A 115,343-nucleotide genomic window follows, 5' to 3' on the forward strand; every position below is an offset into this window, starting at 1 on the left:
GAAGCGGCTGCTGTCACACCGCCTGTTCTTTCACCGACTGAAGCTCCCCGGCGTCTGGTCCTCCCTCTACCGCCGCCTCTGGACCACACCCCTCCTTCCTTCCAATACCCGCCACAACCTCGCCCGGGCGTTCTAATCGACGTCACAAAGCCCTGGAAACTGACCCCAGGGTGGTTGACCTGTCAACCGGGTCGCAGACGCTTCCAGACATCAAGAACCACACTCTCGGCACCACGTTGTTGACGCTCCTGTAACCGGAACCTATACTTTGCTCCGGTGCGCGCGCGATCGTGAGCATGGAGACGCAGATCGGCCAGCCCTGGCAGGCCATCCACCGTCATCTGATCGAGCAGCACGGGCTCGACCTGTCGCGCTACAAGGAGAGCTACCTCAAGAGGCGGCTCCTGGTGCGCATCCGGGCCCTGAGGCTTCCGGGGATCGAGGCGTACGCGCGCTACCTGCGCCGCCATCCCGAAGAGCTGGGACGGCTGCAGAAGGCGCTGTCGATCAAGGTCACCGGCTTTTTCAGGAACCGAGCCTGCTTCGCGTTCCTCGAGGAGAGGGTCGTGCCCGATCTCCTGCGGCGGTCGAGTGCCCGGCGTCACCGGATCGCGGCCTGGAGCGCCGGCTGCGCCACGGGCGAGGAGCCGTACTCCCTCGCCGCCCTGTTCGCCTCCGCACTCGATCGGCACGATGCTCCGGCGGCAGGTGCCGAGACCGCTCCCACGCAGGTGCGGATCACCGCCACCGACATCGACGAGGGTGCGCTGGAACTGGCCCGCGCCGCCGTATTTCCGGCGCGCTCGCTCCTGGGCGCCTCGCCGGGCGACGCGGCGCGGCACTTCGAGGTGCGCGCCGACGGCAACGCCACCCCGTCCGCGCGCCTGAAGCGCATGGTGAAGTTCGAGCGGCAGAGCCTTCTCGATCCGATCGAGTGCCGTGACCTCGACCTGCTCCTCTGCAGGAACGTCCTCATCTACTTCTCGCTCGAGCACCAGGCCCTCACCCTGTCGCGCTTCGCGCGGGCTCTGTCGGCCGGAGGCTACCTCGTCCTCGGACGGGTGGAGCGTCTGTTCGGCGAGGCGCGCGGACAGTTCGAAGTCACGAGCGCCCGCGACCGCGTCTACCGGCGCCTGCCCGGTGCCGTGGAGGCCCGCGCATGCGCTTGAAGCTCGCGCTCGCCTTCCTGATCACGACGTTCCTGTTCATCATCACCAACTTCGTGTTCACGCCCCCGAGCGACTATTCCCTGTGGGACCTGGTCGGCTACGTCTCGTCGGAAATCCTGATCGGGCTGGTGGCCGCGGTGGTGCTGTCGAAGTACTTCACGCGGCACCTGCGCGAGCTGGCGTCGGTCAGCGCCGTCATCAGCCACGGCGATTTGACCCGCAAGGTCGCGGTGCGCACGACGGACGAGGTGGGCGAGGTGGCCCGCTCGTTCAACACGATGCTGCAGAGTCTGTTCAACATCGTCACCGAGGTGCGCGCCGTCAGCGAGCAGATCTTCGAATCGGCCCAGAGCCTCTCGGCGACGGCCCAGGAGATGAACGCCACCACCGAGGAGATCTCCTCGACGATGCAGAACATCGCCAAGGGTGCCGAAGGGACGGCCGACATGGTGAACAAGACGTCGTCGATCACACGCGACCTGGCGGTGTCCATCGAGGAGATTTCGGAGAAGGCGCGTTTCGCCGCGCACGCCTCGAAGGAGGCCGGCGAGCGGGCCCGGACCGCGGGCGAGCAGATGACGGGCGCCTCGAGCAAGGTGGCGGAAATCGTCTCCCGCATCGAGCGCGCCACGACGACCGTGGAGGGGTTCAAGGACCGCGCCCTGCGCATCAACGAGTCGGTCGACTTCATCACTCACATCGCGCAGCAGACGCACCTCCTGGCCCTGAACGCAACCATCGAGGCCGCGCGCGCCGGCGAGCACGGCCGGGGTTTCTCGGTGGTCGCCGAGGAGATCCGCAAGCTGGCCGACGCATCGCGCAAGTTCGCCGACCAGATCTCCCGCCTCGCCAAGGAGATCAACTCGCAATCGACCGAGGTCATCGCCTCCATGACCGACAGCACGCAGTCGGCGCGCGAGGGGAAGGGCGTGCTGCTGCAGGCACGAACCTCGATCGAGTCGATGGTCCAGACGGTGCTCACGAGCATGGAGCGGATCGAGGCGATCTCGGCCCTCACCGAGACGCAGGCGAAAGGGGCCGACAGCCTGGTGCGCGCTATCGAGGAGATCGCCAAGATCGCCGAGGACAATGCCGCCGGCACCGAGGAGGCCTCGGCGGCCACCGAGGAGCAGACGGCCTCCATGCAGGAGATGTCGGCCTCGGCGCAGGAGCTGGCCAAGACGTCGGATACGCTGAAAGACCTGATCGCCGTGTTCAAGGTCGGGTAGGATCCTCCGGGAGGGCGATGTGCTGGAACCGATCATCACCTTCGAGTCGCTCAGCGAGTGGTTCGGCGTGATGGCCAGCGACGTGCGCGAGGTGGCGAGACTGCGCGGCGTCCGGCCGGTCCCGCGCGCGCCGGACGTGATCGCCGGGCTGGCCGAGGTGCACGGCCGGGTCGTGACCCTCATCGATCTGGAGCGCCTGCTCGCGGCCGGCGAGACACGGCCGCCCTACGGCGCTCCCGCGCCACCCGAGGGGTCGGGGATGGAGGAGTTCGGCGTGGTGCTGGCCCTTCCCTACGAGCATCTGGGCATCCTGGTCCGGGGCGAGGTGGACGTGGCGTCCGGTGTTGCGGAATCCGGACCCGGTCCGGGCGGAGCCGCCTCGTGGCTGCGGGCCCGCCTCGCCGTCGGCGACCGGCTCCTGAACCTTCTTTCCCTGCCGGATCTGGTGTCGCGGGTCGAGGAAACGATTCGCAAGGGCTTCCGGCCGCGTTCGTCCGGGACCCTGGACGAGGAGAACTGATGGCGATCCGAGTGCTGGTCGTGGATGACGCGATGTTCATGCGCTCCATGATCAAGGACATCCTGGTCAACGCCGGCGGGCGCTACGAGATCGTCGGCGAGGCATCGAACGGCCGAGAGGCGATCGCCCGCTTCCGCGAGCTCAACCCCGAGCTCGTGACCATGGACATCGTCATGCCCCAGCTGGACGGCATCGAGGCGACACGCGAGATCCTGAAGGTCGATCCGGCGGCGGTCATCGTCATGTGCAGCGCCATGGGGCAGGAGGCCCTGGTCGTCGAGTCGATCTCGGCCGGCGCCAAGGATTTCATCGTCAAACCGTTCACGTCCGACCGCGTCCTCCAGGTCCTCGCCAAGGTCCTTCCCGGCGCCGGCGGCGGATCCGCCGCTCCATAGGAGCGGCGTTGGAAACCCCCGACTTTCTCGACCTCTTCATCTCCGAAGCGCGCGAGCACATCGAGGGACAGGCCGCGCTTCTGACTCGCGCCCGGTCCACTCCGCTGCAGCGCGATGAGATCAACGACCTGTTCCGGCACGCGCATTCGATCAAGGGGATGGCGGCCGCCATGGGCTTTTCCGCAATGTCCTCCCTGGCGCACGCCATGGAGGATCTCCTGCACCAGTGGCGGGACGGCGCTTCCGCTCCCACACCCGCCTCCATCGATCTCCTGACGCGCGCGAACGATCACCTGTCCGCGCAGGTGGACACGCTGGTCTCGCGCCAGGAGATGCCGTCGGGCGACGAGATCGGACGTCAGATCCGCCTCCTGCACTCCCCTCCCGAAAATCCACCTCGGCCGCCGGCGTCAGCCGCCGCCGATGCGGCGGGCCACGCCCGCGGCCCGGACGCGGCACCCGCGGACGCCTCCGACACGCGCCCGCGTCTCCTGGTCGACATCGCCATCCGGCAGGGCGCACCCCTGCCGGGCGCCAGGGCCATGGTGATCCTCAAGCGGCTGGAGGAGCACGGCCAGGTGCTGGAGGTCTCGCCGGCGCCGCAGATCCTGGCGACCGGCAAGTTCAACGGACGTCTGCGCATCGTGCTGGCTTCGCGGATCGCCGCCGATCGGGTGGCGTCCGTGGCGGGGGGCCTGGCGGACGTCGCCGCCTGCGAGGTGACCCCGGCGGCTCCACCCGAAGACCCGGCAGAGGACTCCGAGAGACGCCTGGCCCCCAGGAGGACCCTTCCCGATCGCCGGGACGAGGAGGCGGGCGAGGCGCCTGTTCGCGCCGAGACGATCAGCTCGATCCGCGTTCCTACGGAGAGGATGGATCGCCTGCTCGACGGGATCGGCGAGCTCATCCTGGATCGCGAGCGTCTGAAGCGGGCGCTGGAGGCCGACCCGGGATCGGTGGCGGCCGAAATCCTTGCCGGACTCGGCCGGACGGTGGACACGCTCAAGGACGACGTGATGACGATCCGGCTGCTGCCGTTCTCCTCGATCGTCCCGCGTCTCGAGCGTGCGGTGCGCGAGCTGGCCTCGAGGCTCGGCAAGGAGGTGGATCTCGTCGTGCGCGGCACCGAGGTGTCGCTCGATCGCTCGACCCTCGAGGAGATGATGGACCCCCTGCAGCACATCCTGCGCAACTGCATCGACCACGGCGTCGAGGGGTCGGAGGAGCGGCGCGGGGCCGGCAAGCCGGTGCGGGGCCGGATCGAGATCGATCTGTCGCGCCGGGACGAGCGTGTCTGCCTGGCGGTGTCGGACGACGGCCGAGGTATGGATCCCGAGGCGCTGCGGCGGGTCGCGGTGGAGCGCCGCTACCTGTCGCGCGAGGTCGCAATGCGCCTGTCGGACGATGAAGCGCTCATGCTGGTCACCATCCCGGGCTTCTCGACCGCCACACGCACGACCGACATCTCGGGGCGTGGGGTCGGGATGGACGTGGTGCGCATGCGCGTGCAGAAGCTGGGCGGGCACCTGATCATCCGCTCGCAGACCGGCAGCGGGACGCGTCTCGAGATGGACCTGCCGTCGACAGTCACGGTGACGCGCGCCTTCCTGTGCCGCGCAGCGGGAGGCGTCTTCGCCGTCCCGGTCTCCGCCGTGCAGGCGACCTTCGAGGTGCGCCGGGACGTCGTGCAGGCCAGCCAGGGAGAGCGTGTGCTGCGGCGCGGGGACGACCTGGTGACCGTGCTCCCCCTGGGCGGCGTGCTGGCCGGAGACCGCGCGGCCCCCTTCCCCGACGCCTTCCCGGCTCTGCAATACCAGGTCGGCAAACGCACCTACGCGCTCGGCGTGGACGAAATCCTCGGTGAAGAGCCGATCGTGGTGAAGCCATTGCGGCACCCTTTGGAGCTCCTGCCCCAGTATTCCGGGGCCGCCATCCTCAACGACGGCCAGATCGCCCTCATCGTCGACCCGATCAACCTCACGCGCACCTCGTGGCAGCCATGACGACGGCGAGGCGGAGGCGCGGGAACAGGACCGTCCGGCCGGCGCCGCACCGAGCCCCCCGTCGCAACGCTCCCCTGGGCGACATGAGGCGCTTCCATGTCCTGAGCGAGGCCGGGGCCCGCAATGCGGCCACCGCGCTGAGCCAGATTCTCGGGCGTCCGCTGCGCCTGGCTGTCCCCTGGGCCAGGGTGCTCCCTCTGGAGAAGGTCAAGGAGATGGCGGGTGGAGCGTCGCGCGTCGTGTGCGCCCTCTCCCTCAAGGTCTACGGCGAGGCGCGGGGAAATCTCCTGGTCGTGTTCAGGCGCGAGCAGGTGCCGATTCTCCTCGGCCTGGTGGTGCCGCGCGCGCACGCGGCACCGTCGGGCGCCGGCGACGGCCACACCCTGAACGACATGGAGCGCTCGGCGCTGATGGAGATCGGCAACATCCTCGCCTGCGCCTACCTCAACGCCCTGAGCCATCTGCTGGGCGTCAGCCTGCTTCCGTCGATCCCGGGCCTGGCGGTGGACATGGTCGGGGCCGTGACCGATCATCTCCTGATCGAGCTCGCCGCCTTCGCCGACAGCGCCGTCGTTCTGGCGAGCCAGGTGCACGAGCCGGCGAGCGGGCTCAAGGGGTCGATCTTCTTTCTCCCCCACCCCTCCGCTCTTGTTGTCCTCAGCCGCGCCCAGGTCCATCGCGCTCCCGCCGCGCGGGTGGGCCGGCGGTGACCCGGATGAAAGCGTTGCGCGCGGGGGAGCTGCGCGTCGCGGAGGCGCCGGCCCGTCTGGCCATCCACGGTCTCGGGTCCTGCGTGGCCGTGTTCGTGTACGACCCGCGGGTCCGCGTGGGCGGGATGGCGCACATCCTGCTGCCCGCGCCGCCGAAAGGGTCGTCCGACCACGCGGGTCGCTACGCGACCACCGCGGTCGCCGCCGTCGTCGCCGAATCGATCCGTCTCGGCGCGAAGCGGGCGGCGCTCCTCGCCAAGGTGACCGGGGGCTCGCGCATGTTCACCTACGACGCGCACAAGGACCGCCCTACCGTGGGAGACAAGAACATCGAAGCCGCCCTCGGCGCCCTGCGGGAGGCCGGCGTCGAGATCATCGCCACGGACGTCGGGGGCGACCACGGACGCACGGTCGTGGCCGACCTGCAGGACGGCAGTCTGACGATCACGACGGTGCGCGGTGGATCGAAGGTGGTTTGAGGGGGGTAAGAGGCTAGACTCCGTGCTTCTGCAGCATCTTGACGAGGACATCGCGCGTCGTCGCCCCGATGTACTGGTCGACGACCTTGCCGTCCTTGAACAGAAGAAGCGTGGGAATGCTCTGGATGCCGTAGCGGCCGGCGAGACCGCTCTCGTCGTCGACGTTCACCTTGCCGACCCGCACCTTGCCGTCCAGCTCGTCCGCGAGCTTCTCCAGGACGGGGGCGACCATGCGACAGGGACCGCACCATTCGGCCCAGAAATCGACCAGGATGGGCGCTCCTGGCTTTTTGACCTCCGCTTCGAAGTTGCCGTTCGTCAGCGTCAGAATATTTTTGCTCATCAGCTCTCCAGGGTCCCGACGCCAGCACGTTGGGCCGCGCTCTTATACCATAGGCGAGGCGCTCGAACCAATAAACCCGCGCCCGATCGGCATATCTCGCCACCCCATCGACCGCGCGACATCCCGGCTGGCAACGACATAAGATGCGCGACACCCCTCATCGGTTCCGTCCCGTCAGGCGCCTGGGGCAGAATTTCCTGATCAACCAGGGGGCGGCCGATACGATTGTCGCCGCGCTCCGCCCCCGGCCGGACGATCTCGTGCTCGAGATCGGCCCGGGTCGCGGCGTCCTGACACACCGCCTCGCGGGCCGCGTCGCGCGGCTCGTGGCAATCGAGATCGATCCCGACCTGGCCGCGCCTCTCTGCGAGGAGATGCGCGTCTCGCCGTCGGTCGAGATCGTCCAGGCGGACGTCCTGGAGCTCGACCTCGCGGCGCTCCTGAGCCGCATCGGGGTGACGGCGGCGCGGCGGGCGCGGGTCATCGCCAATCTTCCCTACTCCATCGCTACGACGATCATCCTGAGGCTCATCGACGAAAGCACGCTCCTGGACGATCTCCTGGTCCTGGTGCAGCGCGAGGTCGCCGAGCGGATCGCCTCGCCCCCCGGAAGGAAGTCGTACGGAGGGCTCTCGGTCCTCTGCCAGGCGCGCGCCAGGGTCGAGACCCTCCTGCGTCTCCGGCCGGGATCCTTCCGGCCGATCCCGAAAGTGGAGTCGGAGCTGGTCCGTCTGACCCTGCATCACTCCGACGTGGAGAGATTCGTGTCCGGAGTCGCGGTCTCTTTCACTCTCGAAACGCTCCTGCGCGCGGCCTTCGCGCAGAGACGCAAGACGCTCCTCAACAACCTGGCGCGGCTGCAGCGGCCGGGGGGCGAATCGATCGGGCCTGCCGCCGCGGCGGAGCTCATCCGTGGTGCCGGGCTCGATCCGCGCGCCCGCCCGGAGGAGATCCCGGTCGGAGGTTTCCTGACGCTCCTCCGAGCCCTGAGCGCCCTATAATCTCCGCCGTGACCAAGACGACACGGACCGACCACGTCAGGCACCCCCGCGCTCCCCTGCAGATTGTGCCGCTCGGGGGTGTCGGCGAGTTCGGCAGCAACTGCACCGTCCTGCGCCACGGCACCGACCTCGTCGTCATCGACGCCGGCCTGCTGTTCCCGGAGGAGCAATCGCTCGGGGTGAACTTCGTCATCCCGGACCTGTCGTACATCGAGGAGCGCGCCGCCGAAGTGCGCGGCATCCTCCTGACACACGCCCACGAGGACCACGTGGGAGCCCTCCCCTGGCTGTTCGACAAAGTGCGCGTGCCGGTGTACGGCAGCGATTTCACGCTCGGCCTCGCGGCGCGCAAGCTGCGCGAGCACAACCTGCCGCACGAGAAGCATCTCAAGCGGGTGAAGGCCGGCGAGGAGATCCGCCTCGGCCCGTTCACGGTGGAGTTCATCCAGGTGACCCACAGCATCCCGGGTTCGTTCGGGCTCGCCGTCAAGACGCCCCAGGGCACCGTCGTCCACACCGGCGATTTCAAGATGGACCAGACGCCCATCGACGGACACGGATTCGACTTCCAGAGCTTCTCGTTCCACGGCGACCAGGGGGTGCTCGCACTGCTCTCGGACAGCACCAACGCCGAGGTCCCCGGGTTCACCGGCTCGGAGCGCCAGGTGGGAGAGGCGCTGGACGGCGTGTTCCATCGCGCCACCGGGCGGATCGTGGTCAGCACGTTCGCCAGCAACGTGCACCGCATCCAGCAGGTCGTCGATCTCGCGGTGGCCCATCGCCGCAAAGTGGCGCTCGTCGGATCGAGCATGGTCTCGACGGCCGAGGTGGCCGCGAGCCTCGGCTACCTCAAGGCTGCCCCCGGCACTCTGATCGACGCCCGGGAGGCGGGCCGGCTCTCCGCCGGCCGCGTCGTCCTGGTCGCCGCCGGCAGCCAGGGGGAGCCGATGTCGGCCCTGTCCCGCATAGCACTCGACGATCACAAGGAGGTTTCGATCGACGCCGGAGACACCGTCGTGCTGTCGGCGCGCGCCATCCCCGGCAACGAGAAATCGATCAACCGCGTCATCAACCACCTGTATCGCCGCGGGGCCGACGTGATCGTGGGGGGCCGTCCGCCGCTGCACGTCTCGGGGCACGCCAGCCGGGAGGAGCTCAAGATCATGCTCACGCTGACGCGCCCGCGCTACTTCATCCCGATCCACGGCGAGCTGCGCCAGATCCACAACCACGCCCGCCTGGCGGAGCAGGTGGGGGTGCCGCGCGAGCGCATCCTGCTGGGCACGAGCGGGGACGTGTTCGAGCTCGACGAGAAGGAGGCCCGGCTGGCCGGCAGGGTCGCCGCCGGGCGGGTGTTCATCGACGGCACTCTCGACGAGGTGGACGAGATCGTGGTGCGCGACCGCAGGCACATCTCCGAGGGGGGCATCGTCCTGGCGGTCGTCGCCATCGACCGGGGGTCGGGCAGGCTGGTCGGCGAGCCGGAGATCGTCAGCCGCGGTTTCGCCGCCGGCCCGGGGGATCAGGAGGTGCTGCGGGAGGCGGCGCGCCTGGTGCGCCGATCGGTCGAGTCCGCCACCCCCGAGGAGCGCGCCGATCGCGGCGTGATGAAGGCGTTGATCCAACGGGACCTGAAGCGGCATTTCCGCAAGACTCTCGACCGGCGCCCCATGATCATCCCCGCGATCATCGAGACCTAGAGGGTTCCCCCGAGTCCGTCTGTCGCCGCTCGTACAGGTGGAGCGTGTACGATTCCGGCGGCGTCCAGTTGAACCGGTGGTTCCGTTCGAGCACGAGGCTGTAGTCCCTGACGAACTCCGGATGGCGCATGATCGCCTCGTCGACCGGGAAGTCGTTGACGAGGACGAAGAACCGCGGCGCCTCGGCCAGGAGCCGCTCGACCGGGTACCGCTTGTGCAGGAAACCGCCCGGGGCGCGCGCGATCTCCCTGTCGGTGAGGCCGGAGATGTCGATGATCCTGAGACCCGTGTCGAAGCCGATCCGACCGATGTCCATCAGCGCCACCGCGTCACCCGGTCGGGCGCGCCCCTTCAGTTCATCGGCGACGGCATCGTGCGCGAAGCGGTACCCCGCCGCATTGACCGCCAGGCCGTCCGGGCCGTCCCGCGCGGCGTGGCCGGCCCACACGTAGCTCGCGACGAGCACCACCCCCAGAACCGCCGCGTAAGGCCGGAGCCCCCGCACCTCGCCGGCCAAGCCGCGAGCCGCCGCCACCATCAGCAGGACGATCACCGGCAGCCCGGGGACCCAGAAGCGGAACAGGACCATCCAATCTCCACCTTCGAGCAGGACCGCCAGGCCGAGTGCCATCACCAGGAGCGTCGCCGAGCGCAATCGCGGCCGCGGCAGGCCGAACGCCACGATCCCCAGAAGGATCCCCACGCCGATAGCGCCGGTGAACGTGTCGTGGTACCCGAACCCGGGGGCGAGCGACGACACGAAACCCAGGGTGTACACCCGTCCGTCATGCACGGTGTCCATCCAGCCGGCCCCGGTCCTGGCGTAGAAGGTGTTCGGGAGCCAGTCGCCGAAGTAGAGACGACGGAATGCGAGAAGGGGAAAGAAGAAGGCCAGGACGACGCCGGACCATGCGAGGAGGTCACGGACCCGTCCACGAGCGCCCGGCCCCGGCCCATCGAGGACGCGACCGAGAAAGAGCGCCGCCACGAGGAGCAGCGCCTCCGGACGCATGAGCGTGGCGGCGCCGATCCACCCGGCCGAACGCCGTCCGGATCCGCGCTCCTGCTCCGCGACCTGGTCCCGCAGCGCCAGCACCAGGAGGAGAGCGTACGGGACAGTCTCCAGGGCGCCGACGCTCCAGTAGGCGAAGCCCGGGTGGGCCGCCAGGAGCACCGCGGCGGCCCCGTCCCAGGGATCGGGGCGGGCGCGCCCCGCGAGGCGCGCCGAGACGAACGGCAGCAGGAGGACGACCGCGCACCCCGCCACCGCGGTCAGGACCGGAGTCACGACCGGCAGCTTCAGCCCGGCCGCCGCGAAGGGTGCCAGGAGAAGGGTCCAAAGAAAGCAGGTCACTCCCTCGACCCTCTCCCCAGGGTTGAATACAAAACCCGCGCCTCGCGCCAGGTTCGTGGCGTAGCGATAGACGATGAATGCGTCGTCGACCTGGTAAACAGCCATCCAGGCGAACCAGGCGCACAGTGCGGCAAATCCAAGAGTTATGGCCCAGCGAACGGGTCTCATGACGGGCGAATCTTACCCCGCCGTCGCCCGGTCCCGCCGCGGTGGTAGAATTCGCACTTATGCGCGCCCGCAAGAGGACCGTTCCCTCCCGCCGCGAAACCCCGGTGGCCAGAGGCTTCTGGGCGGAGGCGATGGCCATAATCCTGATGGCCGTGGCCATCCTGCTGGTGCTGAGCCTCGCCTCCTATCACGCCGACGATCCTGTCCCCTGGCCCCTCGGGCAGTGGACGAACGAGCCGGTGCACAACCTCGTCGGCATCGCCGGGGCGCTGTGCGCCGAGCTGCTCCAGCAGCTCCTCGGCTACGCGGCCTGGGCGGTGCCTCCCCTCCTTCTCCTCCTCGGCTGGGAGGTCTTCTGGCGCCGCAGCGGGAGGGCCTTCAGCCGCATCGCGGGCTGCCTCCTGCTGGTCCCGGCGGCCGCCGCCTGTCTGAGTCTTGTGTTCGACGAGGGAGTGGGGCCGCTGGCGCGACAGGCCGGCGGCTGGTTCGGATATGCCTTCGCCCACGTCCTGTCGCGTCTCCTGAACCGCTGGGGGGCCCTGGTCGCGGCGCTGGCGATCGTCATCACCAGCCTCCTGATCGTGACGCGCGCCTCGATCGTCGAGGCCCTGCGCGCCATCTCGGCGCGCGCCGCAGCGCTCATGCGGAACGCGTGGCTGGCCTGGGTCAGGCACCGCGAGGTCCGCCGGAAGGAGGCGCTGCGCCTCGAGGTGGCGCGTCGCCAGCGCGAGCGGCGCGCGGCGGTCGCGGCCGCCGCGGTGCCGGACGACGAGCCCCATATCGAGCCGCACGCCGCGGCGCCGATCCCGGTCGCCGCGACCGATCTCCTGGTGTCCGTACCGGCCGACGGCAAGGCCGTCGCGGCGGCCGCCGCCCGCCGCAGCGCCGCCCGCGCCGCGGCCGCGGCGAAAGGGAAGGCCGAGGCGCCGGCCGCGGGACAGCCCCAGTTCGACTTCGGCGAGACCCCGCCGCGTTACACGCCCCCTCCCCTGTCGCTCCTCAACCCGCCGACGCACGACGTGCAGGTGGACGAGAAGGAGCTGGTCGAGACGGCGCGCATCCTGACCGAGAAGTGCCGCGAATTCGACGTCACCGGGCAGGTGATCGCCATCCAGCCCGGCCCGGTCGTGACGGTATTCGAGTTCAAGCCGGACCCCGGCGTGAAGTACAGCAAGATCGTCACGCTGTCGGAAGACCTGTGCCTGGCGATCGAGGCGGAGTCGATCCGCATCGACCGCATCGCCGGCAAGTCGACCGTCGGCATGGAGGTGCCGAACAAGAAGCGCGAGACGATCTCCCTGCGCGAGCTCCTGGCGGGCGAGCGCTTCCAGAAATCCGCCGCGCCCCTCACGCTCGCCCTCGGCAAGGAGATCAACGGCGAGCCGTACTACGCCGACCTGGCGCGCATGCCGCACCTCCTGGTGGCCGGCTCGACGGGGTCGGGCAAGAGCGTCTCGGTGAACACCTTCCTGACGTCGATCCTCTACAAGTCGAGTCCCGAGGAAGTGAAGTTCATCATGATCGATCCGAAGCGCCTCGAGCTCGGCCTTTACGAGAATATCCCGCACCTCCTGACACCGCTCGTGACCGACACCAAGAAGGCGGCGAACGCGCTGCGCTGGGCGGTGCTGGAGATGGAGCGGCGCTACAAGCAGCTCGCCGAGGCCGGCGTCCGCGGCATCGACCAGTACAACCTGGTCGTCAGGCGCGACCTCAAGGAGCGCGCGGCCGCGGCCGGAGTCGCGACCGCTCCGGCCGACGGAACGGCGGCCGCCGCCGCGGCGACGGTGGAGGAGTCGGCCCCCCCGGCGAGCGCCCGCGTGCCGACAGTCGCCGGCGAGACGCCGAAGCCGTTGCCGTACGTGGTCATCGTCATCGACGAGCTGGCCGACCTGATGATGACCACCGGCATCGAGGTGGAAGAGGCGATCACGCGTCTGGCGCAGATGGCCCGGGCGGTCGGAATCCATCTCATCCTGTCGACCCAGAGACCCTCGGTCGACATCATCACCGGCGTCATCAAGGCGAACTTCCCCTGTCGCATCGCCATGCGCGTGTCGTCGAAGGTCGATTCACGCACCATCCTCGACAGCAACGGCGCGGAGCAGCTCCTGGGACAGGGGGACATGCTGTTCATCCCGCCCGGGTCGGCCCGTCTCATCCGCCTGCACGGACCCCTGGTCACCGAGGTCGAGGCGACCCGTATCGTGTCGTTCCTCAAGAAGCAGGCGAAGCCGCAGTACGACGAATCGGTGACCCGCGACGAGCCGCAGGGCGCCGCTGCGGGTGGAGCGGCGAGCGATGAGGACGTGGACCCGGCCTACGACCAGGCGGTGCGGCTGGCCGTCCAGATGGGGCAGATCTCAGTCTCCCACATCCAGCGCCGGCTGAAGCTGGGGTACGCGCGGGCCGCGCGACTCGTGGACATGATGGAGCAGAACGGTATCGTCGGTCCCGCCGACGGCAGTAAGCCGCGCGAAGTTCTGGTCGAGCCGGAGTTCCTCGAACGGATGAACCAGATGCGCGAGGAGCGGACCTGAGGCTCCCCGCGCCTGCCGGAAGCGCTCAGCCGGCCGGGTCGAGGCGCAGGAAATCGGAATAGGTGAACAGGTTGTGCCGGCGGATCGATTTGATCAGGATGCGCGCGTGGGTCCTGACCTCGACCCGGAGCGGCAGCCAGACTCCCTCTCCCACCGGTCCCGCCTCCATCCGCACCTCGAGGTCGTAGATCTTCGACAGCGACAGAGCGATGCTGATCGGCCGCACCGTCTCGGCGCGGGCCGCCGCCAGATGGAACCCCTCCACGGTGATCCAGAGGCTCCCCTGCATCGCCTTGGTGAACTTGGCTGCGAGGCCGCTGGTCCTGGGCTGCACGTCGTCGGGGCTGAAATCGAGCCGGTAGCAGTCGACGCCGTTCCGCACCTCCTCCCCCATGAAACGGTACGAGGACAGGTGCAGGAGCTGCCCGAGCGAGTAGCCGCTCTCCGTCTTCCCCTCGTCTCCGGCGAGAAGCGTCCTGTAGTGCTTGTTGAAGCTGGCCGAGCGCCGATGCAGGTCCCGTTCGGAGGGCTCCGCCGCCACACCGTTGTGGAGCACGAGCTCTTCGCGGAAGCCGTCCCCGTCGGGCGTCACGACGAACTCGAGATCGTCCCGGTCGACGACCCGGCCGGTGTCATCGAAGTCCTCGCGCTCCGATCGCCGGCCGAACCGGTAGTGCGACCAGGCCGTCACATCGGCCTTCTGGACCTTTTGCGCTTCGCCCACGATGAACTGCAGGTCGGTCGGCGGCGCGGCCGTCTGGGACGGCCACTCCGGTGGTGCGCGCAACGCCAGGAGCACGACCGCCTGAGCCAGGATCCGCGACGCCGCGCGCATGGGCGGATCCTAACTCAGTTTCTGAAGGGGGTAGATGCCGGTTGCAAGGGGAGTGCGCTACTCATGCACCGGCCGGGGCAGCGCCGAACCTGAAGCGCCGTCGCTCTCCTTCCCCCTGAGACCCTCCCGCTTGACGCGGACGCTCTTGGCCGGGATCCCGACGTTGATGTGATGGTCCGGCACGGGGCGCGTGACGACCCCCATGGTGCCGACCATGGCGTTCTTCCCCACCGTTGTCCCGGAGAGGACGACCGCGTGGTAGGTGATGCGCGCGCCGTCGCCGATCAGCGTCCGGCTGCAGGTGACGCGCTCAATGTCCTCGATGTCGTGGTTGTGCGAATAGATGTTGGCGTAGTCCGAGATCGACACACGGCTGCCGATGACGATCTCGCCGCGATCATCGAGCAGGACCTTGCGGTGGATCGTCGTGTTGTCCCCCACCGAGAGGTTGTAGCCGAACGACACCTCCACGTCGCGGAAGATCCGGACGTTCTCGCCGCAACGCTTGAAGATGTGCTTCGCCAGGAGCCGCCGCACCATGACGCCGAGGTGCACGTTCTGTCCCAGGGGCGAGTGGTCGAACTGGATCCACAGCCACAGGAGCGGCTTGACCCTGTTGTAGCGCGCCGGGTCACATTCGGCGTAGTACTCGGCCTCGAGCGTGACGTTGCGCGGATCGAGCTGGGCGATGAGCAGCCGCTCGCCCGCGGGCCGCGAACCGTCCTCGATCAGGTCCGCGTAGCGCGGCCCTTCTCCGTAGTGGATCTCCGTCAGGACGTCGCGGCACAGGACGTCGCGGTCGACCTTCGGGTTTTCGAGACGGCTGCCGAGGTGCTCGATGAACCGTTCGTACAGTCGTGCGACGTCCTGGTTGGCGAGCGGGACGGGTCGCGAGGCCACCGTTCCTCCGTGCGCTGCGAGCGGCGCGCGCATCGGCGAGGATTGTCCTGTAAAGAAGGCCGTGAGTCAATTCGCCGAAGCAGAAGAGGACGACGGCGTGGGGCTGCATGGGGCTTGAGTGCGGTGGCAAATGGTGTTATAGGTCATGCATACGCAACGTGCCCGCCCGCGGCACCTCGCAACAAGGAGGTACGCCATGCGGTTCCAGATGATACTGGCCCTGGTGTTTCTCGGAGTTGCAGTCGTCGGCGTCGATGCCCACGGCTCCTGCACCGCGACAGTCCCCCTGTACCATGGCCTGGATTCCTATTTCGCATGCTCCGACAGCACACCTGTGTCGGCGCTTGCCTGGCAGGTGTCGAGCGCCACCGGCGTGAACAGCGGAACGGCGGACATCGTCAGCCCCGCTGCCCAGGGGGACGATCGCACGAGGATTTTCGCCGACTGGGGGAGCTACGGATTCCTTGGCTGTCCCATGACCGGCTATGTCGCGCAGCGGATCGCCCTGGTGGTGAGAGACGAGCAGGGCCGAGGGGTCATCGTGTCCGTCGGCGACAGCGATCTGGGACTGGGCTATCTGATTGAGGCCGCCCACCCCTATGACGTCAGTTCCGGCCAAAGCACGCCACTGGCCTGCAGCGACGTCGCCGGCCAGCCGAAGGTGATCTCCCGGACGACGGAGGCCACGGGTCAGGTCACGCTCGCCCTGCATGTCGATCCTCCCGTCGTCTACAGTGATTGTGACCTGGATTCTCTCGGCAGGGTCCTGGGATCCTGCCGGGATGGATGGCAGGCCAACCCCGCTCCGGGTGCCCTCTACACCAGTGTCCAGCCGTGCAGCGGGCGCGTCGATCTTCGCCGCTCTCTATGGACGCCGACCGGTGTCGTTCCCGACGCCAACGGCGACGCGACCCTCACAGTGACTCCGCCGGGTGGCCCGGGGTGCCTGCTGGTGGGCGCGACCGCCACGATCGGCGGCTTCGAGTCGGGTGCCGTGCTTGGGTTCGTCCAGGTACCCGGCGCCGCCTGCGAGGATCGCGATGCAGACGGGTGGACGGACTGCCAGGGAGATTGCGACGACCTGGACGCGTCGAGGCACCCCGGCAAGCCGGAAATCTGCGACGGCATCGACAACGACTGCGACGGCCGCATCGACGACAATCTCATCGGTGTTGCCGAGGTTTGCGACGGTCTCGACAACAACTGCGATGGTGTCGTGGACAACGAGGGCGCATGTTCATTGCCCTGCCAGTCCTTGCAGAAGATCGGCGGCGACGCGCAGGAAACGAGTGGTGCATTGGGCCCCCGCACCCGCTCGACCATCTGGACGGGCACCGGATACGCGGTGGCCTGGTCGGATTCCCGCGACGGTGACGATGAGGAGATTTACCTGGCCCGCCTTTCAGGGTCGGGAGCCAAGATCGGCAGCGACGTCCGCGTCACCCATGCTCCGTTCCAGTCGATCCTCCCCAGGCTGGCATGGACCGGAACGGAATACGGTCTCGTCTGGCAGGATGCGAGAGACTCGACCACCGCTCTGGATGGACATTGGGAGGTGTACTTCGCACGTCTCAGCGCGGATGGGGTCAAGACCAGCGAGGACGTGCGTATCACCAACAGCGTGGACGACCTGCTGCCGGATTCGAGCGAACCTGCCATCGCCTGGACGGGATCAGAATACGGGATCGCATGGGTCGGCGCGTCGGGCGGCCGGCAGATCTATTTCACGCGGCTGGATCCCTCGGGCGGGAGGCTTCTCAGTCCCGTGCGCGTCACCCTGCCTCCGGCGAATGCGCTGCACCCTGCAATTGTCTGGACGGGCTCGGAGTACGGCCTGGTCTGGGTCGATTATCGAAACGGCTCAACCCTGGACATCCACTTCGTCCGGCTGGACGCGAGCGGCGCGAGGATTGGCGCGGAGACCCTCGTCTCCACGGTCCCTGACGATATCGACGCTGCACCCTCGCTCACCTGGACGGGCAGCGAGTACGGCATCGTCTGGCGCGATCAACGCATGGGAAACCCGGAGATCTTCCTGGCCCGTCTGACGGCAACGGGTGTCAAGATCGGCGACGACACCCGCGTCAGCAACGATCCCGGTCGATCCGATCTTCCCTCCGTCGTCTGGACAGGTTCCCAGTACGGGATCTCCTTCGTGGACGACCGAGAGGGAAACAATGAGGTATACCTCTCTCTTGTTGACGGGACGGGTGTGAAGGCAGGCCCGGACCTGCGGGTCACTTCGACACCCGGATACTCGGGAGATGTGGCGCTGACCTGGACCGGGAATGAGTTCGGAGTGGCTTGGCGGGAGCCTGTACTCGGCAACAATGAGGTCTTCTTCACGCGCCTCGCCTGCAACTGCGTGGACAGGGATGGGGACGGGTTCCCGGTCTGCAGTGAATCCGACGACACGAGAGCGTCCGTCCATCCCGGAGCGGTGGAGATTTGCGACGGCCTCGACAACAACGGCAACGGCCTGGTGGACGAAGACACGATCGGCGTGGATACAGATGGAGATGGCATCCATAACGTTTGCGACAATTGCCCGTCGGTTGCAAACACGACGCAGATCGATTTCGATCACGATCATGTCGGTGACGCCTGCGACACCTGTCCGACCATTCCGAATCCGGATCAAGATCCCGCGGTCTGTGAGCAGCGGATCGATCCGATCAGCATCTCCTTCACGAGCCTCCTGGGCCGGGGGGCGGGAACGGTCACCTGGACGACCACTCACGAAGTCGACGTCTCCTCCTTCAACATCGTGGTGTTCGATTCGCACGGGAACAGGAGCCCGCAGAACCTTGTCCCGATCCCGTGCGAGGAGTGCATTACCGGATCGCCGCATACCTACGTCTTCACGGTGCCCAAGCACAAGAGCGGGGCCAATACGTTCGTCGAGCTGGTGCGGAGGAACGGTACGATCGAGCTCTGGGGCCCGGCCTCGAGACAGTAGAATCGGCAAACGGGTCGCCCGCTTCCCCTCTGCTATAATCCGTCGCCGTTTCGTGGCGGGCGGATCGTGACGGAATCCTCGAACAGACGCGCGGTTCCGGAGTGGGTGTGGGTCGCGGCGCTGGGTGTTCTGGCGCTGACGCTCCGGCTCGTCTACGTCTTCCAGGTCAAGGACACGTCGCTGGTCACGCCCGACGAGCTCGACCCCGGCTTCTACTACAACTGGGCGAAGGAGATCGCCTCCGGCGACTGGCTCGGCAAGGGGGCGTTCGTGCAGAGCCCGCTGTACGCCTATCTGCTCGGCTTCCTGATGACCCTGATCGGCAAGTCGGTCGGCCCGATCCTGGTCTTCCAGTCGCTGGTCGGCACGGCCACGGTGCTGCTCACCTACGTCCTGGGGAGGCGGCTGTTCGGACACTGGCACGGTGTCCTCGCCGGTCTCCTGATCGCCCTGTACGGCCCCTTCCTGTTCTTCGAGGGGATGGTCATGAAGACCTTCCTCTCCCCCTTCCTGACGGTCCTCCTCCTCCTCGTCCTCGACGTGGCACGACAGGCGGCGCGCTCGGACGGTGAAGCGCCCGGCAGGCGTGTGCTGTGGCTGTTCGGGGCGGCCGGTGCGGTGTTCGGGCTGACGACGCTCGACCGCGACAATTTCATCCTGCTGGCGCCGATCCTCGCCGTCCTGGCCCTGTGGCTCGGCGGCGGCTTGAGGCGGCGCGGGCTTCTGGCGGCGGGGGCGTTCACCCTCGGGACGGTCCTGATGATCGTCCCGGTGACGGTGCGCAACTGGGCGGTGTCGCACGAGTTCGTGCTGCTGACGACGGGAGGCGGCGAGGTCTTCTTCATCGGCAACAACGCGGACGCCAACGGCCTGTACGTGCCGCCGCCTTTCGTGCGGCCGGACCCGAAGTACGAGCATGCCGACTTCGTGGCGCGGGCCTCGGAGATCAGCGGCAAGCGCGTGACCGCGATGCAGTCCTCGTGGTTCTGGTTCGATCAGGGGATGCAGTTCATCAAGGAAGAGCCGCTCTCCTGGCTGCGGCTCATCGGCAGGAAGTTCGTCCAGTTCTGGAACTTCTACGAGCTGCCCGACAATCTCGACTACCAGATCCTGCAGCGCTTTTCGTCGCTGCTCGCCGCCGTGAACGTGACGTTCCCGCCTCCGGGCTGGGCCACTCTCAGCGTCCCGTCCGGGTCGTCCTGGGCGGCGGTGCGGATCCACCTCGTCTCGACGTTCGGCACGATAGCACCGCTCGGTCTCCTGGGGATCTTCCTGACCAGGCGCCAGTGGCGTCGTCTCGTGCCGCTCTACGTCCTGCTGTTCGGGTACATGGCGACTGTGCTGCTGTTCTTCAACTTCTCGCGCTTCCGCGTGCCGGTGGTCCCGATCCTGGCCGTGTTCGCAGCCGAGAGCCTGCTGGCCATCGGCCGCGTCACGGGGCGGCTCGGCCGGACCGCCCTGGCGCTGGCGCGGCGCTCGGGCGACATCGCGGCACAGGCGCGCGCCCTCGTGCCCGGGTGGCCGCAGGCCGCGGCCTGCGGCCTGCTGGCCCTCCTGGTGGTCGGCATCAACGTCGAGTGGCCCCGCGGCGTCGTGCCGGCCATCGAGCAGGCGCTGATCACCGGGAACGCCCACTACGCCATGCTGGACATCGAAAAAGCCCAGCAGGCCTACCTGCTCGGACTCCTGCTTCTCGGCGAGGGGCCGCAGGGGTTGCAGGGGGACACCGATCTGCAGGCGCGGTTCGGGCCTCAGGTGACGCGCGAGGCGCTCATGAAAGAGCTGGAGGCCGAGTCGATCGCGCGCGGGCCGCAGTTCAAGGGAATCCACATCGGCATCCATCACGGACTCGGCCTGACGCTCCTGGTGCAGGCGAAGGGCCTTCTCGCGAAGGGGGATCGCACGACGGCGCTGCCGCTGGTCGACCAGGCCGTGGCGCAGTTCAACGAGGCGCTGAGGCTCGCCCCGGCCTACCTCCTGTCGATCCGCAAGATGGCCGTGGCCTTCGACCTGAAGGGGGATCAGCCGGCGGCGATCGAGTGGCTGCGCAAGGGAGCGGACCTCTGGCCGGACGATCTTCAGACGCGCGTCGAGCTGGCGGAGGCGCTCTTCCGGACCGGCGAGTACAAGGAGGCGCTGAGACAGCTCGACGAGGCCCGCGCCGCCAACGTCACCATCGAGCCGGACGAGCTGGCCCGGCTCTACTTCAACCGGGGCCTGATCCTCTTCCAGGGGCTCAACGACCCCGGACGGGCGCTGTACAACCTCAAGAAGTCCCTGGAGATCAACCCGACGTATTCGCAGGCGGCTGTGATCCGCAAGACGATCATGACCCTGCAGACACGCGGCATCCAGCCGATCAGCGACGAGCCCGCGCGCGCGGCGCCCAGCCCGCCGTCCTCCGCGCCCCCGGCCGAGGGACAGGCGAAGCCGGATTCGACGACCTCCGGCCGTTAGGATCGATTCGGATCACGCTGCAGGAGACGCAGGGCCATCCGGGCCGACCGCTGCTCCGCCTCTTTCTTGGTGCGCCCCCGGCCGCGCGCGATCTCCCGGCCTTCCGAAGACAGGCTCACGTGGAAGGTCGGGTCGTGCGGCGGTCCTTCGGTCGTGACCACCCGATAGTGTGGTGTCGGCCTCCCCCGCGCCTGCATCCATTCCTGCAGCCCGGTCTTGTAGTCCTTCTTCTCGATGTCCTCGCGGCTCAGACCGTCGATCTGCGCGCCGAACAGGTGGGTGACCAGGCGACGCGCAGCCGCGTCGCCGCCGTCCACGAGGACCGCCGCGATGACCGCCTCGAGAGCGTCCGCCAGGAGCGACTCCTTGGTCCGCCCCTGCCCCTTCTCGGCGGTCTTCCCGAGCCGCAGGAAGAGGCCGAGATCGATCCCCCGGGCGGCGGCCGCAAGGTTGGTGCGGCTGACCAGGAACGCCTTGAACTTCGACAGGCCCCCTTCATCCATCTCCGGGAAGCGCTCGAGCAGGGTGTGGGCCACGAAGTAGCCGAGCGTCGCGTCCCCCAGGAACTCGAGGGCCTCGTTGTCCGGACCGCCGCTCTCTTCGTGGGCGTGCGACGAGTGCGTGAGGGCGCGCACCAGGTGACTCCGGTCGCGGAAGGTGTAGGCCAGACGCTTCTCGATCCCGGCCAGGTCGGGGGCGCGCGCCGTCCCGTCACGGGCGTGCGTCGTGGAGGGACGGCGCACGTCAGTTATCGCGGGGGGGACGTCCCGCCGCCCGTGGGAACGGCCGGCGGCGACTGAGACGCCTCCCCCTGCAGGCGGCGCAGCAGATCCTCCCCCTTCTGGCGCTGCTTGTGCGCGTCGAACCGCTTGCCGATGACGTCGTAGACCTCGGCCAGTTTCAGGTGGGCGTCGACCTCGACGCGTGTCAGCGGCTGGGTGTAGGCCCACTTGAGATAGGTCTCCAGGGAGGCCGCCGCCTCCTTGTCGTTCTTCAGCCTGTGGGACACGACACCGACGAGGTAGTCCACGAGGGGGTAGCCGTCTCTCTTTTCTTTTTCGAGGTTGATCCGGCGCGCCTCCTTGAGCTCGGCAATCGCCTCTTTGTTGTTCCCGAGGTAGAACAGGTTCCGCCCGTGGTTGTAGCGGACGATCGAGACATCGGCGTAGGTCCTGGCCGCCTTGTCCAGGTACGGCTCGGCCTTCCAGTAGTCGCGGCTGTCCATGAAGTACGTGCCCAGGCTGAACAGCGCGTCGAGGTTGCCCGGTTCGACCTCGAGAACGCCGCGCCATTCTCCCAGGGCACCGTCGACGTCCGCCTGCTGCATCAGCGCCTCTCCCATGACCCAGCGCGCCTGCACGGTCTGCCCCAGAGACTGCAGCTCGCGGGCGATCTCCTTGGCTCGCACCGGATCGCCGGCGATCCCGAGGTACGACTTCGCTAGGTTGTACAGGAAGTCGGCCTTCTCCTCCGGGGTCGCACCGTAATTCTTCAGGTGAGGCAGGACGGAGCCCCCGGCCTCTTCAAGCGCAGCGACCAGGGCGCTGTTGCCGTGCACGGTCATGTCGCGGGCCGAGGCGAACTCGACCGCCGCGTGATCGTCGTCGTTGAGCGGACCTTCGGACAGGGCCTTGCGCAGACCGTCCCCGGCGAGGCGGAAGGTGTAGAGGATCTCGTTCGCGCCGATGACCGTGACGCGGTGCAGGTCGTGCGACACGTCGCTCGTGGACGAGATGACGTTGCGGAACCAGCCGGCGTCGAGACTCAGAGGCTCGGCGGAGCCGAGGAGGAGGAGATCCTCGTCGGAGATCCGGAACACCAGGATCGACGGGAAGACACGCGCGAAGGAGCGCATCACCGCCCGCAGCTCGGCCTCCCCCGTCGAGGCCAGCGGCACCCGCAGCGAGACGAGGCCGCCGCTGTTCAGCCTGTCCTTCAGGAGGGCGAGCCCCTCGGTCGTGACGAGCGACGCGCTCTGAGGCAGCCACGGCTCGAGGCCGGCCACCAGGATCACATCGTAGCGGGCCGGGGCGGCGAGGAGGCGGGCGCGCGCCGCGTCCACGACCCGCAGCAGGCGCGGGTCGTCGACCGGGGAGTTGTTGTAGGAGGCGAAATTCTTCGAGGCCTCGAACAGCGCCGGCTCCCGCTCGATGACGGTGAGCGACTTCACCGGGTGCCTCAGTACGGATCCCGCCGTGATGCCGTCCAGGAAATCGATCTGCAGGACCGTCTCGGTCGGTCCGTGCACCAGGACCGGGATGTGTCCCTGCAGGACCTGCGTCCTGATGTCGTTTCCGGTCGTCGCCTCCACCTTCCCGTCCACCGTGAGAGTGAGCACCTCCTCAGGCGGCATCCCCTCGGCCGGCCGCAGCGTGCGCTCGACCATCACCGAGGACTCCTTCCCCTCGTGATAGAACAGGAGGTCGATCCCCTGACGGGCCGCCAGGTAGTCCGCCACCGACCCGAATCGCTCGATCGATCGGGCGCCGTAGCGGTACAGACCGGCATCGATGATGCGCGGGTCCCAGGAGGCCGGGTACCCGCCCAGGACGATCATCAGGCCAAGCAGGAACAGGGCCAGTGTCGGGCGGAGTGTCGGGTTCCTGAACCGCGCGAAGGCCAGGAACAGGATCGCCGCGAGCAGCCCCACGGCGGAGACGAGGGACAGCGAGCGCCTCAGGCCGAACGCCGGGATCGCCAGGAGCCCTATCACCAGATCCGCGAGCACGATGCCGAGGGCGAAAAAGATCACCACGCCGGGTGCCGGGCGCCGCAGGACACGCGCCCCCTGCCCCAGAAGGGGCAGCGCCGCCCCCAGGAAGAGCGCCGCGGGGAGCATCAGGCTCATCGCCGCCAGCGTCGCCGGCAGCTGCGTCAGGCCGGGGCGTGACAGGAACGGCGTGAGCTTCAGGTAGAACAGGGCGACCTGGGGCACCAGGTACATCGAGGCGTAGGCCCCGAGCGACGCCGCCCCCGCGAGGGCGGAGAGGGTCGCGAAGGGGCCTCTCAGGCGGTCGGCCAGAGCGGACGAGAGGAAGACTCCCAGGGCCAGGGCCAGGAGAAAGACCGCCCCGGTCGTGGCGCGCGCCTCCAGCGTGCGACCGACGATGAACGACAGCGTCCGGTCCCACACCAGCAGAAAGGCCCAGCCGGTGAACGCGAACAGCGCCATGGCCGCGCCCAGGGCGCCTGCCCGGACGGTCGTCGTGGCCGGCGGGTGCTCCGCGAGGTGCGGACCCTCCGCCGCGACATCGACCCCGGCCAGGACGGTGCCGATCGCCCCCGGTCCTTCCAGGCCACGCTGCCGCAGCAGGAGGGATCCAGCCGCGGCGATTCCGGCCAGCGCCAGTCCCATCAGGACGCTTCCCCGGACACCGAGCGAGGGCAGGACCAGGGTTCCCGCCACCGCCAGACCCAGGGCGCTTCCCGCGAGCGACAGACCGAAGGCGAAGCCGAGGCTCAGCCCCGCCCCTTCGGGACGGGCGGTGATGAGGCGCGACAGGATCGGAATCGTCGCGCAGTAGAGGGCCGCCGGCAGGGCGAACATCCCGGCCGCCAGGAGGAGCCGCAGCCCGAACTCCCCCACCGTCGAATGCCCCAGGACCGGCCAGAGGACCAGGTACAGCGCGCGCGTGACGCGGAAGATGCCGACCGAGGCCAGCGCCGCCAGCCCGAATCCCGCCTCGGTCAGCGTCAGGAGGGCCATCGGGGCCGCCGCGTGCCGGCTGCGCACGCCGGCGAACGCGGCCCCAAGGGCGCCCGCGATCGCGAGCACCGTTATGGCCGAGCAGGCGGCCCCCGACGTGAAGCCGGCCGTGAGGGAGAACACCCGGAAGGCGCCGACCGCGAGGATGGCCGCGGACGCTGCGTGCGTCAGGTACAGCGCGAAGAGCACGGTCGGAACGACGAGGGCGCCCCGGACAAGGGCGGCCCCGGTTGGGCTGTCCGCGGCCCGGGCGCTTGCGCTCTCGCTCATAGGAGGACGGATTGTATCATCGCAGACGTCTCCCCTCCCGGCTGAAGATACGCGGCCTGAGGAGGCCCAGACGGCTCAGGCGATACAGAAACGCCGTGCGCAGCACACCCAGGCCATAGCGCAGGCTCGAAACGAAACCGATCGAGGAGGCCTCCTTGAAGTACGCGCAGGGACTGCTCACCTCGCCGATCGAGAAGCCGAAATGGATCGTCTGGCACAGCATCTCGTTGTCGAACACGAAGCCGTCCGAATTCTCCAGGATCGGCAGGGTCTCGAGCACGCGCCTCGTGAAGGCGCGGAAGCCGGTGTGATACTCGGACAGCTTGCGCCCGAGAATGAAGTTCTGGACGAGCGTCAGGAGGCGGTTCCCGGCGTACTTGTAGAGCGGCATGCCCCCCTTCAGGGCGCCGCGCACCAGGATGCGCGAGCCGATCACCACGTCGAACATCCCCGATCGGAGCAGGGCCACCATCGACGGAATGAGCTTCGGAGGGTACTGGTAGTCCGGATGGAGCATGACGACGATGCCGGCGCCGCGGTCGAGCGCCGACTGGTAGCAGGTCTTCTGGTTCGCGCCGTAACCCCGGTTCTCGGGGTGGATGATGGTCGGTATGCCGAGCAGCCGCGCCACCTCGACCGTCCGATCGTGGCTGGCGTCGTCCACCAGGATCACCTCGTCGACGACGTCGCGCGGGATCTCGGCGCAGGTCCTCTGCAGCGTCCGCTCCGCGTTGTAGGCCGGCAGGACGACGACCACCCTGGGCGGCGCGCTCACCTGATCTCCATGGATGTGCGTGATATTCTAGCGCGTCATGGGACGGACCCGCTGGCTCCCGTTCGCCATCGTGAGCCTCCTGGCGGCCGCCCCGTACCTGGCGACCCCCGGCTTCGACTTCGTCTTCGACGACCGGCACCTGATCGTCCACAATCTCTTCCTGCGCGAAGCCACGAGCCCGTTCACCGCCTTCGCGCACCACTTATGGCACGGAACGCCGTACGGGGCCGCGTATTACCGGCCGCTCGTGGTGGTCTCCTTCGCCTTGAACGGTCTTTTGTCCGGCTGGGGTCCGGCCGGCTTCCACATGGTGAACGTCCTGCTGCACGCGGCCAACGCGGTGCTGCTGCTGGCCCTGACGCGACGCCTCGGCTGCCCCGGTCCGGCGGCCTTCTCCGCGGCGGCGCTGTTCGCCGTCCACCCGGTCGCGGCCTGGCCGGTCGCTTCGGTCGTGGCGCGCGTCGATCTCCTGCCGGCGTTCTTCATCCTGCTCGCGTGGCTGGAACTCTCGCGACCGAGCAGGAGGGCCGTCCTGGTCGGCCTGTTCTTCCTCGTGGCGCTCCTGTGCAAGGAGTCTTCGGCCGCCTTCCTGGCCGTCCCGGTCCTCGGACTGCGGCGGATGAAGGAGGAGACGCCCGAGAGACCCGATCGGCGGACCGGGCTGGCGCTGGGGTTGGCCGCGGCGCTCTACGTCCTCCTGAGGCGAAGCGCGGGACTCGGGATCCTGATCGGCCGAGACCTGATCGATCCCCTGATCAACCCCCTGAGCGCACTCCCCATCACATCCCGCATCCCCGCCGCGATGACGCTCAGCGGTCGCTACCTGCTCTACCTCCTTCTCCCGACCCGCTTCCACGATCCTTCGAACTACCTGGCCCCCGCGACCCTCCCCGGATCCGGCGACGTCCGCTTCGGACTGTCGCTGCTCGCCCTTCTGGTCGTGGGGTCGGCGGTCACCGTGCTGTCGCTCACGCGCGACAGGATCGCCATTCCGCTGGCCTTCGCGGCCGCCGCCTTTCTCCCCGCCTCCAACCTCATCGTCCCGATCGCCTCTCTGTATGCCCAGAACTTCCTCTACCTGCCGCTCCTTGGCCTGTCTGTCGCGCTTGGAATCATGCTGGGGAGAGTCTCGCCCGCGTGGATGCGCCCCTCTCCCATCAAGGTCGCGTGCGCCACGCTCGTGCTCACGATCCTCGGCATCGCGTCGTGGCGCGAGGCGGGGATCTGGCGCGACGAGGTGTCGCTGTTCAGCGCGCTGTCGGACAGGTTCCCGTATTACCCGCCGGTTCACAGCGCTCTCGGAGTGGCACTCCTGGATCGGGGACGGGCGCGGGAGGCGGTCGGTCCCCTCAGGGAGGCGCTGGCGCTCGCGGCGTCGAGCGTCGAGGCCCACTACAACCTGGGGGTGGCGCTGATCCTGCTTGACGAGAACAGAGACGGGCTGGAGGAGGCCCTCTCACACCTGAAGCTCGCCATCATGTTGCGGCCCCCGTTCGCGCCGGCCCATGCCCAGGCCGCCCGGGCGCTCCTCCTCATGGGACGGGATCGCGAGGCGGAGGTCGAAGCCCGCGAGGCGGTGCGGCTCGAGCCGGATCTCCTGCCCGACGTCGAGCGCTTCTTCAGGCAAAAAAAAACCACCGGGCCCTGAGGCCCGGTGGCGTTTTTCTCCGTTTTCAGAACCTTCAGCTGGCGACGGGTCCGATGGATCGGCAGGTATCGTCGGACTTGCCGCAACTCACTGCTCTCGCCTCGATCTTCTCCGTGTGGATGATCGCCGGCTTCTCATAGGCTTTTTTCATTAGTATCACGCTCCGTCGAATTTAGAAACTGGCCGGGTCCGAGAGAAGAGTGCCCGAGGTCAGCACCGATTCAATGTAGAGAACCTTGGCGCCCTTGAAGTTGCCCTTGGGGATCTGAACCGAGTAGCTGGCTCCCCCGCCCTCGACACCTTTCTTGTCGATCAGAGCGCTGTTCACCTTGATGCGGTTCTTGCCCCCCTGGGCATCGGCCAGGACGTTGAAGCCGACCAGGCCAAGCTCCCCTTCCGTGCGGAAGGAGATGGACACACTGTTGCCGCCTGCGTTGGCGCTCACCTGGACGGCGCGCGGGGAAGGAGCGTTCGGATCGCCTGCGGATCCCAGATCGAGATCACCGACCATGGCCGGCGTCTCCACGCCATTGACCATGCCGGTGGCGCCGAAGTGGGCGCACTGGCCTGCGGCCGGAGGCGGTGTCGGAACACAGAAGTCACCATTGCTGGCGAAATTCGGGTTGGCGACGGGGTCGATCGGGATGTTCGTCCACGCGCCCGTGCTCAGGACAGGGTCTGCTCCAGTGCAAGCCTTCGATGCATCCGCGGGAGTGTCTTTCCGGTACAGCTTTCCGCGGTTCAGAGGGAACAGGGTCGACGCTTGACAGGTCGGGGGGATGAAGCCATTGCCGCCCGTGACGCCCCAGGTCCCGGGGTCGCAATCGGTGTGGGCGCGCGGCACCGGCATGTTTCCGCACAATGTGCCGCCGGTGAAGCTGCGGAACGTGAGTCCCGCCTCGTTCGTGGTGCAGGAGATCGGACCGGCCGGGAACGTGTCGGGTTGCGCCAGGTCGAGTGCATACGCCCCCAGATCGAACGAATAGGGGACCGTCACGAAGAGTGACTTTCCTTTGGCGTCGACGACCTGGACGTAGTTGCGTCCTATATTCGCTGCCTGGGCTGGGTTAGGGCAGCCGGTGAAGCTGCCGCCTCCCCCCCAGTCGAACAGGATGGTCACGTTCCCGTCGTTGGGAGTCCCTGCATCCGGCTGGCACCCAGCCAGCTGACCGTTCGATGAACCCGCATCCGGACAAGCGATGAGCACCGAACCCGTGTTGCAGCTCGCCGCTCCATTGGGGCAGGTGGTGTCCGGCGCGACATTGCTCGATACGCCGAAGGCGAAGGCGCGAACCGGTTCCGTGCAGTTCGAGAACCAGCCGCCGAGAAGGTGCTGCAACGGCGTGGGGTTGACACAGGCCGCGAACACCGGCGTCACCATCACGGCGATTACCAGAACGCCCGCGAGGGCCGTGCTGCCGATCAGTGCTCTTTTCATAGTAAGGTTTCCCTCCAGAGGATTCCTGTACAAGGCCGATTAGAAGTGCGCCGGGATGGAAGAAAGAGGCGTGCAGACGCCGGCGCTGGTGCGACGGATCCTGACAGCCTCCCCCAGAACCAGATTGAGCGTCGAAGCGGCCGACGTGTTGCAGGTCACCGCCGGAGAGGCCGCTGTGCCGTTGATCGGGTCGACCCTCGCGACGGTCGCGCTCGGGCCGGCCGGCACGCCCGACTGCACGCAGAGATCCTGGGCGGTCACGGCCGTGGTGTGATACGGAACCGAGAACCAAGTCGCGCCGATGTTGGAGCTGGCGCCGGCGGTCACGTCGCCGCAGGTCGCGCTCGGAATCCGCCGCAGGAGCAACTGCAGGGACGGACTGTGCGAGCCGACGATGATCGCCGAAGAAGTGCCGGCGACGAAAGTGTTGTTCCTGATCCGGATGCCGAGATAGGGGGCCGCCACGCCGCCCGGAAGCTCGGCGACCGGCCGATCAGTCAGGTCGAGCTTGAGCGTGCCGCAGGCTGCGGTTCCACACGAGCAGAGCCGCGTGGCTCCGGTCTCGGGGTTGACCTGAAAAATGGAAGTGGAGACGTTCGGCAGGGCGAGCTGGGTGCAGACGTCCGCGAACGTGCTGTACGGCCGGTTGAACGGGATGCTGGTCCAGTTGTCGCCCGCGCCCGGCTTCGCCGCGTTGGGCGGATAGAACGCCTTGTTCATCTTGAAGCCCATGTTCGACGCGACCGCGGCACCCCCCGCCGCGAGGATGAGCACAACCGCGACAACGGCAGCCACCGTCGTCCGCGAAGGTTTGAATCTAATCATTCTCCGCCTCCTTTGATCATGAAATCCGGGCACAGTGCACTTACTTACCGTCATTCCCCTCTTTGTCAACAGAAAACTGCCGGAAACCTGCACTACTCGATACGATAGAACACGATAGGCGCGGCGTCCGAATCCCGGTCGACCCAGTTGTTCCCCTTGATGACGTGCGCTTCCGCGGAGCCGAAGGACCTCGGATTGTGGCTCTTGTAAACCGTGTAGGACGAACGGGATCCATCGCTCCAGGCGAGACGGACCGCTTGTCCATCCGTGGTCACGCGGATGCTCGATACCGGCTCGCTCCGGTTCCGCTGCTCGCGCTGGTGAATGACCGCCGGCAGAACCAGGAGGGCCAGGACGAGGGCCGCTCCAGTCGCGAGCGCGCCGGGTCTGATGGAGAAGGCCCATTCCGGCATGCTGTAGGACCAGCGACGGCCCCGAACCCGCACCGCCGCCTCCGTCGCCATCTTCCTGCGCAGAGAGTCCGGCAGGGCCATGTCCACCGTGGTTGCATCCCTCAGAACAGAAGCCACTTGGAGGAACCCTTCGAGCTCGGCGCGGCAGCTGTCGCAGGACGCCAGGTGAGCCTCGAACCCCGACCGATCCTCGGCAGACAGAGCCCCATCCAGGAACATCGACAACCCTCTATGCATGTCTTCGCAGTGAATCATGACTTCTATACCCTGCATCGCGCCTGTCCGTTCAACAGGGAGCGAAAATTTCTACGGGCAGCCCCCCGACGCCGGTACTCCCGGCTTCCCGGCAGGGACCGAGAGGGTGTAGCTCCCCGCCGCCCCGCCTACGGTCGACCGGACCAGGTAGAAATACGCGTCCCCGAGGGGGGGGCGTGACGAGTCCGGCAGGCTGGCCGTGTCGGTGTCGGTGAGATCGTTGGCCAGACAGGTCACGGGACCGAGGTTGTTGGACGTCGGCCCCTGGACGACGAGCCGGAGCTGACCGCGGATGACGTCGTAGGTCGCCCCCGCGACGACACCCCAGGTGAAGACAGAGGCGGTCTGGCCGATGAAATTCGTCGAGTTCAAGGGGTCGCCGGCGACGGTCATGTTCACCAGGACGGTTACGGTGTCGTTGAAGTTGTCGGCGATCGCGAGGTCCGGCTTCCCGTCCCCGTTGCAATCGCCGGCGCCGATCGCCACCGGGAGATCGCGTGTGCCGTAGTCACCCGCCTTGGTGAAATGCCCCTGGCCATCCCCCAGGAGAAGGGAGACGTTGTTGGCGTTGGAGTTGACCGCCGCGACGTCGAGCTTCCCGTCGAGGTTGAAATCGGCCAGGGCCAGGGCCGTGGGGGCCTGGCCGGCGGGACTGTCGATCGATGGAAAGGAGAACACACCGCCGCCATCTCCGAGGAGGGCGCTCACCGTGTTCGAGTCGCTGTTGGCGACGACCAGGTCGAGGAAGCCGTCCCCGTTCAGGTCGCCCCGCACGATGCCACGCGGTCCCAGGCCCACATAGAAGGTCCCCGGGATATCGACGATGCCGCCGGCTCCGTCGGACCTCGCGATCGCGATGACGTCGGTCGGATCGCGGGACGGACTCGGGCTGGAGGTCAGCGCATAATCGTCGAAAGCATCGAGGTTGAACCCGCCGATCGCCAACCCCTCGGGTATCTGCGTCGCTCCAGGGGTGCAGACGGCGGCGCCGAACGTCGTCCCCGAGACCCCGGTGCCGCGGCGGGAGCACAGGTCGCCGGAGGTCTCGCAGGCGATGGCGAAGTCTCGGTTGCCGTCCCCGTTCACGTCCCCGGTCGCGATCGCGATCGGATCGAGACAGCCGACCTGGTTCCCATTGGTCGTCGTGAAGTTGCCCGCGCAGTTCCCCTGAAGGTACGAGTAGGTTCCGTCGCCGTTGTTGGCCGTCACCAGGTCGAAGCAATTGTCGCGATTGAAGTCGGCCGTCACCATGGCGATGGGGGTGATCCCGGTATTATTGGCCGAGTTCACAGTGGTGAAGCCGCAAGCCCCGTCCCCCGTGACCAGGCTGATATTGTTCAGAAACTCGTTGGCGACGGCGATGTCGCGCTTGCCGTCGATGTTGAAATCGGCCACCCCGATCGCCGCCGGAAACGACCCGACCGGGAGCGGGATCCGCCCGGGAGCCAGGAAGGTGGCCGTGCCGATGCTCTGCGAGATCGACACCGTGTTCCCGGTGTTGCTCGACGTGGCCACGTCGGGATTCCCGTCCCGGTTGAAGTCCCCCACCGCCGCCGCGTTCGCGGCCGGTCCCACGAAGAGGGTGTTCAGGAGCGTGAATCCGCCCGTGCCGTTCCCGGTCATCAGGGCCAGCTGACCCTCCTGCGATACCTTGCCCAGGGTGACGAGCAGGTCGAGCTTGCCATCCTTGTTGATGTCCGCCGCCGCCAGACCGCGCGGCCCGAACCCGGGGGAGAGTGTCGTGGCAGCGTTGAAGCCCCCGGTGGTGTTGCCGAGAAAGAGCGAGACGGTGTCGGCCACCGAGTTGGCGGTGGCCAGATCCAGGCGGGTGTCGGCGTTGAAATCGGCCGCGATGAGCGACAGCGGACCCGAGCCGGTCGTGAGCGTGCTGGAAAGAGAGAACAGGCCGGTCCCGTCGCCGCGGAAGATCTGCACCGTGCTCGGCGTGTTGTTGACCACCGCCAGGTCCAGCTTCCCGTCCTTGTTCCAGTCACCGGCGATGACCTGCTTCGACGCAGCCCCGACGGCGAAGGTCTGCCGGGTGGTCGGGAAGCGCCCGGACAGGTCGCCGAGGAGGATCACCAGGTTCCCCTGCGCCCCGTTCAGGACCGCGACGTCCGGTTTGAGATCGCCGTTCCAGTCGCCGACCGCCACGCCGTTCGGTGTCCCGACGACCAGCGTCGAAAGCCGCGCTCCGAAGCCGCCGGTACCGTTGCCGAGATGCACCGACACGTCCTGGCTGGTAAGGCTGGACACCACGATGTCCGGGATGCCGTCGTTGTTGACGTCGCTGTAGACCATGCTCGTCGGCAGGATCCCCGTGAGGAAAGAGGACACCTTCCGGAACGTTCCGTCTCCGAAGCCCTTGACCAGGGCGATGTCCCCCCTCCCCGCGGTCTGCTGGTTGACCGTGATCAGGTCGAGTAAGCCGTCTCCGTCATAGTCCGTCGTGACAACACCCACGGGATGGTCCCCGACGATGTAGTCCCGGCGCGATTTGAGCGACGACTGCGCCAGAACGGGGGATGCCATGAGCACCATGAGAAGGGCACCGGACAGGACGAGCGGACTCCGGCGGGTCCGGATGCAACGATTGGCTGACATGCGCGGCGCCTCAGAAAAGAAACCCCGGTCCCGCTCCTTGCGGGGCGGGACCGGGGTGCATGGGACAGTTAAGACTTACTGTCTGACAGCCGGCCCGCAGACCTGGACGTTCCCGTTGACCCGCAGCATCTCGACGAAGATGTTGTGGCCGCTCTTGTGCTTCGGGACCGGCTGACTGTAGAGGTTGCCGACACCCGTGACGCACTCGAAGCAACGGATGAGGGAGGGGTTGAGTTGTGTCCTGTTCCCCTTCGAATCGAGCTCGACGATGTTGAAGCCGATCAGATCGATCTCGCGGGTCGTGTCCCAGAAGACCGTGCCGGACCCCTTGCCGAGCGGGCTCGAGAAGGAGATCGCCACGTTCTCGCAGACTTGCGCGCAGACCTGCGGGTTCTGGTCGCAGTTCGGGATCGTCGGGCAGTTGTCGCAGACGTCGCCCTGACAGTCGAGATCCATGTTTTCCTGGCCTGGATTCGGAATGCCCGCGCAGTTGTCGCAGGCGTCTCCGATCCCGTCATGATCGGTGTCGGCCTGGTTGGTGTTCGAGACGTTCCTGCAGTTGTCGCAGACATCGCCCACTCCGTCGGTGTCGACATCCTCCTGGAACGGATTGGAGCTCTGGGGGCAGTTGTCGCAGGCATCCCCCTTGGTGTCGCCGTCCGTGTCCGTCTGCAGATCGTTGCCGACGCCCGGGCAGTTGTCGCAGGCGTCGCCGAACATGTCGCCGTCGGCGTTCGCCTGGTTGGCGTTCTGGACCGTCGCGCAGTTGTCGCAGGCATCGCCCACGCCGTCCAGGTCCCCGTCCTTCTGGTCCTGGTTCGAGACTGTGCGGCAGTTGTCGCAGGCGTCGCCGACATGATCGCCGTCGGTGTCGAGCTGGTTCGGGTTCGAGACGCACCTGCAGTTGTCGAACGTGTCCGGAACGCCGTCACTGTCACAATCGCCGCCCGCCACCTTGGCCGGAGCAGAGACCGTCTGCACCACCTGCCCGCCGATGACGAGACCGATGGCCAGGTAGGAGCAGTTGATTCCGGCCGGGTCGACCGGCAGGACCTTGACGCTGGCGTTGAGCGGGCCGATGGCCGGCACGTTGGCCACCATGGTCCCCCAGCTGGTCGTAGCCATGTCGGGTGCCGTGCCGCAGAGTCCGTCCAGACGGTAGATGTTGTAGCTCTCGAGCCTCGGACGCGTGGACCCCGCGGGGCAGGTCGCGAATACCGCCTGCGAGTTGGGGTTGCAATCGTCGAAAGTCGGGCCGGCCGACGGCGGGAACCAGGCGATCGCCGCCTGGGCCGTGCCGTCGGCGTTCGGCGTGAGTCCCGTGATCGTGGGGCTGGGGATCGGCGTCAGCGCCAGCGGGCTGGGGGTGAACCCGTTCAGGGGGTGGGCCAGGTCGAACGCGAACCCGCCCAGGTCGAAGCTGTTGCCCACGGTCAGAGAGATGTAAGAGCTTACCCCGGCCGGGGACACCGACGTGACGAACAGCACGTTCGGAGCATCGCCATCATGCAGGTCGCCCGAAACCAGACTCAGGGGACAGCCCACGTTCCCCGGGAACTGCCAGTCGCCGCTGATGGTGATGTTTCCGTCCCCAGCGCTCCCGGCCTCGTTGAGACAGAATTTACCCGTCGTGGGGTCGATGCCGGCGGCCTTGCAGATAATGGAGGCCGTGCCGCTGTTGATCTCCGGGTGTCCCATCACGAACGCCCGTGCGTTGACCGTATCCTCGTTGACGCCGATCAGGAAGCCGCCAAGATAATACTGATACGGAATCGAATTGGCGGGACAGTCCGCATAGGCGGCCGGCGCCACCAGCAGAACGGCGAGCACTGCCGCAACAACCAGCAACGAATTAAGGAATGTTTTCATCCCTCTCCCCCTTGGAAGGCTCATGACCGAGTTCGCCAACAGCAACCCGGGCCAGGTTGCCGATCGGCGTCTCCTTGTACCCTGACGTGTGATTTGATGGCAGATACTCCTACCCGCACTATCCCTACATACCGCGAAATAACGCAATGTCAACGGTAAATTTGCCCTCCGCCGGTGCAATCCCCGTCCTGCAGACGTCTCCAGATCCTACCGTTTGGTTCTAATACCCGAAAAACAGCGCACGCGTTCAACACTATTTGGGATTGACCGAGTCCCGGAGCTTGCGGCGCGCCAGCATGCAGTGCCGCCTGACGGTGATCCGGGACAGTCCGAGGATTCGCCCGATGTCTTCGGTGGGGACCTGCTGCAAGTCTCTCAGGACAAAAACGATTCTCTCCCGCCGGCTGAGGCGGTCGAGAGCCGACAGGGCCTTGCGGAGGAGGTCGGCCGACTGGACCCGCTGCTCGATCGGCACGCCAGGCTCGCGCACCCCCTCGGTGCGCTCCCGGCCGGCGTCCTCCATCGAGACCGTCCATTTCGGGCGCATCAGGCGGAGGTGGTCGTACACCGTGTTGACGGCGATACGGTAGAGCCAGCGGTAGAACGATTCGCCGGAACGGAACCGATGGATGTATCGGAACACCTTCACGAAGGTGTCCTGGCAGGCGTCCAGGGCCTCGTCGGCGTGCAAGCCCATCTGAACGCCGATGGAGATGACGCGGCGCTCGTACAGACGCATCAGGTCGTCGAAGGCGGCGGCCTCTCCCCCCTTGGCGCGCTCGACGAGGGCCGCGATCTGGGGCGACTCACCTTCGGCCTGCGTCGTCCCGACGCCTTCCGTGAACGTCCTTGGCTTCGTGCTGTCCACGACCGACACGTAGCTCCTAAAAGGGGCTCAGGTTGCCCCGGTTGTCCACGGCGATGACTGAGTAGTACTGCTTACCGCTCGGCAGGGTCAAATTTACCGTCAAGCCCCGTACGTTGTCCACGAGTAATGTGGACGGACCGATCGATCCGCGCGAGAACGGCAGGGAGGAGGCGTGGATCTGATAGTGATCGATGATGGTCGCGAGCCCCGAAACGTCGGTCGTGACGGCCGGCCAGGCGAGACTTATCATCCCCGCGGACCGGGTTACGGCCAGTGTCTCGATGCCGTTCGGCAGCTCCCGACCCGCGCCCGACACGAGGCCGCTGAGATCGGTGGCGGTCACCACGTAGTAGAAGTTAGTCGGTCCCGGTGCCCCCGCCCCGGCGTCGGTATACGTGATGATCGACCCATCGTTGATGACGGCCAGGGGTGTGGACAGGAACGGCATGAAGCCGGGTGCCGTGCCGCGGTAGACGGTGTACTTGACCACCGTGGTCGAACGGCCGTAGATGTCGACCAGCGGCCGGCTCCAGGTCAGGATGAGATTGCTGCCCGACCGGCTCAGAACGAGGTCGGTGATCTCACGCGGCGGAGCGATCCCCTCGAACAGGAGCGGCACCGCGGAGACCTCTCCCGACGGGGCGCTCTCGTGCCCCGAGGTATTGGTCGCGCTCAGTGCCAGGTAATACCGGACCCCGTTCGTCAAACCTGAAAGGAGAGCGCTTGAGGCTGCCTCCCCGAAGGCAATCTTGCTGGGATATTGCCCTGACTGAATACCATAGTAGAGCGTGTATCCTTTTATATCGCTCTCCGGATTGGCCAGCCACGCCACGTTCAGCCTTCCGCCGGACCCGGGGTCGGTCGCGGTCAGCCCTGTCGGAACCGACGGAGGGTTCGGGTTCAGAGGACGTGCGCTCACACAGTCCGGTCCCGTGTCGCAATCGCTGTTGAAGTTCGAGGCCCTCCCCTCGAACCCCTGCGTGTCAAATGAGACAAGGTAGTAATAGTAGGTCGTGGCGTTGGCGACCGTTCGATCGACGCACGAGGCGCCGGTGATCGGATCGCAGGCGACAGCACCGTACGGCCCCGCGGCCGAGGTGGAGCGGTAGACGCGGTAGCCGGCGGCCGGGGGCGCCGGCGCTGTCCAGCCGAGCTGCACGGTGGCGTTCCCCGCCGACGCGACCAGGCTCGTGGGCGGGGGCGGCGCGGGGGTCGCCAGGAGCGTGGCCGGATCTCCGAGAAGGGTGTAGCTCTGCAGATCCGGAAGATCCCCCTTCGCCCAGAGTCCAGCGCGCAGATCGTCCGCGACGACGCCGACGAGCCTCTCCTCCCTGTTCCCGAACAGGGGATCGAAAAAGGAGTCGAGCAGAGGTGTTGCCACCAGGACGCTCGAGAGACCGGAAGGAGCCAGCGAGGCGATCGTTCCTCCGACCGGATTGTTCGTCATCCCCTCGCCAACCGATCCTTCCGGGAGGTAGAAATGGAAGCCTCCCGTGAGGCAGTTCACGGTGACCATGAAAGGAAGCGGGCCGCCGTTGGTCAGCCGGCTCGCATCCTGGGTGGTGAACAGGGGGAAGCGCGCCCCCCAGGTATTGAAGTCCCCATGACCGACGTAGGTCACGATCGCCGCCCCGCCCGAGAGCGCGGTAGTGAAATCGCGCTTGAATCCGGCTGCATCGGTGCCGTTGTAGGGCGGCTCCGCGAAATAGAGCGGCGGGCTGGGTGTGCTGTACGGAGCGGTCGAGAAGAACCTCGAGGCGATCTGATTGTCGACCCCCTCGAATTCCGCCGTCTCGGGGTCATCGTTTCCGTCGCTGGCGAGTAGGAGCGCGCGTCCCTTCCAGAGACCGGGCGGGGGGGAGGCCTCGTACTGCCGGATCTTGTCGAACACGGCCGCCGAGTCGATCGCGGTGCGGGTCGAGATCCGGCCCAGGTGGATATCGGGCAGCGGGTCGCCGCCCCGGAACGCCGCCAGCCAGTTGTCGCTGCTGTAGTAGCCGAGAATGGCGTTGCTGAGGAACATCATCGGAGTCGGGACCTGGTCCACCCATCCGGGCATCGCCGTGAGCGTGTGCTTGTAGTCCGGCGTCGCGTCCCCCACCAGCAGGACGAAGGAGGGGGGCGGCTCGACTCCGCTCGTTCCCTTCCAGTTGTCGAAGGCGTATGCGAGGAAGGACCGGATGGCGTTCGCGTCCCTCAGGCCGTAGCTGAACTCGTCGTAGATCTGACTCATGTACACGACCCTGGAGGTCAGCTCCTGGTGCTGCAGCCGGTAGTCGAGGAGCGCCTGCAGCGAACCTGTCGGCGAGGCGTCGATCGTCTCCGGCGTGCCGATGACCAGGATGTCGGCGGAGTTCGTGGGATCCTTGAGAACGGGGGCGGGGGCGGTTTGTATCGACAGGGGATGCAGGAACCCCTGCGGTCCAACCACGATGAACGCCCGCGTGGCCGGTGCGCCCGGGCTCGCATCGCGCGGCAACTCGAAGGTGCACGTGACCGGGGGCGCGCCGCTCACCGAGGCGTTGGTGATGCGGACGGGGCTGGCCTCGGCCGAGCCGGACAGCGACCGGGTCACTTCATAGACGGCCGGGGGAGGGCCGCTGAATCCGCGTACGTTGAACCGGACGTCCTGGTTCGGGTAATTGAACGGCAGCGCATCCGCGACGGAGTCGAAGGAGCGGCGGTACTTGATGGTGATGCTGTCGAGATACTGCTGATCGACGCTCACGCCCGCCTGCACCTGCGCCGCCACGTGGATCGTCGTCGGATTGGTCAGGATCGACGGCGAGACCGGGAAGTTCGTGCTGAAGATGGTCTCTCCGTCCCAGAGAAAATCGCGCGCGCCGCCGAGGTCACCGTTGAGCCAGAAGCGGGTGTCGTGGTCGAAGGGCACGCCCGCCACGCTCGTTCCGCCGCGGACCCTCAGGGTCACCAAAGGTGCCAGGGTCGTCGTCGCCAGCCCCGGCAGGGGCAGCGTCAGGTCGCGCTGGGCCTGGGCTCCGCCGGCGATGAGCGAAGGCATCGAGAAGAACGGGTCGGCCGCATCGAGCGGGATGTAGATGTTGTTCTCGTCCCACACCCCCGCCTGCTCGAAATCGGTCGCCGCCGTGTAACCGGCGAGCGGCGCCCCGCTCGTCTCGGTAATCCTCAGATGCGATCCGGCCGTTCCTCCCGCGGTGAGCCAGTAGACCTGCGTGTCGGTGAAATCGTTCGCCTCGTAGACCGTGGGGAAGCCGGCCTGCAGAAAGTTCACGGACGTCGGCGGCCCCCCCTTGGGCCGTCCGTAGAAATCGAGGGTGTCTCCCGGATCGAAGTGCCCGTCGGCCTCCCCCGGCCCGCCCGAGGAGGAACGGATCGAGATCGGAACCTCGACCCCTTCGGCGCTGAGGACCCAGGTCCCCGGATCGGGGTAGAGGGCGAGGAGATCGGGCGCGCTCGATTGCAGATCGCTGTAGGAGAGGCGGTAGATCCCCTCGCTGGACGCGCTGATCTTGTAGCGCGGCGCTCCCGGAGCGGCGGCGGCCGCGAGGAGGTCCTGCGCCGGGGTCGCCAGGGATTGGACGGCGACGTCCCCGCTCCGCGTTGTCGCGCGGAACAGCTTCCCCTGCTCGTAGTTCACCAGGGCCCGCTTGTAGGTTTCCTCGAAATAGGGGTCCGGCCTGAAGCGGCGGAGCGGTTCGGCGGACAGCGTCCCGGGCCCCTCCTTGAAGACGATTTCGGCGCGCACCTCGGGGTAGTAGCGGACCTGGCGGGTGACCGGGTTGTACTGCAGCGGCGCCTGGATGACCTCGACGAAGCGCTGCTCGCGCAGGTAGCCTATCGAGCCGAGCCGCACCGCCTCGCCGGGAAAGTCGGCGTCCCGGCCGAAGACGCGCGCGTCTTCCGAGTACACCGCGTCGCGCCTCTCGTCCTCGGCCCGGCCCGTGCGCTTCTGGACATGCGCGCGCGGCGCCGGGGCCAGCCGCAGCCGTCCGACTTCGTGGCGGAGGACCGAGGTGACGCGCAGCTCGGGGACGCTCCCCTCGGGGATCGCCACCCGGACGATTTTCAGCGGCAGCATCGGCTCGCCCGGCCGCGCGGACGCCCCGAACCCCTCGATCGAGGGGACGAGCATCTCCTGTCCCTCGAGCGGGGTGAATCGCGGTTCCGCGGCCTCGAGCACGAGGGAGGTCGAGCCGACAACACCCGGAGGGGCGCCTTTGCCCGGGGAGGCCAGGGCGGCGAGCGACAGCAGGAAAGGGGTCAGCCTTCGGAGGATCCGGAACTTCATAGGCGGCCGGTACGGGACCCGGCCATCACCTCTCGTCACATGCTGCACTTGCTCAGGATGCCCCCCTCATCCTCGAGCGTTTCCCCCGTTTTCGCCTTGTGGGCCTCGTAAGCCTTCATCCTGAACTCGGCGTTCTTCGCCGCCTGCGGGTAGTACGTCAACGGGTCGCCGGTCTGCAGATCGGCCACACCGAGACAGAAGTTGCAGAACCCGCCGGACTGCCCCGACTGCTGCATCGTCCGGAGCTTGTCCGCCATCTCGACGGCGGCGCGCCGCACGTCGATCAGGACCGGCGAGCTGTGCCAGATCTCCTTCAGCGAGGCGACCTCCTTGATGTTGGCGACCTTGCGCCGCCACTGCACGCAGGGATAGATGTTGCCGTACGGATCGATGGCGAACGAGGAGCGACCGGTGCCGCACACCGCCTCGCCCGGCTGCTCCTTGCGCGGGATCGGCACAGGATCGATCCGCGCCGCGGCGTAGGCCGGGTCGGACCAGAAGCGCCTCAGGAAATCGTCCGTCGCCATCAGGCTGAGAGGGTCCTTGTCGCCGTCGTCGCGCGGCGTGATGACCGGGTCGAAGATGATCATCACTCCCAGCTCCGTCGCCAGGCGGCGCATGTCGAGCACCTCCTCCTGGTTGTCGCGGGTGATGGGACATTTCAGGTTGACCTTGATCCCCTGGGCGCGCAGGTGCTTGACCGCGTTGATCACGCGCTGCAGGGAGCCGGGCACGCAGGTCAGCTTCTCGTGCGTCTCCGGACGCGCGCCGTGGATGCTGATCTCGATCTCGATCGGATTGGCGATCTCGCGGATCCTCTTCGCCATCGGCTCGTCGATGAGGAAGGCGTTCGTGTAGATCCGCAGGGCGAACCCGAGATCGCGCGCCTTCCTGGCGATCTCGAAGAAGTCGCGGCGCACCAGCGGCTCGCCGCCGGTCAGCGTCAGATAGAGGATGTTGAAGTCGGCCAGCTTCTGCAGCGCCTCGAACACTTCCTGTGTCGTCATCTCCTTCTGGCCGGTCGGGCTGTTGTAGCAGAAGGAACAGGCGTGGTTGCAGACGAAGGTCAGCTCGAGCAGGGCCGACATCGGCACGGCCCGGCTCCAGTTACGGACGGTCAGATCCTCCAGGGCGTTGGCCATTCAGATCACCATCCCGTGAGCGCGCAGCGATTGAAGGAACTCGAGGACGTCGCGGCGCGCCACTTCGGGCGTGGTGTCGCACTGTTCCACCACCTCGTCGATGAGCTGCGCCACGGTGCGGGTGCCGTCGATGTGGTCCCACACCAGACTGCCGATCTCGTTGAGGACGTTCACCTCGGCCTGCTCCGGCAGGACGATCGTCGCCTGTCCGTCGTAGATCCGGTAGGCCGAGTTCGGGTTCTTCCGTGGAACCATCGCGAGGTCGGTCATCGCGCCGTCCCCTCGATGACCGTCCAAAACGACGGGTCCTTGCGGAACCACAGGCGGTACGCCGGAACGGTCGCGAGCAGCCGATCGATCACCTCCAGCGCCCGGCCGGACTGCCGCGTCTCCTGCATCACGAACGGAAGGCTCGCCGACACCTCGGCCAGTGCGCGCGCACCGGTGAGAGGCTCGCGCTTCACCTCGAGGCTCTGGACCAGACTGTTGAGCGAGGCGATCGGGAACGAGTCGCGGCTGTCGGGCACCCGGTGGTGGGCCATCCCGAACGGAATCCCGGCCGCTTCGAAGCCGCCGCCGTTCCTGACGATAAGCGACAGGTCGTCGCTCAGGACGACGTCCTCGGGGGACAGATGGGTCACGGTCGTCTTGCCACGCCCCGAAGGGCCGAAGAAAAGATGGGCCGCGCCATCCCGCACGACACCCGAAGCATGCAGCAGCAGTCCGCCGCGCTCGAGGATGTAGAAGGCGGTCACGACGCGCAGGAAATTCTCCAGGCCTCGATCGAACTGCGCGCCGCGCTCTTCGACGAGCGCCAGAATCGCGCGCCCCTCCGAGGGATCGAGCCGTCCGGCGAACTCGTACGCCCACAGCGCGAGGCTCTCGCCGGTCCGCCGGGTCTCCAGACGGTAGGTCTCGTCCGACCCGTCGCGCCGCGTATTCAGAAAACGATCCACGCCGGCCGGATACAGGACGATGTGGACGTCCGGCCGCGCGGCGGTTTCGACGACGAAGGGCCTGAAGCGCCGGGCGAGATCGTCCGCCTGGCGCTCGGACAGCCCGTCGAGAGACATCTCCAACGGACCGAACCCGAGCGCGACCGAGGAGGAGCCGAACGACCGCCTCAGCCGGCTGAAGTACCGGTCATCGGGAGCGAAATCGGTCTGGACGCCAGTCTGCTCCCCCGCTGTCTCTGTAGATAGCACGATGCCGCCTGCCCCCTGTCTGAGCTCTGTCCGGAGTGTCGCAAAGGCTTTGAGGACGCGCAAAATATACCGTGATCGGGGCAGCCTGTCCAAACCTATCTTCATGTCGCAATGGCGAAAAGCCTGCAGGAATACTGGCCTTTCGGAGGAGTCCTCGGGGGATACGGTTATGAAATCGCGCCCGTATCATTATTATACAGGGATGTGGCGGGCAGGACTCCTCAACGCTCCAGAACCTGAAGCCCCTTCTTGGCCGGCGGCTTTGCTCCGCCATTCTTCGGCAGGTTCGTGGTGAAGAACCGGACGATCGCCTGGTCGTAGGTCTTCTTGTCCTCGGCGTACAGCCCTGTCACCACGGAGGCCTTCAGCTCGAGGAGGCTCTTCCCACCTTGCGGACCCTCCGGCAGGGCCGCATACAGGGCCTTCTCCTCGTTGTAGCGTTCGGGCGAATCGATCGCGACGATGAGCAGGACGTTCCTTCCGCTCAGGGCGCCGAGCGATGTCGAAAGCGATGTGTTGCCGGGGGGGCGCAGAGCCAGATACGGCCTGTAGATCTGGTGCAGCACCGGCATGACGAAGGAGAGGGGCGGAGGGATCCGGGCCCGCACCAGCCGCTCCAGCTGGGACGTCACGTCGGGATACAGGGAGTCGAGGGCCAGCGCCACGATCTCCGGACTGTCGATCGCCGCGAGCGTCCCGGCGTAAGCCCCCATGCCGATCCCCCACAGACCCACCCTGGACCCATCGACGTCGGAGCGTGACTTGAGAAACGCGATCGCCCCCAGGATGTCGCTCTTCTCGTCCACACCGAGGTACCCGCCCGAACCCATGCTCAAACCGTGGCCGCGAAAATCGAACACCAGGAGCGCGTAGCCGGCGCGATTCAACGATACGGCCGAGTTGAGCAGCGCCGAGCGCGACCCCCCGAGGTCGTGGCACAGGACGATGACCGGGGCGCGCGGCGTTCCCTTGACCAGCCAGCCCGACAGCAGCACCCCGTCCGCGGCGTGGAAGGTCACGTCCTCGGCGCGCAGGAGGAGGTCCGCCGGATCGAGCTGCGTTTTCTCCCGGGGCGGATGCGTGACACCGTAGAGCAGGGCGTACGCGCCGCCGACAAGAAGAGCGATGACGAGGAGGAGTCCGAGGAGGGTCTTGACGGCACCGTTCTTTGCCATCGTCGGCGACTATATCACAGGCGACAGGCGCGTCTTGATCCTGTCCGCGAGTTCGCGGCCGACTTCCTCGGCGAGCGCCTCGAGCGGCGCCTCCCTGATCCCCTGCACCGAACCGAAACGGCGCAGGAGGAGGCGGGAGCGCCGCGGGCCGACCCCCTCGATCTCCTGGAGCTCGCTGGTCAGGGTGCGCCTGGAGCGCACCTTGCGATGGTAGGTCACGGCGAACCGGTGCGCCTCGTCGCGGATTCTCTGGATCAGGTGCAGGATGGGAGAGTCGTGCGGGATGCGAACCGACTCCCTCCTGCCGTCCAGAAAGACCTCCTCCTCGCGCTTGGCTATCGCGGCGACCTGCACGTGGCCGACCCCCAGCCGGTCGAGGACCGCGACGGCCGACGACAGCTGCCCCTTGCCGCCGTCGATCAGCACCAGATCGGGCAGCGGCTTCCCCTCCTTCAGGAGGCGAGTGTAGCGCCGGCCGACGACCTCGGCCATGGCGGCGAAGTCGTCGCTCCCCTCGAGGGTCTTGATCCTGAAGCGCCGGAAATCGGTCCGTTTCGGACGCCCCGCCTCCCAGACGACCAGCGACGCCACCTGGTCGCTCCCCTGGATGTGCGAGATGTCGAAGCACTCGATGCGGTGCGGTGGCTCGTCCAGTCCCAGCGCCTCCTGGAGCCCTTCGAGGATCTCGACGCCGTGCGTGTGCGGAGCGCGGAACATCGCCTCGAACGAGATACGGGCGTTTTTCGCCGCCGTCTCCAGGAGCCTGCGTCGCGGGCCGCGCTGCGGGACGAGGACGGCGACCTTCGAGCCTTTCCTCTCGGACAGCCACTCCTCGAGGACATCGCGCGACGCGGGTGCCATCGGCACGCAGATGGTCTCGGGGATGAAGTCGACGCTCTCGTAGTAGCGCGTCAGGCAGGAGCCCAGGAACTCGGCGTCCTCCTCGCGAATCCCTTCGAACGAGAACTCCCGCCGCGCCTGCACCTGCCCGTCGCGCATCTGGAACACCTGCACGGAGGCGATTTCCCCTTCGCGGTGAAAGGCGACGTAGTCCTCCTCCTCCAGGCCGACCGAGGAGATGCGCTGCCTGTCGGACGAGGCCTCCAGCCCCTTCACGAGGTCCCGGTAGTGGGCCGCCGCCTCGAAGCGCTCGTCCTCGGCCGCCTTCTGCATCTTCTCCTTGAGGCTCTTCACGAGGTCCTTGTTGCGACCCTCGAGGAAGAGCCGCGCATCGTTCACCGCCTGGCCGTATTCCTGGTCGTCGACCAGCGAGGCGCACGGCCCCAGGCACTGGTTGAGCTGATAAAGGAGACAGGGGCGCGGCCGCGTGCCGTCCATGTCCTCGAGGTAGCAGGTCGCGACCTTGAACTGCCGCGCCACCATCTGGATGGAGCGGCGGGCGGTCGAGGCCGGCACGTACGGCCCGAAGTAGGCGTTGCCGTCGAGCCGCGCCCGGCGGACCAGGACGACGCGCGGGAAGCGCTCGGTCGTCGTCATCTTGAGGTACGGGAAGTTCTTGTCGTCCCGCAGGCGGATGTTGAAGCGCGGCCGGTTCTTCTTGATGAGATTGTTCTCGAGGATCAACGCCTCGACCTCGGTGCGCGTGACGATGTACTCGAGGTCGTGGATCTCGTCCAGGAGGGCGTCGGTCTTGGGGGCCTGGCCGGCGCTCGATCCCTGAAAGTACGATCGGACGCGGCTCTTGAGCGAGCGCGCCTTCCCTACGTAGATGACGCGTCCGGCGCGGTCGCGGTACAGGTACACGCCGGGTACGTCGGGCAGGTCGTCGAGCTTCAGGCGTGCGGGGGCCTCTGGATCCATCGGCTCAGGCGCCGGCCACGACCAGGATCTTCTTCAGGTATTTGATGCGGTCGCGGTACGCCGCCGCCTCCTCGAAGCGCATCTTCTCGGCGGCCGCCCTCATTTCGGACTGCAGGCGGCCGATCTCCGCCTCGATCTCCTCCGGACGGCGGCCGACCTCCTCCCCCTTCTCCTGCTCCAGCGGCACCTTGAGGTAGTCGGCCTCGTAGACGCTCCCGAGGACGTCGTCGATCGCCTTGACGATCGTCTCGGGGGTGATGCCGTTCTCCTGGTTGTAGGCCCCCTGGATGGCGCGCCGGCGGCTGGTCTCGTCGAGAGCGGCGCGCATCGAGTCGGTCGTCCTGTCGGCGTACATCAGGACCCTGCCGTTGACGTTGCGGGCGGCGCGGCCGCAGGTCTGGATGAGCGAGCCGGCCGAGCGCAGGTACCCTTCCTTGTCGGCGTCGAGAATCGCCACGAGCGACACCTCCGGCAGGTCGAGACCCTCGCGCAGGAGGTTGACGCCGACCAGGACGTCGAACTCCCCCTTCCGGAGATTCCTGAGGATGTGGACCCGCTGCAGGGTGTCGATTTCGGAGTGCAGGTACTCGACGCGCACGCCCAGATCGCTGTAGTAGCGGGTCAGCTCCTCGGCCATCCTCTTGGTGAGCGTGGTGACGAGGACGCGCTCCCCCTTCTCGACGCGCTGCCGGATCTCGTGCAGGAGATCGTCCACCTGGTTTCGCACCGGACGGACCTCGATCACCGGATCCATCAGGCCGGTCGGCCGGATGACCTGCTCGACGACCTCCCCCTTCGCCTGCTCCAGCTCGTAGGGGCCCGGGGTGGCCGAGACGTAGAGCCGCTGGCCGACACGCTCCTCGAACTCCTCGAAGCGCAGCGGCCGGTTGTCGAGCGCCGAGGGTAGGCGGAAGCCGTACCCGACCAGCGTCTCCTTGCGCGAACGGTCCCCCCAGTACATGCCGCGCAGCTGCGGGACGCTCACGTGGCTCTCGTCGATGATCATCAGATGATCCTTGGGCAGGTAATCGAGGAGCGTCGGCGGGGGCTCGCCGCGGCGGCGGCCGGTGAGGTGGCGCGAATAGTTCTCGATCCCCGAGCAGTAGCCGACCTCCTTGATCATCTCGAGATCGAACATCGTCCTCTGGTGCAAGCGCTGCGCCTCAAGGAGCTTTCCCTCCTTCTCCAGCTCCGCCAGCCTCTCCTGCAGCTCGGTCTTGATGTTCTCGATGGCGACGAGCAGCCGCTCGCGCGGGGTGACGTAATGGGAGTTCGGGTAGATCGGGATGCGATGCATCTTCTTGATGACGGTGCCGCGCAGAGGATCGATCTGGGAGATCGCCTCGATCTGATCGCCGAACAGCTCGACCCGCACGGCGGTTTCGTCGTAGGACGGGAAGATCTCGACCACGTCGCCGCGCACGCGGAACTTGCCGCGCTCCAGGTCGAAGGTGGTGCGCTCATACTGGATCTCGACCAGCTTGCGCAGCATGGCGTCCCGGTCGATCTCGGTCCCCGGCTCGAGCATGAGCATCATGCCGTGGTACGCCTCGGGAGACCCCAGGCCGTAGATGCACGAGACCGAGGCGACGATCACGACGTCGCGCCGTTCGAACAGGGATCGCGTGGCCGAGTGCCGCATCCGATCGATCTCGTCGTTGATCGTCGATTCTTTCTCGATGTAGGTGTCGCTCTGCGGTACGTAGGCCTCCGGCTGGTAGTAATCGTAGTACGACACGAAGTATTCGACAGCGTTCTCGGGGAAGAAGCGGCGGAACTCCTGGTAGAGCTGGGCCGCCAGCGTCTTGTTGTGCGATAGGATGAGGGTCGGCCTCTCGATTGCCTCGATGACCTTCGCCATGGTGAAGGTCTTGCCGCTGCCGGTCACGCCGAGAAGCACCTGGTGCTTCGTGCCGGAGACGAGCCCCTTGGCGAGCTTCCTGATCGCCTCCGGCTGGTCTCCCTTCGGCTGGAACTCGGTCGTCAGTTTGAACAGACCCGCCACTTGCCTCCTCCCGGGCGGCGAGCCTGCCGCCCGATTCCGATGATAGGATAGCGCCTTCGCGGGGATCGATGTGAGTGGAGCCGCTTCAGTTTCACCGCCACACGTAGAAGAGTTCCGCGCCTGGACACGTCCCGCCGGCGCGCGCGCCGCCCGCATCGATATCTCCGGGATTGCTGTCGAGTTCGAAGGGCTGCCCGGGCCGCTGGCCGATCGCATGTCGGTCGTGTATGCCCCTTTCATCGGCCCGCCGACCGGCGCCGGGAGGCCGCTCCGCCTGCGCATGTACGAGGCCCCCGTGGAGTACTTCGTCCGTCCCGGTTACCGGCAGGGGGCATGGGAGGAGGTCTACCGGATGCACACCGCCCTCGAAGACGGAGTATTCCGCACGGTCTCCTACCGGCTGGCCTCCTGGATCGACGTTGGGCGACGCGAGGGGGCACTGGCCCTCGCGACCGGTGAGCTCGACCCGCCGCCGCGCGCCCTGGAGAATTTTCTCCGGAGCAGCGTCGCCTGGCTCACCTTGGACGCCGAGGGTTTCTTCCTGCACGGCGCGAGCATCGTCCGGCGGGGAAGGGCCTACATCTTCTACGGTCCGTCCGGTGCTGGTAAGTCGACCCTCGCGGCCATGAACACCGAGGGCGAAGTGATCAGCGACGACCTGACGCTCGTGTTGCGGAAGCCCGAGGGACTGGTCGCCGCCGGAGGCCCGTTTCGCGGGACCTACAGGCACGGTGCTCCCGTCGTCGGCACCTATCCGGTGGCCGCCTTCTATCGCCTCCGCAAGGACAAGGCAGGCGAGGTGCGGCCGGACGATGGAGGGTGCTTCGCGGATCTGCTCGGTAACCTCCCTTTCGTAGTCGATCAGATGCCGCGGTATCCCCACCTCATCGACCGGGTCCGGTCGCTGGTTTCAGATGCGCGGTTCGGATACCTGCACTTCAGCAAGGACGAGGACTTCTGGCCGGCTATCGACGCCCGGGCGTAAAGCGCCTGGCGATGAAGTAGCCGCCCACCTTCCTGCACTCGCGAAACCCGGCCTCGCGGGCTTCGGAGACCACGCTCGCTGTCGCGAAAAGGTGCGTGAAGGACTTGCCCAGCGAACCGTCCGCCCGCAGGAACCAGGTGAACCAATCCCCGAACTCCGGACTCCGGCCCAGTCCTTTGTGCCGGGCCCACGCCAGGAAGGTTTGAAGCCATTTGGTCGGATTCGAAAGGAGATAGGCGCTGAAGATGACCGCGCCGTCTTCGACCAGGCACGTTCCGAGACGACGCAGACTCTGCACACGGCGGGCGCGACCGGGAACGAACGAATAGACCAGAGGCGTGATGTAGGCGCAGCCGAACCTTCGATCTCTCAAATCCAGGTCAGACATGTCCGCGCACAGGAGCTCGACATCGACGCCAGCGGCTCTCGCGTTCTTCTCCGCCGCGTTCACCATCTCCTTCAGATAGTCGACGCCGGTCACTCGGTATCCCTCCCTGGCGAAACGAATCACTTCACCTCCCGCCCCCGCGCCGGCGATCAGGATCGGTCCGCCCGCCTGGACCGTCTGTCGCACGATGGTGCGCAGTTCGTCGTCCTGCGGAAAGACGAGCATGTCCGTGTAGTTTTGCACCTGGGAGGCGTACTTCCTCTTCACGGAATCGACAGCATCTTCCTTGAAATCTGGCGCCTCGATGATTTTTCTGAACCAGTAATGCAGCGCCGCCCAGCGCGACCACGCGGGGAAGGTCATCGCGCTGACCGACGAGACCACGCCCGGAGCTCTCCGGCGTTCGGTCACCGTGGCCATCACGCGCCCGGCCGGAAGGAGCTCCCGTCCTGGGGGATAAGGATCGAGCGCGGTCAGGCATGTTCCGTCGGAAGCACGCCGCAGTATCCTTCTGACGTCACCCCAGCCCTCGATATCGCACAGCGCGAGGTCGCCCGATTCCGGGACGCGACGGGCGTCGACGACGAGGGACTGGCCGTCCCGGACGCGGGGCTCGAGCGCAAACCCGGTGTAGACCACCTCGAGCCGGCCGCTCTTTCTGAGCAAAGTACGGAGCGTTCCAGAGGGGACGAGCATTCCTCCCGGCGCCAGCCGCACCGCACGCGGATAGGCCTGTTCCCATGCTGAAGGGATGCGCGCAGACGACTCTCTGGGGATCACTGATATCGTACCCTCCGTCGGGGCGGGAGTATACGATTCGTCCATGCCGCTGAGGCGCCGTAAAGGCCGCGTCGAGGCTTGGTTCCTGGAGCGCGCTCCCTGGACCGCCGCATTTCTGGCCGTGCTGGCGTCCATGCCGGGCCTCTGGCTGCCGTTTCTTTCTGACGACTGGGCGCAGATCGAGGCCGTTGGGCGTTGCCCGGTCGCCCGCACCCCGTTCGGCGATTTTCGTCCGCTCTACATGACGACGCTCTGGCTCGATCGCCGCATCGGCGGCCTTTCACCGTCGCTGTTCCACTTGACCAACCTGCTCTGGATCGCGGCAACCGCGGCGCTGGTCGTGATCCTCGCCCGGAGGTACACGGGCGACGTCCCGCTCGCCCTGGCGACCGGCTCAATCTTCGCGCTGCACCCCTACCATGTCGAGAACGCCGCCTGGATCGCAGCCCGCAGCGACCCGGTCTACGCCGTGGCGTTCCTTCTCGCCGCTCTTTCCTACGATCGCTGGAGAGTGAAGGCTTCGGGTCTGCCACTCCTGGCGCTCCTGTCGTTCGAGGCTTCCCTTCTGGCCAAGGAGAGTGCGGTCACGCTCCCCCTGTTCGTTCTGCTGGTCGGGCTCGTGGACCCGGCACGACGACCGGGCAGGGGCGAGTGGTGGCGGGGGTATGCGACGCTCATGCTCGTTGCCTGCGCGCACTTCCTCCTGTTCCGCCCGTGGGTCCTGGGGGGGGCCGGCAGGACGCTCAAGGAGGGCTTCGGACCGGGATGGGCGAAGAACTGGCTCGGGCTGGGGGTGGCTTCCATACTTCCGGTGCACGTGGAAGTCCTGGCGGCCCGCCCCGTGCTTTACGGAGCTCTGGCGCTGTGCGTTCTTGCCCTGCTGCTGCTCCTCGTGCGGCTGCGGGCGGAGCGCATACCTCCCGCGGCGCTGGCGGCCGCAGCGATCTTCGGGGTCCTCCTCCTGCCCGGCGTCGTGGGGTTCCAGGAGCGGTACCTGTTCCTGCCGGTCGCGGCAGCGTCGCTCTCCCTGGCCACGCTCGTCCGGGCCGCGCGCGGCCGGTGGAGTGTCCTCCTGTTCTCTCTCCTCGTCGCGGGATGGGCTTGGGGGTGCCTCGTGCAGTGGACCGCCTGGCAGGACGCGGCCATCGCCAGTCGCCGCCTCGTCGGCGATCTGCTTCACGCGAGTCTCGACGGCCGGACCCGGGAGATCGTGATCGCCAACGCGCCGTTCCGCGTTCATGGCGGCTCGGTGGCCGGCGATCTCCAAGCCGCGGTGCGTCTCTCGGGAGGCCGTCCTGTACCGGTGAGATGTTTGGCGTACGTTTCCTACCCGACGCCCGACTCCGATTTCCTCGATGGTCCTGCACCGGTCTCCATCCGCCGGCCTCCTCCCTACGCGGAAGTCGTTCTCCGCGTCCGGGAGGGTCCCTTCTCTCACTTCATCGGGCCTCGTCCCCTCGAGGGCGATTGGCTGGCCCAGAGGGAGGGATCCATCGCCTTTGGGGCGAATGGGGCGGTACGGATTCGCATCCTTGCTGATACTGCCGGGGGTCGAGCCGGCTATGCCTGGATCGGCGGGCATCTCGCGCCTCTGTTCGGAGCCGACGAGGAGCCTCCCGGTCGATGAACACCTCGCGCCAACTCTTTCAACGAACATCCGGATACGACGATCGCAGTTTCTTCGCGTCCGCACCCAATCCGAGCCGTATCCTCAGCCAGGCGAACTGCAGGCCGGTGCGCAGGACGCCGCCCGCGAGGAGACGCCGCGCCGAAGTCTCGACGGTGAGCGGCAGTGTGACGATCCGACCCGCCTTCTTGAGCCGGCGCGCAAGAAACAGATCCTCGAACAGCGGGACCTCCGGGAAGCCGCCGATCGCTTCGAATGTGGCGCGGCCGACGAACGCCGCCTGATCGCCGAGATGGACACCGGTCAGACGCGAGCGCGCGGTCGCCCAGATCGAAATCAGGCGCAGCAACGCTCCACGTGAATCGAATGAATGCCGGAATCCTCCCCCGGCGACGGCCGGATCCGCCAGCGTCCGGACGACGGCGCGCGTGGCGCCGCTCGGCAGCCGGGTGTCGGCATGCAGGAACAGGAGCGCCTTGCCGCCGGCGGCCGCCGCCCCCATATTCATCTGGGCGGCCCGGCCCGGTCGCGGGCAGGTGATCCACCGGGCAACAAGGTCAGGCGCCGGCCAGGCCCGGGTGAGCTCCTTGAACCGGGGGATGGTGGCGTCGGTGCTACCCCCGTCCACCAGGAGCACTTCGAAGGGCGGGTCCGCGCCCTGATTTTCGAGGCTTGCGAGGACACCCTCGAGGGCCTGTGCCTCGTTCAACGCGGGGATCACTATCGACAGGGGGAAGGCCGGAACCTTTTCCTGTATAATCACTTAGGCCGCCCCGCCGGCGGCGAGAGGACCCTTGACGACAGAGAATCGAGCCCTCCCGACTCCCCCCCCGAGAGCCGCGGGTCCCGGCGGCCCTTCCGCCCTCCCGCCGGCCAGTCCTCCGCCCGGTCCACCGGCCGGCCCTCCACCCCGGGTCCCCTTCTGGCGGAAGCCCAAGAACATCCTCCTGATTGCCCTCGGCGCGCTGCTGGTCGCCGCCGGTGGCGGCTCGATCCTTGGGTACTTCCTGACCTTCGACATACCCGAGGTCAAGGGGCTGCAGGACTGGAAGCCGCCCGTCGTGACCACCATCTACAGCGCCGACGGGCAGGTTCTGTTCCAGTTCGGGGCCGAGAAACGCATCGTCGTCGGGCTCGACCAGATTCCCAAGGAGTTTCTCGAGGCCCTCGTCTCGACCGAGGACTCTCATTTCTACGAGCACGTCGGCATCGACCCGTGGGGGATCGCGCGCGCCATCATAACGGACATCATCCACCTCCGGAAGGCGCAGGGGGGGAGCACCATCACGCAGCAGCTGGCCCGCTCGCTGTTCCTGAAGCCGGAGAAGACAGTCCGCCGGAAGCTCCAGGAGATGGTACTGGCGGTGCAGATCGAGAAGGCGTTCACCAAGCAGGAAATCCTCGGCTTCTACTGCAACCAGGTCTACATGGGGCACGGCCGCTACGGTATCGAAGCGGCGTCGCAGTACTACTTCGGCAAACCGGCGAAGGGGACGTCGCTGCCTGAAGCCGCGCTTCTCGCCGGGCTGGTGCAGCGCCCCGAAACCTTCTCCCCGTTCCGGGCCCCCGACAAGGCGCGCGTGCGCCGCGACCATGTGCTCAACCGCATGGTCGAGGAGAACAAGCTGGCGCGCGATGTCGCGGACCAGGCGATCGCGACGCCGGTGGCGGTAGTCAAGCTTCCGGAAGAGGAGAACATCGCCCCCTACTTCGTCGAGGAGGTGAGGCGCTATCTCGACTCCAAGTACGGCGAGGTGATGCTGTACCAGGAGGGGCTCGAGGTCCACACGACGCTCGACCCCGTCATGCAGAAGGCGGCCAACAAGGCGGTCTTCGAGGGACTGCGGACGCTCGACAAGCGGCAGGGGTTCCGTCCGATCAAGGAGAACGTCCTGAAGAACGGCGGCGATCTCGCGACCTACATCCATCCGACCTGGGGGAAAGACCCGATCGTCGGCAAGCTGCGTGGGGGTGTCGTGACGGAGGTCACGCGCAAGACAGCGACGGTCCGGCTGGGCGAGTACACGGCCCACTTCGGACCGGAAGGGATCGACTGGACCCAGAAGACGATTCCGAACCAGGTCCTGAAGGTCGGCGACGTCGCGCCGTTCCTGATCCTTTCGATCGACGGGTCGAAGAAGGAGCTCAAGGTCAAGCTCGACCAGGAGCCGCTGGTCGAGGGGGCGCTCCTGGCGATCGACCCGTCGAGCGGAGAGATCAAGGCGCTGGTCGGCGGGTACGACTTCAACCGCAGCGAGTTCGATCGATCGATGCAGTCGTACCGGCAGGCCGGTTCGGCCTTCAAGCCGTTCGTGTACACGACGGCGCTGGACACCGGCCAGACCCTGGCGGACACGATCTTCGACGAGCCGACGGTGTTCCAGGACCCTGCCACGGGCGATGAATACCAGCCCTCCAACTACTACCGCAAATACTACGGCGTGACGACGCTGCGGGAGGCGATGGAGGAATCGCGCAACATCGTGGCGGTGAAGCTCCTGAACCAGGTCGGCTACTCGCGCACCATCGAGACGGCGCGCAAGATGGGGATCACGAGTCCCCTGCGCCCCTACCCGTCCATGGCGCTCGGCACGATGGAGGTGTCGCTGATCGATCTGACCACCGCCTACTCGATCTTCCCGAACCAGGGTGTGCGAGTCGAGCCCCACTTCATCCGTTACGTGGCCGACCGCGAGGGGAAGATGCGCGAGGAGGCTAAGCCGAACGTGATCGAGGTGCTGCGCGCCGACATCGCGTACCTGATGACCTATCTGCTGGAGGGCGTGACCGAGAGCGGCACCGGCGCGCAGGCGGCGCGCGAGCTGAACCGCCCGGTTGCCGGCAAGACCGGCACCACCGACGACCTGGCCGACGCCTGGTTCGTCGGCTTCAGCCCCTCGGTCGTCGCCGGAGTCTGGGTCGGGTTCGATCAGAAGAAGTCGCTCGGCGAGGGGGAGACCGGGGCGCGCGCCGCGCTGCCGATCTGGATCGGATTCATGAAGGAGGCACTGAAGGGAAAGCCCGAGGAATCGTTCCCGCGGCCGGCCAACATCGTCTACGTGCCGATCGACCGCCGCACGGGGCTGCGCGCGACCGTCGAGTCGGCCTGCCCGGTGACCTTCCTCGAGGCGTTCCTGGAGGGGACCGAGCCGGCGAAGGCGTGCTCGGCGGTCGAGCATTTCCGCATCTCACTCCCTTATTATTTGCAGAAGTTCCCGGTCAACGACGATCTCGAGCTGGGGATCGACGGCGACGCGCTCGTGCACGTGGTGAGCGAGGGGCAGGGCGAGGTCGAGCTCCTGGATGGCGGGAAGGAGCTCGTGGTCCATCTCGAAGGACAGGAGCTTCAGGTGAAGCTCGACATGGACCGCGCCACCCGCAAAGAAGTCAGAGGCGAGCTCGAGGCCACGCCGACGCCGGCCACCGTGACCCAGGCGCCGACACACTTCGGGGTGGACGGACGCCCCGCCGTGGTCGTCCCCATCCACTACGATTGACACCGATCCTCAGAGAAGGCGGTCCAGCGGGATGTAGGCCAGGTCCTGCGAGCGCGCCACGGCTTCGTACGTGACCTTGCCATCGTGGGTGTTGACGCCGGCCCGCAGCGTGACGTCCTCGCGCGCGGCGTCACGGAAGCCCCTTTCGGCGATCTTCATCACGTAGGGCAGCGTGGCGTTGGTGAGAGCGAAGGTCGAGGTCCGGGGCACCGCCCCCGGCATGTTGGCGACGCAGTAGTGCGTGACCCCGTCCACGTCGTAGGTCGGCTGCGAGTGCGTGGTCGGCCGCGTGGTTTCCATGCAGCCGCCCTGGTCCACCGCCACGTCCACGATCACCGACCCCTTCTTCATCGTGCCGACCATGTCGCGGCTGACCAGGCGGGGGGCCGAGGCGCCCGGGATCAGGACCGCGCCGATCAGAAGGTCGGCCCGGCGCACCGACTCGGCGATGTAGGCCCCCGTCGAGTAGATGGTGACGACCTGCCCGTGGAAGATCTCGTCCAGGTAGCGCAGGCGCTCGAGCGACCGGTCGACGATCGACACCCGGGCGCCGAGACCCAGCGCCATCATCGCCGCGTTGATGCCGACGGTGCCGCCACCGAGAATCACGACGTCTCCCGGCGGCACGCCCGGCACGCCGCCCAGGATGATGCCGCGTCCCCCGAGCGTTTTCTGGAGATAGAAGGCGCCGACCTGGATCGACATGCGCCCGGCCACCTCGCTCATCGGCGTCAGCAGCGGCAGACCGCCGTGGGCGTCCGTGATCGTCTCGTAGGCGACGGCGGTCACCCCCGCGTCGAGGAGCGCCCGCGTCAGGCGCGGCTGCGGAGCCAGGTGCAGATAGGTGAACAGCACCTGCCCCTTGCGGAGCATCGCGATCTCCCCTTCCTGGGGCTCCTTGACCTTGAGGATGAGGTCGGCGCGACGGAAGACGGCGGGAGCATCGGTGACGATGACGGCGCCGGCCGCCTGGTAGGCGGCGTTGTCGATACCGCTCCCGATGCCCGCGCCGTCCTGGACCAGGACGGTGTGGCCCGCCTGGACGAGGGCCCGGACTCCCGCGGGGACCAGGCTGACCCGGTATTCGTGGTCCTTGATTTCCTTCGGAACTCCGACCTGCATCCCGAAGCCTCGGTCTGCCGCGGCGGCACGGCTGCGCCGCCTCTCAGTTGTTGTCGATCTGGGCCTTCTGCAGCTTGCCGGAGTAGTCCACGTACACGGTCTTCCACTCGGAGAAGATGTCGATCGCCGTGTGCGCCGCCCCCTCGCGGTGGCCGTTGCCGCTGCGGCGCATCCCCCCGAACGGCAGGTGGGTCTCGGCCCCGATCGTCGACGAGTTGACGTAGGTGATTCCGGTCTCGAGCTCACGCACCGCCACGAAGGCCTGGTTCACGTCCTGAGTGTAGATCGAGGACGACAAGCCGTACAGCGAATCGTTGGCGATCTCGAGGGCATCGTCCAGGCCGTCGGCGGCCAGGACGCAGACGACGGGACCGAAGATCTCCTCCTTGGCGATCCGCATGCCGCGGGTCACGCCGGTGAAGATCGTCGGGGGAAAGAAGAACCCCCGGCCGTACTCGTTCTTCGTCAGACGCACCCCGCCCAGCACCGGGTCGGCCCCCTCGTCGCGCCCGATCTGGACGTAGTCCATGACCTTCTTGAGCTGCGCCTCGCTGATGACCGGCCCCACGTCCACCGACTCGTCCAGGCCGTCCCCGACCTTGAGGGCCGAGGCGCGCTCGACCAGTCTGTCGACGAATTCCTTGTGGACCTTCTTGTGCACGATGATCCGGCTCGTGGCCGTGCAGCGCTGACCGGTGGTGGCGAATGCGCCCCAGAGGGCCCCCTCGACCGCGAGGTCGAGCCGCGCGTCGTCCATGACGATCATGGCGTTCTTGCCCCCCATTTCGAGCGACACGCGCTTGAAGGTCTCGGCGCACGCCAGGCTCACCTGCCGCCCCGTCTCGGACGACCCGGTGAAGGAGATCAGCGACACCCCGGGGTGGCGCGTCAGCGGTGTGCCGGCCGACTCTCCGCCGCCGGTCACGTAGTTCACGACGCCGCGCGGGATGCCGACCTCCTGGCAGACCTTGACCAGGTGATAGCAGGACAGGGGGGACTCGCTCGCCGGCTTGATCACGACCGTGTTGCCGCACACGAGCGCCGGGATCAGCTTCCAGGATGGTATGGCGATCGGGAAATTCCACGGCGTGATCAGGCCGCAGGCTCCGATCGGCATGCGCAGGGAGTAGCAGGACTTGTTCGGCAGCTCGGAGGGGGTGGTGTAGCCGAAGAGACGTCGTCCTTCCCCGGCGACGTGGTAGCAGACATCGATCGCCTCCTGCACGTCGCCGCGCGCCTCCCGGAGCGGCTTGCCCATCTCCCGCGTCATCTCGCGCGCGTATTCCTCCTTGCGTTTCAGGAGGATCTCTCCCATGCGGAACAGGTACTCCGCCCGCTTCGGCGCCGGTACCTGCCGCCAGCGGCGGATGGCGCGGCGGGCCGATTCGACGGCGCTGTCGACGTCGGCCGGGGCGGAACTCTGGAAGGTGCCGACCACTTCGCCGCGGTCCGCGGGGTTCCTGTCCTCGAACACGTCCCGGCCGGCGGATTCGACCCATTCGCCGTCGATGAAGTTGCGGTAGCTCTTCGCCTCTGCCATTGCGCTCCCGCTTCTGGGAGATGGGGTGACCGGGAAGGTGTGTCGGGTAGGTGATGCTAGCAGAGGAGTACTGGACTGTCAAGAAACGCGCGGCCGGGCGGCCTCAGGCCGTGGCCTCGCGAACCTCGCGGCAGCGGATCCGTCGGGCGACCTCGAGGCACGCATCGGCCCGTTTCCGATCATGCATCCGATCGAAGACTTCGGACAGACCCATCCAGGCCTCGATGCAGTCGATGTCCGTCTCCAGCGAGCGCTGAAAACACCGAAGCGCGCCGAACAGGTCGCCCCGCTCGGTTTCGATCGTCCCCTGCCGCGCCCACACGACCGCCCCCCCGCCCGCGGCCGCCACCACGCCCGCTGGATCGATCTCGCGGTAAGTCCTCGGTCCCGGCGCGCTCTTCAGCATCGAAAACTCCTGTCGGAGCCGCGTGTGTCCATCGGCTCGGTGATGAAATCCAGAACGTCGGCCTCCGCGCCGTTTTGCCCCCGGCAGCCGGTGTCGCCGAGCTCTCTGCCATCTACGAACGAGGGGGGAAAGGAGAAAAGGATCGAGGGGAACTGAGGTTTAGGGCACCGGCTGCCGGAGCAAATCTCAGCGTTCAGCATTTCGATTCCTGTATGAGTTCGGTCGTTGACACGACTGACGGGACTTGAATAAGCAATCCTCGTGCCGACAGTGGAGGGTGCTCTCGATGGAATCGCACCCGACTGTTCAAATTGTTGAACCTCATTGCTTTAGTGTGATTCCGAAGTTTCGATGACCGGGGTGATCAGGGGTCGGGAATGTCCTCTCCGTACGGCGTTTTGACGGGGGGCCCGCGTCGATAAGACGTTGCTCTTTGTTTCCAGAGGCTTGAGAGTCGTCAGCCCGAGTGACGTCCCGGCAGAGCCCTGACATCCGGTGCGTCAGAAGTGGGCACGGGTTGTCCGCATCCGGACGATCGATCAGCCTTTGCGCGGATTTTTCGGGGACAGGAGGCGGAGAAGCCGGTTCACGCCGACTTCCAGCTTCGGGTCTTCGATCAGGCCGGCGCGGCACATATCGATTATGCGACGGGCCTCGATGGCTATCGTCCCCGCGCCGGCCTCGTTGACCGAACCGTCTCCGGCAGGATCGAGGGCCTTCTCCGGATCGACCTGGAAAGCCCGTAGGTGGACCTTCTCCGTCGACTGGCCGTGCGAGGGGAAGAATCCCGCTCCGAGGTCGCGGCCCCGCCGTGCGATCGGCCGCATCCCGGTCTCCTCGATGAGCTCGGCGCGCGCGCGGGCGGTGATGCCGGTCTCACCTCGGTCCCCCGGCTCGAGGCTGCCGGCCACGGCCTCGATGACGGACGTGTACGTCCGCCGGTCGCGCGCAGGGAGCGGGAGACGCTGGCGGAGGTAGAGACCGGGCCTGAACCCGACCTTGCAGACGACCATGAGGCGCCGCGTGCGACGATCGAAATAGAACGGCACGATCGCCACCGCGTCCACGCCGCGCCGGTGCAGGACTTCGAATCGATAGGGTCTCGAGGCGCCGCCGTCGCGATGGAGGTTCTTCGCCCGGAAACGCTCGAGCCTGAGGAAACCCGGCCCCGCCGGGTCGAGACGCTCGAGAATTCTGATCCCGGCCACCCGTCTCCACGGCCGGATCACGACGATAGTTCCGGGCGCAAGCCCGCGCCCCTTCGCGTTTCGCCGCTTCATCGATTCCTCCTGCGCCCAGCTCGCCGCAGGCGCACCGGCCGGAGGTCCGGGTTGGCGCGCGGCGCGCGGCCGGTCTTGGCCGCGAGGCGGAAACGACCACCGATCCGCACGCGCACGACGTCGGCCGTGAAGTCATTCGACTCGCCCCTCAGAAAATGAGACCCGACACCGTACATGTCGACAGGGGCGCGGCGCGCCTCGAAGAAGCGGATCTTCCGGGGATCGAAGCCCCCCGTGGCCGTGATTTTCACGCCGCGGAAGTAGCGCTCGGCGACCCGCCTCCAGCGGCCCGCAAGCCCGAGCTGCGCGGGGGCCCGATCCAGCGCCCGCCGCATCAGCGTGATCAGGACCGGCGTGACGCCGCGCGCCAGGCGCGGGTCGCGCGACGGCGGCACGCTGCGATCGCGCAAGTCAGGCGACGTGTCGGCGCGCACGCCGTGCAGCACGAAGCGACCCGCCTCCGCCGCACGGCCGGCTCGAAGCAATCGCAGGTGCTCCTCGAACAACCGGCGCGCCGTCCGCACCGACTCACCGACGCAGTCGTTGGTCGTGTCGACCAGCGCGACGCGCTTCACGGACGCCGGTGCGTGGCGACAGAAGTCCAGGAGCGCTTCCGCGGTGTCACCCAGGTAGCAGAGCACGAAAGCGTGCGGCACCGTGCCGCCGCCGCGCTCCTTCCAGAGGGCGCCCTGGGCGTCCGTGGACACATGGACCGGGACCCGCTTCCCGGTCCGTCTCTCGAAGGCCCGGACGCCGACCCGGTAGGCATAGCCGTCTACGGGCTGGCACTGGGGAAGATCGAAACGCGCCGGGAAGAACAGGACCGGCTTGCCGCGCGACGCCACGAGCGCCTCGTACACATGGGTCGCGATGCGGCTGCAGCGTGTCAGGACTCCCAGGATCGGTGTTTCGAGGTGGGCGAAATCGCGATAACGGCCGCGCACCACCAGGACCGGATCGAGGGGGCGTGTCAGCGTCCCCTCGGGGATCGCCAGAACGGCGGGAGGGGGATTCCGGCGTGAGGGGCGGCGGGCAGCGTGCATCCCGTCGCGCAGCAGGCCGAGGGCGAACGGGACGCCGGCGGCGACGAAGCGCGGACGTCGCCGGGCGAAGATCTGCATCTCGACCTCGGCGTCGCCGGGCCGGAACGACGCGGAGAGCGGGATCGTCTCTCGCAGCGCCACCGGATGGCCGCTGAAGACACGCTGCGAGCGTGCGCTGCGCTCGAGGATCCGCGCGGCGTTGAGGAAGTAGGCGTCGCTGTAGAACCCGGCGCGCAGATCGGCCGGTGCGATACCGGGCACACCGACAGGGCCGGCTCCGGGCCAAGCGAATCGCTGCACGATACTGTCCTCGGGTGCCGCCGCCGGCAACGGTCCACCGGCTCCCGCCGGGGGGCCGTCCTATCCAAGGAGCTTCTTCATCTCCCTGATCTTGACGGCGACGTCGCGGTAGGTCGAGTCGAGACCGTAGACCTCGGTATAGAGCTGCATGGCCTTCTTGTAATCCCCCTGCTCCCGGAACACCTCGGCGACGTCGTAGCGCAGCCCGGTCCCTTCGTGCTCTCCGAGGTTCGGCATGTCCAGACCCTTCTGGTACCACTTCAACGCCAGCTGCGGCATCCCCTTCTCGCGGAAGCAGAGACCCAGGATCTCGCAGCACTCGACCGTCCTGCCGGGATCCCGCGCCGCATACTGGAACTCCCCGATCGCCTCGTCCACGAGCCCCATTTCCTTGTAGGCGATTCCCAGGTTGTAGTGCGTCTCGTAGTCCTGCGAGTCGACCTGCTGCTCGACACCCTTCTTGAACGCCTTGAAGATCTCATCGAGGCTGTGTCCCGGCCCTTCGAGCGACTCCTGATCCTGCGTGTCGACGGCGACCTGGGCCTCGGCGAGGCTCCGGTCGAGCTCGCCGGCGAGGTCGAAGAAGTCGCTCTCGGCGGCGACTGACTCGGCCCTCTTCTCGACCTTGAACACCGGCTTGGCCCTGGAGGCCCGGGGGACGTCGTCGGCCACCGTTCGCTTCGCCGGCAGGACGACGGTCTGCGCCCCGAAGGCGCGCTCGACGTCCAGGTCGAGACCGCTCGGCTCGGGGTTCGGCACGGCCGGAGCGCCCGGCGGCTGATCGGCCGTCACCGGCCGGTTCGCCCGCTCGAAGCGCTGCGCGACCTCCTGACTCCCCGGGTGTTGCTTCTGGAGCTGAAACAGGACGGCGCGCGCCTCTTCGAGGAGGCCCTGGTCGATGTAGAAATCGACCTCCCCCAGCTTCTCCGGATCCGGATCGCGCCCGCCCACGGCGACCGCCACAGGCTGGGCGGCATCGTCCCGGCGCGGAATCGTGGCGGAGCTTCCGCCGTCGTCCTCCACCTCGATGGTGATCTCGTCCCCGGCGTCCGCGAACGACAGTCCTCCCGACATGTCCTCGGGTGTTTCTTCCTCGACCTTCTCCGGTGCCGCACGGGCGGCGGCCTGCGGCGCCGCCACGGGGGCGGGCGCGGGCTTCCTCGGCGCCGGCTCCTCCGGCATTTCGATCTCGAGCTCCAGATCGCCGTCGGGGCTCTCCGCTACCCCCTTCGCCAGCTCGGCCCTCAGGCTCGTCGGCTCGATTTCGAGCTCAGTCCCCGGTGCAATCTCCTCGAGCTCCAGCTCCGGCGTGGACTGCGGAGCCGGCGCCTTCCCTGTCCGGGCGGGGGGAACCGGCCTGGGCGGAGTTGCGGGCCTCGCCGCCGCCTTCTCCGCGATGGGAGGCGGAGCCGGAGCGGGCCTGGGCGGGGCGGACTTCGGGGCCACGGCGGCCGGAGCGGCGGCCTCCGCCGTGCCCATGAACTCCTTGATGCGCGGGTTGTTGGGGTCGATTCGTATCGCCTCGTTCACGAAATCCTGCGCCTCCTCGCCGCGATTCTTCCCCTTCAGGAGCGCGGCCAGCGACAGGCACTCGGCGACCGACTTCTCCTTGTCCCCCTCTTCGTAGTAGATCTCCTTCAGCTTGCTGTGCGACGGGACATGCTTCGGATGCTTGTCCAGGATCTTGAGGAGCTGCTCCTTCGCCTTCTCGAGCAGGCCGTACTTGACGAACACTTCCGCTTCGGTGAAGTGCTCGCTGATGAACTCGTCGTCCTCGGCCTCGTCCCCCTCCTCGTCCGTCTCGGCGGCCATCTCCTGGATCATGCTCTGCGGACCCGAGCCGATCTCCTCCTCGACCTCGCCGAGCGCGTCGCCGCCTGACGCCACCTCCCCGCCGTCCGAATCAGCCTCCTGGGCCGGCTCCTCCTCCAGCTCGAGCGCCCCTTCCTGGATGTCGGCTACCCGGGCCGCCACCGGTGCCGGTGGCTTCGCGGGCGCGCGGGCCGGTTCCGGGGCCGCCTTCGACGCGCCCGGTCTGCGCTCGGAAAGTCGCCTCTGCAGCTCGGCGGTCTTCGGGTTCTGGGCATCGATCTCCTGCATCCGCGCGACGATTTCCGCAGCGCCGCCCGACTCACCCGCACCGATCAGGAGCTCCGCCAGCGTCGCGAGCGCCTCCATCTGCGCGCCCCGATCTCCCGCCTGCCCCGCCACCTCCGCCCGCTTCGTGAGGGCGTCCCGGTGGCTCGGGAAGGCGCGCAGGAACTCATCGAGGAGACCCGCCGCGTCCGCGGGGCGCGAAGCACCGACGTAGCCGTCGGCCGCGCGCGCAGCCCACTCGAAGGACTGGTCAACCTGGTCCTTCGAAATGTAGTAACGCGTCACGGCGGCCGACACCTCCGGGGGGGCGTCGTCCATACCCCGCAGCCTCTGGAACACCTTCTCGGCCTGCGCCCCCTTTCCCGCCGCCAGGTACGCCTCTCCCAGCAGCGCCAGGGAGCGGGGGTTGTCGCCGTTCGCCTTCGCCATCTGCTCGACGGTCGCGAGCAGATCTCCGGGACTCTTCTCGGCTTCCTTGGTGAGCGCAAGGACCAGGCTCATCATGTCGGGATCGCCCGGGACGACCTTGATCCCCTTCTGCGCCACCTTGATCGCCTCGTCGAACAACCCCTTCTTCGCGAGCTCCTGGGCCACCTGGCGCATCTCGCGGCCGGCGTCGGGAAGACTGCCGACGCGCACGAGGAGGTCGGCATACGTCATCCGCACCTTCATGTTGTCCGGCTCGGCTTCGAGGACACGCGGGAACACTTCGACCGCCTTCTTGAATTGACCCGCCTTCATGAAGCGGTCGGCCACGGCCAGGTACTGCGCCTTGGCCTCGATCGTCAGTCCCTGCTGCTGGTACAGCCCGGCCAGCTTGGTCTGGCAGTCGACGTTCGCCGGGTCGAGCTTGCTGACCTTCTTGTACATGGCGATCGCCTTGAGGAAGAAGCCGTCGCTGGCGTAGAACTCCGCGATGCGCAGGAAATAGCGGATGGCATCGGTGTTCTTCCCCGCACGGACGCACAGGTCCCCCAGCTTGTTGAGGACACCCATGTCGCGCGAGTTATCGTCCGCGAGCTTCCTGTATTCGGTGATCGCCTCGACGATCTTTCCGGACTTGACGAGCTTCTCTGCGTTGGCGTTGATCTTCGCGCGGTCGAGGCCCATCAGGACACCGGTCCCGCCGGGCGCTCGAACGGCAGATCTCCCTGCGTCTCGGACCGCACGCCCCGGAACGTCGAGCGGTGCCACGGCGTCGGCCCGAAGCGACGCAGCGCCTCGAGGTGATCGCGCGTCCCGTACCCCTTGTGACTTCGAAAGCCGTAGGCGGGATAGAGATCGTGGAAGGACAGCATCATCTCGTCGCGATAGAACTTCGCCACGATCGACGCCGCGGCGATGGATGCCGAGATGCGATCGCCGCCCACCAGGCCCTGCTGGGGAATGTCGATCGCGGGAATCGTCAGCGCGTCGACCATCACGAAGTCGGGCCGCACCTGGAGCCCCATCACCGCGCGTCTCATCGCCTCGAGCGTCGCCCTCAGGATGTCGGTGCGATCGATCTCGTCCGGATCGATCACCCCCAGCGCAAACGCCATCGCGCGCCCCGCGATCTGCCGCGCCAGACGCCGGCGTTCCGCCGGCCCGAGCAGCTTGGAGTCCCTCAGCCCGCGGATCGGACGGCCCCCATCCAGGATGACCGCCCCCGCCACCACCGGGCCGGCCAGACAGCCGCGCCCGACCTCGTCCACGCCCGCCACGGCGGCGAACCCCGCGGCGCGAAGCCGCCGCTCATGCAGGTAACCGGCGGCGCGCGCGCCCATGGCGGTGCTCCTCAGCTCTTCGTCTCCTCCTCGATGCGCGCCGCCTTCCCCTTGCGGTCGCGCAGGTAGTAGAGCTTGGCGCGCCGCACGCGCCCGCGCCGCATCACTTCGACCTTGGTGATGATCGGCGAATGCAACGGAAAGATGCGCTCGACGCCGATGCCGTCCGAAATCTTGCGCACGGTGAACGTTCCGCCGGTGCCGCCGCTCTTCATGGCGATCACCATGCCCTGGAAGACCTGGATGCGGTCTTTCTCCCCTTCCTTGACCTTCACGTGCACCTTCACCGAGTCCCCCACTCTGAAGACGGGCGGGGTCCCCTTGATCTCTCTTTGCTCCACGAGCTTCACGAAATCCATCGTGCCTCTCCTCAGCGCTCCCTAGTCCGGGTCAGTGGTCCCGCATCGCCGCCGCCCCGCCGCGAGCACGGGGCTTCAGGAGATCGGGTCGTTTGCGGGCCGTCTCTTCCAGGGCCCGGGTCTTCCGCCACGCGGCGATCTTCCCGTGGTTCCCGCTCAGCAGGACGTCGGGGACCTTGAGACCGCGGAAGTCCGCGGGCCGCGTGTACTGCGGGTAATCGAATCCCTCTCCGGAGAACGTGTCGCGCCCCGCCGCGTCCTCGTTTCCGAGGGCCCCCGGCACAAGGCGAGTCAGGCTGTCCACCAGAACCATGGCCGGAATCTCGCCGCCGGTGAGGATGTAGTCGCCGATCGAGATCGACTCGTCGGCCAGATTCCGGCGCACCCTCTCGTCCACGCCCTCGTAGTGGCCGCAGATCAGGATCAGGCGGGCGTAGCCTGACAACCGGCGCGCCTGCTCCTGGTCGTAGCGCGTCCCCTGCGGACAGAGGAGGACGGTGCGCGACGGTCCGGCCGGATGGCGCTCCTGGATGCTTTCGACCGCTGCGAACAGGGGGCCCGGCAGCAGGACCATGCCGCCGCCACCGCCGTACGGAATGTCGTCGATCTTGCGGTGTCGATCCCCCGCAAAGTCGCGCAGGTCGTGCAGGCGGACCTCGACGAGACCCCCGTCGCGCGCGCGTCTGACGATGCTCTGCGACAGCGGCCCCTCGAACATCGCGGGGAATGCGGTGATGATGTCAAATTCCATACAGTTCCAGCAGCCCCTCGGGCGGGTCGATCGTAATGCACCCGGAGACCAGGTCGATGGCCGTGCAGATGGAGCGCGCGGCCGGCAGAAGGACCTCCTCCTCGGCAGACGACCCGCCACCCGCAGTGCGCTCGACGGCGAGAAGCGGCGTTCCGCCCGTGTGCACCACTTCGCGCACCTTGCCGATCTCGCGCCCGTCGCGCGTCCTCACGATCAGGCCGACCAATTGGAAAATATAGTAGCTGCCCTCGGGGAGGTCAACCAACCCCTTGCAGGGTATCAAGATATCCTGCCCGACGAGACTGGAGGCGGCGCCCGCATCGTCGATCCCCCGGAACTTCAGGACCACGCGGTCGCCGTAAGTCGTGTAGGTCTCGATCGGCAGGCGGCGCATGGGGCCGGAGGCGCGGCCCACCAGGACCCAGCCCCGACCCTCGAGCTGGTCGATGCCGGAGACCACCAGACGCGCCGTCAGCCGGCCATCGGCACCGCGCAGCCTGAGGCTCGTGGCGACCGCCACCCCCGCATCGCCGGCCGGACCGGGCGAGCCTCCCTCCCTATTCGACGATTTCAAGTTCGTAATACTGTCCATGCCTTGCTCCCGCGGCCTCCATCAGCGTGCGCATGGCCTGGACCGTGCGCCCCTGCCTCCCGATGACCCGGCCGAGCTCCGACGGATCGACGGTCAGCTCGAACACGAGGACTCCGTCCTCCTCGAACGAGCTCACCGCGACCGCGTCGGCGTGGTCGACGAGGTCCCTGGCCATCGTTTCGACCCAGGTCTTGATGTCCGCTTCCGCCACGTCCGTCACCCGTCAGGCGGACGCGCCCGCCGCGCGCGCCCTCTCCAGCAGCCGCTTCACGGTCGGAGAGGCGTGGGCCCCCTTCTTGATCCAGCCGTCCGCCTTGAGGACATCGATCTTCACGACCACGGGTTTGCGTTTCGGATCGTAGTAGCCGATCTGGTCCGTGATCCTCGAGCGCGGCGTGCGCGCCGACTCGGACACCACGACATGGTAGAACGGCTTGTTCTTCGTCCCCGCCCTGCTCAAACGAATCACCAGCACTCCGTCACCTCCCTCCGCGTCACAGCGGTTGAACGGGCGCCTCAGCGCCTGAATCCTCGCGCGGCACCGAACAGCCCCGGGCCTCTGCCCGGGCCGCCGCGCGCCATGGTCTTCATCATCTTGCGCATCTGCTTGAACTGCTTCAGGAGCCGGTTGATGTCCGACACCGACGTGCCCGAGCCGCGCGCGATGCGCAGCCTCCGGCTGCCGTCGATCAGGTCGGGCCGGAGCCTCTCCTCGCGTGTCATCGACGACAGGATGGCGCGCGTGCGCGTCATCTCCTTCTCGTCGAGCGGCATGTCGCGCAACGCACCGGCCCCCGGCAGCATGTCGACGATCTGCCGCAGCGAGCCCAGACGCGAGACTTTCTCGAGCTGGGAGGCGAGGTCGTCGAGGGTCAATTCGCTCTTCCTGAGGCGACGCGCCAGGTCGTCCGCCTCCTCCTTGGAGGCCACGTCCTCGGCCTTTTCGATGAGGGTCAGCACGTCACCCATCCCGAGGATCCGCGAGGCCATGCGGTCCGGGTGGAACGGTTCGAGATTGTCGGTGTGCTCGCCGACACCGACGAACTTGACCGGCACCCCCAGCACCTTGCGGATCGAAAGCACCGCGCCGCCGCGGGAATCTCCGTCCGCTTTCGAGAGGATGATGCCCGTGAGACCGACTCGGGCGTGGAAGGCGGACGCGGCGCGCACCGCGTCCTGGCCCGTCATTGCGTCGGCCACGTACAGGATCTCAACGGGCAGCAGATTGACTTTGAGGACCTGGAGCTCGGTCATAAGCTCCTCGTCGATGTGCAGCCTGCCTGCGGTGTCCACGATCAGCGGATCGCGCCCCACCAGGCGGGCCTCCCTCAGGGCCTCGCGGCAGACGTCCGCCGGGGCGGCGCCCGGCCCCACGTCCGCCACCGGGACGCCGATCTGCTTTCCCAGAACGCGCAGCTGGTCGACGGCCGCGGGGCGGCGCACGTCGGCCGGCACCAGCAGGGGCGAGCGTCCCTGGCCCTTCAGCAGCCGGGCAAGCTTGGCGCTGGTGGTCGTCTTCCCGGAACCCTGAAGCCCGGTCATCAGATAGATCGACGGCGGCTGCGGAGCCCGCTTGAGCGCCGACTCGCTCCCCTCTCCGCCGAGTATGGCGACCATCTCGTCGCGCACAACTTTGACCAGGTGGTGACCCGGCGTCAGGCTCTTCAGGATCTCGTCCGTGGCGGCGCGCTGCCGCACCGCCTCCGTGAAGTCCTTGACGACCGACAGGTCGACGTCCGCCTCGAGCAGGGCCATGCGGATCTCGCGCAGCCCCTCGCGGATCTCGTTCTCCGTGAGATGGCCGTAACCGCGCAGAGTGCGGAAGATCACCTGAAGCCGTTCGCCCAGGGCGTCGAACATGGGGGATGCGGGCCGCCGGTCGCTCAGACGAGCGACAGCAGGTGTCCCATCTTCTCCTTCTTGGTCTTGAGGTATCTGCGGGAATTCTCGTTGGGGGCGACTTCGAGGGGCACCCGCTCGACGATCTCGAGGCCGTACCCCCTGAGGGCCGTGAACTTGCCGGGATTGTTGGTCAGCACGCGGATCCTCCGGCACCCGAGGTCGCGGAGGATCTGCGCCCCGATGCCGTAGTCCCGGTGATCGGCCTTGAATCCGAGCTTGTGATTGGCCTCGACCGTGTCCTTGCCCCGGTCCTGCAGCTCGTAGGCGCGCAGCTTGTTCAGGAGCCCGATGCCGCGCCCCTCCTGACGCAGATAGACGATGACCCCCTGGCCCGCGCGCGCGATGATCTCCATGGCGTTGCGGAGCTGGGCCCCGCAATCGCACCGCAGGGAACCGAACACGTCCCCCGTGATGCACTCCGAGTGCACCCGGACGAGCACCTTGTCCTCCGCATGGATGTCCCCCAGGAGGAGCGCCAGGTGCGTCTTCCGTTCTATGCCGCTCCGGTAGGCGACCAGCCGGAAATCGCCGTGGATGGTCGGCAGGATCGGCTGCGCCACCCTGTGCACCAGCCGCTCGTTGCGCATCCGGTAGGCGATGAGATCGGCCACCGTGATCATCTTGATGCCGTGGAGCTTCGAGAACGCAATGAGGTCCTTGAGACGCGCCATCGTGCCGTCGTCGTTCATGATTTCACAGATCACGCCGGCGGGATACAGTCCGGCGAGACGGGCCAGATCGACCGCCGCCTCCGTCTGCCCGGCGCGTTTCAGGACGCCCCCCTTCTGCGCGCGCAGCGGGAACATGTGGCCGGGCCGCGTCAGGTCGGCCGGGCGGGTGCGCGGGTCGATCGCGACCTTCACGGTGTGGGCGCGGTCCGAAGCCGAGATCCCGGTCGACACGTTCCGTTTCGCCTCGATCGACACGCAGAAGGCGGTGTTGTACGGAGAGGTGTTGTCCTTGACCATGAGCGGGACGTCGAGCTCCTCCAGACGGTCCTCGGCCATCGGCATGCAGATCAGGCCGCGCCCGTAACGCGCCATGAAATTGATCGACTCGGGCGTCACTTTCTCCGCCGCCAGGGTCAGGTCCCCCTCGTTCTCCCGATCCTCGTCGTCCACGACGATCACGAAGCGTCCTCCGGCGATCTCCCGGATGGCCTCGTCGATCGAGGCGAAGTGCGCCCCTTCCCTGCCGTTCCCGCCCCTGCTCATCGCGACCCTTCCTTCCTCTCGAACCCGTGCTGGGCCAGGTGCTCCCGCGTCACCGCGGGCGCGGCCCGGCGGCCCCCCACGTGGCCCCGGAGATACTCGACCACATAACGTGCCATCATGTCCACCTCGAGGTTGACCGCCGTTCCAGGAGCGTAGTCCCCGAGGCGGGTGACCTCGAGCGTCTCCGGGATCAGCGCCGCCTCGAAGCTCCGGTCCCCCCGCGCCGCCACGGTCAGGCTCACCCCGTCCACCGCGATCGACCCCTTCATGACGATGAAGTCGTCCAGGTCCCCGGGGAAACGGATGCCAACCCTCCGGCCGCTCCCCTCCGGTTCCACCGATTCGACCACCCCCACTCCGTCGACGTGCCCCTGGACGATGTGGCCGCCGAGCCGGTCGCCGGGGCGCAGGGCACGCTCCAGGTTGACCCTGTCACCCGGCGCGCGCAGTCCGAGCGTCGTGCGCGACAGGGTTTCGGGCGACACGACGGCCTCGAACCAGGTCGCGCCGCGTTCGACCGCCGTGAGACAGACCCCGTCTACGGACACGCTTTCCCCCCGCTCGATTTCGGCGGCGAACGGCGCCAGCACGCGCAGACGCACCTCGTCCGCCCGCGTCTCCCGGCGCTCGACCCGGCCCGTCGTCTCGATGAGACCCGTGAACATGTCACTTTCCTCCGCTCCGGGGAAACCGAAGCGTCCCTTCGATTCTGAAGTCCGGTCCGATCGGTCGGACCGTGATCCGTTCCATCCGGGCCGCATGGCTGAGACGCCCCGTGCCGCGACCGCCGAACACCGGGACCGCGCTCCGCCCCCCGAGGAGACTCCCCGCCACGAACAGCACGATCCGATCCGCGAGCCGCGCGTCCAGGAGCGACCCCAGGACCTCCGACCCTCCCTCCACGAGGACGCTGGCGATGCCGCGCCGCGACAGTTCCCGCAGAGCGCTTCCCACGGCGATCCGGCCGTTCTGTCCGGGCGCCTCGATCACCAGGGCGCCCTTCTCCTCGAGCCTGCGGCGCCGTGCCGCGGACGCTCCACGGAGCGTCATCACGATCACCGGCGGGCCTCCATTCGAAAGCAGCCGCGCGCGCGGAGGCGTGCGCAGCCGCGCGTCCAGCACGACGCGGACGGGACGCGCAAACGCACTGTCGGCCGCCCGCCTCTTGCGCCCACTACGGGCCGTGAGGCGAGGATCGTCGCGCAGGACCGTATTCACGCCGACCAGCACCGCGTCATGCTCGGACCTCAGGACCCGTCCCGCGGCGCGCGCCCGCGCCGACGTAATCCACTTCGACTCGCCCGAACGCGTCGCGATCCGCCCGTCCAGGCTCATGCCGGCCTTCAGCGTCACGAACGGACGTCCCGCCGCGGTCCGCCGGACGAATTCCCGGTTGAGCCTCCGTGCCGCGCCCACGAGCGGGCCCGTCCGCACGCGAACACCCGCCGCTCGCAGCGCGCGGAAGCCCCTCCCTCTCACCCTCGGGTCGGGATCGCGCATGCTCGCCACCACCTCCCGCACGCCGGCGCCGATGAGGGCGTCCACGCAGGGAGGCGTGCGGCCGAAGTGGCAGCACGGCTCCAGGTTCACGTAGAGCACCGCGCCCCGCGCCCGCCTCGCCGCCTGCGCAAGGGCCACCGCCTCCGCGTGGGGCGCCCCGGCCCGCGTGTGGTACCCCTGACCCACGACGCGTCCATCGCGCACCAGAACCGCCCCGACCATCGGGTTGGGAGTGGTCTGCCCGGCCCCCCGGGCCGCCAGCGCCAGGGCGAGCCCGAGAAATTTCCTGTCGTCCCGGTCCGCCCGTTTCGCACTCACGATGTCTCTACGCCGCCGACGGCAGGAGCCCTTCCAGGAACTCGTCCGGATCGAAATCGACCAGGTCGTCCGGTCCCTCGCCGACGCCCACGTAGCGCAGGGGGATCCCGAGCTCCTGCACGATCCGGACGGCCACGCCGCCCCTTGCGGTCCCGTCCAGCTTGGTCACGACCAGACCGTTCACGCGGGCCGCGCCCAGGAACTGCTTCGCCTGGCTCACCCCGTTCTGCCCGGTCGTCGCGTCCAGCACCAGGAGAACGTCGTCCGGGGCCCCCTCGATGCGGCGCCCGACCACCCGGACGATCTTCTCCAGCTCCCGCATCAAGGGCTCCTGGGTGTGCAGCCTCCCAGCCGTGTCGACGATCAAGGCGTCCGCGCCGCGCGACAGCGCCGCCGCGGCGGCGTCGAACACCACGCCCGAAGGATCGGCGCCGGGACGGTGCCCCACGAAATCCACGCCGACTCTCTCCGCCCACAAACGCAGCTGCTCACCGGCGCCGGCCCGGAACGTGTCGGCCGCGCACAGCACCACCTTCTTCCCTTCCGTGCGAAGCCGTTGCGCCAGCTTCGCGGCGGTCGTCGTCTTGCCCCCGCCGTTGACGCCGACGATCAGGACGACCCGGGGTCGCCGCGTCGACGCGCTCGCCGCAGGACCACTTGTGGCGAGGATGTCGCGCAGCACGCGGCGCGCCGTCTCCCGCACACCCTCCCACGACGGGGGCGTCGATCCCGGCTGTCCCTTCACGGCCTCGACAATCTGCGCGGCGGCGCGCGGGCCTAGGTCCGCCTGGATCAAAGCGGTCTCGAGGGCTCCGCTCCAGTCGTCCGCCTTGGCGGCACCGCGGAACAGGGAAGCCACCCGCACCAGGATCCCTTCCCGGGTGCGGCGCAGTCCCTGGCGCAGCCGCTCGAAACGGCCGGAGCCCGCGGGCGACTCCGCGGCAGTCATGAGCCCGCCTGCTTCACCTTTCGCTCGAGCAGCTGCCGGGCCTCGGTGGCCTCGGGGGAATCGGGATCCAGGGAGACGACCTTGCGCAGCTCCTTGTCCGCCAGCTCCTTCTGCCCGGCCTGCGCGTACGCCGTCCCGAGACCGAGACGACCGCGCAGGTAGGCCGGGCTGAGCGACACCGACTTCTGGAAGCTCGCGATCGCCTCCGGGTACATGCTGCGCGCCAGGTACAGGTAACCGATGTTGAGATGGATCCGCTCAGGCGCCTTGTACGACTTGTCGTTGAGCGCCGCGTGGAACTCGGCGAGCGCCTCGTCGTATTCCTTCATCTCGCGGTAGACCAGACCGAGATGATTGTGGGCATCCGTGTAGTACGGATTCAGCTTGAGGGCCTTCCTGAACTCCTTCTCCGCCGGCTTGTACTCGCTCTGCTGGTGACGGATGAAGCCGAGAAGGTAGTGCGCCTCGGCGTTCTCCGGGTCGAGCTTCAGCGCCTTGTTCACCGACTCGATCGCCTGCAGCGTCTTTCCCTGCTCGACCTGCACCTGGCCGAGCCGGTAGTAGCGCAGCGCCTCGTCTTTCTTGTCAGGGCTTGTCTTCGCCCACGCGGCCACAGCGCAGACCATGCCGATGACCGCGACCGCAGCCTTGGAGCAATTCCCGATCGTTCCACGCATTCGCCGCAAGGATTTTTCCCGTCCGTCCGAAAAGCGCGTAATTCTATCAAACTCAACGACTTTTGTAAACGTCGCGACGAGAGAACAACGACCGCAGCCGGGCGCGGAAGCCATGCGCCGGCGGCACGGTCGCCTCGGTCGTCTCCACGTCCCGGCCGTCGAGGATCGCGCGGGGCGTCTCCTCGACCATGCGGCGTGCGGCCCCTTCACCCACCTCGGCGGCCGCGACCGGGATCACTTCGGAAAGGACAGGAGGGCGATAGCGGACGTCGTGCGCGTCGGAGGCGAGCACGTGAACCAGGTTCCGCCGCAGGAGGGCCCGCGCGAAATCGCGCGGCTTCTCGCCGAACTTCCCGGTCAGGGACGCCGCCGTGACCTGCGTCAGGGCGCCGATCCGCACCGAGGCGGCGACCCGCTCGATGTTTTCGAGGTAGTAGGCGACGCGCTCCGGATGCGCCATGAGCGGCGTGATCCCCAGAAGCCGGAGCTGGAAGATCGTATCGTCCACCTGCATCGGAATCTGCTGGTACGGGAGCTCGAGCAGGAGGTAACGTCCGCCGTCGGCTACCGTCATGAGCTGTTTCGCTTTGGCGCGCGCCACCAGGTCCGCCGTGAAGTAGACCTCCGCGCCCGGCAGGAGCGTCACCCCTTCGGCCTCGTCCCCCCTGGCCGCCTCCCGCACCAGCGCCACCCGCTCGAGGATCGTCTCGCGCCGGTTGTCGTAGACACCGGGTTTCATGTGCGGCGTGGCCACGACCACCTTCACGCCGTCGCGCCGGGCGATGCGCAGGAACTCCAGGGTCTCCTCGACCTTCTTCGCCCCGTCGTCGATGCCGGGCAGGAGATGGTTGTGCAGATCGATCACGCTTCCTCCTTGAGCGGGCGCGCCAGGAGGGAGGCGACCGCGTCCCGGGGGGACGTTCCTCCGAACAGCACCGCGCTCACCTGCCCCGCGATCGGCATCTCGACGCCGTGCGTTTCCGCCAGGGCCACGACGGCGCGGGTCGTCGCCACGCCTTCCGCCACCATCCGCATCCCCGAAAGGACCGCCTGCAGCTTCCGCCCGCGCCCGACCTCCAGACCGACCGAGCGGTTGCGGCTCAAGGCGCCGGTGCACGTCAGGATGAGATCGCCGGCCCCGGCGAGGCCCGCGAAGGTCTCGGGGTGTCCACCCATCCGCGTGCCGAGACGGGCCATCTCGACCATCCCGCGGGTGATGAGGGCCGCGCGCGTGTTGCTGCCGAAGCCAATCCCCTCGGCGATACCGGTGGCGATCGCCACGACGTTCTTGAAGGCTCCCGCGAGCTCGACCCCCACGCGATCGCGATTGCAGTAGACGCGCAGATTGTCGCGCGACAGACGGTCCTGGACGCGCTCCGTGGCGCGCGCGTCCTCACCGGCCACGACCACCGCCGTCGGGTCGCCGCGCGCGACCTCGGCGGCGAAGCTCGGTCCCGAGAGGACCGTGGCGCGACGGCCGGCCTCTTCCCCCGCCTCCCGCGCCAGCACCTCCGACAGTCGCAGCAGGCTCTCTTCCTCGATCCCCTTCGAGGCGATGACCAGGTCGGCGGAAGGCGGCAGGTTTGACGCGGCCGCGCGGAACACCGGGCGAAGATGCTGAGCCGGCACGACGAAGAGCACCAGACGGGCGTCGCGCAGCGCCGCGCTCAACTGGCCGGTCACCTCGAGACTGCGCGGGAAGCGGTGGCCCCCGAGGTACACCGTGTTCTCACCGGTCTCCCGGAGCGCGCGCGCCGCCTCCTGGCTGCGGGCCCACAGGACGACAGGATCGCCGGAGCGCGCCAGGTGCAGGGCGAGCGCGGTCCCCCAGGATCCCGCTCCCAGGACGGCCGCTTTCCCCGCCCCCCGGGCCCGCCGCGTGCCCCTGTCCCCGCCGTCGATGGTCACGTGGGGTCACCCGCGCCCATGCGGTGCTCGGTCCCGCGCAGGAGGCGCGTGATATTGGCGCGGTGCCGCGCGATCACCAGGACACCGACGACGGCGGCGGCGACCGTCACGGCCCGGTCGGCGTTGAAGAGATAGGCCGCCAGTGGAAGCGCCAGGGCGGCGAGGACCGACCCGAGTCCGACGATGCGGGTGAGCGCCACGGTCAACCCGAAGACGCCGACCGCTGCGAGCGTGGCCTGGGGCGCGAGCACCGCGAACGCCCCGGCTCCGGTCGCGACTCCCTTGCCCCCCTTGAAGCGCAGGAATGGAGAAAAGCTGTGTCCGAGCACCGCCAGGGCCGCGGCCAGCGCCTGGACCAGCGGGGTGGCCTGCGGACCCAGAACAACGCTCGGAACGAGGACCGCCACGGCCCCTTTCGCCGCGTCCAGGAGGAGTCCCACGGCTCCCAGGCCGTAGCCAAGAGTGCGCGCCAGGTTCGTCGCCCCGACGTTGCCGCTGCCCACCGTTCTCAGATCGACACCGCGCCGGCGGGCGATCAGGTGGGAGAACGGGATACCGCCGAGCAGGAAGGCGGCCAACAGTGAAGCGAACACCGGGCCGCTCATGCGGCTCCCCCCGTTGCCGCTTCGCCCTCGAGGGGAAACCGCCGGAGGGGGGTATAGACGGCACCCCCGGGATCGAGCCGGCTCTCGAACAGGACGTACTCCGTCACCTCGAAACCCCCGAGCCCCGACCCGCCGGCGCGCTCCAGGATATCCCGCCAGCCTTCCCGCCCCGGTCCCTTCACCCGTCCGAGCGTCAGGTGCGGGTTGAAGTCGCGCGTTTCGGGCGGGACGCCGAACGGCGCGGTCGCGGCCTCGATGGCCGCCGCCAGACTGCGCGCCTGGTCGATGTCTCCTCCCACCTCCACCCAGATGAGCCGCGGCGTTCCCCGCGCGGGAAACGGAACCGCGCGAACCGTTTCGAGCCGGAACGGCCGGAGCCGCACGCCTGCACCTGCGACGGCCGTCGTAACCTCCTCCAGTCTCGACCCGGCCACCTCTCCCAGAAACTTCAGCGTGAGATGGATCCCGTCGGGACGCACCCAGCGCACCGGCAGGGGCGCCTCTCTCAACTCCCGCTGGAGACTCTCGAGGCGCCCACGGAGATCGGTCGGCAATTCCGCGGCCACGAAGAGTCTCACATCTCGACCCCGAGAAGGGCGCCTCGCAGCAGTTCGAGCGCCGTGCGCCCCGTCCGCGCCCGGACCGTCTCGCGCTCCCCCGGCAACCTCAGTGCGCGGCTCGTTTCGATCCCCGGTCCCGCGAGACCCAGCACGACCGTTCCGGCCGGCCGGCCGGGCCCGCCCTCTTCCGGCCCTGCGTAGCCCGTCGCGGAGATCGCCCAGGTCGAGCCGAAGACGCGTCGGGCGCCGCGCGCCATCTCCACGGCCGTCTCGGCGCTCACGGCGCCATGCGTTTCCAGCGTCCCCGTCTCCACACCCAGGAGTGTCTTCTTGGACTCGTCTGTGTAGACGACCGCGGAGCCGCGAAAATATCGGGACGAACCGGATACAGAGGTGATCCGCCTCGCGATGCCGCCTCCCGTGATCGACTCCGCCGTCGCGAGGCTCTCGCCCCGCTCCACCAGGAGACGCCCGATCACCTCCTCCATCGTCTCCTCGTCCCGGGCGAAGACGTGCGAGCCGAGAGCCGACACGATGCCCCTGTCGACCCGTTCGATTCCGGAAGGCTGCTCCCCGGCGCGCACGCGCTCGCGCAGATGGATCTCGATCTGATCCGGAGCGGCGAGGATGGTCCAGGCCACGGGATCGGCCGAGCGGGCCACCTCGTCGAGGCGGCGATCGACCTCCGATTCGGTGAGGCCGGAGATCTTGATGACACGGTAGGCGAAGCGGTCCCCCTGGACGGGGAGGCGCGGCAGGACCGAATCGTCCACCATCTGGCGCATCTCAGCGGGGACTCCGGGCAGAAGCACGAGGGTGGCGCGACCGTGCTGCAGCCACAGGCCCGGGGCGGTCCCCAGACGGTTCGGCAGGACCGCGGCCCCCTGCGGCACCATCGCCTGTCGCACGTTCCGGGGGGGCATCGGCAACGAGTGCCTGCGGAAACGGTCTTCGATCCCGCTCGCCAGCTGCTCATCCAGGACGAGAGGCAGCCCCAGGAGCTCCGCCACCGCCTCGCGCGTCAGGTCGTCGATGGTCGGGCCGAGCCCGCCGGTCGCGACGATCAGCTCGGAGCGGGCGAGGGCGATGCGAAACACGTCCTTCAGGTCGTCCAGGACGTCGCCGACCATGGTCCTGAAGCGGACCGGGATGCCGCGCTCCCCGAGCCGTCGCGACAGATAGGCGCCGTTCGTGTCGGTTCGCCAGGGCTCGAGCAGCTCCGAGCCGACGGCAATGAACTCGGCCGTGGGCGTCGTCATGGTTGAGTCTCGAGGCGACGGATCGCCAGGACCATCTCACGTGCGAAGGCGTTGAGGGACTCGCGGCCCGACCCAGGGCCTCCGCTCTCGAAGCGCAGAGGCGGACCGAAACGCACGTGGATGCGGGCCGGCTTCGGGAACCGGCCGCCGACAGGGAGCGAGTCGCGCGCCCCGTCGATGTGGACCGGCACGACCGGCGCCCCGCTGAGCGCGGCGATCATCGCGGCGCCGAGGCGAGGCTCGCTGAGACGGCCGTCGGCGCTGCGTGAGCCCTCGGGGAACACGCCGAGGATGCGTCCCGAGGCGAGGAGCCGCAGGGCACGCTTGATCCCCTTCGAGTCCTGCCCCTCGGCGCGCACCGGAATCGTCCCCATGCCCCAGTAGAACCACCGGATGAGGAGCAGGTCGTACATCCGCTGAAGGACGATGAAGTGGATCGGTCGCGGCGCTGCCGATCCGAGGATGATGGCGTCGGCGTACGACGTGTGGTTCGAGACCACGATCGCCGGACCCCGGTGCGGCAGGTGCTCGAGCCCGTCCCGGGTCAGCCCCAGGTAGAAGTGGACGAACGGGAAGAAGATCCCCTTGACGATCCAGTAGAACATCGCAGCCTCGTCACGATCGGTCCCAGCCCGGCGGGAGCACGAGTCCGCCGCTGACGATCGTCTTGATACCGTCCTCGACCGACATGTCGAGGGGAATGACGTCGCGATCCGGCACGGCGGCCAGCCACCCCGACGTAGGATTCGGCGACGTGGGCAGGAACACCAGCGTGAACCCGGACATTTTCGGGCGCTCCCCCGCCAGCCGGAGCGTGGCGTTCTCCCTGGCCATGAAGCCGATGGTGTACACGCCCGGACGTGGATATTCCACCATCACGACCCTCTGGAACGTGTCGGTCTTCCGGTTCAGGGCGTCCAGAAGCTGCCGGGCGGCGCCGTAGATCCCCTTGATCAGGGGGATACGCAGCATCATGCGATCGAACGCCGAGAGAATCCGCAGGCCCAGGAAGTTGGTCGTCAGGGCCCCCACCATGAGGATCAGGACCAGGGTCGCGGACACGCCGATCAGGGGTGCGAGATAGGTCGAAAAGGCGGGATCGTCCACCAGGGGCAGCCGCAGCAGACTCAGAATCCTGAGGATGAAGGGTGTGGACACGCCGTGGACGAGGCCGAACAGGACGCGGAGCAGCCAGATCGTGATCAGGAGGGGCAGGATGATCACGAGACCGGTCAGGAAGAGACGGCGGAGGCGGGCGAACAGCCCCTGATCGTCGCCCCCTGCCCTACCCAAGACCGTCCCCCCGGGGGCCCGCTTGCGCCCCGATCACCCCCAGCCGTCTCGAGAACTTGTAGAAGTAATCGGCTGCGGACAGCGTCGCCACCACCACCACGACCCAGATCGCGATGTCCCCGGCGAGGTCCCACTTCCCCAGGTAGGTGTTCCCGAAGATGAGCAGCACGACGGCCACCACCTGCGACACGGTCTTGTATTTGCCCCAGATGCTCGCCGCGATCGTGATGCCCTGGCTGGAGGCGATCATGCGCAGCCCGTCCACCGCGAACTCGCGGCCGATGATGATCCAGACCATCCAGGCCCGCGCCACGCCGATCTGCACGAGCGAGATGAACGCGGCGGAGGTGAGCAGCTTGTCGGCGATCGGGTCGAGGAGGATGCCGAGCGTCGTCACCTGGTTGCGCCTGCGCGCCAGCCAGCCGTCGAGATAATCGGTGCACGAGGCCAGGAGGAACACGATGACGCCGATCATCTGCCACGACAGTCCGAAGGTCTCGAGGTACGTGACGCGGGTCATCAGGACGACGACCAGGACCGGTGTCAGAAAGATGCGGACGATCGTGATCCAGGTTGGGAGGTTGATCATCCTTTAGGGTGCCAGGAAGTCCGAGTGTAGAATGCCGCGAGGCCGCGCCCCGCTCGCGCCCGAACCGGCCGTCGCTCAAGGCGGGGCAATCCGAACCTAGCACACGGCCCGCGCTACGGTCAACGGGACTCGACGACCCATCGGCGCGCCGCGGCAGGCGCGAAGAGGATCGGGCACGACATGGCGATTCGTTTCGGCACCGATGGCTGGCGCGCTGTGGTCGCGGACGGATTCACCTTCGACAACGTGCGCGCCGTGTCCCAGGCCGTCGCGGATCTGCTCCAGGAGGACGGCGGGGCGCGCGCCCCCGTGCCGGTCGGCCACGACGTCCGTTTCCTGGGCCCCCGGTTCGCCGAGACCGTCGCCGCCGTGCTCGAAGGGAACGGCGTTCCCGCGATCCTTCCCGACGGGCCGGTCACGACGCCGATGGTCTCCTGCCAGGTCGTCGCGGGCGGAGCTCCGCTCGGCGTGTGCATCACCGCCAGCCACAACCCGCCGGAGTACAACGGATTCAAGATCAAGGCCGCCTTCGGCGGCAGCGCTCCTCCCGAGCTGACGACGCGAGTCGAGGCGCTCCTGGGTCGAACACCTCCGCGCTCCGGGGCCGTTTCTGGAAGCCGCCGGTCGTTCCTGCCGGCGTACGTTCCACGCCTCCGGTCGGTGGTCGATCTCGCGCTCATCCGCAGGAACCCGGTGCGCGCCGTGGTCGACAGCATGCACGGCAGCGGCGGGCGGATCCTGGAGGACCTGGTGCGCCCCGGACGCGTCCGGGTCACGACGGTCCGCTGGGAGCCCGACCCGATGTTCGGCGGCCGGGCGCCCGAGCCGCTCCCCGACAACCTGGGGCCGTTGCGTCAGGCGGTGGTCCGGCTGCGAGCCCACATCGGCATCGCCACCGACGGCGACGGCGACCGGATCGCCGCGTGCGACGAGACCGGACGCGTCCTGTCCCCGTTCCAGGTGTTCGCGCTCGTGGCCCTGCACCTGATCGAGCACAAGAAGTGGCGCGGCGCCATCGCCCGCACCTTCGCGAACACCCTGGTCGCGGAGCGGATCGCCCGCCGCTTCGGCCTGCCGTTCTACGACCTGCCGGTCGGCTTCAAGCACGTCGCGAAGCTGATGCGGGAGCAGGACGTCCTCATCGGCGGCGAGGAAAGCGGCGGCATCGGCGTCAAGGGGTTTCTGCCGGAGCGCGACGGGATCCTGATCGGACTCCTCCTCCTCGAGATGCTCTCGACGGGGGACCCCAGTCTATCCAGGCGCATCACGGCGATGGAGAAGGAGTACGGACGGTTCTTCTACCGTCGCGTCGACCTGTCGACGCCCGTCGAGGCGGCGCGCCAGGCGGTGGCGCGTCTGCGGCAGGACCCGCCGGCGCGGCTCGCGGGCCTTGCGGTGACGGGGGTCGACACCCTGGACGGCGTCAAGCTCCTGCTGGGCGACGCGGGCTGGATCCTGTTCCGCGGGTCCGGCACCGAGCCCCTCTTGAGGGTGTATTGCGAGGCGCGCTCCGCTGCCGAGGTGGAACGTCTGATCCGGGCGGGGACGGATCGTCTGCGGAGACCGACACGCGACGGCGGCAGGAAGGTCGCCGTGCCTCAGCGGCCGCCGCGCGTGGCGGAATAGATTTCGAGCAGGCCGTCGACGCTCTTCAGGCTGGTGAAGAGGAACACCAGGAGGAGGAACCACGTCGAGGCGCGCGCCAGACGGGCGGTCAGCGGTCGCTCGAACGCCAGGCGCACGAGGAACGGCGCCAGGGCGCACAGCGCGAAGGCGTAGACCGCGAGCCTGCCCGATTCGCTTCCCGAGGCCCACTCGGGGAGGGCATACAGCACGCCTGTCGATACGGCCGTGATCGCGAACGGGAACGCGCGGAAGAGATCGGCCTCGACGAGCATCTCCTCCAGCACGATCCCCGCCGCGACGCACAGGAACGGGTAGAGCGGGATCCTGTACCAGCCGTAGATCACCCGGAGATCGGCGGTCAGGGCGATGACCGTGGCGTAGACCGCCACCGGGACGAGGAGGGCGCGCTCGCGGCGCAGCGCGGCGATGGCGGCGCACAGCAGGAGCCAGAGGTACCAGCCCCGGCCGAAGTATTTGACGACGACCTTGCCTGCGAGGAGGTCCTGCAGCGACTCCGGCCCGACCCACTTGGTCGTCGACTGCGCCTCGATGATTTTCAGGAAGATGCCGAAGTCGAGCGCCCAGGCGTACAGGAGATAGAGAAGGACGCAGCCGCACGCCGCGCCGAGCGCGAGGAGCGCGCCGCGGTAGCGGCGGCGGGACAGGAGCAGCACCAGCACGACGACGAGAACGGCGATGCCGGTCGCCTTGCTCCAGATGGACAGCCCCGAGAGCGCTCCCGCGAGGACGGCGTCGCGCGCCCGCCCGGATCGATCGTGTCTCTGGACCGCGAGGATGGCGCCCAGGAACAGGATCGACAGGAGACTCTCCGCCTTCACCAGCCTGTGCGCCAGGACGATCACCGGCAGGGTGGCGTAGACCAGCGCGCCGAGGAGCGCCGCCCGTTCCGAGGCTCCGTACTCCCTCGCCACGCGGTACAGCAGGAGAATCCCGATCAGGCTGAGGACGATCGGCACGATCCGCATGACGGGAAGGGTGCACGACAGGAAGTCCCAGGGCGGCAGGTAGGTCGCGGGCTGCGCGAGCGACACCACGACCCCCACGAGGATCGAGAACAGGGGCGGATGATCGAAATAGGGCCACACCAGGACGTACCGGTCGCCGAACCAGCGGAAGTCACGGGTCTGCTCCATCGGGTACCGGTCGGGAAAGGTGCTCCAGGCCTTCGGCACACCGTCGTGCAGGAGCGTCCACCCTTCCCAGGCGTGCTGGTATTCGTCGGCCGTCTCGTGATGGAACGGGACCAGGGCGTAATCGTGGAAGCGCAGCATCGCCCCCAGAATGATGATGCCGCCGAGCGCCAGCGTGACGCGCTCGGCCCGGAGGATGGTCACGAGTCGCGCCGCGGCGCTGCCCTCCCTGCGGGCCAGGAACGCGAGGACCGCGACAGCGACCGCCGCGGCCGCGAGCAGGAGGAAGCCGATCGCGCGGCGGACGCGGGCCCGGGCGACGGCGTCCTGGTCCGGAGCGAGGTTTCCGGAGGGGACCGGACGGAGGGTTTCTCCCGGCGGCTTCCAGGAGAGCACCAGGTGCGCGTCCCCCTGCAGCGCGAGACTGTAGTCGAGCGCCAGCGCGTGCCAGCCGGCGGTGAGGGGTCGCTCGGTGACGGTGTCCGGCTGGGTCTCGACCGGAGCTCCGTCGATCGACAGATGGGCGTCCCCGTGAACGTCGAGCGCGAACCCGTAGGTCCCGGCGCGCGGCGCCAGGAGCAGCCCGCTCCAGTGGATGTGATACGGCGGCATGGAGTCCCGCGGGAAGTCCCCCAGCCGGCTCTGGTTCCAATGAAAGACGTAGGCCGCGTCGAGCCTCTGCGGAACGGAGAAATTGATCTGCGGGTCGACCCTCTCGTGGACCGGCGCCTCGACGCCTCCCTGCCCCGCGACCAGGTACCGCCCCTGGAGTCCCCCGGCCGGCTGGAGCAGGGCGAGGAGGAGAAGGATGAACAGAGCCGCCAGCGCCGTGAGCGCGAGGGCCGCGGGCCGCCCGGGTGATCTCACGGGCTCACTCCCGCCTCACGGCCGGCGCGCGCCATCTCGCTGGCGAGCGCTTCCTGCTCGATCTCCGGCAGGAAGGTTGCGCGGGCGGTACGCATGCCGATCGCCAGCACCTCTTCCTTCGTGAAGCCGAGACGTGTGATCAGGACGGCCCACTCATCCACGAGACTCGTCGAGAACAGGGCCGGGTCGTCGCTGTTGACCGAGATCCTGACGCCTGCGCGGTGCAGGTCTCCGATCGGATGCGTCTCCCAGCCGCGCACGGTTCCGGTCCTGATGTTGCTCGTCGGGCAGCACTCCAAAGGGACACCGCGTTCCCTCAGGACGCCGACGAGGACCGGGTCCTCCAGCGCCCGGACGCCGTGGCCGACGCGCTCGGCCCCCAGGACGTCGATCGCCTCCCACACCGAGCGCGGACCATCGAACTCCCCCGCGTGCACGGTCGTGCGCAAGCCCAGACGGCGGGCCTCCCGATAGGGACCCGCGAAGGCGGCGGTCGGCAGAGCCTTCTCGTCCCCGCCCATTCCGATGCCGATCACGTCATACTGCCTGCAGGCCGCGGCGCTCTGCACGACCTCCTCCATGCCTTCGATGCCGAACTGGCGGACGCCGTCGAGCAGGAAGCGCAGTCGCGGCCCCCCGTCCCGCTCGCGGCGCCGGGCCGAACGGCTCGCCGCGTCGAGGATCTCATCGGCCGACAGACCGCCGGCGCGCCGGAAGATGATCGGGGAACAGAACACCTCGGCGTAGCGGATGTTGTCGTCCTGCAGGCGACGGGACAGATCGTCGACGATCGTCGCGAAATCCTCCGGCCGGCGCAGCTCTGCGCACAGCCGCCGGAAGTTCTGCAGGAAGTCCGGGAAGTCGCGGTGCCGGTAGAGACCGGCCAGCCGCCCGCGCGTCGCGTCGTCGGCCTGCCCTCCCGTCACGCCCGCGATCCGCAAGAGAGTCGGGAGCTCGACCGCACCCTCCAGATGAAGGTGGATTTCCGCTTTGGGGATGCGGCGTGCGAATTCCCGTGGATCGCCTGCGTCAATCACGATGCCATCCCGGCCGCGGGATCAGGCGCGGCTCCTTCAAGCGGCCCTAGGGTCCCGCCGCAGGGGACGGCTGCGGGCTCGGCGGCGCCCCGTCGGTGAAGTGCACGACACCGGCGGCGTCGGTGTACGAGTGGATCGGCTGCGGTGTCGGGATCGCCAACGGCACCGTCCTGGGGGGCGCCGCCAGCAGCAGCGGCTTCTTGCCGCCGAACATCTTGAGAATCCGCGCGACATAGCGGCGGGTCTCGGGATACGGCGGGACCGAACCCGTGGCCAGGACGGCGTTCTCGCCCGCGTTGTAGGCCGCCAGCGCCAGGCGCGAGTCCCCCTTGAACAGGTCCAGCAGATAGCGCATGTAGCGCACGCCGCCGAGGACATTGTCGGCCGGGTTGAACGGATCGGAGACGCCGAATCGCGCGGCCGTGTCGGGCATCAGCTGCATCAGCCCCTGGGCGCCCTTCTCGGAGACCGCGCGCGAGTTGAAATTCGACTCGACCGCGGCGACCGCGAACACCAGATCGGGATGGATGCCGTGCTTGACCGCCGTCCTGTAGATGAGCTCGCGGAACTCCTCGCCGGAGCGGGTCACCGGCAGCGGGCCGTGCCCGGTGTAGGCGCGCAGATCCGCACGGTCGGGCACGTTGGTGAGGACCAGGGAGCCGTCGGCGTTGCGGCGATAGTAGATGTCGTCCCCTGCGAGGATCGGGGCGATGAGACCGGCCGCGGCCAGGATGAGGCAGGCGGCCTGTCTCATCGGGCCGCACCCACCCTGCGGATGACCGTTTCGACGATCTCGAGCGTACGATCCCGTACCGCTTTCAGATCCGCGGGACTCCTGCCGCCCGCCTCGGCCATGTCCGGCCTGCCGCCTCCCCGGCCGTCGAACAGACGGGCCAGCTCCTGCACGATGTCTCCGGCGTGCAGCGGCGGGATGAGGTCCCGGCTGACCGACGCGGTCACGGTGACGCGCTCATCGCGCACCGCCCATTGGACGATGACGCCCGAGGGCAGGCGCCGGCGACTCGCGTCCACGAGCGCCCGCACCGCGTCCTTGTCCAGACCCTCCTGAGGCCCGCGCACCAGCACCTTGATCCCGGCCGCCTCCCGGACGTCCTCCTCCGCTCCGCCGGGTCCGCCGGCCGCCATCGTCACCTTGAGGCGTTCGATCTCGCGCTGCAGGGAACGGTTCTGCTCCAGGAGACGGACGAGCGTCTCGTGCACTTTCGGCTTCTCGACGTTCAGAGCCGACTGCACGGTCTCCACGAGCGCCTTGTCGGCGCGCGCCTCGCGCAGGGCCAGCCGGCCTGCCAGCGCCTCGATGCGCCGGACCCCGGCGGCGATGCCGCGCTCCTGCGCGACCTTCAGGAGACCGATCGAGCCCGTCGACGAGGCGTGCGTGCCGCCGCACAGCTCGATGCTGAATCCGGGCACCTCGACCACCCGCACCACGTCCCCGTACTTGTCTCCGAAGAAGGCCAGCGCCCCCTTGCGGAGCGCCTCGTCGATGGGCATGACACTGGTCTTGATCGGAAGGTCCTGGCGGATGACGTCGTTCACCTCGTCCTCGACCTGGGCCAGGATGTCGTCCGACAGGGCGGCGTAGTGGCTGAAGTCGAAGCGGAAACGGTCGGGATTCACCAGGGATCCGGCCTGCTTCACGTGCAGGCCGACGATGTCGCGCAACGCGGCGTGCAGAAGGTGGGTGGCGTCATGGCTGCGCATCACAGCGTCCCGCCGCGACGCGTCCACCTCGGCGCGCACCGCGTCGCCGACGCGCAGCCGGCCCTCGCGCAGCTCGACCGAGTGCAGGTTCAACCCGGGCAGGGGCGCCTGCGTGTCGCGCACGAAGGCCACGCCGGTCGAGGACGTCAGGTACCCCGTGTCGCCGACCTGCCCGCCCCCCTCGGCGTAGAACGGCGTCCGGTCGAGGAGGATCTGGCCCTCCTCTCCCGCGCCCAACTCGTCCAGGAGAGTGTCGTCGCGGACGATCGCCAGGACGCGCGCCTCCTGCACGATCGTCGCAGCGTAGCCGACGAAATCGGTGGTCCGGACCGGCAGGCGCGCGGCGACCGCGGGCACGGCGGAGGCGATCTCCTTCATCCCCCGGCGCGATCGCTCCCGCTGCTCGTCCATCGCCTTCTCGAACCCGGCCTCGTCGACCGTGAGATGCCAGCCGTGGGCGACGTCCCGGATCAGATCGAGAGGGATCCCGAAGGTGTCGTACAGGCGGAAGGCCTCGGGACCGGGCAGGACCGCCTTCTTCCCGGCGCTCAGGCCGCGCGCGAGATCTTCGACCTTGACCAGCCCCACCGCCAGCGTCGAGGCGAAGCGCTCTTCCTCGCGGCGCGCCGTCTGCGCGATGAGGTCGCGATGGGCCACCAGGTCCTCATACGGGTCCTTCATGATGTCGATGACGGTCCCGGAGAGATCGCACAGGAACGGTCTCTCGATCCCGAGGGTCCGGCCGAAGCGCATCGCCCGGCGCATGATTCTCCGCAGCACGTATCCCCGACCGTCGTTGCTCGGGACGGCGCCGTCCGAGATCAGGAACGTCATGGCGCGGACGTGGTCGGCGATGACGTGGAGGGCGACGGTGTCGTCCTTCTTGCCTGAGTCCTTCCACCCCCCCTCCTTCGCCGCCAGCCGCTTCGCGGCGTCCACGATCGGCCTGAAGAGGTCGGTCTCGTAGTTGCCGGCGACCCCCTGCAGGACCGAGGCGATCCGCTCGAGGCCCATGCCGGTGTCGACACCCGTTTTGGCCAGGGGCCGGAGTTCTCCCCCCGGCTGCCGGTCGAACTGCATGAACACGAGGTTCCACAGCTCCATGAAGCGGCCGCAGTCGTGTCCGGGGTTGCAGTCCTTGCGTCCCTCCGCGCACGCGCCGGCGCGGTCGAAGTGGATCTCCGAGCACGGCCCGCACGGTCCGGTGTCCCCCATCGACCAGAAGTTGTCCTTCTCGCCCAGACGGATGATCCGGTCCCCGGGGACGCCGATCGTCCCGCTCCAGACCCCGAACGACTCCTCGTCATCCAGGTAGATCGTCACCCACAGCTTCCCCTTGGGGAGCGCGAAGACACGGGTCATCAGATCCCAGGCATATTCGATCGCGTCCTTCTTGAAGTAGTCGCCGAACGAGAAGTTCCCCAGCATCTCGAAGAAGGTGTGATGCCGCGGCGTCCGTCCGACCTGCTCCAGATCGTTGTGCTTGCCCGAGACGCGCATGCACTTCTGCGAGCTGGCCGCGCGCCGGTAGGGCCGCGTCTCCCGCCCCAGGAACACGTCCTTGAACTGATTCATCCCCGCGTTGGTGAACAGGAGGGTCGGATCCTGCGCCGGTATGAGGGAGGAGGAGGGGACGCGCTGGTGCCCGCGCTCCTCGAAGAAACGCAGGAATTCCTCGCGGATCCAGGCGGCGCTCGGCTTGTGAAGCGGCATGGCTCGTCCTCGAAGGGGCGCCATTATAGCAAGCCGTCGCGTCCGCGCGTCGCCACGCGCCCGCGGGTGCCGGGGCGGGAGGAGTGGGGATTCGGAGCGAAGAGCCGGAGCGGCCCGCATGGGGCAGGTTACTTCTTGCGCGGGCCGCCCGCGCCGTGGGCGCGCGACAGGTCGAACACCGAGCCGCCCGCGGCGCCCGCGGCGCCCGCCGCGTTCTCGAAGCCGGACTTGAGGGTGCTCTCCATCTCGCGCTGCGCCACGTCCGCCGTCGATTCGATCCCCTGCAGCTTGAGCTTGAACTCGTCCGGGTTGGTGGCGCGGCGCAGCGCCTCCTCCATGGTGATCAGCTCCTTCTTGAAGAGCTGGAAGATCGACTGGTCGAAGGTCTGCATGCCGTACTGCGACGTGCCCTGGGCGATCGCCTCGTGGATCAGCTTGGTCTTGTCCTTGTTCTCGATGCAGTCGCGCACGAAGTTGGTGATCCGCAGGACTTCGACGCCAGGCACCCGGCCGTTGCCGTCGGCGCGCGGCAGCAGGCGCATCGAAATGACCGCCTTCAGGACGCTCGCGAGCTGCAGCCGGATCTGCTTCTGCTGGTGCGGAGGGAAGACCGAGATGACGCGATTGATCGTCTCGGTGGCGTCGAGGGTGTGGAGGGTCGAGAACACCAGGTGCCCGGTCTCGGCCGCGGTCAAAGCCGTCTCGATCGTCTCGTAGTCGCGCATCTCGCCGACCAGGATGACGTCGGGATCCTGCCGCAGGGCCGAACGCAGGGCCGTCGCGAACGATTTCGTGTCGACCTCGACCTCGCGCTGGTTCACCAGGCTCTTCTTGTCGCGGTGCAGGAACTCGATCGGGTCCTCGATCGTCATGACGTGCTCGGTGCGCTGCTGGTTGATGTAGTCGATCATGGCGGCCAGACAGGTCGATTTTCCCGATCCGGTGGTCCCGGTGACCAGGATCAGCCCGCGACGCTCGTCGGCGATGGTCTTCAGGACGGGCGGCAGCAGCAGATCCTCGATGCTCAGGATCTTGGCCGGGATGACGCGCAGCACCAGCCCGACGGTGCCGCGCTGCTGGAACACGTTGACGCGGAAACGCCCCAGGCCCGGGACCGAGTACGCCAGGTCGATCTCGAAGTGGTCCTTGAATTTCTGCTTCTGGCGTCCGCTCATGATGCTGAACGCCATGGCAATGGTGTCCTCCTGCGACATGCGATTCAGCTCGCTGAGGGGGGTGAGGCGGCCGTTCACGCGGATGACGGGGTGGCTGCCGACCTTGAGATGCAGGTCCGACGCCCGGCGCTCCGTCGCAATCTTGAGCAGGTCGTTGACGTGCATGGAGTTGCCGCTGCTCCCCTGGGGGGAAACCGGCCCCCGTGACGACGCGTGGAATCTAGGTTCCGCGCGGTGCGAAGTCAAGAAACCGGCTTGTTTTCTGACTGTTACGCAGGCAGGGGTGGGCGGGACTTCCGAGCGGACAGGCGCCTACTGCAGGGGGGAAAGCCAGTGGTGGCGATCCTCGATCTGGCCGGACGTGATCGATTTGAAATCAGACTGGATCCGCGAGGTGATCTCACCCTTCCTGGCCCGGCCGATCGTCATCCGATCGATCGTGCGGATCGGCGTCACCTCGGCGGCCGTGCCCACGAAGAAGACCTCGTCCGCGATGTAGAGCGACTCCCGCGGCAGGCTGCGCTCGATCACCTGGATCTTGAGATCCTGGGCGAGCTGGAGGACCGACTGCCGCGTGATGCCGGGGAGAATCGAAGCGGTCAGCGGCGGCGTGTACAGGACCCCCTTCTTGACCAGGAAGAGGTTCTCGCCGCTTCCTTCGCTGACGAAGCCGGTGGCGTCGAGTGCTATCCCCTCGGCGTAGCCGTTCACCAGCGCCTCCATCTTGATGAGCTGCGAGTTCATGTAGTTGGCGCTCGCCTTGGCCATGGCGGGCAGCGTGTCCGGGGCCTGACGGCGCCAGGAGGAGACCATCACGTCGACACCCTTCTCCGCCGCATCCTTGCCCAGGTAAGAACCCCAGGGGTAGGCCGCGACCGCGACATCGATGGGACATGGAAACGGATCGACCCCGAGCGACTCGTATCCCCGATAGACCAGGGGGCGGATGTAGCAGGCCTCCAGCCGGTTGGAACGGACCGTATCGAGGATCGCCGACTCGATCTGCTCGCGCGTGTACGGGATCTCCATCCTGTAGATCTTGCAGCCGTCGAACAGCCGGTCGACGTGGTCGCGCAGGCGGAACACGGCCGGACCACGCTGCGTCTTGTAGCAGCGCATCCCTTCGAAGATGCACGAGCCGTAGTGGATGACGTGGGACAGGACGTGCACGGTCGCCTGCTCCCAGGGAATCAGGCGTCCATTCATCCAGATCGTCTCGGCCTTCGTGAAGGCCATCCTGATCTCCCCTCGGAGGCGCGTGTGCGTTCAGGTGTCGTCCGAGTATAAGGCAGGGAGTGAAACGATATCAAGACGCCCCTGACGTCCCGCGGCGTTCAGGGCCGCTTCGGCGCAGCACCAGGGCCGACCAGGGCCGGGAGCGCCGTCTGTCGACGAGAGCGAAGCGATGCCGCCGGGCGGCCCGCATGAGGTCGACTTCGTCGTCCACCAGGATCCCTGCGAGGATGGCGTGCCCGCCCGGCGCCAGGGCGGCGTGGATAGCCGGAATAATTCTGCCTATGGTCGCGGCACCGATGTTGACCAGCAGGAGGTCGAACGGGCCGTAGCGCGCCGCCTCCGAAGCATCTGCGCACACCAGCTCGATGAGTCCCGACAACCCGTTGTCTTTGAGGTTGAGGCGCGCCACCGACAGCGCCACCCTGTCGGTATCGATCGCGACCACGCGTCCGGCTCCGAGACGACGGGCGGCCATCGCCAGGATCCCGCTGCCCGCACCCAGGTCGGCGACACGCTGTCCGACAGCGAGGTGCCGCTGCAGGAGTCGCAGGCAGAGGCGGGTGGAGGCATGTTCGCCCGTCCCGAACGCCTGGCCGAATCGCACCCGCAGTGTGTGGCGGCCGGGTCTCCGCGCGGGGACTCCGCACCCCTCCGGCACCACCAGGAAAGTCCCGATGACCATCGGCCGCAGCGTTCTCTGCCACCTCTCGACCCAGCGACCGGGCCCGACCGAGCGCAGACGAAAGCGTCCGGGCGGGGCCAGTCCGGCGCCCAGCAGGGCGGTTTGCAGGCGGCCGCCGAGCCGCCTCGCTCCCGCCCGGCCCGGGAAGTACGCGTCGAGCGTCAGGCGCGGCACCGAGCCGGACGCGACGATCTGGATGCCGAGACAGCCGTTCTCCCACAGCGCCGCAACCGCCTGCTCTTCGAGCGCGGGCGGGACGACGAGTCTGGCGCGCAGGAACGTCGATCGGGTGCCGGCGGGGGCGCTCAGGTGAAGATGTCCTTGACCCGGGTTTCTGGACCGCTTGACTGTCGATGACTTCAACGAGTATCCCCTATTGAAATCGCGTGAGACATGCTCAGGACGCGGCGTTCGAGGCATCGCTGCCGCGATTCGTGTCCACGCCTTGTCCACGTGACTCCTCCTGCGCCTTCGGCCGGCCCATGTAGGCCAGGCTCTCCCGCTGGTAGTCCGGGGACGCCTTCGCGTACCGCTCGGTCAGCCGGATGTCCGAATGCCCGAGGATGTCCTTGAGCCGGAACAGATCGCCGTTGTTCTGTCGGAACCATGTCGCCCCGGTGTGCCTGGTCGTGTGTGGCGTGACCCACGATGGAAGTCCGGCATTCTTGCGCGCCGTCTTCCAGGCGCTGTCGATCCTCGTGATCGGCCGCCCGCGGTGCGTGAACACCCGGTTGTGTGACGTGAACCGAACCCGCCCGAGCTCGCGGAGGATGGCGATGGCGACCGGCGTCAACGGGACGGTCCTCGCCTTCCCCGACTTCGTGCTCTCGGCCTTAAACGTCACGCGCTCCGCCCCTGGCGTCAGGTCGACGTCGGACCACTCGAGCATAAGGGTCTCGGTCTTGCGGGAGCACACCTCGAACATGAGCCCGAGGATCGGTTTCGCGTGCGGCGCCGCGGCCGCAATCAGCTTGTCCGCCTGCTCGGGCGTAAGGTAGTGATCCTCGTCGGGCTCGGGCTCGTCGAACCGCAGTCGCCGGCAAGGATTGTCCCCGGCGAAGATCCCCGCCTCGTCCCGGGCCCAGGTAAACAGGCGCGATAGGAAGGCGACCTCGCGGTTGACGGTGGACTTGGAGACGGTCCCGGCTCCCCTCTTGAGCTTCGGCTGTTGCAGCCGGAGGGTGCGGTAACGGTTGACCTCCGCCCTCGTGATCGAGCCGATCGGCAGGTCGCCGAAGTGCTTCGACAGAGGCTCGAGGCGGACCTGGTAGGTCTCGGGCCGGCGGGAAGTGACCTTGACGTATTCGACCATGAACCGCGCGGCCGCCTCTCCGAACGGCATCGGCTTGATAGTGCCGAGCGTCGGGTGCATCCCGCGGGCGACCTGCTCCTGGAGCTGCCCAAGGAGGATCTCCGCGTCCCTCTTGCTGGGCCCCACCTTGACGCGCTTCCGTTTGCCCATCCGGGTCGCCGGGCTCCGGTAGTCGATGTAGTAGGTCGAGCCACGCTTGATGATCTTCGCCATCTCTACCTCCCGCCCTTGCCGGGCTTCGCTCTCACAATTCTCCCCGGAGAATTTGTCGGGCCAATCTTGCGGCGCCCTCCCACGGATGACGCTTACACTCCAAAGCGGCTTTGTGTACCAGTGCGCTCCACTGGTCCATGATTCTGCCGGCCCATGCCTCGTCAGCCGTTAGCAAGTCGCCTCGTTCCCACAGCTCCTCAAAGGCCGCCGCGATCTCGTTCCAGCGTTCACTAACTGAAGGCTCATCAAAGAACTGTTCCATCAGATCAGAGACCGCGGCTACGTCGCCAAGGCATATTTCAAACTGCGCCTTCGTCTCTCTCGTGTACGAGAACCGATCTTGTCCTGCCTCCTCGGGGGCGGGCGCAACTCGTCGCAAGGCTGCGAGTGCTCGGCGATACTCAGCGCCCGACCTGGTCAACCTGTAGTAGAGCGAGGCTGCCTGCTGCAAGAGGCCGAATTTGAACTCGCTCATCTTCCCGTACCGACCAAGGAGGTAGGCCAACACGACGGCCCCTAGAGAGACCAGCGCGCCTATCATGTGTTCTTCCTCTGTGTCCGTGGCATCGCCTTCACGCCCCAGTAGGCCAGCGCCCTCTTGAGCCGCTTCGGCTCAGGGTCCCGGCCGAGATACTCGAGGACCTTCTGTCGGATTGTGCCACTACTGCGCCGCGCCTCCACGATGTAGTAGTAGCGCCGCTTCCCTCGCCTGCTCACTCTCAGGTAGGCCATACGATCCCAAGTGTGTCACTACGGAATGGATGTGTCAAGAGGCAATTGTCCCGGGGTCGACCGGCCCCTCCTCTATCTCCCCGCGAAGGTGCCGAGGAGCTGAAACAGAAACCCAACGACCAGGAAACCAAGCCCGATGCGATTGCGCTGTTCCCAAGTTCGCGCAAGGGACTCGTATTCAGCCCGGTCCTTGTCAGGATCCCAGTCGTTCGGCGCAATGAGCGCATAGGAGGGTCGCCACCCGGGCGGCGTCGCGCCGCGCCAGAGATAAACCGCCCCGATGAGATCGAGCACGAGTCCGGCCCGACCTGCGAAAATCTCTAGAATCGTCGATGTCATCGATCCTCCTCATGTCCCGGCGCGGGTCTGTGGTCTGGACGGGCGAAGCCGCGCCGGGCCGCCCGTCCGATCAGCTCTTCAGATACTTGACGATCGCCGGCGCCAGGTCCTCGAGACGGTAGCCGCGCCGGCTCGCCCCGTTCGACTGCACCCATCCAGCGAGGATCCCCATCGGCCTGAGCATGGCGGCCAGGATCCGGGAGCGGTCCATCTTCGGCCCGCTCAGGCTCGTCCACCGTGCCGACGCGCCCATCTCTTCCAGGATGCGGCTCGTCGGGAGAGAGCCCCCCCGGCGCTTCAGGAGGGCCGCAAGGTCCGCGAGCAGCGCGAGGGATTCATCCGAGACACACGAGGCGGGCGCACTCGGCAGGAGCGACGGCGCTGGTAGTGGAGCATCCGCGATAATGGGTGCCCGCTTCGGCGTGGCCGGTTTCAACCTACCCGGGATGCCGATGAACTCGAGGCCCTCCTGCAGACGACGTCGGCTCAGGTGAGCGTACCTCTCGGTCATCTGGATAGAGCTGTGCCCGAGGTACTGTTTCAGGCGATAGAGGTCCCCCCCGTTCTGCACGAACATGCTCGCGAAGCAGTGACGCAGATCGTGGTAATGAAAATCCGAGATGCCTGCTCGACGGACAGCTTTCTCGAAGGCCTGCCTCATGACGCCGGCGCGCGTCCCGGCGAACGCGAAGACGTATTCCTCTCGACCGAAATGTTCTTGGATCCTCCGCCATTCACGGAGCACGTCGGCAAGCTCGCGCGCCAGGGGGACGTCGCGGCTCTCTCCGCTCTTCGTCGTCTCGGCCCGGAAACGGACAGTGCCGAGATCGAAGTCGATCTCCTGCCACTTCAGCTGCAGGGTCTCGCCGCGCCGGCCGCCCGTGTAGATGAGCGTCATGATGAACTGCATGAGGCAGGGCGTTCGGATCGTCGGCTTGCACTCGGCGAGTAGCCGATCGATCTCTTCGGGCTTCAGGTAGCGGACTCTGCCGCGCGACTCGTGGAACCTTCGAATGCGGCGCACTGGGTTGTCGAGACAGTAACCGCGCTCAGTGCCCCAGGTGAACATCTTTGACAGCATGGCGCACGTGCGGTTCACGGTGGAGCCCTTGACGCCTTGGCGGATCCGGGCGGATCGGAAGGCCTGGACGTCGTTGACTCCTATTTCGTGGAATCGTTTGTCCGAGAAAAAGCGCCGCAGGATCCCGAGTGTGCTGTCGTAGGAGCCGCGTCGGTCTCTGAGCGTGACCAGGTGCACGGCCTTAAACTCGTCGGCGACTTCGTCGAAGGTGCGCGCGATAACTCGAGCCGCGGGATCGACGAGGTTGCGGATCTCGCGCAGGAGATCGATTTCAGCGGTGGACATCGCGGCCTCCCCTCAGTCCCTGGCGTGCGCGACGAAGGCGCTCGCGATGTCTTCGACTCTGTATCCCTTCTCGTTCGCGCCCTTCCAGTGGATCTGCCTCGGACGCACGCCCACATCCCGGAGGATCCGGCCGATCTGGCGTCCGGCCTCAATCGGCTCATCGCCAATCCAAGCCCAGCGGTCCATTTTCGTGAGACGTTGGACGAGGAGCGCTGTCGCGATCTGCGGGTTATGTTCCATCGCGAAAATGGCGACCAGGTCCTCGAGAAGAGCCGCTGCGTTCCCCTTCTTGGGGGTCTGCTTGGGCTCCTGGACATCCGTCGCCTCGTGAGCGTCGCTTGGTGGGACCTCCGGGGGCGGGGCCGGCGGAGCCTGCTTGACGAGCTTGAGCGGCGCGCGCACGGTCCCGGGGATTCCGATGAAGCTCACCGCTTGCTGCATGAAATCCTCGGAGAGATGGCTGTAGCGCTCCGTCAGGCTGATGCTGCTGTGACCAAGGAGCCGCTGCAGGCGGTAGATGTCCCCACCGTTCATGACGAAGTTAGATGCGAACGAGTGGCGCAGGTCGTGGAAGCGGACATCCTCGAGGCCGGCCTTCTTGCGGGCGTGAATGAAGGCCGTCCTGACACACGCGAGCGGCCGGCCCACGTAGGTGAAGACATGATCCGGATCCCAGCCGTAGTCCGTCAGGTGCCTGCGGGCCTCTCGAAGGTTGTGGAGCATGCGGGCCAGCTCCGGCGCCAGCGGGATCGTTCTTCCTTTCCCGCTTTTCGTGGTCTCGCGTCGGAAGGTCAGGATGCCTCTCTCGCAGTTGACCTCAGACCAACGGAGCTTCAGCAGTTCGCTCAGGCGGCCGCCGGTGTAGATCGCGGCGAAGACGAGCTCTCGAAGGTGGGGCTTGCAGGCCTTCAACAACCTCTCGGTCTCGTCCTTCGTAAGAAACCGCGTGCGCCCGGCGCTCTCTCTGAATTTCTTGACGTTCTTGACGGGGTTGACAATTGCGTACCCCTGCTCGACGCTCCAGCGGAACAGGCTGGAGAGAATAGCCCGCTGGCGGTTGACCGTGGCATGGCACACTCCGGTTTTCAACCGCGCCAGGATCATCTGCTGAATGTCGGCCGGGGTGATCTCGTGCAGGAGCCGATCGTGGAAGTGATCATCGAGCAGCTTGAGATTACTCCGAATGGTCCTGGGGTCCGATCGGAGCGTGCTCGCGTGACTTACCATGAACTCCTGCGCAGCCTTGTCGAACCGTTTCGGCAGGAGACGGAAGGACGGGTCGACGAGCTCCCTGACTCGGCGGATTTCATCGAGTAGGACGACGTTGTCTTCAGCAGTTGCAGGCATGACGGCCTCCCTGGGGAAGGGCGGCGGCCGGCGGGTGAAGGAGGGGAAGGACGCGCCGGACGTCGCGGTGTTTGGAGACAGCCACAGCGCCGGCGCGCCTCTTGCCCGAAGGCAAGCTTGCCCGATCCGAGGCCTCGGATATACGCGGACAAAGAAAAGCCGCGACGTTCGCCATGACTGTCTCCACGGCCTATATACGCCCGGGGCCCGGTGGTGTCAACCTCAGGTGCACACGTCTGCAAACCGTCAGTGCTTCTCGCCGCTCATCCCGCGCGCGACGAGCATCCGGGCGATACCTTCCATCTGCGGTATGCCCTTCGCGAGTAATTCGGAGAGGGGAAGCACGGGATAGCGGCGCTCGAGCTCCTTCAGGATCTCAACCACCGCCTCCCCCCGCCGACCCAGCTCCTTCCAGAACTCCTCCGACGTCATCTCCTGCAACGGCTTCGGTTCGTCCATGGCTATCCCCCGATCTTCCCGCGGTTGTACATCCGATCGATGATGACCAGGTCGCGCTTGAGCTGCTTGAGCTGCTCGGTGCGGCGCGCGCCGATGATGGAATGGTTCTGCGTGTTCAGCGTGATCCCACGGTCGATGGTGGTGTAGTTGTGCGTGACCTGCTGGGCCATCGCCGCGGGCAGCTCGCGCGAGAACGTTCCTCCAAAGTGCCGGGCGAAGTCCTCGGCCGACTTCCGGCCCATCTTCGCCGCGACCCGATCCGCGAAGGGGTCATCGAACCCAGCGCCGGCGCTCTCGATCGCCTTCACGTTCGCAAGACCGGTGGCCACGGCCAGGGCGGCGAACGGGATCGTCCAGGGCGGCCCGGGATACTGATTCAGCGCCTTGTCCGCCGCGGCGTAGGTATCGATCAGGGCGGCTGCGATGTTGATCGCCTTGTTCTTCGTGAACAGACCGGCAAAGACGGCGGCGGCCTGGACCCCGGAGGCGATCGAGTCTTCGTGAAACTGGCGCTCCGCGTTCGCCCTCTCGCGGAGCATCTTCCGTTCCGCGACGGCCTGCCTGGCTTCCTGCAGCGCGGCTTTCCCCGATGCCATCGTGCTCTTGTGGACGGCCTCTTCGGCTTCCTTCGCGCCCTTGACCGCCATCTTGCCGCGCTCACCCTCAGCGGTGGTGAGATCGGTCAGGAACTGCTCTTCCTTGAAGTGCTGCTCGTCCGACCTGCGGAAGGCTGCGTCCATTTCCCGCTGTAACTTGATCAGGTCCTCGGTCGCCTGCTTGCGGTCCTTGGTTGATTGCGTGACCTTGTCGGTCTGCGTTCTCCGCATATCCTCAACGATGATGCCCTTCTCCTCGGCGGCGAGTTGTTCAGTCAGGACGGCGCTCAGTCGATTGATCTCGTCGAGCGTCGCCGCCGCTTCATCCCGCAACTTCTGGACGCGGCTTGCTGTGGCACTGCCCGGCGCGGCCGTCTTCAGGAGCTTGTCGAAGTAGGCGATCTTGTCGGTCAAATCGCCCCACTTTTGTTCGAGGACGATCACCTTGCCGGTGTTCTCGCCGATCTCCCTCGATTGTTGTTTCAGGGCTTCAGAACGGACGGCTTTGACCTGTTCAGCGAGGGCCGTGTTGACGTTGCCGATCTTCTTGGCCAGCTCCTCGAGCTGGGGAAGCTGCGTGATGATCGATTGTGTCAGCTCGTCCTGTTTCTTTTTCGCCTCGGCGCTTTCCTTTGAATACTCGCTGATTTTAGGGATGACGGTGACGGCGAAGAGCCCCCCCAGCGCCAGGAGCAGGTTGACCACCAGGCCCATGCCGCCGGTCATGAGTGCGAAGCCCTCTGCCGCGACCCGGCCCGCAGCACCGGCGCCTTGCATCACGCCGATGCCCTGGAGCAGCTCGGCGGTAAAGACCTTGATCTCGCGCCTGGAGATCTCCTGATTGATCGCCTTAAAGCCCGGCGCCGCATCGTCAGTGGCGCCCTTCATCTTCTTGAGGGCGAGCTGCGCCTCCTCGAAGCCCTTGGAGTCCAGCAGGGCCTTGATGACTACCTTAAGATCAGCGTCACCATCGGACGTGGGCATGAGCTCACCTCTCTTGCAGATTCGCCATGTTAATCTCGGTTCAGATTTTTCCTTTTGCTCGCAGCGCCTCGATGATGCGAGTCCTGATCATCGGCCCGACCCGGTCCCGTTCGGCATCGAAGGACGGCCGCAGGTAGGGATACGCCTGCTGATAGCGGGCGCGGACGCGCTTGACGAAGATCCACTCGCTCTGGCCCGTCTTGCGGCTGGTCTTCTGCGCCGCATTGACGGCCGCCCGGATGGTGCCACCGCTCGCCAGGACCGCCCGGTAGCTCCCGCCGGAAACGCCCTGGGTGTTCGGGAACATCAGGGCCTTCCCCTTCCGCGGGACGATCTCCGGAATCGGGCCGCCCTTCTCGAGGATGGCCGCATAGCCGGTCTTGTAGGGCATGGTAGAGCCGACGATCCCGCGGATGAATTTACCTTCGCGCTTGACGTCGCTGGTGATGGATCCGGCAAGTCCCGCGGCGCCGCGCCGTTGCATCGGATGAGGGCCGGCGTACAGTCTTACCTTCACTCGTGCCAGGATCGTGAGTGTGGCATCGCGCATCCCCTTTTCAATACCGTCGAGGACGATCGACTCGTTCCTTTTCAACATCGCCAGCGCGGCGTCGGTGCCCTCGAGGACGATACGGATGACGGTCTCTCCCATGATCGACCTACGCCAGGCCCGCGACGATGGCCGCGACGAGCTCGGCTTTCGCCCGGCCGAACGCGGTATTGAAGTCGCCCCCTTCCAGGCGGTGCACGTCCGTGCGCCTCCGCAGCTCCGCGAACAGGTCGGCGTGCGGGCGGTGGTACAGCTGCTCCATGACCTGCGCCGCCGCCGCGATCGTGATCGCTTCGACCACGGGGTCGCTCGCCGGGATTGGACGCGGAGGGTTCAGACTGATCGCGCTCGGCTGGCCCGGGCTGTTGCCCCGCGGTGGATCCGGCGTGCGGGCCGCGGTCACGCTCGGGCGCTTGATTGCCTCGATCCGGGCACTGATGCCGTCGAGGGCGGACCGGATTTCCTGAAGTTCCTGACTTCGGTTCATGGAACTGCTCCTTCCTGGCGCGCGTGTTATCGCGCGGTGATGTGAAACCGCTCGTCCAGATTCCGATCGCCCTCCGGCTCGAAGCCCGCCAGGACGAACCTGATGTAGGTCTCGACGGTCCGGAAGCTCAGGCCTCCGGCGTCCTTGCCAGCGGTGCGGCGCACGAGCTCCGGCATGGGGATCGCCTGAACCGGACTCGCGAGGGGAAATTCCTCGCGCAGCCGAGCCGCCAGGCGCTTCCGCCTGATGAGCGTGTCGCCGACGCCCTGGAGGGTCCGGATGAACTCCGGGACGAGGGCTTCCGCCTCGGCGCGCAGGGGCGCGGCCGCCGCCTCCTGGTCGCGTCGGGCCTGGTCGCTCTCCTCGCCGGCGACGAAGGACTCGAGGTCGGCGAGCTCGGCGCGCAGACTCTTGACCGCGTCGTCGAGGTGTGCTGTCTCGCGGCGGTGCTCCTCGAGGGCGCGCTCGGCAATTCGAACGTCGGTGCGCTTCGCGCTGCCTTCGCGGTGCCGGCCCCGGACGTCCTCGAGCGCCGCGAGAAGCTGCGCGTCACGGTCGGCGGCGGCGCGGACCTCGTCCTGCAGGTCGGCCGCGCGCTTCTCGATCGCCGCGATCCGGGTCTTCGCCTCGGGGACGGTTCGGGTCTTCCTCGCTGTCGCTGTGGTCATCGGTTTCCTTTTCAGGCTCGCCGGACGGCGCCGGCGGCCGCGAAAATGACGCGTTGGTGTTCGGTCGGTTGACGGACTTTGTCAGGTGAGGTGAGCGGCACGACCCGGATCGCCTCGCGCTTCTCCTGTCCTGGCGGGGGGAGCTCGCCGCGCTCCATCGCGTGCAGCCGTTCGAGCTGTCTGGCGAGCATCGCGAGGTAGGCGTCGGCGCCGCGGCCGCCGTAGAGCTCGTGCACGGCTAGCGCCAGGGCGCAGGCGCGATCGTCATGCAGACGTCCGGGCGCCGCGATGCGCTCGCCGCCGCCGGCCAGCCGCGTCACCTCGAGCAGCTTCAACTCGCGGCTCTGCTCGACGTCGTCCAGGAGCGCGATGCGCCGGCCGATGACGACCTCGCGGAGCGCCTTGAAGCCGAGGGTCTTCGGCGACCCGGGCCCCGAGGTGAACGGCCGTTCCTCGAGGTGGATCCCGGCGCGGGTGAAGTGGGCCTTCGTCACCTCGGAGCCGAACTGATCCGCGACGAGCCCCGTCAGCCCGAACAGGCGCAACTCGGACGCGATGTCCGTCACGACCTGGTCGACGCTCGACCCCGGCCGCCAGGACCGGACGACGAATTGCGCGAGCTGGTCCTCCCTCCGGCCGAGGACCGTGAACGCCCACGGGTCGTTGCGCAGCCCGGACGGGTCGGTCGCGGCGACGTACCGGAACCCCGCCTCGGGCTCGCGGCGGGTGACCCGCGACTCGATGACCTTCTCCAGGTCTGCCGCCTCGAGGAAGGCCCCGGCGTTCTCCATGAACTCCGCGCCCAACTCGGCCGCCGCCATCACGGGGTCGTCGGCGAACTCGTCCGCCAGCGCCGCCGCGGACTTGTCGGGGCGCATCAGCGCAGTAGGCGCCTGGAGAACGAGCGTGCGCTCCGACCGTCCAAACTCCAGCTTGTGCAGGTCGTACAGGAGCCCCGTCTTCCTCCAGGGGGTTGAGATCAGCACGATTTGACCGTCCGGAAGGACACGAACGCGAAACCCACGCAGGACGTCCCGGTCGTTGACGCGGTAATCGGCGTCCATGAAGAACGCCGTTTCTTCCATCACGACACGGTAGAAGCGTCGACCGCGGGGCGCGCGACCGCCCACCGTTGCAGGGAGGACGCCAATCTCCGTACCGCGCGTGAACCTGATCGAGTCCGTCGTTTCGCTCTCGACCTCGGCCGCGATGATGGGCGACGCTGAGATGGCGCCGCGAATGTACGACAACGGGATCGACGCCAGACGCGTGTCAGGCGCCATCAGTAGACCGTGAGCGCGCTGGCCAGGTCGAAGCCCCTTCAGGCTGCAGAAGAGCGCACCATGCAGGAGAGAGCCGCCGGCGATGACCGATTTCCCACTGTCGGCTCCGCAGACCCAGGCGACCATTCGCCGGACCCGCCGAAGGTCCTCTCCCCAGGGCCGGCCGAGAGCTGTCTCGATAAAGTCCCGTTGCTCGGCATTCGCCGGCGGCAGGCCGTCGAAGGAGACACGAATCGCGGCCCGCTGGGCCATCGATGCCTCGGTGAAGGCGTAGAGCTGTGGGTCGATGATGAACTCCTCGTTGGTGATGTACGGGATGCTCACGGCTTCACCTCAGACGGCCGCGCGTTGCTTCGCGTCGTGGGCCCCGTTGCGCGATCGGGCGCAGGCGAGACCGATGGTGCCGACGCGGTCGCGTTCGCGTCTCCTGAGGCTGCTGAGCCCCCCTGACGCTCTGCCAGGTAGTCCCCGAGCGACGGCACGCGACGCGCTAGGCGGTCGAGCCCCACGTCCTTGTAGCGCCGCGCCGCCAAATCCATGAACGTCGCGATGACGTGCACGGCCTCGTATCTCGAGGGGTGCGGTACGTGTCCGGCCGCCCGGCTCTGTTTCATCTTGTCCACGACCTCAGCAAGCAGGGCGAGCACGAATCCGTCCGCGGCGAGCCCAATGCTGAGGACTCTCCGACGCAACTCGGAGACGGTCTCCGCACCCCCGAGGTCGGCGAGCGCCCGAGCCTCCAGGTCCTTGAGGCCCGCGCACAGATAGTCGAGCTCCGCCAGGCCCACCGCACGACGGTCCCCGACGGCTGCCAGTGCTCCGGCCTCGTGCGGTCCGCGCGGGTAACGTCGACCGTGACCCGATTTGGGGGCCTTCCGAGAGCGTTCTGCGGCCTTCTTCGCCGTGGTCATTCCGTGGACACCTGTCTCCGCAAGTCGCTACAGGGCGTGGGTTTCAGGAGCGCGCGAGGACTCGGCGTCCTTTGCACGCCCCCGCGCGCCCCCGGCGAGGACGATAGCTGCCTGCGCGCTCGGACGCTGCGGCCCCGCTCAGTGCACATCCGCCCCTCCTGGTTCTGGCAGTGCATCAAGCCCCGCGGTCTGTCGTCGTCGCTCTTCGGCGATGAGGCGTCGGCCCTCTTCCTCGTCCCTCCGGTACTTCTCCTGCTGTCTCTCGAAGGGGGTTTTTCTTGCTCTTCCGGCAGACCCCTGTAGTTCTTCTTCTGATCTTGCTGTGGTGTCCAACAGACGGTCTGCGGTGGTGTCTGTTGTGGTGTCGGCTACTGTCTCGCCTGCAACGGCGTACAACGCCCACCGCTCAAGCGTTACGACGATGCCGGTGTAGTGCGGAGCCCCTGTCGGCGTCCATGCAGCCTCACCGGCATTTCTCAGGAACTCCGCTGCCCACCGGCATTTCGCGAGGGTGGGAGTCTTGCGCTTCCGGTTCTCGGTCCAGGCCATCTGTTCGGCGAGAGATTTCCACGACGTCACGAGCTGTCCGGGAGCGAGATTCAGGTCCGTTTCTGTCGTGCGCGGGGCGTAGGCGGCCAGGCTCATCAGGAGCATCCAGAAGTCGCGCGTGAAGGGATCGGCCTCCTTGAACCAGGGCGCGTCGCGGACGGCACGCGGCACGGCAACCCAGCCGGTGCGGCTCACGAGCCCTCCGTCCCGTCGCTGATGCGCAGGGTCTCTACGTCCAGGTGCATGCAGAAGCTCGGCAGGGGGCCGCGGCGGTTCTTCACGAGCCGGCCCCAGAGCTGGCCGCGGGACCGGTGCTTCTCGAGCGGGCCGGTGGTCGAGGAGAGTTCTGGCCTCCACAGGGTCAACATGAAGTCCGCCGCCTCCTCCACCTGGCCCGAGTCGCGCGCGGCGTCGAGCCCCAGCTCCTTGGCGCCCTCGCTCTTCTCCTGGTCCTGGTCGCGGCCGGCCTGCGAGATGAGAACGACCGCGCACTCATGGCGCTTCGCGAACGACTTCACGTCGACGGCCGCCTCGGAAACGCGCTGGTAGAGGGGCAGGTTCTTCGCCCCCGAGCTCAGGAGCCCGAGGTAATCGATCGCGACCAGGCGAGGGGGACGCTCGAGCTTTGCCGACGCCTGCAGCATTGAGGAGTCGAGCTCCGAGATCCCGCTCTTGCCGCGGTCGACGACGATGATGTTGACCGCCATGCCGTTGAGCGCGGCACGCTGTGATGCAGTCAGGGCGGACCAGCCGGCGGCGCCCAGACGCTCCACGAGCGCGCGCGACAGTCCGAGCCGTTGCTGGACAAGGCGCTCGAACGCCTGGGTGCGTGGCATCTCGAGGGAGAAGAAGACGCAGGGCTCGCCCTCGATCGCTGCGTTGTGGAGGATCTGACTCGCGATGGCGCTCCCGCCGACCTGCGGGCGTTTGACGATGGTAAGCACCTCGCCCGGGCGCATACCATCGGTCGCCTCATCGAGCGGCCGAATCCGGGTCCAGACCTTCTGGCCACGACCGCGCGTGACGTTCGCCGAGTAGTCGCTCATCAGCTCGTGCGTGCTGGCGCACCCCTTCCGCGCCTCGGGATCTACGGCGATCGTCTGCCGGTAGAGATCGCTTCCTGCCTCGAGGAGGGCCGATGTCTCATGTCCGTTCGTGCACGCGCCGGCGAGACAAAGCGCACCCTCCATGATCCCGCGCCGCACCGCCTTGTCCTTCACGATCCGTGCGTAGTGCTGCACGTTTGAAGACTTCGGAACGCCGTCGACGAGCGACGCGATGAAAGCGGGCCCGCCGACGGTCTCGAGCTGACCGGCGCCCGCGAGCCTCTCCTTCAGCATCACGAGATCGATCTCCCTCGACACGTTCGATACGGCGACCATCGCTTCCCAGATCAGGCGGTGGTTCGGGATGAAGAAGTCATCGGCCGAGAGGAGCTGCCGCGCGCCGGCGAGCACGGAAACGGGATTCAGGCCGGCGAGGATGCCGCCAAGGACGGAGGCCTCCGCCTCCCTTGAGTGGGGGACCCGCTCCTCGAGTTCGGCGACGGTCGGCGTGCTCTTCTGGCCCTTCCTCACCGGCACGTTGTGAGCTCCAGTTCGTGGTGATGCTGCGAGCACGCGCCGCGGCCGGCGAGATAGAAGATCGGCGTTCCGTCGCAACCAGGGTGACTGCAGCTGTCGCACCCGGGCTGCGCGACCAGCGCAACCTGTTCCTGGTCGGATGGCATGGCGATCGTTTTCTTTTCTACTGGCACGTCGACCTCGGCCGCTTCAGAAACTCGGTGATGCTCGACCGCGTGAACGGGAGCCCCAGTTCATCCATCTCCAGAAGCACACTGAAAAACTCCCTGTGAACGACGAGGGCGAAGTCTTCGACCCTGACAATTCGACGCGCTCTTTCGAGGCCCTCGCGCCCTCGGCTGATGATCGATTTGAGAAGCGCCCGCTCAGCTTCCGCGGTTGACAGCCGGTGGATCTCGTCGTAGTGTTCGGTCTCCACGGTTCCGCACCTCCCGGCCGCGCTCGAACGCGGCCGTATTTATTTCATCGTCGCGCCAACCACCGGTCACACGCGGCCGGGTCAAATCGAAGATTTCGTTTCGGTCGCCGCCCGGGACGGTGGATCGCAAGGTCGAGGCACGGCATACCCTCGGCGACGAGGCGTTCGATCGTCGCGGGACTGGCCGCGTATCGCGCGGCGACCTCGCGGATGGTGAGGAGGCGCCCGTCCTCCACGATCCCGATCCGATCTCCCGGAGGCACGGCCCTGCTGCCATCGAGGATCCGTGCGATGGTGGGCTCGACCGAACGCCGCGCGCGGATCATCGGACACCCTCGCCGGCGCCGCGCCGACGTGTGACCATGTCCTCGCCCCAGTCCGTCAAGAAACGGGCTGCCTCGAGAGCGACCGATGCGCGGATCGACCAGGCCTGTTCGATCGCAAGGCGCTCGACAGACGATCGGATGATGCGGGCGTTCGCAAGAATCGCGAGAGCGTTCTCGAGCGAGCCGCCACGAGGTCGGAGGCATTCCCGCGGTCCGAGAGGGACGGGGGCCGGACAGAAACTTGCGAGGCAGAGATCGACCTCGGCGGCGGAGACGCGGCGCCGGCTCACGATGACCGCTCTTTTCGAGCCTGGGGTCTCACCAGATCCGCGGCCGCGATGATGCTTTCGATCGCGTCCGGCCCGATGGCCGCGATGATCTTCTGAACCTGTTCTACGCTGAGAGGACGGAGACCGCGCTCGAGCCGAGAGAGGGTGCCGTTGTCGATGCCCGTCGGCCCAGCGAGGTCATCAAGAGTGAGCCCGGCTGCTACTCTGAAGATCCGGAGTGGAGATATCCTCTTCATAGCCATGCATATTGCTGCATGGCCGCCGCGCAAAGTGTGCCACTTAATTCTGTAGGCGGGATGGTGGTTCTTCGGCTCTCAGCGCTTGAGGTCGGCGATCAACCTGGCGAGGAAGCTTCGGATGGGCGCGACGAGCTGACGATAGCGTTGGAGGGTCCGCCTCGAGGGGGCACGGTCGGAAACGCCCCAACTCCGAAGATAATCTGCGATCAGTTTGTGGGGGTCAGGCTCGGGATAGCAGCGGCGGACCCACTTCGCTGCATCGTGACGTTCCTTCTCCGTGAAGCACGTATCGAGACGGTTCTGGAGGACTCGGCGGGCGCACCTCCTAGACCTCTTCACTTCGCGTCGAGCCTTCAGCGCGGCCAGTTCTGCGAGCACGCCGAAATTCGGACCCTGAAGCGGGCCGAGCCTCTCCCAGGCCGGGCGTTCGCCACGCACCAAATCGAACTCGCCCGTGTACTGGCCCCCGAACATCCGCGCGCGCGTCTTCCTCTGGCGACGAGATCGCGCGTCCCGTGGCTCGGGATACTCCCATTCGAAGAGCGACAGATCCTTCGGGGGGATGAAAGTCGCGGCGAGCTCGTCGATTTGCTTCTCGGTGAGTCTGTGAAGGGCCGGATCCCATCGTCCGATTTCTGGCCGACGTGGTTCTCGGCGACGCCCCATCCTCGCCTCCGAGCGAGCTCCGAGGGAATGTTCGGCGGCGCCGGTCGGTCGGAGTGCCGAGCCCCGTCTGCAGGACGGTGCGCCGCCGACGTGATTCTATCTCATCGCGTTGTCCACCGATTGTCCACGCACGAGTCGGGGTCGGCTGAAACGAGCGTAAACAGGGACTCGCTGGACCGCATGTCGCGCGCCCTTTCTCGGTGGTCCGCCTCGTGTGCAACCGTTGGAGCACAAGCCTTTCAGCCGAACGTGACCGGTTCGGATCGTCATGTGAAGATGTCCTTGACCCGGCCCAGGATGTCCTTGTCTTTGTCCTTCTCGCCGGCCGGCTCTTCCAGCTCGAGAAGCTTCTCGTACAACTCCCGCTGTTTGCGTCCGAGCCGGGTCGGTACGCTCAGGGCCACGGTCACGTACAGGTCTCCGCGCGGCCCGCCGGCCGGCCGGGCGAGCCCCTTGCCCCTCAGGCAGAAGACGGCGCCGGGCTGCGTTCCGGACGGGATGCTGATGCGCGACAGCCCCTCGAGCGTCGGCACCTGCGCCTCGACACCCAGGGCCGCCTGCGGGAGCGTGATCGGCACCTCGACCGCCAGGTTCGGACCTTCGCGCCGGAACAACGGGTGCTCCTTGACGTGCAGGACGACGTACAGGTCCCCGTGCTGGCCGCCCGCCGCTCCCCCCTCCCCTTCTCCTGGAACGCGCAGACGGTTGTCGTTGTCCACCCCGGCGGGAACCTTGACGTTCAGCCGTCGCACGGCGCGCCGGCGCCCCTCTCCCCGGCAGGCGGGGCACGGATCCCTCACGACCGTCCCCGCGCCTCCGCAACGACCGCAGGCCTGGTTCAGCGTGAAGAAGCCCTGCCTGTGAACCACCTGGCCCTGGCCGTGGCAGGCCTCGCACGTCACCCGCGCGCCGCTCCGCGAGCCCGTGCCTTTGCAATCGGAGCAGCTCTCCAGGCGGGGAACGCTGATCTCCTTCTCGCACCCGAGAGCGGCCTCCAGGAAATCGATCTCCAGATCGAACCGGAGGTCGGCGCCCCGGCGGCGACCGGGGCGCCGACCACGGGCCCCGCCGAACAGATCGCCGAACGAGAAGCCGAAGAAGGACCCGAGGATGTCCTCGAAATCGGAGAAGACCTCCGGATTGAAGCCGCCGACCCCCTCGGCGGCGCCGCCCATGCCGGCGTGCCCGAATCGGTCGTAGCGCGCGCGTCTGTCCGTGTCGGCCAGGACGGCGTACGCCTCGGCCGCTTCCTTGAACTTCTCCTCGGCGTTCTTGTCTCCGGGGTTCCGATCCGGATGATGCTTCATGGCGAGCTGGCGGTAGGCCTTCTTGATCTCGGCCTCACCCGCCTCGCGCCCGACACCGAGGACCTCGTAGTAATCCCGTTTCTTCAAGACCGCTCTCTCCTGGGCAGGGCCGGAAACGACCGGCCGCTGCCCCGGCATCGCTGCCATGGCGCCAGACGGCCCGTCGCAAAGACTGTGATTTTACCCGGTTTTCGTCAGGACGTCCGCGCCGTGCCGCCCGACCCGCTCGTGCCCCCCGGCGCGTTGGGCGAAGGATGGTACAGGATCACTTCGGTCAGGATCTCGGAGGCCTCCCCCAGCTTTTCCAGCGAGGCCATGCACTCCGAGACGCTGGCCGATGCCAGCGCCTTGCGCGCCCCATCGAGGATCTTCTTCACCACGTTCCGCTTCTCCTCGTCCAGGAGCGTCCCGAACTCGGCGAACGATTTCATGTTGGACTCGAGGAGGCCCTCGAGGCGCGCCTGGATACGGTACAGCTCGGCCTTCTTCTTGTCCGCGTCGGCGTTCTTCCGGGCGTCGTCGATGATGTCGCCGATCTCCTTCTCCGACAGCCCTCCGGACGGTGTCACGACGATCGTCTGCTCCTTGTTCGTCGCGAAGTCCCGGGCGGAGACGTGGACGATGCCGTTGCTGTCGATGTCGAACGTGACCTCGATCTGCGGGACGCCCTTGGGCGCGGGGGGAATTCCCACCAGCTCGAAGCGGCCCAGCGACTTGTTGAACGCCGCCACCTCGCGCTCACCCTGCAGGACGTTCACCTCGACCTTGGACTGGTTGTCGGCCACCGTCGTGAAGATCTTCGTCTTGCGGGTCGGGATCGTGGTGTTGCGGTCGATCAGCTTGGTGAACATGCCGCCGCGCGTCTCGATGCCGAGAGACAGAGGCGTCACGTCCAGGAGGACCATGTCCTTGACTTCCCCCTGCAGGATGCCGGCCTGGATGGCCGCGCCGACGCCGACCACCTCCTCGGGGTTCTTGTCGCGGCACGGTTCCTTGCCGAAGATCTCGCGCACCATCTGGATGACCTTGGGGACGCGCGTCATGCCCCCCACCAGGAGCACCTCGTCGATCTCGGCCGGCTTGAGTCCCGCGAGCGACAGGGCTTCGAGACACGGCTTGCGTGTCCGGTCCACCAGATCCGCCGTCAGCTCGTCGAATTTGTCGCGCGCCAGGACGACGTTCAGGTGCTTGGGTCCTTTGGCATCGGCCGAGATGAACGGCAGGTTGATCTCCGAGCGCGTCTCGGACGACAACTCGCATTTGGCCTTCTCGGAGGCCTCCTTGAGGCGCTGCAGCGCCAGGCGATCCTCGCGCAGCGAGATCCCCTCCTTCTTCTCGAACTCCCCGAGCAGCCACTCCAGGATCCGCTGGTCGAAGTCCTCGCCTCCCAGGAACGTGTCGCCCGACGTCGCCTTGACCTCGAAGACTCCCTGGCCCAGCTGCAGGATGGAGACGTCGAAGGTGCCGCCCCCCAGGTCGTAGACCACGATCTTTTTCTCCGCCTCCTCGTTCAGGCGGTACGCCAGCGACGCGGCGGTGGGCTCGTTGATGATGCGCAGGACCTTGAGCCCGGCGATGCGCCCGGCATCCTTGGTCGCCTGTCTCTGGCTGTCGTCGAAGTACGCCGGCACCGTGATGATCGCCTCGTGCACTTCCGTCTGCAGGTGCTCCTCGGTCATCTCCTTGAGTCGCTCCAGGATCATGGCCGAGATCTCCTGGGGGCTGTAGTCCTTGTCGCGCACCCGGATCCGCACGTCGCCGTTCTTGGCCTCGACGATCTGGTAGGGCACGAACTTCTTGGCCTGCTGCACTTCGGGGGAGTTGAACTTGCGTCCGATCAGCCGCTTGACGGCGTAGACCGTGTTGTGCGGATTGGTCACGGACTGGCGCTTGGCGATCTGTCCCACCAGACGCTGCCCCTTCTCCGTGAAGGCGACGATGGAGGGGGTGGTCCGCGCGCCCTCCTTGTTCGGGATCACCAGGGGGGTTCCGCCGTCCATGATGGCGACGCAGCAGTTGGTCGTGCCCAGATCGATTCCCATCACCCGGCTCATGGTTCCTCCCCCGCGTCACGATCCTGCCGCTGCGACCGGGACGAGGACTCCCGGTCGGCCCCCTTGCCGGAGGTGACCTTCACGAGTGAGGGCCGCAGCAGCCTGTCGTTGTACATGTACCCCTTCTGCATCTCCTCCAGGACGACGTCCGACTCGAAGCCCGGGACATCCATGACCAGGACCGCCTCGTGCAGGCGCGGGTCGAAGCGGGCGCCGAGCGCGTCGATCGGCACCACCCCCTCCTTCTTGAGCAGATCGAGGAACTGCTGGTGCACCAGCTCGATTCCCTTGAAGAGAGGGTCCTTCGAACCTTCGCTCGCCCGCAGGGCCCGTTCCATGTTGTCCAGGATGGGCAGGAAGCGCTTCAGGACCTCGCGCACCGCGGCGGAGCCTGACTCGTCGCGCTCCCGCTCCATCCGCTTGCGGAAGTTGTCGAACTCCGCCTGCTTGCGCAGCAGGAGGTCGTAGTACTTGTCCTTGTCCCGTTTCGCCTCCTCGAGCTCCCGGGCGAGGGTCGACGTGTCCAGGTGGGACCGCCCCCCCGCACGGCCGGCCGGACGCTCCTCGCGCCCCGTCTTCTCCTTGACGGCGCCGGTGGTCTCGTCCACCCCCACCACTTCGAGGATCTCGATCGGCTCCTCCTCGTCCTTCCCGGGGCGTTCGGGCTCCGGCGGATCGGTCGGCTTGCGCGGACGCGTCGGCATACGACCTCCCGCCCGAATATAGGTCAGTGTGGGGGGCTGGTCAATAAACTGGAGAGGAGTCTGGAGATGTAATCGACCAGGGCCACGGCCCGTTCGTATTCCATGCGTGTCGGACCGAGGAGACCGACGATCCCGCTGGATCGCTCGTCCACCTGATAAGGAGAGGCGACCAGGGCCAGGTTCTTGAGAGCCGGGTCGTCCGTTTCCGAGCCGATGACGATGCGCACGCCGGGCGCATCCAGGCAGCGGTCCAGGAGGTTGACCAGGTGGTGCTTCTCCTCGAACGTCTCGAACAGACGGCGCATGGTGTCCATGTCCGCGAATTCCGGGTGCTTCATGATGTTGGTGGTCCCCTCCAGGACCAGGCGGCGCTCGTCCTGCTCGGCGTTGAGGTAGCGTGTCCCCAGGCTGACCACGCTCTTCAGCAGCACGTCGAAAGCCGCCTTCTCCTGGACCATCAGGCCCACCAGACGGGCGCGGATGTCCCCCAGCGTGAGCCCGGCGAACTCCTCGACGAGGTACCTCCCTGCCCGATCGAGATCCGCCTGCGCGTACTCCTCCTCGACCTCGATCATCCGGTGGCTGACCACACCGGAGCGGTCGACGAACACGCACAGGACACGCTTCTCCTGAAGGCTGACGAATTCGATGTGTTTCAGGACGGCTTCCCGGATGGGAGGGGTGATCACGTAGCCCACATGCCTCGACAGCCTCGACAGGATCTTCGGGATGATCTCCATCGCCTCGCCGAATTCCGAGGCGACCCGCGACAGGCTCTCGTCGATGAGCGTCTTGTCCCTCTGGGACAGACGCACGGGGTCGAGCAGGCCGTCCACGTAGTAGCGGTACCCCTTGTCCGTGGGGATGCGGCCGGCGGAGGTGTGCGGCTGCGCCAGGAAGCCGGTCTCCTCAAGGTCCGCCATGACGTTGCGGACGCTCGCCGAGCTCAGTCCCTCGCGGCTGAGCTTGGCGATGGTGCGCGACCCGACCGGTTCGCCGGTCAGGATGTAGTTGACGATGACCCGCTTGAGGATCTCCTCGGCGCGGGCATCGATCGGATTTTCCTGCGTGGTTCCGCCTTTGGCACTCATCGGACTTGAGTGCCAATATACCGGCCTCCTCGGATCCTGTCAACCGCCGGGTCGCTGCGGCTTTTCCGGGCCGCGAGGCGGGGACGCGGCGGGGTTCGGCTCATGTTCGCTCGCGCGGGGTACGAAGCGACCTGGCGACCCGCATGGCGCGGCTCAAAATCGCCGAACCCCGCCGCGTCCCCGCCTCGCACCGTGAAAGCGACCTCCCGAGGAGCACGTCCATCAAGGAACCGACACGATGATCTCTCCCCATCTGACGCTTTGCGATTCCGAGGACGGCGATCCATGAACGATCTCAAACAGGAGGTGTGCGAGCCTCACCGCGGTGCTCGCTTTCGAGAGGGCGGCGGGGGACGTCCGGCGGCGCGGCGATTTTAAGCCGCGCCCCCGCGCGCCCCCGTCGCCCGGTCCGGCAAGGGTCAGCGGGAAGGGGTGGGGGCGGCGCTCCGGCTGCTGGCGAGGAGGTAGGTCTTGATGAAGTCGTCGATGTCGCCGTCCAGGACCTTCTGGACGTCCCCCCTCTCGGAGGCGGTGCGATGGTCCTTCACGAGCGTGTAGGGCTGCAGGACATAGGAGCGGATCTGACTGCCGAAATCGATGTCCTTCTTGGCCCCCTCCTCGACCTGGCGCTTCTCGTCGCGCTTGCGAAGCTCCAGGTCGTACAGGCGCGACTTGAGGATCTTCATGGCCATGTCGCGGTTCCTGTGCTGCGAACGCTCGTTCTGGCAGGACACGACGATGCCGGTCGGCAGGTGAGTGATGCGCACGGCGGAATCCGTGACATTCACGTGCTGCCCTCCCGCGCCGCTCGATCGATACGTATCGATGCGCAGATCCTTCTCCTCGACCGCCACGTCGATGGCGTCGTCCAGCTCGGGGTAGGCGTACACGGAGGCGAATGAAGTGTGCCGCCGGCCGGAGGAGTCGAAGGGGGAGATGCGCACCAGACGGTGCACGCCGCTCTCGGCACGCAGGAAGCCGTAGGCGTTCTTCCCCTTGATGAGGAGGGTGGCGCTCTTGATCCCCGCCTCCTCGCCTTTCTGATAGTCGAGCGCCTCGATCCGGTAACCGTGCCTCTCCGCCCAGCGCAGGTACATGCGGTAGAGCATCTCGGCCCAGTCCTGCGACTCGGTGCCGCCCGCTCCCGGGTGGATGGTGAGGATGGCGTTCGCGGCGTCGTGCTCGCCCTGGAGCATGATCTCGAGCTCGCGCTCGTCGAGCGCCGCCTGCAGCGCCTCGACCGCCTGCTTCAGGTCGCCGCCGACGTCCTCCCCTTCGCGCAGAAGCTCCACGCACACCTCGGCGTCCTCGGCCCTCTTCTCGAGCCTGCCGAAGGACTCCAGCTCTTCCGTCAGGCGGGTGCGGGCTTTCAGGGTCGTCTGGGCGCGGGCGGGGTCGTTCCAGAGCCCCGGGTCGGCGACGGTCTTCTCGATCTCGGCGAGTTCGCGGGCGAGTCTCTCCAGATCAAAGGTGCCCCCGGAGCTCCGTGAAGCGCTCCTTGAGGGCGTCCGCCTTGCGCGCAAGCTCCTCGATCTCGAAACTTCGGGGACTCTTCGCCACGACCGGGACTCCCGCGCGCCGGGTCAACCCCGACGCAGAAACGCCGCGCGAAGCGCGGCGCCGTGAAGGAGCGTGAGTATAGCACACCCCCAGGCGAACAGATCGCCGCACGCGGCATAGGGAGTGACGTCGGAGCGAGTCTGAACCGTTCCCAGCAGCACGGCGCTCTCCATGAGCGGGGTGCGCTCCAGGATGCGCCCGTACGGATCGATGATCGCCGAGATGCCCGTGTTGGCGGCGCGCACCATGAAGCGCCGGTTCTCCGCCGCCCTCACGGTCGCCATCGCCAGGTGCTGCAGCGGGGCCGCCGTCGTTCCGAACCAGGCGTCGTTGGTGATGTTCACCAGGAGGGCCGCGTCCTTCCCGGCGACGCGGCGCACCACCTCGGGGAAAATGGCCTCGTAGCAGATGAACGTCGCCGCGCGCCCGACACCGGTCGGAAGGGGTGCCGCGACCGTCCCGGGCGCGAAGTCCGAGATCGTTCCCTGCGCCAGCCTGTCGACGAAGAACAGCAGACGGTGCAGCGGGACGTACTCCCCGAACGGCACCAGGTGGATCTTGTCGTACGATCCGCCCAGAGACCCGTCCGGTTCGACCGCGAACGCGCTGTTGAAGACACGCAGGTCGCCGTCCACGACTTTATAGTCCACGCTTCCCAGGATCAGGGTCGCACCGGAGGCGCGCGCAAGGTCCCGGACCACGGAGAGGTACGCCTCGTCCGTTTCGACGCCGGGTCCCGCAGCCCCGGCCGGCGCCGGCCGGCGGAAGGAATAGGGACTCGACGATTCCGGCCAGACGATAAGACGCGCCCCCCCCGCCCCGGCCTCCCGTGTCAGGCGGACCAGGTCCGACAGGATCCGGGCTCCGCTGCCCGGGCTCCACTTGCGATCCTGGGGGACGTTCCCCTGGACCGCGGCCACCGGGATCGACTCGCCGCCGGGCCGGCGCTCGCCGGCGCGAATCGTCAGGACGCCGTACGCGTGCGCCAGCGCCACCAGGAGGAGGAGAGCGGCGCCGCAGATGAGAGGGCGCGGCCTGGCCGGTCGAAGGACCAGCAGAACGATGCCGGCGTTCGCGGCCACGACGACGAACGACACGGCGCAGATCCCTCCCCAGGCCGCCGTCTGGAGGAGAGGGATGTCGCGATACTGGGAGTATCCGATGAGGCCCCAGGGAAACCCGGTCAGGAGGCGCCCCCGGACGATCTCGAGCGCCACCCACCCGACCGGCGCCAGGACCAGAGCCGGCTCGCCGAAGCGCCGCCAGGATGCCGCCTGCAGGAGGGCGAAGACCGCGACGTACGTCGCGAGATAGAACACCAGGAGCAGGAAGATCGGCCAGGCTAGCACACCGGACATCCCTCCGTAGGTGACCATGACGCCCGGGATCCAGGACAGGAGAGACGTAAAGAAGACCGCGCCGCAGGCGTAGCCGCGGAACAGGGCGGTGACGGGCGGGACATCCTGGAGGGACAGCAGGAACGGCACCAGGGCGACGAACGCCACGGCGCACAGGTCGGCACGCGGGAACGCCAGGGCGAGAAGGGCCCCGGACACGCCCGCCCACACTCCTCCCCGCCTCAGGGTGGACCTATCCTTCATGAAGCAGGAGGCGGAGCGGCTCCCTGACGTCCACCAATCCGGATGCGGCCCTGGCGAACCCGGCCAGTGAGAGCGTGTTCAGTCCCCGCGCGGCGCGGTCGTCCCTGATCTCGCGGGCGGGACGACGGGGCTGGAACGGATCCTCGGGCGGCCGGCAGGAGAGGAACTCGCACACCGGCTGCCACAGGAGGAGTCCCGAGCCGCGACAGGAGGGGCAGCCTTCCGAGACCGCGTACGATCCTGCGGGCGGGCGCTGGTGTCGCGCGGCCGCCGGGAGGAACTCGAACGGATCGACCGGTCGCCGGCAGGACGGGCAGAGCGACTCCATGAATCGGGCCGCCAGGATACCGACGAGGGGCTCGCGCAGGAGCGTCCCTGTTCCGGCCCGTCCGAGCGATTCCACCGCGGCGCACGCATCCAGGGCCGGGGTGAACGTGGCGATCACGACGCGCCGGGTCGCCTGATCGCGCGCCACCATCGCCCGGCCGGAGCGTTCGAGGCCGGGCAGGACCAGGACATCCGGGCCGTCGACGGTCGCCCGGTCCAGGAGCGCCTCGAACGGGATCTCCTCCTCGTCCCGGGCGGAGGACGGTGCCTCGACCGGATGCAGGGCCGCCATGGCGCCCGCGGCGACGCGCCGGGGACAGCGCTCCCCGAGCAGTCCGAGCACCGTGGCCACACCGGAGCCCGTCTCCGCCTCGTCCGAGCCGGTCACGATCAACAGCCCGCGTCCCGCCTCGGCCAGGCGATCGACGGCGCGTGGCAGGCCCGGAATCTCGGCCTCGATCTGCCCGCGCGACAGCGGGGCGATCCGCTCCTCGCGCAGGTCGAGCGTCAGGCTGTCGCCGTCCAGACCCGGGAGCGCCGCGACGGACGCGACGAGTCGTCTGTGGTCCGCAAGAAGAATGAACCTTCCCTCGCGCGGCACGACCCGGCCGCGCGCCGCGATTCCCGAGATTCCCTCCAGGAGGCGCGCCAGGCCCGCGTAGGCGCCGCGCGGCTCCAGAAGAGTCTGATCGTCCAGCCGTCGCCCGCTGAGGGTGACGTGCATCGCGTCCCGCTTCGGCTCGATCCGGATACGGCGCGCGCCGCTCCGGATTCCCGCCGCGGCCAGGGAGCGCAGCCGGTCCACCGCCGGCGCATCGCAGCGCAGGGCTCCCGGCAGCGCCGGCAGGATGCGCCGGTGACGGTCCGAGAGGACGAAGACATGGTCGGCCCCCGGCCGGTAGAGCACGCCCGCGTCGACCTCCGAGGGATAGAAACGGGCCAGGACGTCGGTGACAAGAGAGGGAGGGCAGATCAGCGGCTCGACGCGCAACCCGGTCAGCTCCTCGACGGCGGGGACGAGGGCGGGGGTGTCGCCGGTCGTCAGACCCAGCGCCAGGACTCCGTCGGCGACGCTCACCGGGACCATGCTGTAGAAATGCGCCAGTCGGGCGGGGATGAGATCGACCGCGGGGGAGGTGCGCAGCGTCTCGGCCATGTCGGGCGACAGCCTCTCGAAATTCTCCTTCAGGAACAGGTGCATCGCCGCGGGCGTCGCCAGGCCGAGCTTGAGCAGATTGTATCCCAGCCGACCGCCACGCAATCGCTGCTCCTCGAGGCCGGTCCCCACCGCCTGCCGCGTCGCGATCCCCGCCTCCACGAGAAGATCTCCGAGCAGCCTGCGGTCGTCCGCGGGCGGGCGCCTCACGTTCATCTCACTCCTCCTCCTGCAGGATCCACGGGCTCAGATGGAGCTTTTGACGCACGACCCGGACCGCCGCCTCCGCCTCCGCCCGCGTCCGGTAGCGCCCCACGCGGACGCGGTACACCGGACGGACGGTCGCCCGATCGTTGGACACGGTCGCGGGAAAGCCGCGCGCCGCCAGACGATCGCGGATCCGCCGCGCCGCGGCCGCATCGCGGGTGGCAAGCGCCTGGACCACGAACGCCCCCCCGCCGGCAGGCGAGGTCTCGGAGGTCCGTCCAGGCGCTTCATCCTGCGCCTGGCGCACCGGAGGCCCCCCGCCGGGAGTGCGCGCGTCTCCCAGCGTGTGGTAGAACGTCAGGTCGGGCGGGGTGGTCGACATCTCGTCGGCGTGGCGCGCGGTCGAGGAGGCGCCGCCAGGCGGGGCCTCGTCGCTTCCCACGGGCGGCTT

The 115,343-nt window shown here is 67.6% G+C and carries 97 protein-coding genes (1 of these 97 running past the window's edge); 18 read left to right on the forward strand and 79 right to left on the reverse strand.

The genetic code is table 11. The annotated features are described in order from the left end of the window. Positions 1-296 precede the first annotated feature (296 nt). The 7 genes from VEW47_11355 (at position 297) to VEW47_11385 (ending at position 6,505) form a co-directional block, all read left to right on the forward strand. The gene (locus tag VEW47_11355) at positions 297-1,169 is read left to right on the forward strand and encodes a protein-glutamate O-methyltransferase CheR (protein ID HYS05777.1); all 873 of its coding nucleotides are present in this window, start codon (positions 297-299) and stop codon (positions 1,167-1,169) included. Continuing rightward, on the forward strand, positions 1,160-2,398 hold the full coding sequence (locus tag VEW47_11360; GenBank protein HYS05778.1) for a methyl-accepting chemotaxis protein: 1,239 nt from the start codon (positions 1,160-1,162) through the stop codon (positions 2,396-2,398). Before VEW47_11355 ends, VEW47_11360 begins: the two co-directional genes overlap by 10 nt. Positions 2,399-2,417: 19 nt before the next feature. Next, positions 2,418-2,918 carry a chemotaxis protein CheW gene (locus VEW47_11365; GenBank protein HYS05779.1) on the forward strand — a complete coding sequence of 167 codons (501 nt, stop codon included), beginning with the start codon at positions 2,418-2,420 and terminating at the stop codon, positions 2,916-2,918. Then, positions 2,918-3,313, forward strand: coding sequence for a response regulator (locus VEW47_11370; protein HYS05780.1), 396 nt, complete (start codon positions 2,918-2,920; stop codon positions 3,311-3,313). The genes VEW47_11365 and VEW47_11370 overlap by 1 nt, the downstream gene beginning before the upstream one ends. 8 nt (positions 3,314-3,321) lie before the next feature. Next, positions 3,322-5,316 carry a chemotaxis protein CheA gene (locus VEW47_11375; GenBank protein ID HYS05781.1) on the forward strand — a complete coding sequence of 665 codons (1,995 nt, stop codon included), beginning with the start codon at positions 3,322-3,324 and terminating at the stop codon, positions 5,314-5,316. 83 nt (positions 5,317-5,399) lie between these two features. Next, positions 5,400-6,026 carry a chemotaxis protein CheC gene (locus VEW47_11380; GenBank protein ID HYS05782.1) on the forward strand — a complete coding sequence of 209 codons (627 nt, stop codon included), beginning with the start codon at positions 5,400-5,402 and terminating at the stop codon, positions 6,024-6,026. A 5-nt stretch (positions 6,027-6,031) separates the two neighbouring features. Continuing rightward, positions 6,032-6,505 (forward strand): chemotaxis protein CheD, encoded by a 474-nt coding sequence (locus VEW47_11385; GenBank protein ID HYS05783.1) that lies wholly within the window; start codon positions 6,032-6,034, stop codon positions 6,503-6,505. Between the two features lie 13 nt (positions 6,506-6,518). On the opposite strand, the gene trxA is transcribed toward VEW47_11385, so the two are convergent. Further along, on the reverse strand, positions 6,519-6,848 hold the full coding sequence (gene trxA / locus VEW47_11390; protein ID HYS05784.1) for a thioredoxin: 330 nt from the start codon (positions 6,846-6,848) through the stop codon (positions 6,519-6,521). Positions 6,849-6,991: 143 nt separating this feature from the next. On the opposite strand from trxA, the gene rsmA reads away from it, so the two are divergent. Continuing rightward, the gene (gene rsmA, locus VEW47_11395) at positions 6,992-7,849 is read left to right on the forward strand and encodes a 16S rRNA (adenine(1518)-N(6)/adenine(1519)-N(6))-dimethyltransferase RsmA (protein ID HYS05785.1); all 858 of its coding nucleotides are present in this window, start codon (positions 6,992-6,994) and stop codon (positions 7,847-7,849) included. 8 nt (positions 7,850-7,857) lie between these two features. Beyond that, the gene (locus VEW47_11400; protein HYS05786.1) at positions 7,858-9,549 is read left to right on the forward strand and encodes a ribonuclease J; all 1,692 of its coding nucleotides are present in this window, start codon (positions 7,858-7,860) and stop codon (positions 9,547-9,549) included. Here the strand turns inward: VEW47_11400 and VEW47_11405 are convergent. After that, positions 9,536-11,071 (reverse strand): hypothetical protein, encoded by a 1,536-nt coding sequence (locus tag VEW47_11405; GenBank protein HYS05787.1) that lies wholly within the window; start codon positions 11,069-11,071, stop codon positions 9,536-9,538. The genes VEW47_11400 and VEW47_11405 overlap by 14 nt on opposite strands. Before the next feature lie 104 nt (positions 11,072-11,175). On the opposite strand from VEW47_11405, the gene VEW47_11410 reads away from it, so the two are divergent. Beyond that, positions 11,176-13,611 (forward strand): DNA translocase FtsK 4TM domain-containing protein, encoded by a 2,436-nt coding sequence (locus tag VEW47_11410; GenBank protein HYS05788.1) that lies wholly within the window; start codon positions 11,176-11,178, stop codon positions 13,609-13,611. A gap of 25 nt (positions 13,612-13,636) precedes the next feature. Here the strand turns inward: VEW47_11410 and VEW47_11415 are convergent, their stop codons facing one another. Next, complete coding sequence (locus VEW47_11415) at positions 13,637-14,446, reverse strand: hypothetical protein (protein HYS05789.1); 810 nt, start codon at positions 14,444-14,446, stop codon at positions 13,637-13,639. Between the two features lie 57 nt (positions 14,447-14,503). Next, positions 14,504-15,346, reverse strand: coding sequence for an acyltransferase (locus tag VEW47_11420; protein ID HYS05790.1), 843 nt, complete (start codon positions 15,344-15,346; stop codon positions 14,504-14,506). A gap of 196 nt (positions 15,347-15,542) precedes the next feature. Here VEW47_11420 and VEW47_11425 point away from each other — a divergent pair, with 196 nt between their 5' ends. Together VEW47_11425 and VEW47_11430 are read left to right on the forward strand one after the other, a co-directional pair. Next, positions 15,543-18,305, forward strand: coding sequence for a MopE-related protein (locus VEW47_11425; GenBank protein ID HYS05791.1), 2,763 nt, complete (start codon positions 15,543-15,545; stop codon positions 18,303-18,305). Between the two features lie 66 nt (positions 18,306-18,371). Then, positions 18,372-20,762, forward strand: coding sequence for a tetratricopeptide repeat protein (locus tag VEW47_11430; protein HYS05792.1), 2,391 nt, complete (start codon positions 18,372-18,374; stop codon positions 20,760-20,762). On the opposite strand, the gene rnc is transcribed toward VEW47_11430, so the two are convergent. From rnc to VEW47_11445, 3 genes are read right to left on the reverse strand one after another with little or no spacing between them, the layout of a single operon-like run. Then, a complete protein-coding gene (gene rnc / locus VEW47_11435) occupies positions 20,759-21,505 on the reverse strand; it encodes a ribonuclease III (protein ID HYS05793.1) in 747 nt (248 codons plus the stop codon). The genes VEW47_11430 and rnc overlap by 4 nt on opposite strands. A 5-nt stretch (positions 21,506-21,510) precedes the next feature. Beyond that, positions 21,511-24,738 (reverse strand): tetratricopeptide repeat protein, encoded by a 3,228-nt coding sequence (locus VEW47_11440; protein ID HYS05794.1) that lies wholly within the window; start codon positions 24,736-24,738, stop codon positions 21,511-21,513. A gap of 16 nt (positions 24,739-24,754) precedes the next feature. Continuing rightward, positions 24,755-25,513 (reverse strand): glycosyltransferase family 2 protein, encoded by a 759-nt coding sequence (locus VEW47_11445; GenBank protein HYS05795.1) that lies wholly within the window; start codon positions 25,511-25,513, stop codon positions 24,755-24,757. Positions 25,514-25,550: 37 nt separating this feature from the next. On the opposite strand from VEW47_11445, the gene VEW47_11450 reads away from it, so the two are divergent. Beyond that, on the forward strand, positions 25,551-27,161 hold the full coding sequence (locus VEW47_11450; GenBank protein ID HYS05796.1) for a tetratricopeptide repeat protein: 1,611 nt from the start codon (positions 25,551-25,553) through the stop codon (positions 27,159-27,161). Positions 27,162-27,333: 172 nt separating this feature from the next. Here the strand turns inward: VEW47_11450 and VEW47_11455 are convergent, their stop codons facing one another. The 13 genes from VEW47_11455 to uvrB all read right to left on the reverse strand — a co-directional run bounded on the left by VEW47_11455 (position 27,334) and on the right by uvrB (position 47,051). After that, complete coding sequence (locus VEW47_11455) at positions 27,334-28,599, reverse strand: hypothetical protein (protein HYS05797.1); 1,266 nt, start codon at positions 28,597-28,599, stop codon at positions 27,334-27,336. Positions 28,600-28,638: 39 nt separating this feature from the next. Continuing rightward, positions 28,639-29,424: a hypothetical protein gene (locus VEW47_11460; GenBank protein ID HYS05798.1), complete on the reverse strand. Its 786-nt coding sequence runs from the start codon at positions 29,422-29,424 to the stop codon at positions 28,639-28,641. Positions 29,425-29,516: 92 nt separating this feature from the next. Next, positions 29,517-30,074 (reverse strand): anti-sigma factor, encoded by a 558-nt coding sequence (locus tag VEW47_11465; protein ID HYS05799.1) that lies wholly within the window; start codon positions 30,072-30,074, stop codon positions 29,517-29,519. A 69-nt stretch (positions 30,075-30,143) separates the two neighbouring features. Further along, complete coding sequence (locus VEW47_11470; protein HYS05800.1) at positions 30,144-32,696, reverse strand: VCBS repeat-containing protein; 2,553 nt, start codon at positions 32,694-32,696, stop codon at positions 30,144-30,146. A gap of 75 nt (positions 32,697-32,771) precedes the next feature. Further along, the gene (locus VEW47_11475) at positions 32,772-34,565 is read right to left on the reverse strand and encodes a thrombospondin type 3 repeat-containing protein (protein ID HYS05801.1); all 1,794 of its coding nucleotides are present in this window, start codon (positions 34,563-34,565) and stop codon (positions 32,772-32,774) included. Between the two features lie 253 nt (positions 34,566-34,818). Further along, on the reverse strand, positions 34,819-35,433 hold the full coding sequence (locus VEW47_11480) for an RNA polymerase sigma factor (GenBank protein HYS05802.1): 615 nt from the start codon (positions 35,431-35,433) through the stop codon (positions 34,819-34,821). 16 nt (positions 35,434-35,449) lie between these two features. Next, complete coding sequence (locus VEW47_11485; protein HYS05803.1) at positions 35,450-39,703, reverse strand: C25 family cysteine peptidase; 4,254 nt, start codon at positions 39,701-39,703, stop codon at positions 35,450-35,452. Positions 39,704-39,738: 35 nt separating this feature from the next. After that, positions 39,739-40,845, reverse strand: coding sequence for a radical SAM protein (locus tag VEW47_11490; GenBank protein HYS05804.1), 1,107 nt, complete (start codon positions 40,843-40,845; stop codon positions 39,739-39,741). Next, complete coding sequence (locus VEW47_11495) at positions 40,846-41,115, reverse strand: PqqD family protein (GenBank protein HYS05805.1); 270 nt, start codon at positions 41,113-41,115, stop codon at positions 40,846-40,848. It lies immediately after the preceding gene. Beyond that, on the reverse strand, positions 41,112-42,050 hold the full coding sequence (locus VEW47_11500) for a hypothetical protein (GenBank protein HYS05806.1): 939 nt from the start codon (positions 42,048-42,050) through the stop codon (positions 41,112-41,114). The genes VEW47_11495 and VEW47_11500 overlap by 4 nt, the downstream gene beginning before the upstream one ends. 221 nt (positions 42,051-42,271) lie before the next feature. Then, positions 42,272-43,225 (reverse strand): alpha/beta fold hydrolase, encoded by a 954-nt coding sequence (locus VEW47_11505; protein ID HYS05807.1) that lies wholly within the window; start codon positions 43,223-43,225, stop codon positions 42,272-42,274. Positions 43,226-43,234: 9 nt separating this feature from the next. Further along, complete coding sequence (uvrC, locus tag VEW47_11510) at positions 43,235-45,046, reverse strand: excinuclease ABC subunit UvrC (protein ID HYS05808.1); 1,812 nt, start codon at positions 45,044-45,046, stop codon at positions 43,235-43,237. 4 nt (positions 45,047-45,050) lie between these two features. Then, entirely contained in the window at positions 45,051-47,051 is a 2,001-nt protein-coding gene (uvrB, locus tag VEW47_11515) for an excinuclease ABC subunit UvrB (GenBank protein HYS05809.1), read from the reverse strand. Between the two features lie 70 nt (positions 47,052-47,121). Here uvrB and VEW47_11520 point away from each other — a divergent pair, with 70 nt between their 5' ends. Then, the gene (locus VEW47_11520; protein HYS05810.1) at positions 47,122-48,036 is read left to right on the forward strand and encodes a hypothetical protein; all 915 of its coding nucleotides are present in this window, start codon (positions 47,122-47,124) and stop codon (positions 48,034-48,036) included. Here the strand turns inward: VEW47_11520 and VEW47_11525 are convergent. Continuing rightward, on the reverse strand, positions 48,017-49,090 hold the full coding sequence (locus VEW47_11525; GenBank protein HYS05811.1) for a methyltransferase domain-containing protein: 1,074 nt from the start codon (positions 49,088-49,090) through the stop codon (positions 48,017-48,019). The two genes, VEW47_11520 and VEW47_11525, sit on opposite strands and share 20 nt — an antisense overlap. 157 nt (positions 49,091-49,247) lie before the next feature. On the opposite strand from VEW47_11525, the gene VEW47_11530 reads away from it, so the two are divergent. Continuing rightward, a complete protein-coding gene (locus VEW47_11530) occupies positions 49,248-50,831 on the forward strand; it encodes a hypothetical protein (GenBank protein ID HYS05812.1) in 1,584 nt (527 codons plus the stop codon). Between the two features lie 19 nt (positions 50,832-50,850). On the opposite strand, the gene VEW47_11535 is transcribed toward VEW47_11530, so the two are convergent. Beyond that, the gene (locus tag VEW47_11535; protein HYS05813.1) at positions 50,851-51,594 is read right to left on the reverse strand and encodes a TIGR04283 family arsenosugar biosynthesis glycosyltransferase; all 744 of its coding nucleotides are present in this window, start codon (positions 51,592-51,594) and stop codon (positions 50,851-50,853) included. 31 nt (positions 51,595-51,625) lie between these two features. Between VEW47_11535 and VEW47_11540 the strand changes: the two genes are divergently transcribed. Further along, positions 51,626-54,328: a PBP1A family penicillin-binding protein gene (locus VEW47_11540; GenBank protein ID HYS05814.1), complete on the forward strand. Its 2,703-nt coding sequence runs from the start codon at positions 51,626-51,628 to the stop codon at positions 54,326-54,328. A 9-nt stretch (positions 54,329-54,337) separates the two neighbouring features. On the opposite strand, the gene ald is transcribed toward VEW47_11540, so the two are convergent. From ald to pgsA, 26 genes are all read right to left on the reverse strand, one after another. Beyond that, positions 54,338-55,450 (reverse strand): alanine dehydrogenase, encoded by a 1,113-nt coding sequence (gene ald, locus VEW47_11545; GenBank protein ID HYS05815.1) that lies wholly within the window; start codon positions 55,448-55,450, stop codon positions 54,338-54,340. A 43-nt stretch (positions 55,451-55,493) separates the two neighbouring features. Then, positions 55,494-56,990, reverse strand: a complete 1,497-nt coding sequence (locus VEW47_11550) for an aldehyde dehydrogenase family protein (GenBank protein HYS05816.1) — start codon at positions 56,988-56,990, stop codon at positions 55,494-55,496. A 103-nt stretch (positions 56,991-57,093) separates the two neighbouring features. Beyond that, a complete protein-coding gene (locus tag VEW47_11555; protein ID HYS05817.1) occupies positions 57,094-57,396 on the reverse strand; it encodes a hypothetical protein in 303 nt (100 codons plus the stop codon). 539 nt (positions 57,397-57,935) lie between these two features. Then, entirely contained in the window at positions 57,936-58,676 is a 741-nt protein-coding gene (locus VEW47_11560; GenBank protein HYS05818.1) for a hypothetical protein, read from the reverse strand. Continuing rightward, a complete protein-coding gene (locus tag VEW47_11565; GenBank protein HYS05819.1) occupies positions 58,673-60,019 on the reverse strand; it encodes a nicotinate phosphoribosyltransferase in 1,347 nt (448 codons plus the stop codon). The genes VEW47_11560 and VEW47_11565 overlap by 4 nt, the downstream gene beginning before the upstream one ends. 60 nt (positions 60,020-60,079) lie before the next feature. Then, positions 60,080-63,226 (reverse strand): tetratricopeptide repeat protein, encoded by a 3,147-nt coding sequence (locus VEW47_11570; protein HYS05820.1) that lies wholly within the window; start codon positions 63,224-63,226, stop codon positions 60,080-60,082. Next, positions 63,226-63,882 carry a ribonuclease HII gene (locus VEW47_11575; protein HYS05821.1) on the reverse strand — a complete coding sequence of 219 codons (657 nt, stop codon included), beginning with the start codon at positions 63,880-63,882 and terminating at the stop codon, positions 63,226-63,228. Before VEW47_11575 ends, VEW47_11570 begins: the two co-directional genes overlap by 1 nt. Before the next feature lie 11 nt (positions 63,883-63,893). Beyond that, positions 63,894-64,241, reverse strand: coding sequence for a 50S ribosomal protein L19 (rplS, locus tag VEW47_11580; GenBank protein HYS05822.1), 348 nt, complete (start codon positions 64,239-64,241; stop codon positions 63,894-63,896). 31 nt (positions 64,242-64,272) lie between these two features. Further along, complete coding sequence (gene trmD / locus VEW47_11585; protein HYS05823.1) at positions 64,273-64,992, reverse strand: tRNA (guanosine(37)-N1)-methyltransferase TrmD; 720 nt, start codon at positions 64,990-64,992, stop codon at positions 64,273-64,275. Continuing rightward, on the reverse strand, positions 64,982-65,584 hold the full coding sequence (rimM, locus tag VEW47_11590; GenBank protein HYS05824.1) for a ribosome maturation factor RimM: 603 nt from the start codon (positions 65,582-65,584) through the stop codon (positions 64,982-64,984). The genes trmD and rimM overlap by 11 nt, the downstream gene beginning before the upstream one ends. After that, positions 65,550-65,795: a KH domain-containing protein gene (locus VEW47_11595; protein ID HYS05825.1), complete on the reverse strand. Its 246-nt coding sequence runs from the start codon at positions 65,793-65,795 to the stop codon at positions 65,550-65,552. Before VEW47_11595 ends, rimM begins: the two co-directional genes overlap by 35 nt. A 12-nt stretch (positions 65,796-65,807) precedes the next feature. Beyond that, positions 65,808-66,059 carry a 30S ribosomal protein S16 gene (rpsP, locus tag VEW47_11600; protein HYS05826.1) on the reverse strand — a complete coding sequence of 84 codons (252 nt, stop codon included), beginning with the start codon at positions 66,057-66,059 and terminating at the stop codon, positions 65,808-65,810. Between the two features lie 41 nt (positions 66,060-66,100). Continuing rightward, positions 66,101-67,444, reverse strand: a complete 1,344-nt coding sequence (ffh, locus tag VEW47_11605) for a signal recognition particle protein (GenBank protein ID HYS05827.1) — start codon at positions 67,442-67,444, stop codon at positions 66,101-66,103. Between the two features lie 23 nt (positions 67,445-67,467). Beyond that, entirely contained in the window at positions 67,468-68,700 is a 1,233-nt protein-coding gene (locus VEW47_11610) for a bifunctional 3,4-dihydroxy-2-butanone-4-phosphate synthase/GTP cyclohydrolase II (GenBank protein HYS05828.1), read from the reverse strand. Further along, positions 68,697-69,365: a riboflavin synthase gene (locus tag VEW47_11615; GenBank protein ID HYS05829.1), complete on the reverse strand. Its 669-nt coding sequence runs from the start codon at positions 69,363-69,365 to the stop codon at positions 68,697-68,699. Before VEW47_11615 ends, VEW47_11610 begins: the two co-directional genes overlap by 4 nt. Position 69,366: 1 nt before the next feature. Continuing rightward, entirely contained in the window at positions 69,367-70,518 is a 1,152-nt protein-coding gene (gene ribD, locus VEW47_11620) for a bifunctional diaminohydroxyphosphoribosylaminopyrimidine deaminase/5-amino-6-(5-phosphoribosylamino)uracil reductase RibD (protein HYS05830.1), read from the reverse strand. Positions 70,519-70,525: 7 nt separating this feature from the next. Beyond that, on the reverse strand, positions 70,526-71,467 hold the full coding sequence (gene ftsY / locus VEW47_11625) for a signal recognition particle-docking protein FtsY (GenBank protein HYS05831.1): 942 nt from the start codon (positions 71,465-71,467) through the stop codon (positions 70,526-70,528). Further along, entirely contained in the window at positions 71,464-72,144 is a 681-nt protein-coding gene (locus tag VEW47_11630) for a tetratricopeptide repeat protein (protein ID HYS05832.1), read from the reverse strand. Before VEW47_11630 ends, ftsY begins: the two co-directional genes overlap by 4 nt. A 52-nt stretch (positions 72,145-72,196) precedes the next feature. After that, on the reverse strand, positions 72,197-73,009 hold the full coding sequence (locus VEW47_11635; GenBank protein HYS05833.1) for a CpsB/CapC family capsule biosynthesis tyrosine phosphatase: 813 nt from the start codon (positions 73,007-73,009) through the stop codon (positions 72,197-72,199). Then, the gene (locus VEW47_11640) at positions 73,006-74,052 is read right to left on the reverse strand and encodes an NAD(P)H-dependent glycerol-3-phosphate dehydrogenase (protein ID HYS05834.1); all 1,047 of its coding nucleotides are present in this window, start codon (positions 74,050-74,052) and stop codon (positions 73,006-73,008) included. Before VEW47_11640 ends, VEW47_11635 begins: the two co-directional genes overlap by 4 nt. Continuing rightward, complete coding sequence (gene plsY / locus VEW47_11645) at positions 74,049-74,657, reverse strand: glycerol-3-phosphate 1-O-acyltransferase PlsY (GenBank protein HYS05835.1); 609 nt, start codon at positions 74,655-74,657, stop codon at positions 74,049-74,051. The genes VEW47_11640 and plsY overlap by 4 nt, the downstream gene beginning before the upstream one ends. Beyond that, positions 74,654-75,223: an RNA 2',3'-cyclic phosphodiesterase gene (gene thpR, locus VEW47_11650; protein ID HYS05836.1), complete on the reverse strand. Its 570-nt coding sequence runs from the start codon at positions 75,221-75,223 to the stop codon at positions 74,654-74,656. The genes plsY and thpR overlap by 4 nt, the downstream gene beginning before the upstream one ends. 8 nt (positions 75,224-75,231) lie before the next feature. Further along, entirely contained in the window at positions 75,232-76,476 is a 1,245-nt protein-coding gene (locus tag VEW47_11655; GenBank protein ID HYS05837.1) for a competence/damage-inducible protein A, read from the reverse strand. Beyond that, complete coding sequence (locus VEW47_11660; protein ID HYS05838.1) at positions 76,473-77,081, reverse strand: lysophospholipid acyltransferase family protein; 609 nt, start codon at positions 77,079-77,081, stop codon at positions 76,473-76,475. The genes VEW47_11655 and VEW47_11660 overlap by 4 nt, the downstream gene beginning before the upstream one ends. Positions 77,082-77,091: 10 nt before the next feature. Beyond that, positions 77,092-77,769 (reverse strand): DUF502 domain-containing protein, encoded by a 678-nt coding sequence (locus VEW47_11665; protein HYS05839.1) that lies wholly within the window; start codon positions 77,767-77,769, stop codon positions 77,092-77,094. Then, a complete protein-coding gene (pgsA, locus tag VEW47_11670) occupies positions 77,762-78,358 on the reverse strand; it encodes a CDP-diacylglycerol--glycerol-3-phosphate 3-phosphatidyltransferase (protein ID HYS05840.1) in 597 nt (198 codons plus the stop codon). Before pgsA ends, VEW47_11665 begins: the two co-directional genes overlap by 8 nt. A gap of 180 nt (positions 78,359-78,538) precedes the next feature. On the opposite strand from pgsA, the gene VEW47_11675 reads away from it, so the two are divergent. Next, positions 78,539-79,984 carry a phosphoglucomutase/phosphomannomutase family protein gene (locus VEW47_11675; GenBank protein ID HYS05841.1) on the forward strand — a complete coding sequence of 482 codons (1,446 nt, stop codon included), beginning with the start codon at positions 78,539-78,541 and terminating at the stop codon, positions 79,982-79,984. Here the strand turns inward: VEW47_11675 and VEW47_11680 are convergent. The 22 genes from VEW47_11680 to VEW47_11785 all read right to left on the reverse strand — a co-directional run bounded on the left by VEW47_11680 (position 79,957) and on the right by VEW47_11785 (position 102,946). After that, positions 79,957-82,002 (reverse strand): glycosyltransferase family 39 protein, encoded by a 2,046-nt coding sequence (locus VEW47_11680; protein ID HYS05842.1) that lies wholly within the window; start codon positions 82,000-82,002, stop codon positions 79,957-79,959. The genes VEW47_11675 and VEW47_11680 overlap by 28 nt on opposite strands. Next, positions 81,999-83,039, reverse strand: a complete 1,041-nt coding sequence (gene add, locus VEW47_11685; protein ID HYS05843.1) for an adenosine deaminase — start codon at positions 83,037-83,039, stop codon at positions 81,999-82,001. Before add ends, VEW47_11680 begins: the two co-directional genes overlap by 4 nt. A gap of 46 nt (positions 83,040-83,085) precedes the next feature. Beyond that, entirely contained in the window at positions 83,086-83,793 is a 708-nt protein-coding gene (locus VEW47_11690; GenBank protein ID HYS05844.1) for a lytic transglycosylase domain-containing protein, read from the reverse strand. Continuing rightward, entirely contained in the window at positions 83,790-86,474 is a 2,685-nt protein-coding gene (gene alaS / locus VEW47_11695) for an alanine--tRNA ligase (GenBank protein ID HYS05845.1), read from the reverse strand. Before alaS ends, VEW47_11690 begins: the two co-directional genes overlap by 4 nt. 128 nt (positions 86,475-86,602) lie before the next feature. Next, entirely contained in the window at positions 86,603-87,814 is a 1,212-nt protein-coding gene (locus VEW47_11700; protein ID HYS05846.1) for a type IV pilus twitching motility protein PilT, read from the reverse strand. A gap of 147 nt (positions 87,815-87,961) precedes the next feature. Further along, positions 87,962-88,885, reverse strand: coding sequence for a branched-chain amino acid transaminase (locus tag VEW47_11705; GenBank protein ID HYS05847.1), 924 nt, complete (start codon positions 88,883-88,885; stop codon positions 87,962-87,964). Between the two features lie 70 nt (positions 88,886-88,955). Further along, the gene (locus VEW47_11710) at positions 88,956-89,930 is read right to left on the reverse strand and encodes a 50S ribosomal protein L11 methyltransferase (protein ID HYS05848.1); all 975 of its coding nucleotides are present in this window, start codon (positions 89,928-89,930) and stop codon (positions 88,956-88,958) included. Between the two features lie 34 nt (positions 89,931-89,964). After that, positions 89,965-91,092, reverse strand: coding sequence for a site-specific integrase (locus VEW47_11715; protein HYS05849.1), 1,128 nt, complete (start codon positions 91,090-91,092; stop codon positions 89,965-89,967). Between the two features lie 31 nt (positions 91,093-91,123). After that, a complete protein-coding gene (locus VEW47_11720; GenBank protein ID HYS05850.1) occupies positions 91,124-91,633 on the reverse strand; it encodes a hypothetical protein in 510 nt (169 codons plus the stop codon). After that, positions 91,630-91,809 (reverse strand): hypothetical protein, encoded by a 180-nt coding sequence (locus VEW47_11725; GenBank protein ID HYS05851.1) that lies wholly within the window; start codon positions 91,807-91,809, stop codon positions 91,630-91,632. Before VEW47_11725 ends, VEW47_11720 begins: the two co-directional genes overlap by 4 nt. Positions 91,810-91,896: 87 nt before the next feature. Then, positions 91,897-92,163, reverse strand: a complete 267-nt coding sequence (locus VEW47_11730) for a hypothetical protein (GenBank protein ID HYS05852.1) — start codon at positions 92,161-92,163, stop codon at positions 91,897-91,899. 70 nt (positions 92,164-92,233) lie between these two features. Next, the gene (locus tag VEW47_11735; protein HYS05853.1) at positions 92,234-93,529 is read right to left on the reverse strand and encodes a site-specific integrase; all 1,296 of its coding nucleotides are present in this window, start codon (positions 93,527-93,529) and stop codon (positions 92,234-92,236) included. A gap of 12 nt (positions 93,530-93,541) precedes the next feature. Then, positions 93,542-94,876, reverse strand: a complete 1,335-nt coding sequence (locus tag VEW47_11740; protein HYS05854.1) for a site-specific integrase — start codon at positions 94,874-94,876, stop codon at positions 93,542-93,544. Positions 94,877-95,122: 246 nt separating this feature from the next. Continuing rightward, on the reverse strand, positions 95,123-95,335 hold the full coding sequence (locus VEW47_11745) for a hypothetical protein (protein HYS05855.1): 213 nt from the start codon (positions 95,333-95,335) through the stop codon (positions 95,123-95,125). Between the two features lie 2 nt (positions 95,336-95,337). Next, complete coding sequence (locus VEW47_11750; protein HYS05856.1) at positions 95,338-96,915, reverse strand: hypothetical protein; 1,578 nt, start codon at positions 96,913-96,915, stop codon at positions 95,338-95,340. Positions 96,916-96,955: 40 nt separating this feature from the next. Then, the gene (locus VEW47_11755) at positions 96,956-97,567 is read right to left on the reverse strand and encodes a hypothetical protein (protein ID HYS05857.1); all 612 of its coding nucleotides are present in this window, start codon (positions 97,565-97,567) and stop codon (positions 96,956-96,958) included. Between the two features lie 7 nt (positions 97,568-97,574). Continuing rightward, positions 97,575-97,952, reverse strand: coding sequence for a hypothetical protein (locus VEW47_11760; GenBank protein ID HYS05858.1), 378 nt, complete (start codon positions 97,950-97,952; stop codon positions 97,575-97,577). 26 nt (positions 97,953-97,978) lie between these two features. Next, positions 97,979-98,620, reverse strand: a complete 642-nt coding sequence (locus VEW47_11765; protein HYS05859.1) for a hypothetical protein — start codon at positions 98,618-98,620, stop codon at positions 97,979-97,981. Positions 98,621-98,631: 11 nt separating this feature from the next. After that, positions 98,632-100,227 (reverse strand): hypothetical protein, encoded by a 1,596-nt coding sequence (locus VEW47_11770; protein HYS05860.1) that lies wholly within the window; start codon positions 100,225-100,227, stop codon positions 98,632-98,634. Further along, on the reverse strand, positions 100,224-100,691 hold the full coding sequence (locus VEW47_11775) for a hypothetical protein (protein HYS05861.1): 468 nt from the start codon (positions 100,689-100,691) through the stop codon (positions 100,224-100,226). The genes VEW47_11770 and VEW47_11775 overlap by 4 nt, the downstream gene beginning before the upstream one ends. Before the next feature lie 261 nt (positions 100,692-100,952). Then, positions 100,953-101,558 carry a hypothetical protein gene (locus VEW47_11780; GenBank protein HYS05862.1) on the reverse strand — a complete coding sequence of 202 codons (606 nt, stop codon included), beginning with the start codon at positions 101,556-101,558 and terminating at the stop codon, positions 100,953-100,955. After that, positions 101,555-102,946, reverse strand: coding sequence for a DnaB-like helicase C-terminal domain-containing protein (locus VEW47_11785; GenBank protein ID HYS05863.1), 1,392 nt, complete (start codon positions 102,944-102,946; stop codon positions 101,555-101,557). Before VEW47_11785 ends, VEW47_11780 begins: the two co-directional genes overlap by 4 nt. Positions 102,947-102,963: 17 nt before the next feature. Here VEW47_11785 and VEW47_11790 point away from each other — a divergent pair, with 17 nt between their 5' ends. Beyond that, positions 102,964-103,218, forward strand: a complete 255-nt coding sequence (locus VEW47_11790) for a hypothetical protein (protein ID HYS05864.1) — start codon at positions 102,964-102,966, stop codon at positions 103,216-103,218. A gap of 758 nt (positions 103,219-103,976) precedes the next feature. Here the strand turns inward: VEW47_11790 and VEW47_11795 are convergent. From VEW47_11795 to VEW47_11835, 9 genes are all read right to left on the reverse strand, one after another. Next, a complete protein-coding gene (locus VEW47_11795; GenBank protein ID HYS05865.1) occupies positions 103,977-104,216 on the reverse strand; it encodes a helix-turn-helix transcriptional regulator in 240 nt (79 codons plus the stop codon). 935 nt (positions 104,217-105,151) lie between these two features. Beyond that, positions 105,152-106,279, reverse strand: coding sequence for a molecular chaperone DnaJ (dnaJ, locus tag VEW47_11800; GenBank protein ID HYS05866.1), 1,128 nt, complete (start codon positions 106,277-106,279; stop codon positions 105,152-105,154). A 107-nt stretch (positions 106,280-106,386) separates the two neighbouring features. Continuing rightward, a complete protein-coding gene (gene dnaK / locus VEW47_11805) occupies positions 106,387-108,246 on the reverse strand; it encodes a molecular chaperone DnaK (protein HYS05867.1) in 1,860 nt (619 codons plus the stop codon). Next, positions 108,243-108,950 carry a nucleotide exchange factor GrpE gene (gene grpE / locus VEW47_11810; GenBank protein HYS05868.1) on the reverse strand — a complete coding sequence of 236 codons (708 nt, stop codon included), beginning with the start codon at positions 108,948-108,950 and terminating at the stop codon, positions 108,243-108,245. Before grpE ends, dnaK begins: the two co-directional genes overlap by 4 nt. 23 nt (positions 108,951-108,973) lie before the next feature. Next, entirely contained in the window at positions 108,974-110,041 is a 1,068-nt protein-coding gene (gene hrcA, locus VEW47_11815; protein ID HYS05869.1) for a heat-inducible transcriptional repressor HrcA, read from the reverse strand. Positions 110,042-110,460: 419 nt separating this feature from the next. Next, positions 110,461-111,574 (reverse strand): peptide chain release factor 2 gene (prfB, locus tag VEW47_11820; GenBank protein ID HYS05870.1). Its coding sequence is split into 2 segments (ribosomal slippage): positions 110,461-111,519 and positions 111,521-111,574, totalling 1,113 coding nucleotides; the frame shifts between segments, so codons are not numbered across the junction. Positions 111,575-111,624: 50 nt separating this feature from the next. Further along, positions 111,625-113,157: an apolipoprotein N-acyltransferase gene (gene lnt / locus VEW47_11825; protein HYS05871.1), complete on the reverse strand. Its 1,533-nt coding sequence runs from the start codon at positions 113,155-113,157 to the stop codon at positions 111,625-111,627. 34 nt (positions 113,158-113,191) lie between these two features. Then, on the reverse strand, positions 113,192-114,901 hold the full coding sequence (locus VEW47_11830) for a hypothetical protein (GenBank protein ID HYS05872.1): 1,710 nt from the start codon (positions 114,899-114,901) through the stop codon (positions 113,192-113,194). 1 nt (position 114,902) lies between these two features. Beyond that, positions 114,903-115,343, reverse strand: partial view of an SPOR domain-containing protein gene (locus tag VEW47_11835; GenBank protein HYS05873.1) — the 3' portion only. The gene runs 96 nt beyond the window's last position; 441 of the gene's 537 nt are visible here — the last part of the coding sequence; its start codon lies beyond the right edge, outside the window — the gene reads right to left on this strand; its stop codon occupies positions 114,903-114,905.

The organism is Candidatus Dormiibacterota bacterium, assembly GCA_035635555.1.
Lineage (GTDB): Bacteria > Acidobacteriota > Polarisedimenticolia > Gp22-AA2 > Gp22-AA2 > Gp22-AA3.

Coding starts and splice junctions, on each gene's coding strand:
- VEW47_11355 (HYS05777.1), top strand. CDS start 297: ATGGAGACGCAGATCGGCCAGCCCTGGCAGGCCATCCACCGTCATCTG.
- VEW47_11360 (HYS05778.1), top strand. CDS start 1,160: ATGCGCTTGAAGCTCGCGCTCGCCTTCCTGATCACGACGTTCCTGTTC.
- VEW47_11370 (HYS05780.1), top strand. CDS start 2,918: ATGGCGATCCGAGTGCTGGTCGTGGATGACGCGATGTTCATGCGCTCC.
- VEW47_11380 (HYS05782.1), top strand. CDS start 5,400: ATGAGGCGCTTCCATGTCCTGAGCGAGGCCGGGGCCCGCAATGCGGCC.
- VEW47_11385 (HYS05783.1), top strand. CDS start 6,032: ATGAAAGCGTTGCGCGCGGGGGAGCTGCGCGTCGCGGAGGCGCCGGCC.
- trxA (HYS05784.1), bottom strand. CDS start 6,848: ATGAGCAAAAATATTCTGACGCTGACGAACGGCAACTTCGAAGCGGAG.
- rsmA (HYS05785.1), top strand. CDS start 6,992: ATGCGCGACACCCCTCATCGGTTCCGTCCCGTCAGGCGCCTGGGGCAG.
- VEW47_11405 (HYS05787.1), bottom strand. CDS start 11,071: ATGAGACCCGTTCGCTGGGCCATAACTCTTGGATTTGCCGCACTGTGC.
- VEW47_11415 (HYS05789.1), bottom strand. CDS start 14,446: ATGCGCGCGGCGTCGCGGATCCTGGCTCAGGCGGTCGTGCTCCTGGCG.
- VEW47_11425 (HYS05791.1), top strand. CDS start 15,543: ATGCGGTTCCAGATGATACTGGCCCTGGTGTTTCTCGGAGTTGCAGTC.
- VEW47_11440 (HYS05794.1), bottom strand. CDS start 24,738: ATGAGCGAGAGCGCAAGCGCCCGGGCCGCGGACAGCCCAACCGGGGCC.
- VEW47_11450 (HYS05796.1), top strand. CDS start 25,551: ATGGGACGGACCCGCTGGCTCCCGTTCGCCATCGTGAGCCTCCTGGCG.
- VEW47_11455 (HYS05797.1), bottom strand. CDS start 28,599: ATGAAAAGAGCACTGATCGGCAGCACGGCCCTCGCGGGCGTTCTGGTA.
- VEW47_11460 (HYS05798.1), bottom strand. CDS start 29,424: ATGATTAGATTCAAACCTTCGCGGACGACGGTGGCTGCCGTTGTCGCG.
- VEW47_11465 (HYS05799.1), bottom strand. CDS start 30,074: ATGCATAGAGGGTTGTCGATGTTCCTGGATGGGGCTCTGTCTGCCGAG.
- VEW47_11470 (HYS05800.1), bottom strand. CDS start 32,696: ATGTCAGCCAATCGTTGCATCCGGACCCGCCGGAGTCCGCTCGTCCTG.
- VEW47_11475 (HYS05801.1), bottom strand. CDS start 34,565: ATGAAAACATTCCTTAATTCGTTGCTGGTTGTTGCGGCAGTGCTCGCC.
- VEW47_11485 (HYS05803.1), bottom strand. CDS start 39,703: ATGAAGTTCCGGATCCTCCGAAGGCTGACCCCTTTCCTGCTGTCGCTC.
- VEW47_11490 (HYS05804.1), bottom strand. CDS start 40,845: ATGGCCAACGCCCTGGAGGATCTGACCGTCCGTAACTGGAGCCGGGCC.
- VEW47_11495 (HYS05805.1), bottom strand. CDS start 41,115: ATGACCGACCTCGCGATGGTTCCACGGAAGAACCCGAACTCGGCCTAC.
- VEW47_11505 (HYS05807.1), bottom strand. CDS start 43,225: ATGGCAAAGAACGGTGCCGTCAAGACCCTCCTCGGACTCCTCCTCGTC.
- uvrC (HYS05808.1), bottom strand. CDS start 45,046: ATGGATCCAGAGGCCCCCGCACGCCTGAAGCTCGACGACCTGCCCGAC.
- VEW47_11530 (HYS05812.1), top strand. CDS start 49,248: ATGCCGCTGAGGCGCCGTAAAGGCCGCGTCGAGGCTTGGTTCCTGGAG.
- ald (HYS05815.1), bottom strand. CDS start 55,450: ATGCAGGTCGGAGTTCCGAAGGAAATCAAGGACCACGAATACCGGGTC.
- VEW47_11550 (HYS05816.1), bottom strand. CDS start 56,990: ATGGCAGAGGCGAAGAGCTACCGCAACTTCATCGACGGCGAATGGGTC.
- VEW47_11555 (HYS05817.1), bottom strand. CDS start 57,396: ATGCTGAAGAGCGCGCCGGGACCGAGGACTTACCGCGAGATCGATCCA.
- VEW47_11560 (HYS05818.1), bottom strand. CDS start 58,676: ATGAAGCGGCGAAACGCGAAGGGGCGCGGGCTTGCGCCCGGAACTATC.
- VEW47_11570 (HYS05820.1), bottom strand. CDS start 63,226: ATGGGCCTCGACCGCGCGAAGATCAACGCCAACGCAGAGAAGCTCGTC.
- VEW47_11575 (HYS05821.1), bottom strand. CDS start 63,882: ATGGGCGCGCGCGCCGCCGGTTACCTGCATGAGCGGCGGCTTCGCGCC.
- rplS (HYS05822.1), bottom strand. CDS start 64,241: ATGGATTTCGTGAAGCTCGTGGAGCAAAGAGAGATCAAGGGGACCCCG.
- trmD (HYS05823.1), bottom strand. CDS start 64,992: ATGGAATTTGACATCATCACCGCATTCCCCGCGATGTTCGAGGGGCCG.
- rimM (HYS05824.1), bottom strand. CDS start 65,584: ATGGACAGTATTACGAACTTGAAATCGTCGAATAGGGAGGGAGGCTCG.
- ffh (HYS05827.1), bottom strand. CDS start 67,444: ATGTTCGACGCCCTGGGCGAACGGCTTCAGGTGATCTTCCGCACTCTG.
- VEW47_11610 (HYS05828.1), bottom strand. CDS start 68,700: ATGAGCAGGGGCGGGAACGGCAGGGAAGGGGCGCACTTCGCCTCGATC.
- VEW47_11615 (HYS05829.1), bottom strand. CDS start 69,365: ATGTTCACGGGTCTCATCGAGACGACGGGCCGGGTCGAGCGCCGGGAG.
- ftsY (HYS05831.1), bottom strand. CDS start 71,467: ATGACTGCCGCGGAGTCGCCCGCGGGCTCCGGCCGTTTCGAGCGGCTG.
- VEW47_11630 (HYS05832.1), bottom strand. CDS start 72,144: ATGCGTGGAACGATCGGGAATTGCTCCAAGGCTGCGGTCGCGGTCATC.
- plsY (HYS05835.1), bottom strand. CDS start 74,657: ATGAGCGGCCCGGTGTTCGCTTCACTGTTGGCCGCCTTCCTGCTCGGC.
- VEW47_11655 (HYS05837.1), bottom strand. CDS start 76,476: ATGACGACGCCCACGGCCGAGTTCATTGCCGTCGGCTCGGAGCTGCTC.
- VEW47_11660 (HYS05838.1), bottom strand. CDS start 77,081: ATGTTCTACTGGATCGTCAAGGGGATCTTCTTCCCGTTCGTCCACTTC.
- pgsA (HYS05840.1), bottom strand. CDS start 78,358: ATGATCAACCTCCCAACCTGGATCACGATCGTCCGCATCTTTCTGACA.
- VEW47_11675 (HYS05841.1), top strand. CDS start 78,539: ATGGCGATTCGTTTCGGCACCGATGGCTGGCGCGCTGTGGTCGCGGAC.
- VEW47_11690 (HYS05844.1), bottom strand. CDS start 83,793: ATGAGACAGGCCGCCTGCCTCATCCTGGCCGCGGCCGGTCTCATCGCC.
- alaS (HYS05845.1), bottom strand. CDS start 86,474: ATGCCGCTTCACAAGCCGAGCGCCGCCTGGATCCGCGAGGAATTCCTG.
- VEW47_11700 (HYS05846.1), bottom strand. CDS start 87,814: ATGCACGTCAACGACCTGCTCAAGATTGCGACGGAGCGCCGGGCGTCG.
- VEW47_11705 (HYS05847.1), bottom strand. CDS start 88,885: ATGGCCTTCACGAAGGCCGAGACGATCTGGATGAATGGACGCCTGATT.
- VEW47_11715 (HYS05849.1), bottom strand. CDS start 91,092: ATGGCGAAGATCATCAAGCGTGGCTCGACCTACTACATCGACTACCGG.
- VEW47_11720 (HYS05850.1), bottom strand. CDS start 91,633: ATGATAGGCGCGCTGGTCTCTCTAGGGGCCGTCGTGTTGGCCTACCTC.
- VEW47_11730 (HYS05852.1), bottom strand. CDS start 92,163: ATGACATCGACGATTCTAGAGATTTTCGCAGGTCGGGCCGGACTCGTG.
- VEW47_11735 (HYS05853.1), bottom strand. CDS start 93,529: ATGTCCACCGCTGAAATCGATCTCCTGCGCGAGATCCGCAACCTCGTC.
- VEW47_11740 (HYS05854.1), bottom strand. CDS start 94,876: ATGCCTGCAACTGCTGAAGACAACGTCGTCCTACTCGATGAAATCCGC.
- VEW47_11745 (HYS05855.1), bottom strand. CDS start 95,335: ATGGACGAACCGAAGCCGTTGCAGGAGATGACGTCGGAGGAGTTCTGG.
- VEW47_11750 (HYS05856.1), bottom strand. CDS start 96,915: ATGCCCACGTCCGATGGTGACGCTGATCTTAAGGTAGTCATCAAGGCC.
- VEW47_11755 (HYS05857.1), bottom strand. CDS start 97,567: ATGGGAGAGACCGTCATCCGTATCGTCCTCGAGGGCACCGACGCCGCG.
- VEW47_11760 (HYS05858.1), bottom strand. CDS start 97,952: ATGAACCGAAGTCAGGAACTTCAGGAAATCCGGTCCGCCCTCGACGGC.
- VEW47_11765 (HYS05859.1), bottom strand. CDS start 98,620: ATGACCACAGCGACAGCGAGGAAGACCCGAACCGTCCCCGAGGCGAAG.
- VEW47_11795 (HYS05865.1), bottom strand. CDS start 104,216: ATGAAGAGGATATCTCCACTCCGGATCTTCAGAGTAGCAGCCGGGCTC.
- dnaK (HYS05867.1), bottom strand. CDS start 108,246: ATGAGCCGGGTGATGGGAATCGATCTGGGCACGACCAACTGCTGCGTC.
- grpE (HYS05868.1), bottom strand. CDS start 108,950: ATGCCGACGCGTCCGCGCAAGCCGACCGATCCGCCGGAGCCCGAACGC.
- hrcA (HYS05869.1), bottom strand. CDS start 110,041: ATGAGTGCCAAAGGCGGAACCACGCAGGAAAATCCGATCGATGCCCGC.
- VEW47_11830 (HYS05872.1), bottom strand. CDS start 114,901: ATGAACGTGAGGCGCCCGCCCGCGGACGACCGCAGGCTGCTCGGAGAT.